Below are 115,343 nucleotides of genomic sequence, written 5' to 3'. Positions count from 1 at the left end.
GCGCACAAGGCACGCTACACCGCCGTCATGTCCCACCGCTCGGGCGAGACCGAGGATGCGACGATCGCCGACCTCGCGGTTGCCACAAACTGCGGCCAGATCAAGACCGGCTCGCTGGCCCGTTCCGACCGGCTCGCAAAGTACAACCAGCTGATCCGTATCGAAGAGCAGCTCGGTCTGCAGGCCAAGTACGCCGGCCGTTCGATCCTGCGCGGCTGATAGCCTCGATCGATTGCTGAAAATTAAACCCGCTCACGGCCGCCGTGAGCGGGTTTTGCTTTATCCGGCCATTCATGGTCAACGGTCGGTTAATCAATGCCCGCTAGTCTCATCTCTGTATTGCGTATCAGGGTACGGACGGGATGTGGACACGGCATCATAAGAAACGGAAACTAGGTCGGTTGGTGGTGCCGCTGATCGCGGTCGCCTTTCTCTCCTATTTCGGCTATCATTCCATTCACGGCGGCTACGGCTTGAAGGCGACGGAACAATTCGATCGCCAGATCGTTGAGCGGCAGGCACGGCTGGACGAGCTCACCAGGCAGCGTACGACCCTCGAAAGAGAGGTCCAGCTGATGAGCGACGGTTCGCTGGAGCGTGACATGCTGGATGAGAAAGCACGCCTCGCGCTCAACATGTCGCGCAGCGACGAAATCGTTATTTTCCACCGCATGACGAATTAACCGAAATTCGGTTAATTGACATTTAGCTTTTAAATTCAATAGCTTGTGCGGAATGCGAGCCATGCAAATATGGCATTGCTGTGGCGCTTTTCTTTCCCTATGGTAACCGTCAAAGGCTAACCATTGGGAGGAATGAATGGCTCCGCGAAAAAACGCGTCCGTCTCCAGCCGTAAGACCGCAGCAAAGCCGGCCAAGAAGGACTTGAGCGGCGGCACCATCGCCGAATTCACCAAGGAAGACGAACTGAAAGCCTACCGCGAAATGCTGCTCATCCGGCGTTTCGAGGAAAAGGCCGGCCAGCTCTACGGCATGGGCTTCATCGGCGGCTTCTGTCACCTCTACATCGGCCAGGAAGCTGTCGTCGTCGGCATGCAGATGGCCCTGAAAGAGGGCGATCAGGTCATCACTGCCTACCGTGACCATGGCCACATGCTGGCCTGCGGCATGAGCGCCCGTGGCGTCATGGCCGAACTCACCGGTCGTCGCAGCGGTCTTTCCAAGGGGAAGGGCGGCTCGATGCATATGTTCTCCAAGGAAAAGCACTTCTACGGCGGTCACGGCATCGTCGGCGCACAGGTGTCGCTCGGCACCGGCCTTGCCTTCGCCAACCGCTATCGCGGCAATGACAATGTCAGCGTCGCCTATTTCGGTGACGGCGCGGCCAACCAGGGTCAGGTCTACGAAAGCTTCAACATGGCGCAGCTGTGGAAGCTTCCGGTGATCTACGTGATCGAGAACAACCGCTATGCCATGGGCACCTCGGTCACCCGCGCCTCGGCGCAGACCGATTTTTCCAAGCGCGGTGTTTCCTTCGGTATCCCCGGCTTCCAGGTTGATGCCATGGACGTTCGCGCCGTCAAGGCGGCTGGCGACGAGGCTGTCGAGTATTGCCGTTCGGGCAAGGGCCCGATCATTCTCGAAATGCAGACCTACCGCTATCGCGGCCATTCCATGTCCGACCCGGCGAAATACCGCTCGAAGGACGAAGTGCAGAAGATGCGGTCGGAACACGACCCGATCGAGCAGGTGAAGGCGCGTCTGGCCGAAAAGGGTTGGGCGAGCGAGGACGAGCTGAAGCAGATCGACAAGGACGTCCGCGACATCGTCGCCGACAGCGCCGACTTTGCCCAGGCTGATCCGGAGCCGGATGCATCCGAGCTCTACACCGATATCCTGCTTTGATCCGGGGAGGTTCAAACATGCCAGTAGAAATTCTCATGCCCGCCCTTTCCCCGACGATGGAGGAAGGCACGCTCTCGAAATGGCTAAAGAACGAAGGCGACAAGGTCTCCTCCGGCGACGTCATCGCCGAGATTGAGACTGACAAGGCCACCATGGAAGTGGAAGCCGTCGACGAGGGCACGATCGGCAAGCTGCTGATCGCCGCCGGCACCGAAGGCGTCAAGGTCAACACGCCGATCGCGGTCCTGCTGCAGGACGGCGAAGGCGCTGGCGATATCGCCGCACCGAAGACTGAAGCACCGAAGGCTGCCGCCGCAAGCGAAGCACCGGCCGCCGCGGCGTACGCACCGGCACCGGTTGCCGCCCAGCCGAAGGTCGAAGTTGCCGCCGATCCGGCGATCCCGGCCGGTACCGAAATGGTGACGATGACCGTGCGCGAAGCTCTGCGCGACGCCATGGCTGAAGAAATGCGCGCCAGCGACGACGTTTTCGTCATGGGCGAGGAAGTCGCCGAATACCAGGGCGCCTACAAGATCACGCAGGGGCTGCTGCAGGAATTCGGCGCCCGTCGCGTCATCGACACGCCGATCACCGAACATGGCTTTGCCGGCGTCGGCGTTGGCGCTGCCATGACCGGCCTGCGCCCGATCGTCGAGTTCATGACCTTCAACTTCGCCATGCAGGCGATTGACCAGATCATCAACTCCGCCGCCAAGACGCTCTACATGTCCGGCGGCCAGATGGGCGCGCCGATCGTGTTCCGTGGCCCGAGCGGTGCTGCGGCCCGCGTCGCGGCCCAGCACTCGCAGTGCTATGCCGCCTGGTACAGCCACATTCCGGGTCTCAAGGTCGTCATGCCGTACACGGCTGCCGACGCCAAGGGCCTGCTGAAGGCCGCGATCCGTGACCCGAACCCGGTCATCTTCCTCGAAAACGAAATCCTCTACGGTCACTCCTTCGAAGTGCCGAAGCTTGATGATTTCGTGCTGCCGATCGGCAAGGCGCGTATCCACAAGGTCGGCAAGGACGCGACCATCGTTTCCTTCGGCATCGGCATGACCTACGCGGTCAAGGCGGTGGCGGAACTGGAAGCGCAGGGCATCGACGTCGAGCTGATCGACCTTCGCACCATCCGTCCGATGGACCTGCCGACGGTGATCGAATCCGTCAAGAAGACCGGCCGTCTGGTCACCGTCGAAGAAGGCTATCCGCAGTCTTCCGTCGGCACCGAGATCGCGACCCGCGTCATGCAGCAGGCCTTCGACTATCTCGACGCCCCGATCCTGACGATCGCCGGCAAGGATGTGCCGATGCCTTACGCCGCGAACCTCGAGAAGCTCGCGCTTCCGAACGTCGCAGAGGTCGTCGATGCGGTGAAAGCCGTTTGCTACAAATAAGGGGAGGGCCCTTCGATGCCTATCAACATCACAATGCCTGCCCTCTCTCCGACGATGGAAGAAGGCAATCTGGCCAAGTGGCTGGTCAAGGAAGGCGATAAGGTCAAGTCCGGCGATGTGATCGCCGAGATCGAAACCGACAAGGCGACGATGGAGGTCGAGGCCGTCGATGAAGGCACCGTCGCCAAGATCGTCGTTCCTGCCGGCACCGAAGGCGTCAAGGTCAATGCGCTGATCGCAGTTCTCGCAGCCGACGGCGAAGATGTTGCCGCGGCCGCCAAGGGCGGCAATGGCGCAGCGGCGCCGGCTCCGGCCGAAAAGAAGGAAGAGCCGGCCCCTGCGCCGGCTGCAGCAAGCGCTCCGGCTCCTGTCGCAGCTCAGCCGGTGGCGGCAGCTTCGCAGGCGACCAAGACGGAATCCGGCAGCCGCGTCTTCTCGTCGCCGCTCGCACGTCGTCTGGCCAAGGATGCCGGCATCGATCTTTCGGCAATCGCCGGCTCCGGCCCGCATGGCCGCGTGATCAAGAAGGATGTCGAGTCCGCTGTTGCCGGTGGCGGCGTCAAGCCGTCTGCCGCGCCAGCAGCAGGTGTTGCCGCTCCGGTTGCCGCACCGCTTGCCAAGGGCATGTCGGAAGACGCCGTTCTCAAGCTGTTCGAGCCTGGTTCCTACGAGCTGGTGCCGCATGACGGCATGCGCAAGACGATCGCCAAGCGGCTCGTCGAATCCAAGCAGACGATCCCGCACTTCTACGTCTCGGTCGACTGCGAACTCGACGCGCTCCTGGCGCTCCGGGCACAGCTCAACGCTGCATCCCCTGAAAGAGATGGCAAGCCGGTCTACAAGCTCTCGGTCAACGACATGGTGATCAAGGCGCTGGCGCTGGCGCTGCGCGACGTTCCGGATGCAAACGTGTCCTGGACCGACAGCAACATGGTCAAGCACAAGCATGCCGATGTCGGTGTGGCCGTGTCCATTCCGGGCGGCCTGATCACCCCGATCGTTCGTCAGGCGGAGCTGAAGAGCCTGTCAGCCATCTCCAACGAGATGAAGGACCTCGGCAAGCGCGCCAAGGACCGCAAGCTGAAGCCTGAGGAATATCAGGGCGGCACCACGGCGGTCTCCAACATGGGCATGATGGGCGTCAAGGACTTCGCCGCCGTCGTCAACCCGCCGCATGCCACGATCCTTGCGGTCGGTGCGGGCGAGGAACGCGTTGTCGTCAAGAACAAGCAGATGGTCATCGCCACTGTGATGACGGTCACGCTCTCGACCGACCACCGTTGCGTCGATGGCGCGCTCGGCGCCGAGCTGCTCGGAGCCTTCAAGCGCTACATCGAAAACCCGATGGGCATGCTGGTCTGATGTGGACCAGGACCGGCTTTCGGGCCGGTCCGCTCCTTGATCGCAATGCCGAAGGCGGGCCCGGACGATGAAAACAGTTCTCTGCTACGGTGACAGTCTGACATGGGGCTATGACGCGTCCGGCCCGGGCCGTCATGCGCTCGAAGACCGCTGGCCGAGCGTACTGCAAAAGGCGCTCGGGCCCGATGTTCACATTGTCGCCGAAGGGTTGAACGGACGCACGACCGCCTATGACGATCATCTCGCCGATTGCGACCGCAATGGTGGACGGATGCTGCCGAGCGTCCTGCACAGTCATGCGCCTCTCGATCTGATGGTCATTCTGCTCGGCTCCAACGACATGAAGCCGATCATTCACGGCACGGCTTTCGGTGCGGTCAAGGGCATCGAGCGCCTGGTCAATCTGGTGCGCCGTCACGATTGGCCGGTTGAAACGGCGGAAGGTCCCGAAATCCTCATCGTTTCGCCACCGCAGCTTTGCGAGACCGCAAACAGCGCATTCGCGGCGATGTTCGCTGACGGCATCGAGCAATCCGCGATGCTGGCGCCGCTCTATCGCGATCTGGCGGACGAACTGGATTGCGGGTTCTTCGATGCCGGATCGGTTGCGAGGACAACGCCGCTCGATGGCGTGCATCTGGACGCGGAAAACACCCGCGCGATCGGCCGGGGCCTCGAGCCGGTCGTCCGGATGATGCTCGGTATCTGAGATGGCCGACGACGTCACCATCAGACCGGCGGAACGAAATGAGGCGGCGGAACTCGCTGTTCTCGTCGACATCGCCTCGCACGGCTTTGCCGCCTGGCTCTGGTATGGCGCGGTTCTCGGTGGTGCGACCGATACGGCTTTCGAGCGCGGGCGCAACAAGCTGCGCGAGGATGTCGGGCCAGGAAACTGGCGTGATGCGGTCGTGGCCGACCTCGAGGATGAAATCGCAGGCCTGTCGATCGGTTACGGCATCGACGCTTCGGTGACGGAGATCGAAGCGAAACATGCCGTGCTCGAACCCTTGCTGGCACTGCAGCGGCAGGCGGCCGGTCACTGGTTCATCGATAGCCTCGGCGTCTATCGTCACCGGCGCGGCCGCGGCATCGGACGCAGACTGCTTGCACATGAAATTGCACGCGCCGGCACGGCGGCGGTGAGCCTGATCACCGAAAGCCACAATGACAGGGCGCAGGCACTCTACAGGGCAAACGGCTTCGAGGAGGCGACTCGGGCCGAGGCCGTGCCGCTCTTCGAAGGCAGCAGAAAACACGACTGGGTGCTCTTCACCCGCAAGGTCGCTTGAGACAAAGGCAGGAAACACATGGCTGAGAATTACGACGTCATCGTCATCGGTTCGGGTCCGGGGGGCTACATCGCCGCCATTCGTGCGGCACAGTTGGGCCTCAAGACCGCGGTCGTCGAGCGTGAGCATCTGGCTGGCATCTGCTCCAACTGGGGCTGCATTCCGACCAAGGCGCTGCTGCGCTCGGCCGAGGTGCTGCACTACGCCCAGCATCCGGGCAGCTACGGCATCAAGATCGAAGGCGCGGTGACACCGGACCTGAAGGCGATCGTTGCCCGCTCGCGCGGCATTGCCGAGCGCATGAACGGCGGCGTCGGCTTTCTCATGAAGAAGAACAAGGTCGACGTCATCTGGGGCGAAGCCAAGCTGACCAAGCCCGGCGAAATCATCGTCGGCAAGATGACGAAGGCGATCGTGCAGCCCCAGGCGCCGCTGCCGAAGAACACCAAGGGCGAGGGCACCTACACTGCCAAGCACATCATCATTGCCACCGGAGCCCGTCCACGGGCACTGCCTGGCATCGAGCCGGACGGCAAGCTGATCTGGACCTATTTCGAGGCGATGAAGCCTGAGGAAATGCCGAAGTCGCTGCTGGTCATGGGCTCGGGCGCCATCGGCATCGAGTTTGCCTCGTTCTACCGCACCATGGGTGTTGACGTGACCGTGGTCGAGGTCATGCCGACCGTGATGCCGGTCGAAGACGCCGAGATCTCCGGCATTGCCAAGAAGCAGTTCGAAAAACAGGGCATGAAGATCCACCTCGATGCCAAGGTGACGAAGGTCGACAAGGCTGCCAACTCGATCACCGCCCATGTCGAGATGAAGGACGGCAAGGTCGAAAAGATCACCGCCGACCGGATGATCTCCGCCGTCGGCGTTCAGGGCAACATCGAGAACCTTGGTCTCGAAACGCTGGGTATCAAGACCGACCGCGGCTGCATCGTCATCGACGGCTACGGCAAGACCAACGTTCCCGGGATCTACGCGATCGGTGACGTTGCCGGTCCGCCGATGCTCGCCCACAAGGCCGAGCACGAGGCCGTGATCTGCGTCGAGAAGATCGCCGGCCTGCCGAATGTCCACCCGATGGACAACTTGAAGATCCCGGGCTGCACCTACTGCCACCCGCAGGTCGCCTCGGTCGGCCTCACCGAAGCCAAGGCCAAGGAATTGGGCCGGGATATCCGCGTCGGCCGCTTCCCCTTCGTCGCCAACGGCAAGGCGATCGCGCTTGGCGAAGACCAGGGCTTGGTCAAGACGATCTTCGACAAGAAGACTGGCGAACTGCTGGGCGCACACATGGTCGGCGCTGAGGTGACCGAGCTCATCCAGGGCTTCGTCGTCGCGATGAACCTGGAGACGACAGAAGAAGACCTGATGCACACGATCTTCCCGCATCCGACGATCTCGGAGACGATGAAGGAGAGTGTTCTCGATGCTTATGGGCGTGCGCTGAACGCCTGATGGGACTGGCTTCCGCCGGAACTTTTGGCTCGATCCGGCATTGAGGACGCGACCTTGTCCTCAATGCACGGAGATCACCATGAGTTTGAACGGCGTCGGCATCCTGGCTGCGATCATCATCGGCGGACTGGCCGGATGGCTCGCGGAGAGGTTCATGAACAGCGACATGGGTCTGTTCATGAACATAGCGCTCGGCATCATCGGAGCGGTGGTGTTGAACTTCATTCTGGCAACCTTCGGCATGGCTTTTGCCGGCTGGCTCGCCTATCTGGTCATCGGCTTCATCGGCGCCTGCCTGCTGATAGCCATTGGCCGCGCTGTCAAACGATAGCCTGCGACACTTCGAACGCTACTGCATAATTCCTTAAATCGGAATCGATTTAAGGAATTATGCAGCGACTCAAAGTGTTACAGCGACCTTTGCGCGTCTAAATAGACGCGCGGCGCTGTAGCGGTCGGGCTGTCCGACAAAAGGTGGCCTGACATTTCCTGTCGAGCCATCTATATAGATCGAAAATGGGTCTGTCGGCACGATGCCGCAGCCGCCGCGACGAGGAAGACAGTATGGTAACGGTGTTCGATGCCGCTTCTGACCGGGCGCAACGCGTCCGCCATCCGGAAAAGGCCCACAAGCCCGACACCGAAATGCTGCGCAAGCCGGAATGGATCCGCGTCAAGGCGCCGATGTCGAAGGGTTATCAGGAGACGCGCGAACTGGTGCGTTCGCACAAGCTCGTGACGGTCTGTGAAGAAGCCGGTTGCCCGAACATCGGCGAATGCTGGGACAAGAAACACGCCACCTTCATGATCATGGGCGAAATCTGTACCCGCGCCTGCGCCTTCTGCAATGTCGCAACCGGCAAGCCGAATGCGCTCGACATGGCGGAACCCGAGAACGTCGCCAAGGCCGTCAAGCAGATGGGCCTCTCCCACGTCGTCATTACCTCCGTCGACCGTGACGACTTGGCCGACGGTGGCGCCGAACATTTCGAGAAGGTGATCTGGGCGATCCGCGCCGCGTCGCCGCTGACCACCATCGAAATCCTGACGCCTGACTTCCTGAAGAAGCCCGGCGCCCTGGAGCGCGTCGTCGCCGCCAAGCCTGATGTGTTCAACCACAACATGGAAACCGTGCCGGGCAACTATCTCACCGTCCGTCCAGGCGCCCGATACTTCCACTCCATCCGCTTGCTTCAGCGCGTCAAGGAACTCGATCCGACGATGTTCACCAAATCCGGCATCATGGTCGGTCTCGGCGAAGAGCGTAACGAAGTGCTGCAGCTGATGGACGACCTGCGCACCGCCGACGTCGATTTCATGACCATCGGCCAATACCTGCAACCGACGCGCAAGCACCATAAGGTCGAGAAGTTCGTCACACCCGAGGAATTCAAGTCCTACGAAACGGTCGCCTATACCAAGGGCTTCCTCATGGTCGCCTCGAGCCCGCTCACCCGCTCGTCGCATCACGCCGGCGACGATTTCGCCCGCCTGCGTGCGGCGCGCGAAAAGAAGCTGCTGGCTGCTGCTCAGTAGTGTCAAGGCATTTCGAAACAACAAGAACTCCGGCCCCAGCGCCGGAGTTTTCGTTTGAATGTCACTCATCGCGCGCGAAGCGCATTACCTCTCGCGTACGCGCAAAACTTGCAAATTTTTGGTCGATCGCGTAACGGCTGTTTGATTGGTGGTGAGAGCCAGCTTTTTTGACGCCTTTCGACGAGGCGAACCAAGCGCATGGATCGTTTGTGGAGAGTTTCTCGATGGACCGGCCAATAGCGTCAGGAACGGTGAACTACATCGACGATGCCATCGCTGCTGATCATATCCGCAGTGCCAGGCGCATGCTCGTGGTCGGATGCTCTGGTGGCGGAAAGTCGACGCTTTCACAAAAGCTCTGCGGGCATCTCGATCTCGCTTACATTTCGATCGATCGCGATATTTTGTGGTTGCCCGGTTGGGTACAGCGCGACCGGGCGGAGCAGCGGCAGCGCATCGTCGAGAGGATCGCCGGCGATCGCTGGATCATGGATGGCACCAACCCTTCAACCTTTGATGTCCGTGTGCCGCGAAGTGATATCGTCATCTGGGTGCGCATGCCGCGGCTTCTCTGCATCTGGGGTGTCGTCACCCGCTGGCTGAAGTATCTCGGGCGCACCCGCCCTGAGATGGCGCCGGGCTGCATCGAGAAGGTCGACTGGCAGTTCCTCGAATTCATTTGGACCTTCGAGGACAGGTTCTCGCCGCGTATCGTCGCCGGCCTTGCCCAACACGGGCCGAATGTGCCGGTTCTGCAGTTGAAATCGCGGCGCCAGATGCAGAGGCTCCTTGATCTTCTCGGCGTGCCCGCTTAACTCCCCTCTATGCCGCACTTTGAAACGAACCATGTCGTCAAGCACACGGCCGACCAGATGTTCGATCTTGTCGCCGACGTCGAACACTATCCGGAGTTCCTGCCGCTCTGCGAGGCGCTGACCGTGCGCTCACGCAAGGAGAGGGATGGCAAGATCTTGCTGTTGGCCGACATGACCGTCGGCTACAAGGCGATCCGCGAAACCTTCACGACGCAGGTCCTGCTGAACAAGGCCGAACGCATGATCGAGGTGAAGTACATCGACGGTCCGTTCAAATATCTCGACAATCGCTGGCGCTTCGAACCCTCCGGCGAGGGGCAGTCGATCGTGCATTTCTACATCGACTATGAGTTCAAGAGCCGCATTCTCGGGGCACTGATGGGCTCGATGTTCGACCGCGCTTTCCGCATGTTCTCCGACGCGTTCGAGAAGCGCGCAGACAAGATTTACGCGGTCTGAGCGACCTCTTTCAGCATCTCCAGCGCCGTTCGGATGGTTGCCAGCCGCACGGCATCGCGACCGATATCGCCATAGCGCATCTCGCGGTGGAGGGCAGTGCCGTTACGCCCCGTTGCCGACAGATGCACCAGGCCGACAGGTTTTTCCGGCGACCCGCCGCCCGGGCCGGCAATGCCGGTCACCGCGACGGCGAAGTCAGCCTCGGAGCGTGCAACCGCCCCACGCGCCATTTCGACGGCCGTCTGCCTTGAAACAGCGCCGTGGGCGGCGAGCGTTGCCGGATCGACGCCGAGCATCTGGATCTTGGCGTCGTTGGAGTAGGTGACGAAACCGCGATCGACGACGGCGGATGATCCGGAAATTTCCGTCAGTGCACCGGCAATCAGTCCGCCCGTGCAGGATTCGGCAGTTGCCACCTTGAGGCCGCGCGCGGTGAAATCGGCAATGATCTTGCTGGCCGTCGCTTGAATGTCATTCGGCCACATCGTGTGCGCCCCCTGATGTGTAGACAACGGTCGCTGTCGCGATCGCGGCGATACCCTCGTCGCGGCCGACGAAACCGAGCCGCTCGTTCGTCGTCGCCTTGACCGAACAGCGGTCGAGATCGATGCCGAGCATGTCGGCAAGGTTCTCCCGCATCGCCTGGCGATGCGGCCCGACCTTTGGGGCTTCGGCAATCAGCGAGATATCGGCATTGGTGATCGTGCCGCCGCGCTGGCGCACGATGCTTGCGGCGTGTTCGAGGAAGATGCGCGAGGGTGCACCCTTCCACTGCGGGTCGGACGGTGGGAAGTGGTCGCCGATATCGCCGGCGCCGCAGGTGGCAAGCAGCGCATCGGTGAGCGCGTGCAGGGCGACGTCGGCATCGGAATGGCCGGAGAGCTTCTTGGTATGCGGGATCAACACACCGCAAAGCGTCACGCCATCCCCTTCGACCAGCTGGTGCACGTCATAGCCATTACCGGTGCGAACGTCCGGAATCAGATGTCGCTTGAGTTTCTCGTCGGCCATGGCGATGTCCCTTTTCAGTGTGAGCTTGACGTTGTCGACCGTGCCTTCGACGAGCATCACCGGGATACCTGCCCATTCGGCGATCGAGGCGTCGTCGGTAAAATCCGTTCGTCCGCTTGTCGCGGCGGCTCTGTGGGCGTCGAGGATGGCCTTGAGATCGAAGGTCTGTGGTGTCTGCGCCGCATGGAGATGATTGCGCGAGACGGTTTCGGTCACCATGCCGGCGGCGTCGGCGCGCTTGAGCGTATCGGATACGGCAATCGCCGGCAGCACGGCGCGTGCCCCCTTTGCCAGAGCGTCAGCGCAGCGCGACAACAGGGCATGATCGGCAAAGGGGCGCACGGCGTCATGGATCATGACGTAGCGTGAGCCCGCTGCCGCTACGGCTTCCAGGCCTGCGAGAACCGATTGCTGCCGCGTCGCGCCGCCGTGAACCACGATCAACTCGCGTGCCGGCGATCGCCTGCGTGCGGCCGCCAGCAGATCCTCGTCATCGGGGTGGATGACGACCACGATCGGGCCGGCCCCCGGCCATGTCGCGAAAGTGTCAAGCGTATGGGCGATAACGGGCCTGTCGCCGATGGTGCGGTACTGCTTCGGACCTTCGGCCGAATGTCCGGCGCGTTCGCCGCGCCCCGCTGCAACGATTACGACGCCGCAGGAAAGCTGTTCTTCAGACTGCATCTTCTGTATGTGGTCCCGGATTTCGCCAATCTTCGCCGTGATGTACCGCGAAGGTCCGTGCTTTGCCAGCTGAACAGGGAAATTTGCCCGACGCTTCGAAATCGCTTGGCAAGCCAAAGAACAATGTCTAAAAATAGTGCAAGAACAACATGTGCCTGAAAGATATGCATTTGCCAGCTCCGGCCCTGTCATCGCCGCTTCGGATCGGGAATGTCGAAATCCGCAACCGGGTGGCGCTCGCCCCGATGTCTGGCGTCACGGACCTGCCGTTCCGCACCTTGGCCTGGCGCTTCGGTGCAGGGTTCGTCGTGACGGAGATGGTGGCGAGCCGCGAGCTTGTCGGCAACGCCTCGGAATCGTGGGCGAGGCTGAAGAACTCCGGCATCAAGCCGCACATCGTGCAGCTTGCCGGCCGCGAAGCGCATTGGATGGGCGAGGCGGCAAAAATCGCTGCTGCAAATGGTGCCGACATCATCGATATCAATATGGGCTGCCCGGCAAAGAAGGTGACGGGCGGCTATTCCGGCTCGGCGCTGATGCGCGATCCCGATCATGCCTTGTCGCTGGTCGAGGCGACGGTGAAGGCCGTGGATGTGCCGGTCACTCTGAAGACGCGGCTTGGCTGGGACGAAAACTCGATCAACGCCCCGCTGATCGCAAGGCGGGCACAGGAGGCCGGCGTCCAGGCGATCACCGTGCACGGCCGCACCCGTATGCAGTTCTACACCGGTAGAGCCGATTGGGACGCGATCCGCGCCGTGCGTGAGGTTGTTTCCGTGCCGCTGGTTGCCAATGGCGACGTCGCTACGGTAGCGGATGCGGAAGAGATACTAAGGCGCTCCGGGGCCGACGCCGTCATGGCCGGCCGGTCGTCTCAAGGCCGCCCCTGGCATGTCGGTGTTCTCGCCGGCGCGGCGGCACATCCCGACCAGGCGGAGATCGCCGACATTTTCGTGGAGCACTATCAGATGATGCTCGAATTCTACGGTGCCGACACGGGCCTGAGGCATGCGCGCAAGCATGTCGGCTGGTATCTCGACCGTTTCGCCCCCGATCTTGCTGGCGCAGAGAAGGGGGCGATCCTGACGTCGACTGATTCCAAATCCGTCGCCGCGCGCGCGTCCGACGCCATTCGCAGTTCGCATGTGACCTTCTCGAGCGAAGGGATCGCCGCATGACCGAGAAGCCCAATAGTCCGGAAGCCTTGGCTGCTGCCAACGGCCTGTCGATGGCGGTGCTCAACGCGATCCAGAATCCGGTGATCCTTGTCGATCAAAATGGTCTCGTCGCCTTTGCCAACTGGGAAGCCGAGTCCTTTTTCGGCGCCAGCGCCAACCACCTGGCCCGCCACGACATCAGCGCCTTCATTCCGTTCGGCAGTCCGCTTTTGACACTGATCGAGCAGGTGCGTGAGCGCAAAGCCCCGGTCAACGAGTATCGCGTCGATCTCAGCTCGCCGCGGCTGGGGGCCGACAAGCTGGTCGATCTCTATGTGGCGCCGGTGCTTTCGGAGCCCGGCTCCGTCGTGGTCGTCTTTCAGGAGCGGTCGATGGCCGACAAGATCGACCGCCAGCTGACGCATCGGGCGGCTGCGCGTTCGGTCACTGGTCTCGCTTCGATGCTGGCGCATGAGATCAAGAACCCGCTTTCCGGCATTCGAGGTGCCGCGCAATTGCTGGAGACCTCCGTCAATGACGAAGATCGGGCGCTGACCCGGCTGATCTGCGACGAGACCGACCGGATCGTCTCGCTGGTCGATCGGATGGAAGTATTCTCCGACGAGAGACCCGTCGACCGTGTGCCGCTCAATATTCACTCGGTGCTCGACCATGTGAAGGCGATCGCCAAGGCGGGCTTTGCGCGCCGGATCAAGGTGACGGAGAACTACGACCCGTCGCTTCCCTCGGTCTTTGCCAACCGCGACCAGCTCGTGCAGGTGTTTCTCAATCTCATCAAGAACGCCGCCGAGGCGATCGGTGACCGGTCGGAAGGCGAGATCATGCTGACGACCGCCTACAGGCCCGGCATCCGCCTTTCGGTCGCAGGCACCCGCGAGAAGATCTCGCTGCCGCTCGAATTCTGCGTGCACGACAACGGCCCGGGCGTTCCCTCTGACCTGCTGCCGCACCTGTTCGATCCGTTCATCACGACCAAGACCAACGGTTCGGGTCTCGGGCTGGCACTCGTCGCCAAGATCATCGGCGGGCATGGTGGCATCGTCGAATGCGACAGCCAGCAGAATCGCACGACTTTCCGCGTCCTGATGCCGGCCTCCAAGGGGCAGGCGGCGGACGAAGACGACATGCCTATGACAAAAGGAAACATTGCATGACGGGTGCCACGATCCTCGTCGCGGATGACGACGCAGCCATTCGCACCGTGCTCAATCAGGCGCTGAGCCGCGCCGGCTACGACGTTCGCATCACGTCGAACGCCGCGACGCTCTGGCGCTGGATCTCCGCCGGCGATGGTGACCTGGTTGTCACCGACGTGGTCATGCCCGACGAGAATGCCTTCGACCTGCTGCCGCGCATCAAGAAGGCGCGCCCCGATCTGCCGGTGCTTGTCATGAGCGCGCAGAACACTTTCATGACGGCAATCAAGGCGTCCGAAAAAGGCGCCTACGACTATCTGCCAAAGCCCTTCGATCTGACGGAGCTGATCGGCATTATCGGCCGGGCGCTGGCCGAACCGAAGCGCCGCCCGTCCAAGATCGACGACGATTCGCAGGATGGCATGCCGCTCGTCGGCCGCTCGGCCGCGATGCAGGAAATCTATCGGGTTCTCGCCCGCCTGATGCAGACCGATCTCACGCTGATGATCACCGGCGAATCCGGTACGGGCAAGGAGCTGGTCGCGCGCGCGCTGCACGACTACGGCAAGCGCCGCAACGGCCCCTTCGTTGCGATCAACATGGCGGCCATTCCGCGTGATCTGATCGAATCGGAACTGTTCGGCCACGAAAAGGGGGCCTTCACCGGCGCCCAGACCCGCTCGACCGGCCGTTTCGAGCAGGCCGAAGGCGGCACGCTCTTCCTCGACGAAATCGGCGACATGCCGATGGATGCACAGACGCGGCTGCTGCGTGTGCTGCAGCAGGGCGAGTATACGACGGTCGGCGGCCGCACGCCGATCCGCTCCGACGTGCGCATCGTCGCGGCAACCAACAAGGATCTGAAACAGTCGATCAACCAGGGTTTGTTCCGCGAGGATCTGTATTACCGGCTGAATGTGGTGCCGCTGCGCCTGCCGCCGCTGCGCGATCGTGCGGAAGACATTCCCGATCTCGTGCGCCACTTCGTTCAGCAGGCGGAAAAAGAGGGGCTGGACGTCAAGCGTTTCGATCAGGAGGCGCTCGAGCTGATGAAGGCGCATCCGTGGCCGGGCAACGTGCGCGAGCTTGAAAACCTCGTGCGTCGACTGACCGCGCTTTACCCGCAGGACGTCATCACGCGGGAAATCATCGAGAACGAGCTGCGCTCGGAGATCCCCGACAGCCCCATTGAAAAGACGCAAGCGCGCAGCGGTTCGCTGTCGATCTCGCAGGCGGTCGAGGAGAATATGCGGCAATATTTTGCCAGCTTCGGCGATGCGCTTCCTCCGACCGGTCTTTACGAGCGTGTGCTCGCCGAGATGGAATATCCGCTCATCCTTGCCGCGTTGACGGCGACGCGCGGAAACCAGATCAAGGCCGCCGATCTGCTCGGCCTCAACCGCAACACACTGCGCAAGAAGATCCGCGAACTGGGCGTGTCGGTCTATCGCAGCTCGCGCACGGCTTGACTTGGCCATACCCACCGTTGCATTTTCGCCACAATGCGTTGCTTGAACGTGTTATGACCGCCGAATCGAGCGGTGTTGCGCTGCCTTGCCCGGCCCTAAGGCCTGTGGCCCATGCGCAACAGCTCCGACGGACGGTCCGGTCAACACCTTGACCCGGAATGTGAGTGAGAATTGCCGGTGTCGACAGGCGCCGGTTGGGGGAATGTTTTTACATGGTGGATGCGATGGCCTTGCCGCTGGGCACAGATGACGGAGTCGCGGCGCAGGACCGCCGCGCGTCCTTTGCCCTGCCGGGGCTCATGCTGGCGATCGGCGCGCTGGTCTGCGCAACCCTGTCTCTGCTCGTTCTGCTTGGACTGACGCCGATCCGTCTGGAGCGCAACGTCTTCATCGCCTGCGCCGCGATCAACGGCCTGTTCGTGGTCGGGTTGATCTATCTCATCGTTCGCGAGATTCTCAGATTGCTGCGCGCACGCCGCAAGGGCCGCGCCGCCGCGCGGCTTCATGTGCGCATCGTGGCTCTGTTTTCGATCGTCGCCATCACGCCCGCCATTCTGGTCGCGATCTTCGCCAGCATAACGTTGGATGTCGGCCTTGACCGCTGGTTCTCACTGCGTACCCAGGCGATCGTTCGATCGTCTATCAGTGTCGCCCAGGCCTATGTGCTGGAAAATGCCAGCTATCTGCAGGGCCAGACCGTGTCGATGGCCAATGACCTCGAGCGCAATCGGCAGCTCTACAGCCTCGACCGGACCGGCTTTACCGAACTGATGACTCGACAGGCGAGAGGGCGCGGCATGCTTGGCGCTTTCCTCGTCCGGGCGGATGGCAGTGCCATTCTCCAGGCCAACATCTCGACGGAAAAGCCCTTGCCGGCCATCCCGCCGGACGCGCTGAAAAGCTCGGTTTCCGGTCAACCGACATTGATCCCGCCGGGTATTACCAACCTTGTGGGGGCCGTGATCCCACTTGACGATATTCCCGGCACCTATCTGTACACCGTCCGCAACGTCGATCCTGAAGTGATGCGTTCGCTGCGGCTGATGGAAGAAAACACCGCCGAGTACAAGACGCTGGAGGCTGGGCGTGCCTTCACGCAGATTGCCTTCGGGGTTCTCTATATCGGCTTTGCGCTGATCGTGCTGCTGGCGGCGATCTGGACGGCGATCGCGGTCGCCGACCGTATCGTTCGGCCGATCCGGCAGCTGATCGGTGCGGCCGACAGCGTTGCCTCCGGCAATCTCGACGTGGTTGTGCCGGTGCGTGCCGTCGATGGCGACGTCGGCAATCTGTCACGCACGTTCAACAAGATGGTCTCCGAGATCCGTACCCAGCAGGAGCAGATTCTGGAGGCCAAGGACGAGGTCGACCACCGGCGGCGGTTCATCGAGGCGGTGCTTTCGGGTGTCACGGCAGCCGTCATCGGCGTCGGCCACGACCGGCAGATCACCATTGCCAACTCTTCCTCGGAGGAGTTTCTGAAAAAGACCGCGCCGGACCTGCTCGGCGCCGATCTGCGCGCGGTCGCACCTGAGATCGAGGAGGTGCTGGTCGAGGCGGAAAGCCGCTACCGCAACAACTTCCGCAAGCAGATCAATATCATGCGCGGCGGAACCGAGCGCACGCTTAACGTCCAGGTGACACGCGAGGAGGGCGGCGAGGCAAACGAGTCCTACGTCATCACCATCGACGACATCACCGACCTCGTGATTGCGCAGCGGTCGACCGCCTGGGCCGATGTCGCGCGCCGTATCGCACACGAAATCAAGAACCCACTGACGCCGATCCAGCTCTCTGCCGAACGTCTGAAGCGTCGCTACGGCAAGCAGATCGATCAGGAGGACAGGATCGTCTTCGATCAATGCACCGACACGATCGTAAGGCAGGTCGAGGATATCGGTCGGATGGTCGACGAGTTCTCCGCCTTTGCCCGCATGCCGAAGCCGACGAAGGAGAAGGCGGATCTGCGCGCCATTCTGAAGGACGCCGTGTTCCTGCGCGAAATGGGCAACAACCACATCAGCTTCATTCGCGATTTCGGCGACGAGGCGCTCGAAGGCATGTTCGATGGCCGCATGCTCGGCCAGGCGTTCGGCAACATAGTGAAGAATGCGGTCGAGTCGATCGAAGCGGTGCCGACGGAGGCTGTCCGGGGCGAGCCGAAAGTGCTCGTGCGCGCCCAGCGGGATGGAGCTGCCGGCCGGTTTGTCGTCGATGTCATCGACAACGGCAAGGGCCTTCCGACCGAGAACCGGCACAGAATTTTAGAACCGTATATGACGATGCGCGAAAAGGGCACGGGCCTTGGCCTCGCGATCGTCAAGAAGATCATTGAGGACCATGGCGGACAACTGGAATTGCACGACGCACCGGCCGATTTCGATGGCGGCGTCGGAGCAATGATCCGCGTGATCCTGCCGCCTGCCGGAGAAGCCGGGGGCGAAGACACTTTGAAGGGTAAGGGTACGAGCGATGGCCGCTGACATTCTGGTTGTGGACGATGAGGAAGACATCCGCGAGATCGTTTCCGGCATCCTGTCCGACGAAGGGCACGAGACCCGCACCGCATTCGACAGCGACAGTGCGCTTGCGGCGATCAGCGACCGCGTGCCGCGACTCGTTTTTCTCGATATCTGGATGCAGGGCAGCCGCCTCGACGGCCTCGCCCTGCTTGACGAGATCAAGGGACGCCATCCCGACCTGCCTGTCGTGATGATTTCCGGACACGGCAACATCGAAACGGCCGTCAACGCCATCAAGCGCGGCGCCTATGATTTCATCGAGAAGCCGTTCAAGGCCGACCGCCTGATCCTGATCGCCGAGCGTGCACTCGAGAACTCCAAGCTGAAGCGCGAAGTCTCGGAGTTGAAGAAGAAATCGGGTGATCCGGTCGAACTGATCGGGACCTCGGTTGCCGTTTCGCAGCTCCGGCAAACCGTCGAAAAGGTGGCGCCGACCAACAGCCGCATCATGATCCAGGGACCGTCCGGTTCCGGCAAGGAGCTGGTGGCCCGGATGATCCACCGCAAGTCGACCCGCTCGACCGGCCCGTTCGTGGCGCTGAATGCCGCAGCGATCACACCCGATCGCATGGAGATTGCGCTCTTCGGCACCGAGGGCACGCCGGGGCAACCGCGTCGTACGGGTGCACTCGAAGAGGCGCATGGCGGCATCCTCTATCTCGATGAAGTCGGTGAAATGCCGCGCGAAACGCAGAACAAGATCCTACGTGTTCTTGTCGATCAGCAGTTCGAGCGGGTCGGTGGTACCAAGCGCGTCAAGGTCGATGTTCGCATCATCTCCTCGACGGCCTACAACCTCGAAAACATGATCTCAGAAGGGCTCTTTCGCGAAGATCTCTTCCACCGGCTCGCGGTCATCCCCGTGCGGGTGCCGGCGCTGGCCGAGCGCCGCGAGGATATCCCGTTTCTTGTCGACATGTTCATGCGTCAGGTCAGCGAACAGGCGGGCATCCGGCCGCGCAAGATCGGCGACGATGCGCTCGCCGTGCTACAGGCCCATGACTGGCCGGGCAACATTCGCCAGCTCCGCAACAATATCGAGCGCCTGATGATCCTTGCCCGCAGTGACGGTCCGGATACCCCGATCTCCGCCGACATGCTGCCGACCGAAGTTGGCGACACCTTGCCGAAGATCTCCGCGCAGGGTGACCAGCACATCATGACGCTGCCGCTGCGCGAGGCTCGCGAAATGTTCGAGCGCGACTATCTGATCGCTCAGATCAACCGATTCGGCGGCAACATTTCCCGCACGGCCGAATTTGTTGGCATGGAGCGTTCGGCGCTTCACCGCAAGCTGAAGTCGCTGGGCGTTTGAGCGTTAAACCTCTTCCGGCTAGCGGCCGCCTGTTCCTGGGTGATAGAACGACATGAAGGTGATCATTTGCGGTGCGGGGCAGGTCGGCTACGGCATCGCCGAACGGCTGGCTCAGGAAGACAATGACGTCTCGGTCATCGATACGTCGGCAGCGCTGATTGCCAACATCACCGAAAGCCTAGACGTGCGCGGTTATGTCGGCCATGGCGCACATCCCGATGTGCTGGCGAAGGCCGGTGCAGATCAGGCCGACATGCTGATCGCGGTCACGCTGTTCGACGAAGTCAACATCGTCGCCTGCGAGGTGGCGCATGCGATCTTCAGCGTGCCGACCAAGGTCGCCCGTATCCGCGCGCAGAACTATCTGGCGCCGGAATACGCCAACCTGTTCTCCCGCGAGAACGTCCCGATCGACGTGACCATTTCGCCCGAGATCGAAGTCGGACGATTGGTACTGCGGCGCATTTCGTTCCCCGGCGCGACGGATGTCGTGCGCTTTGCCGACGACCGTATCGCCATGGTGGCGATCGAGTGTATGGAAGATTGCCCGGTGGTCGACACGCCGCTGCAGCAGTTGAGCGAACTGTTTCCCGATCTGCAGGCAACCGTGACCGGCATCTTCCGCAACGGCAAGCTGATCGTGCCGCATTCGTCGGATCAATTGCAGACCGGCGACCTCGCCTATGTCGTCTGCGATCGCGACCATGCGCGCCGCACCCTGGCTCTGTTCGGCCACGAAGAACAGGAGGCGCGCCGCATCGTCATTCTCGGCGGCGGCAATATCGGTTACTTCGTCGCCAAGGCAATCGAGGAAAATCAGCCTAGAACCCGGGTCAAGTTGATCGAGAGCGACCGCGATCGTGCCGTGATGATGGCCGATAAGCTCAGCAACACGGTCGTCCTCAACGGTTCGGCAATGGATCAGCGTATCCTGATGCAGGCCGACGTGCAGGATGCCGACCTGGTTGTGGCGCTGACCAACAGCGACCAGATCAATATCCTCGGCAGCATGATGGCAAAACGCCTCGGCGCTAAATCGACGCTCGTCCTGATCAACGAGCCGTCCTACCAGGATTTTGCGGGGACCGCCGGCGTGGATGCCTATATCAACCCGCGCGCAGTAACGATCTCACGCGTGCTCCAACACGTGCGCAAGGGGCGCATCCGCTCGGTCTATGCCGTCCAGAAGGGGATGGCTGAAGTGATCGAAGCAGAGGCGTTGGAAACGTCGCCGCTGGTCGGCAAGGCGCTGCGCGAGCTGGATCTGCCCGACGGCATCCGCATCGGCGCACTCTACCGTGACCAGACATTCATTCGCCCGCATGGCGACACCAAGATCAAGGCCAGGGACCGCGTGGTGCTGTTTGCTGCCGCCGATGCGGTGCGCCATGTCGAGCAGCTTTTCCGCGTCAGCATTCAGTTCTTCTGAGGACAAATAAACACATGCCGAGAATTGCCTATGTCAACGGCGCCTATGTGCCGCATGCCGATGCCGCCATCCATATCGAAGATCGCGGCTACCAGTTCGCCGACGGGGTCTATGAGGTCTGCGAGATCCGTCATGGCTTCATCGTCGATCTGACCCGGCATCTCGACCGCCTGGGCCGATCCTTAAGCGAACTTCGCATCGATTGGCCGATGAGCCGTGCCGCGTTGGTCCACGTCATTCGCGAGGTGCTGCGCCGCAACCGGGTGCGAAACGGCCTGTTCTATATGCAGGTGACGCGCGGTGCCGCGCGGCGCGATCACGTGTTTCCGGCAAAAGGTACCGTGCCGACGATCGTCGTGACGGCGAAGCGCACCGACGCGGTCGTGATCGCCAGGAAGAATGCCGAAGGCATCTCGGCGATCACCGTTCCGGAGAACCGCTGGGACCGCGTTGACATCAAATCCGTCGGCCTGCTGCCGAACGTGCTTGCGCGCCAGAAGGCCAAGGAAGAGGGTGCCCATGAGGCGATCTTCGTCGACCCGGATGGCACGGTGAAGGAGGGAGCGGCGACCAATGTCTGGATCGTCGATCGGGAGGGCGTGCTGCGCACCCGGCCGGCCGATCACGGTATTCTCAGAGGCATCACCCGCACGACCCTGATGGACGTTGCAGCTCCTCTTGGAATCAGGATCGAAGAACGAGCATTCTCCGTCGACGACATGCTCGCGGCGCGCGAGGTCTTCATCACCGCCGCGACGAGCATCTGTTTTCCGGTGGTTTCCATCGACGGCAAACCGATCGGCAACGGTCATCCGGGAAGCATAGCGCAGAATATTCGCGAAGCCTTTTTCGGCGTTGCGGAAAAGACATTGATTTGATACCAAACTGACAGAGGTGTCGGGGGAAGGGTACTTGTGACGCCTCTGATTGAAAAAATAGACAAAATGCACCGGCGCGCGACGCCGGCAAATAAGAAAGAATCGGCGCGATGGCGGAACGTTCTCAGAACTTGCAGGATCTTTTTCTCAATACGGTCCGCAAACAGAAGATTTCTCTGACAATTTTTCTTATCAATGGCGTCAAATTGACGGGCGTCGTCACGTCTTTTGACAATTTCTGTGTCTTGTTGCGCCGCGATGGTCATTCGCAGCTCGTCTACAAGCACGCGATCTCGACCATCATGCCGGGCCAGCCGCTGCAGATGTTCGAGAACGAAGAAGCCGCATCCTGACGGGACGTTAGGCACATTACCAAACGGGATTCAAAGTCGTCGTCGATCATTCCGGAGCTTGAAACGCTCCGCGACGACATGCGCGCGGTCGTGATTGTGCCGGTTCTGAAAAAGACCGGCAGGCAGGCGGCTGAAACGCTCTCTGCAACGAGCACCCGCACCGACGAAAGTCGGCTGGAAGAAGCGACGGGCCTGGCACGAGCGATCGACCTGAACGTCGTTCATGGCGCCATCGTTTCGGTGGCGCAGCCAAAGCCGGGAACGCTTCTGGGCACAGGTAAGATCGAAGAGATCGGTCACATCCTCGTCGAACAGGATGCCGGCCTGGTCATCGTCGATCATCCGCTGACGCCTGTGCAGCAGCGCAACCTGGAAAAGGAATGGAACGCCAAGGTCATCGACCGGACGGGCCTGATCCTTGAAATCTTCGGGCGCCGCGCTTCCACCAAGGAAGGCACGCTGCAGGTCGATCTCGCGCATCTCAACTATCAGAAGGGCCGGCTTGTCCGCAGCTGGACCCACCTCGAGCGTCAGCGCGGCGGTGGCGGCTTCATGGGCGGCCCCGGCGAAACCCAGATCGAAGCGGACCGGCGCTTGCTGCAGGATCGCATCGTCAAGCTCGAGCGCGAGCTGGAGCAGGTCCGCCGCACGCGGCAATTGCACCGCTCCAAGCGCAAGAAGGTTCCGCATCCGATCGTGGCACTTGTCGGCTACACCAATGCCGGCAAATCGACGCTGTTCAACAGAATGACCGGAGCCGGTGTGCTGGCGGAGGACATGTTGTTTGCGACGCTCGATCCGACGTTGCGGCGACTGAAACTGCCGCATGGCCGCATGGTGATCCTGTCCGACACGGTCGGCTTCATCTCAGACCTGCCGACGCATCTTGTTGCCGCCTTCCGTGCGACGCTGGAAGAGGTACTCGAAGCCGACCTGATCCTGCACGTGCGCGATCTCTCCGATCCGGACAACCAGGCGCAGGCAAGCGACGTTCTGCGCATCCTGGCCGATCTCGGCATCGACGAGAAGGAAGCGGCGGCGCGGCTAGTCGAAGTCTGGAACAAGATCGACCGGCTCGAGCCGGAAGCGCGCGAAGCCCTGACGAACAAGGCTGCGGGCACGGCCAACACTGTGGCGGTCTCGGCGATATCAGGCGAGGGCGTCGATGTGCTGTTGGCTGAGATCGGTCGTCGCCTGTCGGGCGTATTGACCGAATGCACCGTCGTTCTTGGCGTCGACCAGTTGCAGCTTCTGCCCTGGGTCTACGAGCACGCGATCGTCGATGGTCGCGAAGATCTCGAGGACGGCACGGTCAGTCTCGATCTTCGCCTGACTGAAAACGAGGCCGTGCAACTGGAGCGGCGTCTAGGCAACGGGCCGAAGCCCATTGCGGAAGACTGGTAAGCGTTTTTAGTTTTTACCTGAGGCGCGGTTGGCGCCTCAGGCCAATTGCCGCTCGATCGCCTTGGCTGCCTGCCAGAGCTCTTCCATGCGTTCCAACGTTGCCGCATCCAGTGTCTCGCCGCTGGCTTCGAGCTCGCGTTCTATGTGGCCAAAGCGGCGGCGGAACTTCGTATTGGTGCCGCGCAGCGCCATTTCCGGATCCGTGCCGACGTGCCGGCCGATATTCACCACTGCAAAGATCAGGTCGCCGAGTTCATCGGCCACCTTCACACGGTCCTTTTCGCGCAATGCCTGGCGCAGTTCGCCGATTTCTTCCTCGATCTTGTCGAGAATAGGTTCCGGTTCAGACCAATCGAAGCCGACCTTGGCCGCTCGCTCCTGCAGCTTCAGTGCTTCGATGAGCGCCGGGAAGCTGCGCTGTATCGAGCCCAGATGACTGGCTGCGCCGTCAGACGGCAAGCCCCGCTTGGCACGTCGTGCCTGGCGCTCGGCCTTTTCGGCCTGCTTGATCTGGTCCCACTGACTTTTGACCGCTTCCGGGGTGTCGGCGTCCGAACGGGCGAAGACATGCGGGTGGCGGCGGATCATCTTGCGCGTGACGGCCTCGACGACATCGCCAAAGGCGAACTCGCCGGCCTCCTCGGCCATGCGGGCGTGAAACACGACCTGCAGCAGCAGGTCGCCCAGCTCGTCGCAAAGGTCATGCATGTCGCCGCGCTCGATTGCGTCGGCCACTTCGTAGGCTTCTTCGATCGTATAGGGCTTGATCGTTTCGAACGTCTGGACGACGTCCCACGGGCAGCCGGTTTCCGGGTGCCGCAGTGCCTCCATGATGTCGAGCAGGCCCTTGATATCGCGTGATGGTTCCATGGGATCAGTTCAACGGAATGGCGTTGTCGCTCTTGCCCGACTGGTAGCTGTCGGACAGGTGCTGATAGCGGTCGCGGATGCGCGCATCCTGGGCTGCAAGCTTCGCCTGCGTTGGCTGGTCGGCATCCTTGGCGAGCGCCGCGATCGAGGACGACTTCCAGAACGCGTTGTTCTGCGCGTAACCGCCGGGTTCAAGCAAAAACACTTCCTTCAGGATCTTCAGGTCGTGCGGAATGGAAAAGCTGTCGCGCGAATCTTCGTGGCTGAAGAAATAGTAGAAATTGTCGAAGCCCGCCCAGGTGATCGCCGACAGGCACATCGAGCAGGGCTCGTGCGTCGAAAGGAAGATCAGATCGCGCGTGTCTGGCTTTTCCGCCATCTCGTAGAAGCGCTTGAGCGTGTGCACTTCGCCATGCCAGAGCGGGTTTTCAGTCTCGTTGTTCGTCTCGGCGAGAACGAGCGAAAGGTCCGATTTGCGCAGGATCGCGGCGCCGAACACCTTGTTGCCCGCGGCGACACCCTTTTCGGTCAAGGGCAGGATATCCTGCTCGATCACGTTCAGCAGCCGTTCGGCCAGTTCGGATTGTGTCATGTCTTCAGTCTCCGGCAGATGTCTTGCGACATTTAACGGAGGTTGCCCCTGGGGCGCAATGGCTGCGGACAGTGCCATCAGCAAGCCGTTCCGGAGATATTTGCTCAAAATGCTGCACGGTCGAGCAAAACAATACGTGGCCTGAAAGCCATTGAAATTTCTGTTTCTTCAATTGCTCTGGGCGATGCGGGATATTCAGCGCAGCCTGTAGAAGGAACAGATTGCAAGAATATGTCGCAGCAGCTCTCCGTCTTTCCCGCATTCTTTCGCGTCGCGCAAAAGCGCGTGCCGATATTCGGCAATGGCGACGAGGCCTTTGCAAAGCTGCGGCTGTTGCTGAACACCGAAGCCTCGATCGTTGTCTATGCGGATGCTCCTCAGGCTGACTTCGAGACGTTCCTGCGCGAGCGGGCGATCGAAACCGTGCGTGAGGCCTTCGACCCGCAACAGCTCGAGGGCGCCGTTCTGGTGTTTGCCGCGACCGGCGATGCCGCCGAGGACCGGCAGATCGTCATTGCCGCGCGCGAGCAGAAAATCCCGGCAAACGCCGTCGATCAGCCCGATTACTGCGATTTCTTCACACCGGCGCTGGTCAATCGCGCACCGGTCGCCGTTGCGATCGGGACCGAAGGCGCTGGTCCGGTGCTTGCCCAGATGATCCGGGCGCAGATCGATCAACTGCTGTCGCCGTCGCTCGGTGTCGTTGCGTCGCTCGCCGCCGGTTATCGCGATGCCGTCGATCGTCTTGTGCCGCGCGGTGTCGCGCGCCGCCTGTTCTGGCGCCGGTTCTTCCAGGGGCCGGTGGCCGACAAGGTTGCGCTTGGCGATGTCGCCGCCGCGCGCCGCGAGGCCTCCCGTCTGCTCGATGCCGCGCACGCAGCCTCGGGCCACGTCTGGCTCGTTGGTGCCGGTCCTGGCGCCGAGGATCTGCTGACGCTGCGCGCCCAGCGCGTGATGATGGAAGCCGATGCAATCGTCTATGATGCCCTTGTACCGCAGGCGATCGTCGACATGGGCCGCCGCGATGCCGAGCGGCTTTCCGTCGGTAAGCGCAAGGGTTGCCACACGAAGTCGCAAGACGAGATCAACCAGCTTCTGGTAAGGCTCGCGGGTGAGGGCAAGCGCGTCGTTCGCCTGAAGTCCGGCGATCCGCTTGTCTACGGCCGTGCCGGCGAAGAGATGTCGGCGCTGCGCGAAGCTGATATCACCTATGAGATCGTGCCTGGCATCACCTCCGCCTTTGCCGCCGCCGCCGATTTCGAGTTGCCGCTGACCTTGCGCGGTGTCGCATCGTCGCTGGTCTTCACCACCGGCCACGATCTGACCGGCGAAGTGCTGCCGGATTGGGCGCGGCTTGCCGTTTCCGGTGCCACGATCGCCGTCTATATGGGCCGCACCGTCGCTGCTTCGGTTGCCGGTCGCCTGATGCAGGCGGGGCTGCCAGCGGAAACCACAGTGGCTGTGATCGAAAACGCCAGCCGCGCCGACCGTCGCCTGTTGCATGGCACGCTCAAGGACCTGCCGGACCTGGAGGGCCGCACCGAGCTTTCCGGACCGGTCATGGTCATCATCGGCGATGCCGTTGCCGGCGCGAATTTCGAGCGTTCCGAACCGCTGGTGGCAGGCAAGCGCGCCGTCAAGCAAACGAAGATCGAAGCTGCTCAACAGCGCAACGAACAGATTCTGAACTAAGGGAAACGTGATGGTGAACAAGGTTTTGACGGCAAATCGGCTCTCGGATGGCATATCCGTCTGGCTGGATGCCTCGGGCAACTGGGTCGAATCGCTCCAGCAGGCCTTCATTGCCCGCCATGCCGAGGCGGTCACCGCGCTGGAAGCGACAGGCAAGCTTGCCTTCGACGACAACAAGGTGGTGGACGTCAATGTCGTCGACGTCGAGGAAGTCAACGGCACGTTGCGGCCGCTGCGCATGCGTGAGCGTATCCGAGCCGAAGGCCCTTCGATCCCCTATGCCGCCGGATACAATGGGCTCGCCGGCCCGAACTTTGCTGCCTGAGGAACCGATACAACATGTACCGTTACGATGAATTCGATCATGCCTTCGTTTCCTCGCGTGTCGAGCAGTTCCGCGACCAGGTCGAGCGCCGTCTGAGCGGCGAGCTGGCCGAGGACGCATTCAAGCCGCTGCGCCTGATGAACGGCGTCTATCTGCAGCTTCATGCCTACATGCTTCGCGTTGCGATCCCCTATGGCACGCTGTCGAGCCGCCAGATGCGCATGCTTGCGCACATTGCGCGCAAGTACGATCGCGGCTACGGCCATTTCACCACGCGTCAGAATATCCAGTACAACTGGCCGCGTCTTTCCGACACGCCGGATATCCTGGAGGAACTGGCAAGCGTGGAAATGCATGCGCTGCAGACCTCGGGCAATTGCATTCGCAACGTGACGGCCGATCACTTTGCTGGTGCTGCAGCCGATGAAGTCGCAGATCCAAGACCTTATGCGGAAATCCTGAGACAGTGGTCGAGCGTTCATCCGGAATTCTCGTTCCTGCCGCGCAAGTTCAAGATTGCCGTGACCGGTGCCGAGCGCGACCGCGCCGCGATCCAGGTGCACGATATCGGTCTGCACCTGAAGAAGGATGAGAACGGCCGGATCGGCTTTGCCGTCTATGTCGGCGGCGGACAGGGCCGCACGCCGATGATCGCCAAGAAGATCCGCGACTTCCTGCCGGAAGAAGATCTTCTGTCCTACACGACGGCGATCATGCGCGTGTACAACCTGCATGGCCGCCGCGATAACAAGTACAAGGCGCGCATCAAGATCCTCGTTCACGAAACTGGTGCCGAGGAGCTTTCCCGTCAGGTCGAGGTCGAGTTCGCGGCGCTGAAGGATACGGAGCTGAAGCTTCCGGAAGCGGATATCCAGGCCATCTCCACCTATTTCGCGCCGCCGGCGCTGGAGCCGCGCGCCGAAGGCTGGGAAAGCCTGGCGCGCTGGAAGAAGACCGATCCGGAATTTTCGCGTTGGGTTCACCAGAACGTCCAGCCACACAAGCATCCGGACTACGGCATGGTCACCATCTCGCTGAAGCCGATCGGCGGCATTCCAGGTGACGCGACGGATGTGCAGATGGAAGCCGTTGCCGATATCGCCGAGGAATATGCCTTCGACGAGATCCGCGTCAGCCATGAGCAGAACCTGATCCTGCCGCATGTGGCTCTGGCCGATCTGGAGCCGATTTACCGGGCGCTCGTGGTTGCCGGCCTGGCGACCGCCAATGCCGGCCTGATCACCGACATCATTGCCTGTCCCGGGCTCGACTACTGCGCGCTTGCAAACGCGCGCTCCATTCCGGTGGCACAGGAGATCTCGACCCGTTTCGGAGCACCCGAGCGCCAGGCCGAGATTGGCGAGTTGAAGATCAAGATCTCCGGCTGCATCAATGCCTGCGGCCACCACCATGTTGGCCACATCGGTCTGCTCGGCGTCGAGAAGAAGGGTGCGGAGCTCTATCAGATCACGCTCGGCGGCTCCGGCGACGAGAACACGTCGATCGGCGAGATCATCGGTCGCGGTTTCGAACCCGAGAAGGTGACCGACGCGATCGAAACGATCGTCGATACCTATCTTGGGCTGCGCAACGACAAGTCGGAAACGTTCCTTGAGGCGTACCGTCGTGTCGGCCCGCAACCCTTCAAGGACGCGCTCTATGGCGGCAGCGCACAGGAAGCCGCTTGAGGCGCGAGGAACGAACATGACAAAAATCTGGAAAGAAACCGGCTTTGTGAGCGATGATCCATGGATCATCGAAAACGAGGAAACCAAGGCGGGTTCGAATGAGAAGGCGATACTCGGCTTCGATACGTTTCTCGCCAAGGTGACCGAGACGGACGAGGTCGGCCTGGGCGTGGTCGTCGCTCCGGCGGATGACGTTACCAAGCTGCAGCCCCATCTCGATCGCATTGCGCTGGTCGCGGTCGCATTCCCGGCCTTTAATGACGGGCGGGCTTTCAGCCATGCGTCGCTGTTGCGTGCCAGGCTTGGTTTTGCCGGCGAGGTGAGAGCGGTCGGTGATGTGCTGATCGATCAGATCCCGTTGATGCTGCGTTGCGGCATCGACAGTTTCGCGGTAACCAATGGCACGGCCTTGAAGCGTCTGAGTGAGGGCCGGCTGCCTGGCATCGCCAATCACTACCAGCCAACTGCAAAGCCCTCGCCCGACGCCAGATCCTATAGCTGGCGGCGTGTTTCCTAAGCGGTGCTGACCGCGACAGTGTGAAGCACGGCGAAATGCGCGAAAGCGACTATATTTAGAAGGGAATTCCTTCCCGTTGAGCGCGGCTTGGAATATCCGCGTATTGTTGATAGACAGGGTCATCATTTACAGGACTGTAGCCACGATGAATGCTCCGGCAAAAACGGAAGATTTCGCGATCCAGGCACCGGCAGGTGTCTTCGTTGAGACGGTGACGAGCGTCACCCACTATACGGACCGGCTCTTCCGCTTCCGCATGACCCGTCCTGCGGAGTTCCGCTTCCGCTCCGGCGAATTTGCGATGATTGGTTTGATGGTCGGCGACAAGCCGGTCTACCGTGCCTACTCAATTGCAAGCCCGGCCTGGGACGAGGAACTCGAGTTCTTCTCGATCAAGGTTCCCGATGGTCCGCTGACATCCCACCTGCAGGCGATCAAGCCTGGCGACAAGGTGCTGATGCGCAAGAAGCCGACCGGTACGCTGGTGCTTGATGCGCTGGTTCCCGGGCGCCGGCTGTACATGTTCTCGACCGGTACCGGCATTGCGCCTTTTGCCAGCCTGATCCGCGACCCCGAGACCTATGAGAAATTCGAGGAGGTCATCCTCACGCACACCTGCCGCGATGTGGCCGAGCTGAAATACGGCTTCGACCTCGTCGAGGAGATCCGCGATCACGAGTTCCTGAACGAGATCGTCGGCGACAAGCTTCGCCACTATGCGACGGTGACCCGCGAAGACTATCCGTTCAAGGGCCGTGTGACCGATCTGATGGTCAACGGCAAGTTCTTCGCAGACCTCGGCCTTCCCCCGCTCGACCCGGCCATCGACCGCGGCATGATCTGCGGTTCGACGGCGATGCTTAAGGACACCAAGGAAATTCTCGAGGCTGCGGGCCTGACTGAGGGCTCCAACAACAAGCCGGCCGAGTTTGTCATCGAGCGCGCTTTTGTCGGCTAACTGACGACAAGATACGAAACATCGTCGCAGTATTTGGAAAGGCGCATCATCGGATGCGCCTTTTTCGCATCTGTGCGACAGTCGCGGCCCATGGACGAGCCATGCTGACGTCGATATTCTGGTCACCGAGCATGGACTGGCCGACCTGCGCGGCCTTGCGCCGCGCGAGCGCGCGCCGATCATTATCGGCAACTGTTGTCACCCGGAATACCGTGAACCGCTTGCGGATTAGTTCAAGCGCGCCGTGGCAACGCGGGCGGGGCAGACGCCGCATATTCTAGAGGAAGCTTTCGACTGGCACGTGCGGCGTCTGAAGACCGGCAGCATGTTGCCCATCGCATGAGGTGTCAGTCCTGTACCAGGTAGTCCATCAGGCCCGACATTGCCACTGACGCTTGCTCGGCGTCGGCGCGGACGATGGCGTCGATCACCTCGACGTGACGGTCGACCGATCCGCGCATCCGCTCTATGGATGCAGCGGCAAACCAGATGCGCCGCGCGTGGGTCTGGAGCGGGGCCAGGGCCGCTGTCAGGAACCTGTTCGGGCAGGCCTCCTCCATCAGTTCGTCGAAGGCCTTTTCGGCGACCAGAAAGCCTTCCACGTCGCCGGCATCCGCGCATTTGCTCATCTCGGCCGCGCAATCCTTCATTGCGCGGCGCGCCTGTCGGCTGGCGTGCTCTGCGACCAAGGCGGCCGCGAGAGGCTCAAGGTTCTTGCGGGTTTGCATCACATGGGCTCGGTCCTCGGGCCTGAGGGTCGCGATCTGCAGCCCGACGCGCGGACGCACCTCCACCAGTTCCTGCCACGCGAGTTTCTGTATCGCCTCGCGCACAGGCGTTCGTCCGTGGCCGGCGAGCTCGATCAGCTGCTTTTCGGTCAGCAGCATGCCGGGCTCAAGCTTGAGCGTCACGATGAGGCGCTCGAGTGCGAGATAGGCGAGGTGGGCCTGGGAGTGAACTGGCATGCGCATCCTGTCGCTTCTGATATATCAGAAATTGCCATGGTTTGGTGCGGGCGGCAAGCAACCTGATATATCAATGACGCAAACGTGAGAGTGTATTGCGGGCGCTGTCAATCAGCTGCGATGCCGCCGTCCGTTTTGTGGCGCCTTCGGGTCTCCATCCACGTGGTTGAAGTGAGCTGCGGTTACTGCTTTGCATTGGCCGGGTGGTAGGCACCAATGCTTAGGCAAAAATAACGAACGTCAACGGCTAGAATAAAAACAGACGCACGTCCGTTTCACTTTCAAATGATATTGACGAAGAGCCAACTGCTTGCCAGTCTTTTCTAAAATAAGCCGTTGGCAATCGGCGTTGAGGGGCGCGGACGTAAGGTGGGAGCGTTTCTGGTCTGGTCGCTGGTCGTGTTCGCGGGGTTGCTTGCCGTACCGGCCGTCAGCCACACGAATGCGACGACGACGTTCTCACTGATGGCCTCGTCCATGGCTTTTGTCTGCATGGCGATCGCACAGTTCATGGCGGCGCGACCGCCCTTTATCGAGCCCCTGTTTGGCGGGCTCGATCGGGTCTATCACTTTCATCGTAAGATCGGCATCTCGGTGCTGGGTCTGATCCTCGTGCATTACTTTCTGACGCCTGATTTCAAGGGGCTGTCGTTGACGAGTGGGCTGAACCAGCTTGCCGCTTCCGCCGGAAAGTATGCCTTCTATGGGCTGAGCGCGCTGCTTGTTCTCAGCATCGTCAAGATCATACCGAAGACGAAGATCGAGATTCCCTATCACCTGTGGCGCTATACCCATCGCTTCATCGGATTGCTGTTCGTACTCGTCGCGTTCCACCAGATGTTCATCAAGCGCCCTTATGACGGGACGGCACTGCTTGCAGTCTACCTCAACGCCTTCGCCGCACTCGGCATTCTAAGCTACGCCTATACCCAGCTTCTGCCGTGGCTGAGGACGCGCAGCTATGAGGTTTTCGAAGTCACCCGGCACGATGGCGCGACCATTATCTCGGCCCGACCGATCGGACGAGCGCTGAAGGCAAAGCCCGGTCAATTCGGCTTCCTGCGTGTCCTGAAAAACGGATTGCGCGAGCCGCACCCCTTCACCATCGCCGGCATCGAGGCCGATGGCGTTGTGCGCTTCGCCATCAAGCCGCTCGGCGACTACACGCGGGCCCTGCGGGAGAAAATCGCCATAGGAGACCGATTGAAGCTCGAGGGCGGATATGGCCGGTTCAATCATCGCCGTGGCGCCAAGAAACAGATTTGGCTTGCCGGTGGTATCGGGGTCACGCCTTTCCTGGCGATGGCCCGTCATTTGCGGGGCGACGAGGGGCAGGACATCCATATGGTCTACTGCGTGCGTGACCGAAACGAGGCGATTGGCCTGGAAACCTTCGAGGCGCAGGCAGCGAAACTCGGCAATTTCAGTTTTGTGTTGCACGATTCGGCTACGGACGGGCGGTTGGACGCGGCGAAGCTTGCGGCCGGCAGCGCGATTGATCCAGGCGACGCGGATCTTTGGTTTTGCGGTCCGCCGCCCTTGCGCGAGGCGATCGTCAAAGGCTTGAAAGAACTGGGAAAGAAGCCGCGCCGGGTAGAATTCGAACAGTTTCAGTTTCGGTAAACAGACGTTTTAATGACGATCTTTTTGATTGAGGGGGTAGGGCTCATGCGCAGCCAGCGTGATATGCGAGAGAATGTCTCGCGGTGTGCCGGTATCCAGAGGAAATCTATCATAGCCGTGGCCGCGGCTCTTGCCGCCGCGATGCTCTGTCCCGGGACGGCCTCGGCGCGCGATGCTTTCGCCGACGATGCTTTCTCGACCTACAAGGCGAATGCCGAGCACGGCAAGTACATGTTCAACGCCGCCGGCTGTGGCGCCTGCCATGGATCCGGTGACAATACCGAGTTGCTGTCCGGCGGCATGGAGATGAACACCGCCATCGGAACTTTTTACGCGCCGAACATCTCGCCCCACGCCAACGGCATCGGTGGCTGGAGCAACGCCCAATTTCTCAACGCGGTGATGGTCGGTCTCGATCGCGATGGCAACAACCTCTATCCGGTCATGCCCTATACCTCCTATGGCGGCATGAAGCCGGAGGACGTGCTTGATATCAAAGCCTATGTCGAGACCTTGCCGCAGTCCGACGCCGCCTCGAAGGAACATGAGATCGCTTTTCCCTTTAGTCGTCAGACGACGATAACGCTATGGAAACGCACTCATTTCACCGTGCCGGCCTATCAGTCGCGCGAAGAGACCCAGATGGAGCGCGGCCGCTATCTGGTCGAAAATGTCGGCGGCTGCGGCGACTGTCACACGCCGCGTACGACGACCTACGGGCTTGACCTGGAAAGAGCCTATCAGGGCGAGAAGGGGCTGACTGGTGCGGTCGCACCCGATATCGGCAAGGCGAAGATGGCCGGGCTCGCGGCACCGGACGTGTTTACGACGGGTCTTATCGGCGAAGGCAAGAAGCTGTCCGGCGCACCGATCAGCGACCCCGTCATGCGGCGGATCGCCAAGGGACTTTCGGCGCTCAGCGATGATGATCGCCGCGCGATCTATGCTTTCCTGTCCGATCGCGAGGTCAAGGCGCCGGCGCCGGTTGCGCAGTCTGTGACGGCCGTGTGCAAAGAGAACACCGCCTCTGCCGTATTGTCCGGCGACAATGCGGCGCTCGCCCAACAGGCGGATGCCTTCATTGGCAAGTATTGCCGCAATTGCCACGGCGCGGGCGAAAGCAATCAAGGCAGCTATCCCGCCGGTGAACTTGCTTCGATCGCGGCCGATGCCAATTTTGTCACGCCGGGCAATGCTGCCAAATCGCGCCTTTTCACCTCGGTTACCAGCGGCCGCATGCCGCTCGGCAAGCGCCCGACGGACGAAGAGGTCAAGGTGCTCGAAGGCTGGATCAATTCGCTGAGCGAAAAGAACCTGCCGCAGACGGCGGCCGCCAAACCCGATCGATCCCGCCCGATGTTGTCCTATGATCAGTTCGTCGCGTTCGCGCTCAAGGACATCTCCAAGGTGAGCGCGCTCGATCGCCCGCACATGCGTTATTTTTCCTATCGCGACCAGTACAACGGAATGATGGGTTGCGAAGATGAGGCCACGTTCATGAAACGCATGGACGTTCTGGCGGGCGGCTTCAAGAAGCTGCTGAACTCGCTCTCCTCTGGACCGAAGCTGGTCTTGCCGGCGGAGGTGGATGGCACCAACGGTCTGCTCGTGCGGGTCGATCTGCGTGAGTTGCAATGGGAGAGCGCCGATTACGACTTCCTGATCAAGCGCTATTTCTACGGCGTCGATCCGAAGAGCGACGCGTCGCTTCAGGCGCTTTCCGACGAAACGCAGACGCAGTTGCCGATCATGCGGATTGACTGGTTCATGAGCAATGGCGCCCGTCCGGAGATCTACAACAGGTTGATGAGGTTGCCGGCGCATATCCGCGAGCTGGAAGCGCGCTTCAAGATCGATGTGGACGACAACATCAGGCGGCGCAAGGTTCTGCGCGCCGGCTTTGCGGATGGCTCGTCGGGTGTCTCGGATCACAATCGCATGCTCGAGCGGCACGACATGCCGTTTGGCGGTTACTACTGGAAGTCCTACGACTTCGGCGGCGACGTCGGCAAACAGGTGCTGAAGCGTTTCCCGCACGGACCCAAGGAATTGGGCGCGCTCGATGCTGGCCTGGTGCCGTTCGAGCACGATGGCGGCGAGATGATCTTCTCGCTGCCCAACGGCCTGCAGGGTTACTACCTGTCGACGGCGGCAGGCAAGCAGCTCGATATCGGGCCGACGACCATCGTTTCGTTCCGCGAACGGCCGATCGGCAAGGGGGTGGAAATCGTCAACGCCCGCTCCTGTTTCGACTGTCACGCAGACGGTATTCTTTCGAAACGCGACCAGTTGCGCGACCATATCGCCACCTCGACACTGTTCAGCAAGAACCAGCAGGATGTTCTGTTGGCCATGTATGTGAAACAGGAGGAACTGGATGAGGCCTACCTTAGGGATCGCCAACGCTTCGTCGAGGCCCTGCAACAACTCGGCGTGACAGAGCCGACACCGGACGGCGGACTCCAGAGCAAGCACGCACCCGGCGACGCCGAGATCGTCACCTATTTCGCCGATAAATACGAAGACGAGCTCGACTTCGATGCTCTTGCGGCGGAGTTCGACATGACGCCGCAAGAGTTTTCCGATGCGATCAAGCGGGTGACGGATACGAATGTCCTTCGTCTCGGGCTCGATTGGGTGACGACGCTGGAGGCCGGCAACACCGTGCCGCGCAACGAGGTTGAGCAGCAATATGCCTTGCTGCTGGAGCCGCTCGTCCAGCGTCGCCCGCTCGATACCGGCACGATCGTTGTTGCCGGAAGCGAGCAGCAGCCGGAAGCAAAGCCTCAATCCGTGGCCGCCGCGGTGCCCGACTACCGCAAGCAGGAAGTCGCTGGCGGCAACAAGCTTGCACTCGCATTGAAGGTGCCGACGACAACGGCCAAGGTCGGTGATGAGCTTTCGTTCGAGTTGAGCGTCAATCAGGCTTGCGAACTGCAGATCCTCTATGTCGAGGAGAACGGTAATGTCGAAGTTATCCCGGACGAGATGATCGGCAATACGACCTTGCAACCCGGAGAAAGCAGGGTGATCCCGCAGCCTGGGACCGGCACGCTGACCTTCGATACGGCAGCGCCCGCCGAAACGATGTTGGCCTTCTGCCGCGTCGGCGGGCTTGCCGATCAGAGGCTGACAGTCGAAAAGGCGCGGGAATATGTGGCTGCGTCGAAGCTGCCGCCGACGCGCGGGCTGGCAGTCAATCTCGCCAAGAAGGCGCAGGCCGACAACGGCGCCAGCAGCGTGCAGATGGTAACTTTCGAGATCAAGGACTAGCCGCCACAGATGAGGAATCGGGTGAAACGACTGATCTTTGCTTCCACGATGCTATTGCCGTTGGCGTATCCCGCTAGCGCCTGCGATGCGCTGGCGAAAGCCTCGCAGGCTCTCAACAGCGGCGATGAGGCCGGTGCGCGGGCCGCCGCCTCTGCGGAGCGAACCAAGGCGTGCTCGAGTACAGAGGCAGCGCTTACGCGGCGTGTCGCGGCGCTTGCGACCTTCAACCGTATCGCCAACGCGGTCGGTGGCGGCGCCAGGCTCGATACCTTTGACAGCGAGCTGAAAGCGGTGCGGGATGAGGTCGGCGGGCCATGGCAAATCCTCGACGCGCTCGGTGACATCGACCGGCAGCGAAAGGACTACGAAAGTGCGGCGACATTTTACCAGCAGGCGCTGGAAGATGCCGCCAACGAGGAACTGACGCCTCAGTGGATGGCGCCGGACAAGGCCTACATTCTGCGCCTCGACCGGCTGGCCTCCGAGATGCGGCTTGCCGCAGCGAAGCCTGTAAAGCTGGCGATGCGCGGCGCCTGCAAATTCTCCTATCGCGGCGTCTCGATCAGGAAGAAGGCGACACCCGTCCGCTATGTCTTCGGAACGGCCGAGTTCACGCCCGAAGGACTGCAGTCTGCCAAGGATCTTTTCGAGTGCCTGAAATCGGCAAAGCCGGAAGCGATCACCTTGATCGGACACACCGATCCGGTGGGCAGCACTGAGGCGAACAAGAAACTCTCGTTGGCACGCGCCGAAGCACTCGCGAACTATCTCGTCGATGCCGGCTACAGCGGCACATGGTCGACTGTTGGCAAAGGCGAGGAGGAGCCGTTCAAGCCGGATGATCCGAGCGCCTATGACGAAGCGATGCTGCATCAATTGGATCGCCGTGTCGAAGTTGATGTGGAGAAATAGGTGCTGCTGGGCAAGATCCTGATTTCGTGCGTTTTCTTTGGATTGCCGGTTCTGCCCGCGATGGCGGCGACATCCGCGCTCGTGGTCGGCGTCGATATCTACCCGCATGAAGTGAGCCTTGATGGGGCGGTCAAGGATGCACGCGATGTTGCTCAGGCGTTGAAGAAGGCGGGTGTCGGTACCATCCGCAAATTCATCAACGAGCAGGCGGCGAAGGGCGCGATCAGAGCCGCCTGGCTGGACCTTGTCGGCGCCGCAACGAGGGGCGACACGATTATCTTCACCTATGCCGGTCACGGCGCGCAGATGCCGGAACTCGTCGCCGGCAGCGAACCGGATGGGCTTGACGAGTTTCTTGAGCTACCGGGATTCGACCGTAGTCGCGCGGAAGAAACGGCAAAGGAGATCATCGTCGATAACGAGCTGAATGCCTGGTTCGCGGAAGCTGAGGCCAAGGGCGTCCAGGTGCTGTTGGTTTCCGACAGCTGCTATTCCGGTGGCATGAACCGATCGATCTCGGGCAAGACGCGGCTCGCGCCGACCGTGCGGGCGCAATTGCCGCCGCTGTCGCAAGAGGCGGTTTCTGGTGCGGCGCTCAAGGATGCGGATCTGTCACAAGTGACCATCCTTGCTGCATCGCTTGAGAGCCAACCGACGCCGGAGGTTGTGATTGAGGGTGTGCCGCGGGGGGCACTCAGCTGGAGTTTTTCCCGCGCGCTCGAGGGGGCTGCCGATCGTGATGGCGACGGCCTGATTTCGCGCGTCGAGCTTGAAGACTATGTCTTTTCCAACGTCAAGCTCCAGTCCGAGGCGCTGCAGGTGCCGAACTTTACGCCGCAGGTGCCGCGGTCGGACAAGGAAATTGTCCTGTCATTGCCCAGAAGCGCGACGCTTTCGGCAGACAATGGCACAGCAGCGTTCGGTCGACCGTCAAAGCTGAAACCGGCCCGAGAAATGGGCTGGGCGGGCAAGCTGGCGCTGAGCGTCGAAGGCGCCGCGCCAAAGCTCGACAATGTTGGCGGCACTGGCGTTCCCTATCGATGGGATGCCACGAGCGGCACATTCTACACGCCGAATGGCGACGTCGCGGGTGAACATGTCGCCGCCGACATGGTGCAGGGTGTGGTCGACAAATTCGTCCTTCTCGATTTCCTGAAAGTGCTTGCGACACAGAACCCTGGCAAAGTCTCGCTGACGCCGGTCAAGGACATCTATTCATCAGGCGACCGCCTGAACTTCGACGCGCCCCAGTCCGGATACGCGAACATGCTGGTGTTCAATCTCGCCAATACCGGAGAAATCCAGCTTCTCGATGCCCAGATCGAGGGCTCGGGCAGCCATGTGTTCAGACTCAGGGACCTGGAGGTGGTCAAACCTTTCGGCGCCGATCATCTTGTCGTCGTCTCGACGAACGCCCCGATCGATGCGGTGGCTGCGGCCCTGTCCAGCCCGGGTGTCGACGCATCCAAGTTTCTGCGCCTCCTCGAAGAGCGGCTGGATGGCACCGACAGTGCCGTCGCCATCCAGCCGCTCTATACGCGGGAGCGCGGGCAATGAGTGGGGACGTCCTGGCCTGGCGTTTCCTGCTGCCGCTTATGGGGCTGGGTCTCTGCTCTCCTGTCTTGGCCGCGGATCGAGCCTTGCTCATCGGGGTAGGGAATTATCAGAACCTTCCGCCAAAGCTGTTTCTGCACGGACCGAAAAACGACCTTGTTGCCATGGAAGGTCTGCTGACCGGGAGGCTCGGTTTCGATCGCTCCGCGATACGGGTGCTGAAGGACGAGCAGGCGACGCGCACGGCCATCCTGTCGTCGATCGAGGAATGGCTGGTGGCGGGCACACAACCTGGCGACCGCGCCTATCTCTACTATTCGGGCCACGGCCTTTAGGTGACGGATCAGGATGGCGACGAGGACGACGGCATGGATGAGGCGCTGGCGCCGTTCGACCTTGTCGCCAAGGCCAAGGATTGGGTGGGTGCCGTCACCGATGACGAACTCGATGCCATCCTCGAGCGCTTGAAGGGCAGGGCGGTAACCCTGGTGATCGACGCCTGTCACTCCGGTACGATCTCACGGTCGCTGTTGGACGAGGTGTCCGCCGGCATTGACGGCGCGCGCTTCCTGCCGCGCCCGGAAGCCAAACCGGTGGAGCAGGCGCTGACGCGCGGCCTGCGGATCGATCTCGGTGTCATCGATAAGCCCAGCCGCGCCAACGAGAGCGGCATCGTTGCCTGGCGCGCCAGTGCGCCCAATCAGGTTGCCTGGGACGACGTGCGACTGCCGGTCGAGAGCCGTCACGGCGTCTTTACCGCGGCCTATGTCGCCGGGCAGACGGGGGCGGCGGCGGACGCCAACGCCAACGGCCTGACCAGCAACGCCGAGCTTTTCGAATATGTCACGGCGCAATCGGCGACCTATTGCGCCTCGCAGGAGAAATGCGACACGCTTGACCCGCAACTGGAGACGAAGGCGCAGAACCTCGGCGCCAGTGCGGTCATTCCAGCACAGGCAGGTGCCGAGGCGAAGGCGCGGTACGAGCCCGCCATAGGCGATAACACCGGCCAGGCAAGCTATCAGGATGCGAACGCAGTCGATGCGATCGGCGATATCGTCGGCAAAATGGACGCTGGTGACGTGACCATTAGCATCGACCGGCCAACGTCGATGAAGACCGGTGACGTGTTCAAGCTGACGGTCGCGAGCAAGGTTGCCGGTAGCCTCATCCTGCTGGACGTCAACACGGCGGGCGCAGCGACCCAGATCTTCCCCAACGAGTTCGCACAGAAGATTACGCCGCTCAGCGCCAATGTGCCGTTGACATTGCCGGATGAGTATTACGGCTTCGACTTTGAAGCCTCAGGCAAAGGCGAGAGTGCGTTCGTTGCCTTGGTGGTCAGCGACGCCGTCGATCTGGCTGACGTCGCGCCGAAGACGCGGGGCCTCAAGGTTGAACTCAACGCGCGTGAGACTTTGAGCGAAATAGTCTCGCGGCTGCAGAAGATCTGGACTGATGACCTGGACAAACGCGGCATCCGGTGGTCGGTCGGCACCCTGCGCTACCACGTCGAATGATCGTTTTCGTGGTGGATCGGACATCAAAAAGCCCGCCTGGAAAAGCGGGCTTTCTTTTTTAGGTCCGGGCGATGCCTAGTGCAGGATCTGGCTGAGGAAGAGCTTGGTGCGCTCATGCTGCGGATTGTCGAAGAACTCGGCCGGCGAATTCTGTTCGACGATCTGGCCCTGGTCCATGAAGATCACGCGGTTGGCGACCTGGCGGGCAAAGCCCATTTCGTGGGTCACGCACAGCATGGTCATGCCTTCTTCGGCAAGGCCGACCATCGTGTCGAGCACTTCCTTGACCATTTCCGGATCGAGCGCCGAGGTCGGCTCATCGAACAGCAGGATCTTCGGCTTCATGCACAGTGAGCGGGCAATCGCCACGCGCTGCTGCTGGCCGCCCGAAAGCTGACCCGGATACTTGTTGGCCTGCTCGGGGATCTTGACGCGCTTCAGGAAGTGCATCGCGATTTCTTCGGCCTGCTTCTTCGGCATCTTGCGGACCCAGATCGGTGCAAGCGTGCAGTTTTCCAGGATCGTCAGGTGCGGGAACAGGTTGAAGTGCTGGAACACCATGCCGACTTCGCGGCGCACTTCATCGATCTTCTTCAGGTCGTTGGTGAGCTCGATGCCGTCGACGACGATCTTGCCCTTCTGATGCTCTTCCAGCCGGTTGATGCAGCGGATCATTGTCGATTTGCCGGAGCCCGACGGCCCGGCAATGACGATGCGCTCGCCTTTCATGACCTTTAGGTTGATGTCACGGAGAACGTGGAAGTCTCCGTACCATTTGTTCATTCCGCTGATTTCGACCGCGACGTCAGTTGCCGATACGGTCATCTTGGAAGCAGTGGCAGCATTGGCCATGCGATCTCCCCCTCTTATCATTTATGGCTCGTGTCCAGCACGCGTTCCATGAAGCCTGAATAGCGCGACATACCAAAGCAGAAAAGCCAGAATATGAAGCCTGCGAAAATTAGCCCGGAAATCGGTGTGACCGCCGAGGCCCAGTTGGCATCCGAGAAGTTCAGTCGGACGATGCCGAGCAGGTCGAACATGCCGATGATCGAGACCAGCGACGTATCCTTGAACAGTCCGATGAAGGTGTTGACGATGCCGGGGATCACCAGCTTCAGCGCCTGCGGCAGCACGATGAGGTTCATCTTCTGCCAATAGCTGAGGCCGAGCGAATCGGCGCCTTCATACTGCCCCTTGCCGATCGCCTGCAGACCGCCGCGCACCACCTCTGCCATATAGGCGGAGGCGAAGAACGACACGCCGATCAGTGCCCGCAGGAACTTGTCGAAGGTCACCCCCTGCGGCAGGAACAACGGCAGCATCACGCTTGCCATGAACAGAACCGTGATGAGCGGGATGCCACGCACGACTTCGATGAAAAACGTGCAGAGCATCTTGATCACCGGCATGGTCGATCGCCGGCCAAGCGCAAGCAGGATGCCGAAGGGCAGCGATACCGCGATGCCGACGAAGGACAGCACCAGCGTCACCATGAGGCCGCCCCACAGTGGCGTTTCGACGAACGGCAGTCCGAACCAGCCGCCAGGCAGCAGAACGAGCGCCAGGATCGGCAACACGCCGAGAAGCAGGATCGCGTTGATGTTCTTGTAGGGAACCTTCGGGATCAGCATCGGCGTCAGGAACAGGATGAACAGGATGCCGATAAGCGCCGGCCGCCAGCGCTCCTCGATCGGGTAGCGCCCGAAGAGGAACTGGTCGAACTTGGCATTGACGAAGGCCCAGCAGGCGCCGCTCCAGCCCTCCGGCTGCGTGCCGCCCTGTGCGACGGTCGCACAGACCCCACGCCCGCCGCCCGTCCAGGCGGCGTCGATGAAGAGCCATTGTATCGCCGGCGGCACGAGCCAGGCGAGTACAAGCAAGCTAACGATCGTAAGGACGGTATCTTTCGGCGTCGCAAAGAGGTTCTTGCGAAGCCAGTAAGCAAGACCACCCGTCTGGACGGGCGCCGGTGAGGCCTCGATCATCGAGGCACGGACGAAAGTCGCCTGGTGTGTGTTCATGATCTTACCTCTCCACCAGGGCCATGCGGGCATTGAACCAGTTCATCAGCAAGGACGTCGTCAGGCTCAGCGTCAGGTAGACGATGATCCAGATCGAAACGACCTCGATCGCTTGACCGGTCTGGTTGAGAATCGTTCCGCCGACGGCAACCAGGTCGGCGTAGCCGATGGCGATCGCCAGCGACGAGTTCTTGGTCAGGTTGAGATACTGGCTGGTGAGCGGCGGAATGATGATCCGCATTGCCTGCGGCACGACGACGAGGCGGGTTGTCAGACCGGGCCGGACGCCGAGCGCATGGGCTGCTTCGGTCTGCCCCTTGGAGACGCCGCGGATACCGGCACGAACGATCTCGGCGATGAAGGCTGCGGTATAAAAGGAAAGCGCCAGGAACAACGAGAGGAACTCCGGCCCGATGACCGAGCCGCCGGTGAGGTTGAACTTGCCGGCGACCGGCACGTCGAAGGTGATCGGCGAACCGGTCGCCAGGAAGGCGAGGAGCGGCAAGCCAATGACGAGACCGAGCACCGACCACAGCAGCGGGAAGCGTTGTCCTGTTGTTTCCTGTTTGATGCGCGCATAGCGGGCCACGAAGAAGCTGGCGATGACAGCGATCACGAACGCATAGAAGACGTACTGCGAGCCGTCGCCGAAGACCGGTTTCGGGAAGGCGATGCCGCGGTTGTTGAGGAAGATGTTGAGCGGCAGCGCGGCCGATTCCCGGGGCTGCGGAAGCACCGCCAATACGCCGCTGTACCAGAAGAAAATGACCAAAAGCGGCGGAATGTTGCGGAACACTTCGACATAGGCGAGCGACAGTTTCGCGATCAGCCAATTGTGCGAGAGCCGTCCGATGCCGACGATGAAGCCGATGATCGTTGCGGTGATGATGCCGGTCACCGCCACAAGCAGCGTATTGACGAAACCGACGACGAGGGCCCGTCCGTAGGTAGAATCGCTGGTATAGGCGATCAAGGACTGTCCGACGTCGAAACCCGCACGCCCGTTGAGGAAGCCGTAGCCGGACGCGATGTTTGCGCGCTTGAGGTTTTCGATCGTGTTGTCCGCTATCCAATAGATGACGGTCACGAGAATAACGACGGTTACGACCTGGTAAAATATCCCGCGCACTTGCGGGTCGTTGATGATCGAGCCGGAAGGTTTGCTCTTCTCAGGCGTAGTTGTGACGCCAATCGCCATGCAATGCCTCTTTCCCCTTGTCACCCTTCTGGGTGTTTTTATCGTTGGGATGGGGAAGCGGCGGACCGCTTCCCCTGTCGTGTCGGAGCGTATTAGCGGACCGGAGGAGCGTACTGAATGCCGCCCTTGCTCCACAGCGCGTTGAGGCCGCGTTCGATCTTCAGCGGGCTGCCGGCGCCAATGTTACGGTCGAAGACTTCGCCGTAGTTGCCGACTGCCTTGATGACGTTGACGGCCCATTCGTTGGTGAGGCCGAGGTCGGTGCCGATCTTGCTGTCAGCTTCTACGCCGAGGAAGCGCTGAACGTCCGGGTTGGTGGACTTCTTCATCTCTTCGACGTTTGCCTGCGTGACGCCGAACTCTTCGGCCTGGATCAGCGCGTAGTGAACCCAGCTGATGATATCGTACCACTGGTCGTCACCCTGACGGACGGCCGGACCAAGCGGCTCCTTCGAGATGATTTCCGGCAGGATCATGTGATCGTCCGGCTTGGAGAGCGTAAGACGCAGCGAATAAAGGCCGGACTGGTCGGTCGTGTAGACGTCGCAACGACCGGCGTCATAGGCCGCGTTCACTTCTTCGAGCTTTTCGAAGACGACCGGGTTGTACTGCAGGTTGTTGGACTTGAAGTAGTCGGCGAGGTTGAGTTCGGTGGTGGTGCCGGTCTGTACGCAGACGGCAGCGCCGGAGAGTTCGAGGGCCGACTTCACGTTCAGGCCCTTGCGGACCATGAAGCCCTGGCCGTCGTAATAGTTGACCGGGCGGAAGTTGAAGCCGAGAGCGGTGTCGCGGTTGATCGTCCAGGTGGTGTTACGGGCGAGGACGTCGACTTCACCGGACTGCAGGGCCGGGAAACGTTCCTTGGCCGAAGTGGGTGTGTATTTTACCTTGGTGCCATCCGCGAAGATCGCGGCGGCGATCGCCTTGCAATAATCGACGTCGAAGCCGCTCCAGTTGCCCGAAGCATCCGGTGCGGCGAAGCCGGCAAGGCCGGTGTTCACGCCGCATTGGACAAAGCCCTTGGCCTTCACGTCATCGAGTGTCGCAGCCGAAGCCGCATGTGCGCCAATCCCCATGACAGCAGCGCCAACAAGAGCTGTCAGAATTCTTCTTGCCATTTTTAGAACCTTTTTTCTGTTGTCGTTAGTTCCCGTCTGCACTGGCGCGTCTCCCAGCGCGTGCAGCCTCCGCCACCCTCCTGGAGCGAGTGCAACCTATCTCATGCTCAAAATCCATGAGGGTCAAGTGATGTTGCCGATTTTCTGATCTTGCGTGTGAAAAACCTGAAACAAGCCAGAAGTTTAGGCAGGCTTTGCAGAAAACGAGCAATTGCTGAGCGAAAATTCGTCAATGGCGGCTGCTTTCGGTCGCAAAGCGCCTTTGTCGGATTTTGCCACTTGACCCCGGTTGTAGGGCGTTCGAAGAGTTCCGGATCGGTTTTTCAACATCGGAATATTCAATGGCAGACAGCGGCAATGTGAACGGCAAGATGGGCATCAACACCCGACTGGCCCATACCGGAAACAAACCCTCCGACTATTTCGGTTTCGTCAATCCACCGGTCGTGCACGCGTCCACGGTGCTGTTCCCGAACGCCAGGACGATGGAGACCCGCGCGCAGAAATACACCTACGGCACCCGTGGTACGCCGACGACGGATGCGCTCTGCGACGCGATCAACGAGCTTGAAGGCTCCGCTGGCACGATCCTCGTTCCCACGGGGCTTGCCGCCGTCACCGTGCCGTTCCTTACCTATCTGTCCTCTGGCGATCACGCGCTCATCGTCGATTCGGTCTATTTCCCGACCCGGCATTTCTGCGACACGATGCTGAAGCGCCTCGGCGTTACCGTGGAATATTACGACCCGATGATCGGCGCTGCGATCGAAAGCCTGATTCGCCCGAACACGCGACTGGTGCACACGGAAGCTCCCGGCTCCAATACGTTCGAGATGCAGGACATCCGAGCGATCGCCGATGTTGCGCATCGCCACGGCTGCATCGTGACCATGGACAACACCTGGGCGACGCCGGTCTATTTCAAGCCGCTCGACCACGGCGTCGACGTGTCGATCCATGCTGCCACGAAATATCCCTCGGGTCATTCCGACGTGCTGCTCGGCACGGTGTCGGCCAACGCCGCCCACTGGCCGGCGCTGACGGAAGCGATGGTTACGCTCGGTGTCTGCGTCTCTCCCGATGACAGCTACCAGATCCTGCGCGGGCTGCGCACCATGGGCATCCGCCTTGAGCGGCACCAGGAAAGCGCATTGTCGCTCGCGACATGGCTGGAAGGCCGCGACGAGGTTGCGCGCGTCCTGCATCCGGCGCTGCCGAGCTTCCCCGGACACGACCTCTGGAAGCGCGATTTTACCGGTGCGAGCGGCATTTTCTCCTTCGTGCTCAAGGCGGAAGGCCCCGACCGCTTCAAAGCCAAGGCACACGCTTTCCTTGACGCGCTGTCGCTGTTCGGCCTTGGCTATTCCTGGGGCGGCTTCGAAAGCCTGGCGATTCACGTCGGCCTGTCGGATCGCAAGGTGGCATTGGCGCCGACCGAGGGCCCGGTCCTTCGCCTGCAGATCGGTCTTGAGGATGTTGCCGATATTCGCCGGGATATCGAGAAGGGGCTTGCCGCGGCAAGGGCCGTCTGACCGTTTCAGCGTTCGGGAGCGCCGTAGCCGTAGAGCCAATCGAAATCGGCTGCGAGCGCTTCCGGACCCTTCATCGACAGGACGATATTTCGCCCGAGCCGGAATGGGCCACGGGCATGATAGGCGAAGCGGTTGAAGGCGGCGCGGCGGCGCACTTGGGCGATGCGCGGCCGGCGTATGGTCTCGAAGGCTTTCAGGGCTTCGCCGATATCGTTTGTGCCGCCGAGGCAGGCAGCAAGCTCGTATGCATCCTCGATCGCCATGGCAGCACCTTGCGCCGCAAACGGCGTCATCGCATGGGCGGCGTCGCCGATCAGAACAGTCTTTCGCCCATCCTGCCAGGCGCCGTCGGTCACCGTGCAAAGCGGCCAATAGGTCGGGGCATCGGCTTTTTTCAGCAGCGCCTGCACGTCGCCGTTCCAGCCGGAAAAGGCTTCGAGATAGTCGCGACGCCGGCCTTCGGAATCCTTGCCGACCCAGACGCCGTCGGTTTCCTTGCCCTCGATGATAGCAACCAGGTTGAAGCCGTCGATCTCCCGTAAGGGGTAGGCGACCAGATGCGCCCGCGCGCCAAGAAAGGCGGTCACGCAATCCGGTTGAAGAAGGCTGGCGGCGGCATCGCGCGTGACCGTCATGCGCCAGGCGACGTTGCCAGAAAACTGGACGGTGCCGGCACCCGCAATGGCGGTGCGCAGGCGCGACCAGATGCCATCGGCGCCGATGATCAGCGCCGGCTCTCGCTTGGTGATGGAGGCGATCGCCTGTTGGGCCTCTCCATCGATGCGGTGTCCGAGATGAACGCGGCAGCGCGGCTCGGCCATGACGGCGGCAGAAAGGATTCTTTGAAGGCTTGCCCGATGCAGCACGCCATAGGGCGCGCGCCAGCGGTCCCGGGCAAAACGTCCTGAGGGAACGCGTGCAAGTGAACGAAGGGATTTTCCATCGACAAGCGTGATGGCATCAGGCTCGGTCCACACGGCTTCAAGCGCGTCGAGAAGACCGAGTTCGCCGAGGATGCGCGATGCATTCGGAGACAGCTGAAGCCCGGCCCCGACCTCGGTCAGAACGGCCGCCTGTTCGATAATGTCGACGTTGAAGCCGCGATGCGCGAGGCACAGCGCCGCCGTGAGCCCGCCGACGCCGGCACCGACGATCGCGACCGCTTTCGACATCCGCGTGGGGATCAGGCTGCCTGAAAGGTGAAGAGACAGCCCGGCGGGTTGGTTTCGGTCGCCTTCAGCTTCGGATTGTAGCGATAGAGCGTCGAGCAGTAGGAGCAGACTTTTTCGTTGTCGTCGCCCATGTCGATGAAGATGTGCGGATGGTCGTAGGGAACGGACGCGCCGGTGCACATGAATTCCTTGACGCCGATCTCGATTGCCTGGTGTCCGCCGTCATTCTGGAAATGGGGGATGCTGTGGCCGGCCATGTCATGCTCCGATGTATGCAAGTCTTTGAGGGTCGAATTTGCCGGCACCATAGTGAGCTTTGTTGCAAAAGTGTAGCGGCAAACACGTCGCACCTGTGGTTTTTGCCGGCTCGGGGTTTCCCTGATCGGGGTGACAAATTAGGTTGCGGCAAACCGATACCGCCTCAAGGACTAGAATGATGGATCTCAATCCGCCGCCGTTTTCGCACTTCACGCATGAAGGGCTGGATATCGCCTTCTTCGATGAGGGCGATCCTTCCGGTGCGCCGATCCTGCTTATTCACGGCTTTGCTTCGAGCGCCAATGTCAATTGGGTTTTTCCCGGTTGGCTGAAGACGCTTGGCGATGCCGGATACCGGGTGATCGCATTCGACAACCGCGGCCATGGGAAAAGCAGCAAGCCTTATGATCCGGCCCTCTACCATCCCCAGCAGATGGCCGGCGACGCGGTTGCGTTGCTCGGGCATCTCCGCATCGCCGAGGCGCATGTGATGGGCTACTCGATGGGCGCACGCATCTCCGCATTCCTGGCGTTGGCCCATCCCGACCGCGTGCGCTCGGTGGTGTTCGGTGGCCTCGGTATCGGCATGGTAACCGGGGTCGGGGATTGGGACCCGATCGCCGACGCGCTCGCGGCGCCGTCGCTCGACGTGGTGACGCATGCGCGCGGCCGCATGTTCCGCGCCTTTGCCGACCAGACCAAGAGCGATCGCCAGGCACTGGCCGCCTGCATATCGACGTCCCGCGACCTTCTGACCGCCGAGGACATGGGTCGCATCGACATTCCGGCATTGATCGGCGTCGGCACCAAGGACGATATCGCCGGCTCGCCGCAAGAGCTTGCGGACCTGATGCCGGACGCCCGCGCGCTTGATATTCCGGGCAGGGACCATATGCTTGCGGTCGGTGACCGGGTGTTCAAGAAGGCCGTACTCGAGTTCCTCGAAGAGGTGGGGTGAGCGTAGGTGTGTCTGCGACCTTTGGTCGAACTGGGGTCAGGCCATTTATGTCTCGCCGGATTTCCCCTATATTGACGGCATAGACCGATTGAGAAGGAGTGCGACGATGGTCGCGACCACCGAACTTCGTCAGACGGAATCCCTCAAGCTGATGGATCCGATCTGGAGCAGCCTGCGCGAGGAGGCCCGCCTTGCCGCCGAGCAGGATCCGATGCTTGCCGCCTTCCTCTACTCTACGGTCGTCAACCAGCACTCGCTGGAAGAAAGTGTCATCTACCGCATCTGCGAGCGCCTCGATCATCCCGATCTGCAGGCGAACCTGCTGCGGCAGACATTTGCCGAAATGCTGGAGGATTGGCCGGAATGGGGCACGATCCTGCGTGTCGATATCCAGGCGGTCTACGATCGTGACCCGGCCTGCACCCGATTCCTCGAGCCCGTGCTTTACTTCAAGGGCTTCCACGCGATCCAGACGCATCGTCTCGCCCATTGGCTTTTGAAGCGCGGCCGCCGGGATTTCGCGTTTTATCTGCAGAGCAGGGCATCCAGCGTCTACCAGACCGATATCAATCCGGCGGCTCGGATCGGCCGCGGCATCTTCCTCGATCACGCCACCGGCCTGGTCGTCGGCGAGACCGCTGTCATCGGAGACAACGTTTCGATCCTGCATGGCGTGACGCTTGGCGGCACCGGCAAGGAAGGCAGCGACCGTCATCCGAAGATCGCTGACGGCGTGCTGATCGGCGCGGGCGCCAAGATTCTCGGCAATATTCACATCGGCCACTGCTCGCGCATTGCCGCCGGCTCGGTCGTCCTGAAGCCGGTGCCGCCGAAAACGACGGTTGCCGGCGTTCCGGCCAAGGTCGTCGGCGAAGCCGGGTGTTCCGAACCGTCGCGCCAGATGGACCAGATCCTGACCAGCTTCGAAATCTGAACCATCGGGAACCGGTGCGTAGCCGCTTTCGAGGGGTTTACACCCGCCAATGCAGCGTGCGAGAAGCGCCGCACATCAAAAACGGCTACGGAGAAGACATTTGAAGCCCGAAGAAATCCGCAAGCTTGAAGCCTACCTCAAGCGCACGTTCAACCAGTCGATGGTCGTCAAGGCTCGCCCGAAGAAGGACGAGTCGGCTGAAGTCTATCTCGGTGACGAATTCCTCGGCGTCGTCTTCCGCGACGAAGAAGATGGCGAACTGTCCTACAACTTCTCCATGGCGATCCTCGACATCGACCTCTAAGTCGCTGATCGACCGATTTCGGATGACCCGGTGGCGAGCAATCGCGCCGGGTTTTTCTATGCTTTCACGTTTTTCAGAGCGCAAAGCCGAAGAAATTTGAGCGTCGGCGGCGTTTTTTCATCAAGCTGTTGCAAGTACAGTGTTTTATTGCGCTGCACGCTCGACTTGACTTTTTGTGCAGTGCACATAAACTGAAGCCTCCAGATCAGGCCGTCACTAAGGAGACACCCGATGTTCAACTTCGATGATGCAAACAAGAAAAGCAAGGAAGCCATTGACGTGGCTGTGAAAAGCTATTCCGCTTGGACCAAGGGCCTTCAGGCCATTGCGACCGAGGCTGCCGATTTTTCCAAGAAGTCCTTCGAAGACAGCGTTGCGCACGTGGAGAAGCTCTCCAGCGCCAAGAGCATCGAGACGGCTTTCGAACTGCAGACCAACTTCCTGAAGTCGAGCTGCGAGGGCTTCTTCGCCGAGGCGACGAAGATCGGCGAGATGTATGCCGACCTCGCCAAGGATGCCTACAAGCCGTACGAGGCGCCGGTTGCCAAGGCAACCGCAGCGGTCAAGGCCGCCGCTGCCGCCTAAATCCACGGATCACTGCCGTCATTGAAAGGCCGGTCGCCGATACTGCGACCGGCCTTTTTGCTGTTTTGGACACTTCGCGGTGGATCGAAGAAAGTTGATCAATCTTATGCTTCTCCGTGCGATTATGATTGCAGTGCGTTGGTTCGGTCTTAAAATCTAGAAACGAACCATTAGATAAAGGGCAAGCACGCTGCGGCCACATCAGATGGATCCGCGGCTTGTACTAAGGAAAAGACACGAATGATCGCCACGCCGGTCCGGATGCAGCAAGGAAGCGACGACGAAGGAGGCGGCAGCAATCGCAGCACCTCCGTCATCACGCGCACCAAGCCGAAGACCAAGAAGCCGAGTTTGTATCGCGTTCTGCTTTTGAATGACGATTACACACCAATGGAGTTTGTCATCCACATTCTGGAACGTTTTTTTCAGAAGAATCCGGAAGAGGCGACTCGCATCATGCTCCACGTTCACAATCACGGTGTGGGGGAGTGCGGCGTCTTTACGTACGAAGTCGCCGAAACGAAGGTGACGCAGGTGATGGATTTCGCCCGCCAGCATCAGCATCCGTTGCAATGCGTCATGGAAAAGAAATGAGGAACTAACGTGCCAACATTTTCGCCCAGCCTCGAAAAGGCGCTGCACCAGGCACTGACTTTTGCCAACGAGCGCCACCACGAATATGCGACGCTTGAGCATCTGCTTTTGGCATTGATCGACGATGCCGATGCAGCGGCCGTGATGGGCGCGTGCAACGTCAATCTCGAGACGCTGCGCAAGACCGTGACAGACTATGTCGACAACGAACTGTCGAACCTGATCACCGGCTATGACGAGGATTCCAAGCCGACCGCCGGTTTCCAGCGTGTCATCCAGCGGGCCGTCATTCATGTTCAATCGTCTGGACGAGAGGAAGTGACGGGGGCAAACGTGCTCGTTGCGATCTTCGCTGAGCGCGAGAGCCATGCAGCCTATTTCCTGCAAGAGCAGGAGATGACGCGCTACGACGCGGTCAACTTCATCTCGCATGGTATCGGCAAACGTCCGGGAAGCTCCGAGGCACGTCCGGTGCGCGGGGCCGAGGAACACGAATCCGAGCAGAAGCCTGCACGCGAAAACGAGGAGGCGAGCGCCAAGAAGCAGCAGGATGCCCTGACGGCCTATTGCATCAACCTCAACGAAAAGGCGAAATCCGGCAAGATCGACCCGCTGATCGGCCGCCACGCCGAGGTCAATCGCACGATCCAGATTCTCTGCCGTCGCTCGAAGAACAATCCGCTCTATGTCGGCGACCCTGGCGTTGGCAAGACGGCGATCGCCGAGGGCCTTGCCAAGCGTATCATCGAAAAGAAGGTGCCGGAGGCGCTCCAGGACGCGACGATCTTCTCGCTCGACATGGGCACGCTGCTGGCCGGAACGCGTTATCGCGGCGATTTCGAAGAGCGCCTGAAGCAGGTCGTCAAGGAGCTTGAGGATTACCCGGGTGCGGTGCTGTTCATCGATGAAATCCATACGGTCATCGGTGCTGGTGCCACCTCTGGCGGCGCGATGGACGCGTCGAACCTGTTGAAGCCGGCGCTTTCGTCCGGCGCGATCCGCTGCATCGGGTCGACCACCTACAAGGAATACCGGCAGTTCTTCGAGAAGGACCGCGCGCTGGTGCGTCGCTTCCAGAAGATCGACGTCAACGAGCCGACGATCGCCGATACGATCGAGATCATGAAGGGTCTGAAGCCGTACTTCGAGGACTATCATCATCTGAAATACTCGAACGAGGCCATCAAGGCAGCGGTCGAGCTTTCGGCCCGCTACATCAACGACCGCAAGCTGCCGGACAAGGCGATCGACGTGATCGACGAATCCGGTGCGGCCCAGATGCTGCTGCCGGTCGGCAAGCGCCGCAAACTGATTACCGAGCGGGAGATCGAAGCGACCATCGCGACAATGGCCCGCATTCCGCCGAAGACCGTCTCCAAGGACGACGAAGCGGTGCTGGCCAACCTCGAGAAGGAACTGCGTTCCGTCGTCTACGGCCAGGATCTGGCGATTGAGGCGCTCGCCTCGTCGATCAAGCTTGCCCGCGCGGGGTTGCGCGAACCGAACAAGCCGATCGGTTGCTACGTCTTCTCGGGCCCGACGGGCGTCGGCAAGACCGAAGTTGCCAAGCAGCTTGCAACGTCTCTCGGCGTTGAGCTTCTGCGTTTCGACATGTCGGAATACATGGAGCGGCACACGGTATCGCGGCTGCTCGGTGCACCTCCCGGCTATGTCGGCTTCGACCAGGGCGGTCTTCTGACCGATGGCGTCGACCAGCATCCGCATTGCGTGCTGTTGCTCGACGAAATCGAGAAGGCGCATCCGGACCTGTTCAACATTCTGCTGCAGGTCATGGACCATGGGTCGCTCACGGACCACAACGGCAAGAAGATCGACTTCCGCAACGTCATCCTGATCATGACGACCAATGCGGGCGCTTCGGAAATGGCAAGGGCTGCGATCGGCTTCGGCTCGTCCAAGCGCACCGGCGAGGACGAGGAAGCGCTGAACCGCCTGTTCACGCCGGAGTTCCGCAACCGTCTCGATGCGGTCATCCCGTTCGCATCGCTGCCGACACCGGTCATCCATCAGGTCGTGCAGAAGTTCGTCATGCAGCTCGAGACTCAGCTCGCCGAACGCAACGTCACGTTCGACCTGGCGCCTGACGCCATCGCCTGGCTTGCCGAGAAAGGCTACGACGAGAAGATGGGTGCGCGGCCGCTCGCCCGCGTCATCCAGGAGCACATCAAGAAGCCGCTTGCCGACGAAATTCTGTTCGGCAAGTTGAAGAAGGGTGGCGTACTGCGCGTGACGATCGGCACGAAGGCCGACGGAACCAAGGGGCTGCTGCTTGATGCCGTGCCGGAAACGGCGCCGATCAAGCCGAAGGCAGAAGTGACCCGCCCGGCGATGAAGAATGCCAAGCCGAAGAAGGCCGAGGAAAAGGAAGCCGTCGGGGCTGAACCCGCACCGAAGGCCAAGCCGAAGAAGACAGCAGCCAAGTCGTCCTCGGACGCCGAAGGCAAGGTTGCCAGCGAGGCGAGCCCGCGAAAAGGCAAGACGGTGCCGAAGGTGCCACGCAAGAAATAGTCCGACCGGACACGATGTTTGGCGCTGCCGGATGGACCCATCCGGCAGCGTTTCTCTGAATGAAAGCAATTCCGGAACGGCTGATGAAGAGTGATGAAAACGACCAGTCGTCGGTTGTCTGGTTTCTAACCGGCATGCGTGGCCTGTTCAGCCTCCCGGCCTTTATCCTGATGCTGTCCTTCGTTGGCTTCTGCTCCCTGACCGCTCAGGCTGGAATTCCACCGCTGCAGGTCGTCTTCATGACCGGCATGGTTTGGGCGCTGCCGGCGAAGGTCATTCTCGTCAGCTCGATGATGAGCGGTGCAAGCCTGGCGGCGGCCTTCCTGGCCGTGTCGCTCTCGTCCGTCCGCCTGATGCCGATGGTTGCGGCGCTCATTCCCGAATTGCGCACGTCGAGGACGCCGACATGGCTCCTGTTGTTTCTGTCGCATTTCGTCGCGATCACGGCCTGGGTTTTCGCGATGGAGAAGGTGCAGGCGGTGCCGCGCGACAAGCGTGTTGCCTTCTTCGCCGGCTTCGGCATCACGCTTGTGGTGGCCAATATGGTGCTGGTCGCCATCGTCTATCATTTCGTCGCTAATTTTCCGCCGATCGTCGCTAGCTGTCTGTTCTTCCTGACGCCGATCTATTTCCTGGCCTCGATCTGGCACTCGGCGCGCCATCCGGTCGTCTATATCGCGCTGCTGTTCGGTCTCTTGGCCGGCCCATTGTTCTATTGGCTCGCCCCTGAATTCGACATTCTGCTGGCGGGTGTCGGTGGTGGCACGCTGGCCTGGGCGGTCGAACGGCTGTGGCGCCGCCGCCGGGAGATCGGCGCATGACTTGGCATGACGGCTGGTGGGCCTATGCGTTCATTGCGATCGCCGGCTGGCTTGCGACCGACATCTGGCGCTGGTTGGGCGTGATCGCCGGGAACCGGTTGCGCGATGATTCCGAGGCGCTGAACTGGGTCAGGGCAGTGGCGACTGCGCTTGTCGCAGCCGTCATCGCCAAGCTCATTCTCTACCCAACAGGCGTTCTCGAGCAGTCGCCGCTGTGGCTGCGCCTGGGAGCCGTCGCGATTGGGGCGGCGGCATTCTTCCTGCTCGGTCGCAAACCGGCAATCGGGATAGCGACAACGATCGCAACGTTGGCCGCCGGGCTATGGTGGTTGGGTTTTTAGAGACGCAATGCGCAGCCGGTGACAGCTGTTAACGCGGCCGTCAGATTTGCATCTAAAGCGCCTGGCGCACTTTTTCGGCGTTGGCGGCCAGCACCGCACCATCTTCCATCGTGCCGGAATGCGGTTTCAGCGGAACGCCGTGGCGCCGCGGGATGACGTGGAAGTGCAGGTGGAAGACGGACTGGCCGGCAGGTGCCTCGTTGAACTGCATGATCGTTACCCCGTCGGCGTCGAAGGCGTCTTTGGCGGCAACGGCAATTTTCTGAACGGCGGTGATCAGTGCCGGCAGGCTTGCTGTGTCGGCGTCCAGCAAGTTGCGGGAGGGGGTCTTGGGGACCACGAGGATGTGGCCTTCGGCTTGCGGCATCACGTCCATGAAGGCGATGGTTGCATCGTCCTCGTAGACCCGGTGCGACGGGATCTCGCCCCGCAGGATTTTCGCGAAGATATTGTTGGTGTCGTAAACGCTCATTGTTTTTCCTCGTAGATTGGATCCGGCCAGCGCTGGAGAGCGGTTCAGTCGTCCTGGCGCTCACCTTTGCGGAAAGGACCGTGCTCTGCAAGAAACTCGGCGGTTTCCTCCACGTCCCTGCGCTCGCGAGCGAGATAGTCCGAGACCGCACGGGCGAGACCGGGATGGCTGATGTAGTGGGCCGAATGGGTCGTTACCGGCATGTAGCCGCGGGCGAGCTTGTGCTCGCCCTGCGCACCGGCTTCCACGCGCTTGAGGCCCTTCGCGATGGCGAAATCGATGGCCTGGTGATAGCAGACTTCGAAGTGCAGGAAAGGGTGGTCCTCGATGCAGCCCCAGTGGCGGCCATAAAGCGCGTCGCCGCCGATGAAGTTGATCGCGCCGGCGATATAGCGGCCGTTGCGCCGTGCCATCACCAGAACGATGTCGTCCGCCATGCGCTCGCCGATCAGCGAATAAAAGGCGCGAGTGAGATAGGGGCGCCCCCACTTGCGGCTGCCGGTGTCCATGTAGAACCCGAAGAATTGATCCCAGATCGCTTCCGTCAGATCGCTGCCGGTCAACCAGTCGATCGTGATGTCGTTTTCGAGTGCGGTGCGGCGCTCTTTCTTCAGAGCCTTGCGCTTTCGGGATGCCAGCGTCTCAAGGAAATCGCTATGGGATCCGTAACCTTCATTCAGGAAATGGAACTGCTGGTCGGTGCGATGCAGAAAGCCGGCCCGTTCGAAAACCGGCATTTCCGATTCCCGCACGAAGGTTACATGCGCAGATGAGGCATCGTGCCGTCGTGTTAGCTCCTTCAGGCCCGCCGCAAGCCCATCCTGCACGGGCGAGCCGTCTTGGCCCGTAACCGTCAGGAGCCGCGGCCCGGTTACGGGCGTGAAGGGAATGGAGCCTTGAAGTTTGGGATAATAGCGGCCGCCGGCACGCTCGAACGCATCCGCCCAGCCATGATCGAAGACATATTCGCCCTGGCTGTGGCTCTTGAGATAGCAGACGAGCGCGCCCTGAAGCTGGCCATCGGCGCTTTCCATCAGCAGGTGTTGGCCGAGCCAGCCGGTCTTGGCGGTGGCTGAGCCCGATTCCTCCAGCGCCGAGAGATAGGCATGCGAGACGAACGGGTTATAGGCGGAGCCCCGTTTCCCCTTCGCCGCGCCGGAAAGCATGTTCCAGCGCGCCGCCGGTATCTCGGAGAAGGATTGCGCTATGCGGATGGTGACGGCGTCGGACATGAGCTCAGGAAATCAATGCCTCCCGCGGGTCGAAACCCTCGAAGGTCATCTGGTCGGCATGGGTGTAGGTGTATTCTTCGGCCTGCCTGTCGCGAACGGTCCAGGTGATGATCGTACGGCCGAGCGTCCGTTCCTTGGTAATGAACGAGTTCGGCAGATGGCCGTAGTGGTAGGAGATGAAGTCGAGGCCGAGTTGCATGGCCTCCTCGTGCACGAAGAAAGTTTCCGGCCTTGCACCCTCGGCGGTCAGCCCGAGCGGGTAGGGCGCATCGAGCGCTTTCAGGTCCTTGAGCAGCCAATGGTCGAAGCTCATCAGGGCGACATGGCCCTTGTAGTCTTCGAGCGTTTCCAGGACCGCTGCGGCAAATCCCTCGTCGTCGTCCTTGCGTCCCTTGAGTTCGATGACGAGCGGCACCCGCCCTTTGACGAGCCGTAGCATCTGCGACAGCGTCGGAACCTTGTCCTTCGTCCCGCCGATGGACATCAGGCCGAGTTCGCCGGCGGTTCTCGATCGCACGTCACCCTTGATGCCGCACAACCGTTCTGTATCGTCGTCGTGAAAGACCACCGGCACGCTGTCGGCGGTGTATTGCAGATCGCATTCGATCGCAAAGCCGGCATCGAGCGCGCGGGAAAACGCCGAAAGTGTATTTTCCCACACCTGCTTGTTCATGTCGTGATAGCCGCGATGGGCGATCGGCTGAGCCTTCAGCCAGGAAATATCCGTCATGCCCGGCACCCGATCAAGCGATCTCGATGACCGCGTCGATCTCGACGGCGGCATTGAAGGGCAGGGCGGCCATGCCGACGGCAGCGCGCGCGTGCTTGCCGGCGTCACCAAGGACGTTGGCCAGAAGGTTGGAGGCACCATTGAGCACGAGGTGCTGTTCAATGAATTCGGGCGTGGAGGCGACGAAGCCGTTGATCTTGACCAGCCGGCGAATACGGCCGAGGTCGCCGCCAAGCGCGGATTTGGCCTGTGCGAGAATATTGATGGCGCAGAGTTCGGCGGCGCGCTGGGCGCCCGCGACGTCAACGTCCTTGCCCACATGCCCGGTGACGGCGATCTTTCCGCCTTCCATCGGCAGCTGTCCGGAGATGTAGAGCATCGAGCCGCTGATGACGTAGGGCACGTAGTTCGCCGCCGGGGCTGCTGCCTGGGGAAGGGTGACGCCGAGGTCCTTGAGGCGCGTTTCGATCTCTGCGGACATGGAAAGCTCCGTTGTTGTCTTTTGTGTTAAAATCCGGCATTCAGACCGGATCGCTGCGGGGCGCTGGCATTTAAATGTGGTGACGCCTCGCTTCTGCCGAAAGCTTGTTTATAGCATTGCCGGCGAGTCCAACAGGAGGAAACGGATGTTTCGTAAAGGCTTCGGTCTCGCAAGTTTGGGCAGCGCCTGCTTCGCTGTTATGACGGTTGCGGGCATCGATGCGGCAAGCGCAAGTGTCCTCGTGCCGCATCGAGCCGTCTACGATCTCGAGCTCAAGGATGCTTCCGACCGCTCGGGCATTTCCGGCATGTACGGCCGCATGGTCTACGAGTTCAACGGATCGGCTTGCGAGGGATATACGGTCAGCTTCCGCTTCGTGACGCAGGTTAATACCGGCGAAGAGACGCGCATGACCGACCAGCAGACAACCACCTACGAGGATCTGAAGACGGGCAACTTCCGTTTTCTGACCCGCTCCTTCACCGACGAAAAACTCGACAAGGAAGTGCGCGGCACGGCCCATGACGACAAGACCGGCGTCAAGGTCGAGCTGACTGCGCCGGACAAGCGTGAGGTCGAGCTGGCGGCAAGCCGGTTTCCGACCGAGCACATGGTCGAAGTCATCGATCGCGCCAAGAAAGGTGAGAGCTTCTTCGAGGCACGGATCTTCGATGGCTCCGATTCGGGTGACAAGACGCTGATCACCTCGACCTTCGTCGGCAAGTCGCGCAAGCCGACGCCCGATGAGCCGGATGCGGGCAAGGCCGGCAAGCTCGGCGCCGAGAATTATTGGCCGGTCACCATCTCCTACTTCAACGACGACAAGGGTGGCGACGCGCTGCCGATCTATCGCATGTCGTTCAAACTCTACGAAAACGGCATCACCCGCGACCTGACGATGGACTACGGCGACTTCGTGCTGAGCGGCAAGCTCGCGGATCTCGAAGTCTTCAAATCGGAAGAATGCAAGTAGTCGATATGACAAAAACAGACTTCAAGTCTTGATTTGTCGGGCAGTTGCCGGTAAGGGGCTGCCCATTCCACACGTGAGGCATGGGATGTTCCGGGAGAAATCCGGTTCGTTCCGCCGGTGGGCTTTTCGAAAGATGAGCTCGACGTCTCGCGGAGGTTCAACCGGAAAAGGAGAAAAGGCATGGCATTGCCTGATTTTAGCATGCGCCAGCTGCTTGAAGCTGGTGTTCACTTCGGCCACCAGACGCACCGCTGGAACCCGAAGATGAAGCCCTACATCTTCGGCGATCGTAACAACGTTCACATCATCGACCTCGCACAGACCGTTCCGATGCTGTCGCGCGCCCTGCAGATCGTTAGCGACACCGTCGCCAACGGCGGCCGCGTCCTGTTCGTCGGCACCAAGCGCCAGGCTTCGGAAATCATTGCTGACGCTGCCAAGCGTTCGGCCCAGTACTACGTCAACGCTCGCTGGCTCGGCGGCATGATGACCAACTGGAAGACGATTTCGAACTCGATCCAGCGCCTGCGCAAGCTCGACGAAATCCTCGCTTCGGAAGCTTCCGGCTTCACGAAGAAGGAGCGTCTGAACCTCGAGCGCGAACGCGAAAAGCTGAACCGCGCTCTCGGTGGTATCCGCGATATGGGCGGCACACCGGACCTGATGTTCATCATCGACACCAACAAGGAATCGATCGCAATCGACGAAGCCAAGCGCCTTGGCATCCCGGTTGTTGCGGTTATCGACTCCAACTGCGATCCGGACCAGATCGACTACCCGATCCCGGGCAACGACGACGCTTCGCGTGCGATCGCTCTTTACTGCGATCTCATCGCTCGTGCCGCCATCGACGGCATTGCCCGTCAGCAGGGCGCATCGGGCCGCGATCTCGGCGCATCGGCTGAAGCTATGGTCGAGCCGGCGCTCGACGAAGCCTCCGAAGCCTGATCGGACGGCGCGGCGGGCATCGGACCGCCGCACCAATCTAATGTCGGGGCGAGGCCGTTTGTGATGAAAAGTCTGAACGGCCTTGTTCTTTTCAGCGAGGGATGAAGCGGCTTGGGCCGGCGATCCGCGCCCCGGACACGACAGCGGTGGGCGCGTTCATCACGGTGTCACATACGCAAGCCATTCCCCTGCCACACCTCCTGGTGCCGCGCCACTTGCGGGCAGCGCGCCAGCCAAACAGACAAAGAGGCAAAAAGATGAGTGTAACTGCAGCAATGGTGAAGGAACTGCGCGAAAAGACCGGCGCAGGCATGATGGATTGCAAGAAGGCTCTCGCCGAAACCAACGGCGACATGGAAGCTGCGATCGACTGGCTGCGTGCCAAGGGCATCGCCAAGGCCGACAAGAAGTCGGGCCGCACGGCTGCTGAAGGCCTCATCGGTATTGTCAGCGGCGGCGTCAAGGCCGTTGTCGTCGAAATCAACTCCGAGACCGACTTCGTTGCCCGCAACGAAGCCTTCCAGGAGCTCGTTCGTGGCGTTGCCAACGTCGCGCTCGGTACCGACGGTTCTGTCGAAGCCATTGCAAACGCCAACTACCCGGCAACCGGCAAGTCGGTCGACGACACGATCAAGGACGCGATCGCCACGATCGGCGAGAACATGACGCTTCGCCGCGCAGCCCTGCTCAAGGTCGAAGACGGCGTCGTTGCCACCTACATCCACAACGCGGCCGGCGACGGCATCGGCAAGCTCGGCGTTCTCGTCGCGCTGAAGTCGGTTGGTGACAAGGAAGTTCTGTTCTCGGTCGGTCGCCAGATCGCCATGCACATTGCCGCCACCAACCCGCTGGCAATCCGCGCCGACGAAGTCGACGCCGCTGTCGCCGAGCGCGAGCGCAACGTGTTCATCGAACAGTCGCGCGCTTCGGGCAAGCCGGACAACATCATCGAAAAGATGGTCGAAGGCCGTATGCGCAAGTTCTTCGAAGAGGTCGCCCTGCTGTCGCAGGCCTTCGTCATGAACCCGGAAATCACCGTCGGCCAGGCCGTCAAGGATGCTGAAAAGCTCGCTGGCGCCCCGATCGAAGTGACCGGCATGGCGCGTCTTCTGCTCGGCGAAGGCGTCGAGAAGGAAGAATCGGACTTTGCAGCCGAAGTTGCGGCTGTCGCCAAGGGCTGATTTCTTCACCCTTGTTTGGAAAACCGTGGGGCATCGCGTGACAACGCGGTGCCCTTCGTGTATCCGGCTTCGTCAATGCGCCGGACCCGCCGGAAAATGCTCCGCAGCGGTTGAAACCGGGTAGCGCAATATGTCCTTATACGCAGCGCGCCTTTTCGCGTGCACGCGTACCGATCTGTTCAGGAGCGATGATGCCGGCCGAGCCAATCTACAAGCGTGTTCTACTCAAAGCTTCCGGTGAAGCCCTGATGGGAAGCCAGGGCTTCGGCATCGATGTGGCGGTTGCCGACCGCATTGCCGCCGATATTGCCGAAGCACGCGCCATGGGCGTCGAAGTGGGCGTCGTCGTCGGCGGTGGCAACATCTTCCGCGGCGTCGCCGTTGCCTCCAAGGGCGGCGACCGGGTGACCGGCGACCACATGGGCATGCTGGCAACCGTCATCAACGCGCTGGCGTTGGCGACGTCTCTGCGCAAGCTCGACATCGACACCGTGGTGCTCTCGGCAATCGCGATGCCGGAAATCTGCGAGAGCTTCTCGCAGCGTGCAACGCTCCACCATCTGTCGCTCGGACGCGTGGTGATCTTTGCAGGCGGGACGGGCAATCCGTTCTTCACGACCGATTCTGCAGCCGCCCTGCGCGCAGCCGAAATGGGCGCTCAGGCGATCTTCAAGGGTACACAGGTCGACGGCATCTATTCAGCCGATCCGAAGAAGGATCCGACGGCCACGCGCTTCGACCGCCTGACCCATAGTGCGGTCCTGGAAAAGGGCCTCGCGGTGATGGACGTGGCGGCAGTGGCGCTCGCGCGCGAGAACGCCATTCCGATCGTGGTCTTCTCGATCCACGAAAAGGGCGGCTTCACCGAAATATTGACCGGTGGCGGCCGCGCCACCATCGTCACAGACAATTAAGAGCTGCAAGACGGCTATCTGCGGATGAAAGACAGAACGGGAGTTTCCAACCATGAGTGAAGGTGTAGACCTGAAGGAACTGAAGCGTCGCATGGACGGCGCTATCTCCGCATTCAAGAGCGATATTGCATCGCTGCGCACCGGCCGCGCGTCGGCAAATGTTCTCGACCCGGTGACCGTTGAAGCTTACGGCTCGCGCGTTCCGCTCAATCAGGTGGCAAACATCACCGTTCCGGAACCGCGCATGTTGTCCGTTTCGGTCTGGGACAAGCAGATGGTCGGCGCCGTCGATCGCGGCATCCGCGAATCGAACCTCGGCCTGAACCCGATCATCGACGGCCAGAATTTGCGCATTCCGCTGCCGGAACTCAACGAAGAGCGCCGCAAGTCGCTGGTCAAGGTTGCGCACGACTATGCCGAGAAGGCCAAGGTCGCCGTCCGCCACGTTCGCCGTGATGGCATGGACGACCTGAAAAAAGCCGAAAAGGATGGCGACATCGGGCAGGATATCAGCCGTGCTCAGTCCGAGCGGGTGCAAAAGATGACCGATGAAACGATTTCCGATATCGACCGCTTGCTCGCCGATAAGGAAAAGGAAATCATGCAGGTCTGATCTGCTCTTGATCCTGAGTCTCCTTTCGCGGACGCCTTATGCAAAAACTCATCCCGATCACCGTTCCGGAACACGTTGCCATCATCATGGATGGCAACGGGCGCTGGGCGAACGCGCGCGGACTGCCGCGCACGATGGGACACCGCAAAGGTGTTGAAGCGGTGCGTGATGCGGTGAAGACGGCAGCCGAAGCGGGTGTCCGCTACCTCACGCTTTTTGCGTTCTCGTCCGAAAACTGGAACAGGCCGCAGGCCGAGGTGACGGATCTGATGGGCTTGCTCAAAGCCTTCATTCGCCGTGATCTTGCCGATTTGCACCGCGAGAATGTTCGCATCCGGATCATCGGGGAGCGATCGAATCTGCGCGGCGATATCCTGCCGCTACTGATCGAGGCCGAGGAGACGACGAGTGCGAACACCGGCATCACGCTGGTGATCGCCTTCAACTACGGTGCGCGTGACGAGCTGACGCGCGCCATGCGGCGCCTGGCAACCGATGTCGCCGAGGGCCGTCTGCGGCCAGAGGACATCACGCCGGAACGCATCGCCGCATCGCTCGATACGGCGGGTATTCCCGATCCGGATCTCATTCTTCGCACCAGCGGCGAGGAGCGGCTTTCAAACTTTCTTCTTTGGCAGGGCGCCTATTCGGAACTGCTGTTCGTTCCGGAGCTTTGGCCAGACTTCACGCGTGAGACGTTTCTGTCGGCGCTCGAGAAATTCGCCTGCCGCGAGCGTCGCTTCGGCGGTCTGGCGCAGCCGACGTTAGCGGTTGGTTCGTAATGCAAACAGAACTCAAGCTTCGCATCGCTTCGGGAGTGGTGCTCGCGGCGGTAGCCCTCGGTGCGACCTGGTTCGGTGGCTTGGCCTTCCAGCTGCTTTCGGTTCTGATCGCGCTGCTCGTCTATTACGAATGGTCGACGATTACCGGTCTTCCGGAACGCGATTTTCAGGGAAACGCTTTCGGTTGGCTGTCGCTGGCGACAATCGCGGCGCTCATTCTTCTCGGTTACATTGGCTACAGTCTGCCGGCCCTGCTCATTGCCGTCGTTGTCGCAGTGCTTTGGGTATCGCTCAAGAAGGGCAGCTGGTGGTTGCCTGGCGGCATCGTCTACGCAGGATTGACCGGCATCTCGCTGGCGGCCCTGCGCGGGATTGATCAGGCCGGCCTGATTGCGACCTTGTTCGTCTTCGCGGTCGTTTGGGGAACCGATATTCTTGCCTACTTCGTTGGCCGAGCGATCGGGGGACCCAAGCTCGCGCCGCGTATTTCGCCCGGCAAGACCTGGTCGGGCGCCATTGGCGGGACGATTTCAGGTATTTTGGCAGGCACTGCCGTTTTTATGGCATATTTTCCGCTGCAAGATCTGCGTGTCCCAGCGGTGGCGTTGGTTCTCTCCGTCGCGAGCCAGATCGGAGACCTCTTCGAATCCTTCATAAAGCGCCGATTTGGCGTCAAGGATTCGAGCCATCTCATTCCTGGGCATGGTGGGGTCATGGATCGGGTCGATGGTCTGATATTCGCCTGCATCGCCACGCTGGTCTTGGTCCTGGTACAGTATATCCTCAGCGAGGGGCGTCAGATCGCCTTTGGGTCGGTCCTCCTCGGCCTGTAATGCTGCCGGCAGGCACTTAAGGAAAACTCATGTCGTATCTGCTTGATGCCCTGCAATTCGTGACCGGTTACATCGTTCCCTTCCTGTTGGTGCTGACCCTTTTGGTCTTCGTGCACGAAATGGGACACTACCTCGTTGGCCGCTGGTCGGGCATTCGGATCCTTGCATTCTCGGTCGGTTTCGGGCCGGAACTGCTCGGATGGACCGATAAGCGTGGCACCCGGTGGAAATTCTGCGCCGTACCGCTTGGCGGCTACGTCAAGTTCTATGGCGATGAAGACGCGGCCAGCACGCCGGATTACAAGCGGTTGGAGGCGATCTCGCCGGAAGAACGGTCGCGGACCTTCCTGGGGGCCAAGCTGTGGAAGCGTGCGGCGACAGTTGCCGCGGGCCCGATCGCCAACTTCATCCTTGCCATCGCCATTTTTGCCGTTCTGTTCGCCGTTTACGGACGTTCGGTGGCGGACCCGGTCGTCGCTCAGGTGAAGGAGAACAGTGCTGCCGACAAGGCTGGCATTCTTCCGCGTGATCGGCTGATCGCCATTGACGGAACGCCGGTCGCGACCTTCGACGATGTGCGCCGCTATGTGAGCGTTCGGCCCGAGCTGGAGATCAAGATCCGGATCGAGCGTGACGGTGCATTTCTGGATCTTCCCATGGTACCCGAACGGACCGAAATATCGGACCAGTTCGGCAACAAGATGGAGGTCGGAATCATCGGTATCGTCACCGACCAGGATGCCGGCAATTTCCGTCTTGTTACCTACGGGCCGATCGAAGCCATCGGGCAGGGTGCGCTGCAAAGCTGGCACATCGTCACCGGCACATTCGACTATCTGGCGAATCTGGTAACGGGGCGTATGAAGGCGGATCAGCTGGGCGGTCCTATTCGTGTCGCCCAGGCTTCGGGCCAAATGGCGACGCTGGGTGTGGCTGCCGTGCTGCAGCTTGCAGCTGTCCTGTCAGTTTCCATAGGATTGCTTAACCTCATGCCCGTTCCGGTGCTTGATGGCGGCCACCTGATGTTCTATGCGGTTGAGGCCTTGCGCGGAAAGCCGGTTGGAGCTGCCGCGCAGGATGTCGCTTATCGGATCGGCTTTGCCATGGTGCTCATGCTCATGGTTTTTGCGACCTGGAACGACATTTCGATGTTCTTCGGCTAGCGTTCGGCCGCGGAGCGTTCAGAGGGAACGACGACCGATACTGTGAACGATTGGGTTTCAATGGCTTGTGCAGCAAGGATTTGTTTACGATAAGTCGAATCTGTAGTGGCCGTTAAGCCACGGTTCGAATTGAAGTAAACAGAAATTAACGAGCTGGCTTGCTTGTATGGGAAAAGCGGGTAAAACGGCAACCGTGACCGGAGTCGGCACGAAATTGCCGCGCGACGTTGGGAAAAGGTAAGATTTGAACATGAAAGCTGGTTCAAGGTTTTTGAACGCGGTGTCGGCGTTTGCGCTGTCCACGAGTATGGTGGTTTCTGGCGCTGGTGTTGGGTTGCTCGCAGGCGCTTCCGTCGCAGAGGCCGCGACCATCAGTCGTGTTGAAGTCCGCGGTGCCACGCGCGTCAGCGCTGAAACGGTGCGTGCGAACATCACGATTGTTCCAGGTAAGAGCTTCAGCAACGCAGATATCGATGCTTCCGTGAAGCGTCTTTACGCGACTGGCTATTTCTCCGACGTCAGCATTAATGTTGCGGGCGGTACGCTTGTCGTAACCGTCAGCGAGAATCAGTTGATCAACCAGGTTGTTTTCAACGGCAACCGCAAGATCAAGGATGACAAGCTTCAGGGCATCGTCCGCACACAGCCGCTCGGCCCCTATAGTGAGGCGACCGTTGAAACGGATATCCAGTCGATCAAGGACGCTTACGCAGCGATCGGTCGCAGCGATATCACTGTGACGACTCAGGTTGTTCCGATAGCTGAGGGTCGCGTCAATCTTGCTTTCGTCATCAATGAAGGCGAGCGCACCAAGATTTCGCAGATCAATTTCGTCGGCAACGAAGCCTACAGCGATGGCCGTCTGCAATCCATCATTGCAACCAAAGAATCGGGCATCTTCTCGTTCCTGACCCGCAAGGACGTCTACAATCCGGACAAGCTGCGCGCGGACGAAGAGCTGCTGCGCCAGTTCTACTACAACCGCGGTTACGCCGACTTCCAGGTCATCTCGTCCGAAGCCTCTCTCAACGAGGCGACCAACGAATACACGGTGACGATCACTGTCGAGGAAGGTCCACGCTACGATTTCGGTGCGGTGACTGTCGAATCGACGGTTGAAGGTGTGGATGCCGAATCGCTGAAGGGCGTCGTTCTTAGCCGCGAAGGCTCGGTCTATAAGGCCAAGGACATTCAGGAAACGATGAGCGAGATCTCGAAGCGCGTCGCTTCGGCTGGCTACCCGTTTGCCCGCGTAACGCCGCGCGGTAACCGTGACCTGGGCAACCATACGATTGCCGTCGACTACCTCGTCGACCAGGGTGAGCGGGCATACGTCGAGCGCATCGAAATTCGCGGTAACACCCGCACCCGCGACTACGTCATCCGCCGCGAGTTCGACATGGGCGAAGGCGATGCCTTCAACCAGGAAATGATTGCGCGCGCCAAACGTCGCCTTGAGGCTCTGGGCTACTTCTCGACTGTCAATGTCTCGACGGCTCCGGGCAGCGCTGCCGACCGCGTCGTGGTTATCGTTGACGTACAGGATCAGTCGACCGGTTCGTTTGGTATCGGTGCTGGCTACTCTGCTGGCAGCGGCGGCGGCTTCCTTGTCGAAGCTTCGATCGAGGAAAAGAACTTCCTGGGTCGCGGCCAGTACATCCGCTTGGCTGCAGGGCGCGGTGATGAGAGCCGTACCTACAACGTTTCGTTCACCGAGCCGTATTTCCTCGGCTACCGTCTGGCCGCCGGCTTCGACGTCTTCAAGAACGAAAATGATTTTGATGACGAAAACTACAGCTATGAGGATCAAGGCTTCAGCCTGCGCATAGCGGCGCCGATTACCGAAAACCTGTCGACCACGCTGCGCTATAACTTCACGCAGTTCGACTATAGCGGTAATGTTGCCGAGCTGTCATCGCCTTACGTCCGGGCGGTTGAAGGTGGCAACTGGGTCCGTTCGTCGGTATCGCAGTCGATCACCTATAACACGCTCGATGATGCGCAACTGCCGCATGATGGTATCTTGGCGACGTTTACGCATGAGTTCGCGGGCCTTGGTGGAGACTCTGATTTCTATAAGATGACGGGTAAGGCCAAGTGGTATTACACCGTGAACGACGAGGCAGACATCATTACTTCGCTCGCTGGTAGCGCTGGTCATATCTTCGAGACCGGCAGTGACCTGCAGGTCTTTGACCAGTTCCAGCTCGGCAGTAACGATATTCGCGGCTTCGAGCGCAATGGTATCGGTCCGCGCGACCAAGCAACGGGCGATGCACTTGGTGGCACCACCTATTTCACGGCTTCAGCCGAAGCGACGTTCCCGCTGCCGGGCATTCCGCGTGACAGTGGCTTCCGCGGTGCGGTCTTCGCCGATGCGGGCACGCTCTATAGCAACAAGGTCGCGATGCTTCCCTCTGAAACGGTACAGGGTAACGACTCCTCGCTGCGCGCATCGGTGGGTATCGGCTTGATCTGGGCTTCGCCGTTCGGTCCGCTGCGTGTCGACTACGCTTGGCCGATCGCGAAGGAAGATTTCGACAAGGTTCAGAACCTGAAGTTCGGTATTTCCTCGTCGTTCTGATAAAGAAGCAGTCCAGAACTGCCGAAAGTAGATTGTTCTGGAGTGTCCATGGAACAGAACTGGTTTTTTCCGCCCCATCAAGGGATTCGTCTGGGTGACCTTGCGAATCAAATTGGGGCGGAGCTCAACGATGGCGCGGCGGCCGATCGCGCTATCCATTCGGTAGCACCCGTCAACCGGGCAAAGCCCGGCGATGTCTGCTACATGCTTTCGCGCAAATACCGCGCCGAGTTGGAAAGCTGCCAGGCGTCCGCTATCATCTGCGATAAGACGATCGCTCCGCTCGTCCCGCCTCATATCCCCATTCTCTTGACTGCAAGGCCGCATACGGCCTTTGCGCTCGCAGGTACGCTGTTGCACGAGGTGGCAATGCGCCCGTCGCGCAACACCAGCCTCGGCGGTGTCTCGCCGGCTGCCTTCGTCGATCCGACGGCCCGCCTTGAAGAGGGGGTTGAAGTCGAGCCGATGGCAGTGATTGGGGCCGGCGCCGAAATAGGCAGCGGAACGAGAATTGCCGCGGGTGTCGTTATCGGGCCAGGCGTTCGCATTGGCCGAGACTGCACGATCGCGGCGGGCGCAAGCGTTCTCTGTGCCCTTGTCGGCAATAGCGTCATCATTCACCCGGGTGCCCGGATCGGCCAGGATGGGTTCGGCTACGCGCCAGGCCCCAAGGGTGGAATGATCAAGATCGTTCAGGTCGGACGCGTGATCATCCAGGACCATGTCGAGATCGGTGCAAACACGACGATCGACCGTGGCACGATGGATGATACGGTCATCGGCGAAGGCACGAAGATCGACAACCTTGTACAGATCGGCCACAACGTCCGAATCGGCCGTTATTGCGGCATCGTCAGCCAGGTCGGTATCGCCGGCAGCACCAGGATTGGTGATGGCGTGATGATCGGCGGTGGCAGCGGCGTCAACGGTCACATCACCGTGGGCGACGGTGTCCAGATTGCCGCGATGAGCGGCGTTGCAAGCGACGTCCCAGCGGGCGAACGCTATGGCGGTATTCCAGCGCGCCCCATGCGCGATTTCCTGCGCGATGTCGCCGAAATGGCCCTGCGCGCAAGTGACAGACAGAAAAAGAAGGGTGGCACGAATGAGTGAGGCGGCAACGGTTCTCGGTACGGCGGATATTCAGGAGATCCTGAAGCTTCTCCCGCATCGCTACCCCTTCCTGCTCGTCGACCGGATCATCGAGATCGACGGTGACAATTCGGCGATCGGCATCAAGAACGTCTCGGCGAATGAGCCGCACTTTACCGGCCATTTCCCGGAAAAGCCGATCATGCCGGGTGTCCTCTTGATTGAAGGCATGGCACAGACGGCGGGCGCGATCTGCGCGCGCAAGACCGCTTCGGGCACCAACCTCGTCTACTTCATGACCATCGACAATGCGCGTTTCCGCAAGCCGGTTGTGCCGGGCGACCGTGTCGAGTTCCATGTCGTGAAGCAGAAACAGCGCGGCAATATCTGGAAGTTTCACTGTGACGCAAAAGTTGACGGGCAACTTGTCGCGGAAGCTGATATCGGCGCGATGATAGTCAGCACGGAAGACGCTTGAACATGATTGCAGCAACAGCGAAGATCCACCCGTCCTCGATCATCGAAGATGGGGCGGTCATCGGCGAAAACGTCAAAATCGGCCCGTTTTGCTACATCGGGCCGAAAGTCGTTCTCGGCGACGATATGGAACTCATGAGCCACGTCGTCGTCGCCGGCCGCACGACGGTCGGCAAGGGCTCCAAGATTTTCCCGAATGCCGTCATTGGCGGAGATTCGCAAAGCGTGCATCACAGCACGGTCGACACCACGCTGCAGATCGGTGAAAACTGCACCATCCGCGAAGGTGTGACGATGAATGCGGGAACCGTCGAATATGGCGGCGCCACGATCGTCGGCAACAACAATCTGTTCCTCGCCTATTCGCATGTGGCGCATGATTGCCGCCTCGGCAACAACATCATCATGTCGAACAACGTGCTGCTGGCCGGCCATGTGACGATCGAGGACCGTGCGATCCTCGGCGGCGGCTGTGCCGTGCACCAGTTCACACGCATCGGGCGGCAGGCGTTCATCGGCGGTCTCTCTGCCGTAAGCTACGACGTCATTCCCTATGGCATGCTCAACGGCAATCCCGGCGTTCTGAGCGGGCTTAACGTGGTCGGCATGACCCGGGCGGGCATCGAGCGTGCGACGATCCACGTGGTTCGCCGCGCCTACAAGCAGATCTTCGAAGGGCCGGAATCGGTTCGCGCCAATGCGGCCGCCATTCGCGCGGACTATGCCGACTGCGCGCCGGTTATCGAGATCCTCGACTTTATCGCTGCAGAAAGCGACAGAGCACTGTCGTCGCCAAGTCGCGGCAAGGCCTGATCGTGATGTCGGCTACGGCGAGCCGCGCGGCAAATGGCGGCCGGCTCGCGATCATCGCCGGTGGCGGAGCGCTGCCCCATCATGTAGCCGAGGCCGTTCGGGCCCGTGGAGAAGACCCTTTTGTCATTGCGCTTTCGCGCGAAGCGGAAGAGAGCGATTGGATCGGATTCGATCACTCCGTACTTGCCATTGGCGATTTCTCCGGCATTAGCCGCACATTCAAGGAAGAAGGCATCGATCGCGTCGTGCTTTCGGGCTGGGTGCGTCGCCGGCCGGAATGGCGCGATATCCGCCCGACACTGAAAACGCTTGCCAGGGTGCCGAGCGTTTTGAAGACGCTGGTGTCCGGTGGCGACGACGCTGTTCTGCGCATGGCCATGCAACTCATCGAAGCAAGTGGCGCCCACGTGATCGGCGTGCATGAGGTCGTTCCGAACCTTCTGGCAGATCCAGGGCCGATTGGCGCTCTCGCACCATCGGTCGACGACAGGCGGGACGTAGAGGCCGGTATTGCTGCTGCCAACGCGCTTGGCGAACTCGACGTGGGGCAGGGCGCGGTCGCCGTCGGCGGTCGCGTGGTGGCGCTGGAGGGCGCCGAGGGCACCGATGCCATGCTGCAGCGCGTGGCAACGCTCAAGATGGAAGGACGCGTCTCTGCGCGTCGTCGTGGCGTCCTGGTCAAGCTCTGCAAGCCGGGGCAGGATTTGCGCGCGGATCTGCCATCGATCGGTCCGTCCACGGTTGCGGGCGCGGCGGCAGCCGGGCTGGCTGGGATTGCCGTCGAAGCCGGACGTGCCCTGGTGCTCGAGCGTTCGGAGGTGATCGAGGCTGCCGACCGGGCAGGGCTGTTCGTCATGGGTGTCGAGCGCAGCGACTACCGGGGCAGGGCATGAGCGGACGGGGCTACAAGCTGGCAGTGATTGCCGGCGAGGTATCGGGTGATTTGCTTGGAGCAGATCTGGTGCGGGCACTGCGTGTCCAGTGCGGCCGTGATGTCGAGCTTGTCGGCGTCGGCGGCGATGGTCTGGAGGCCGAAGGTCTGAGGTCGCTGTTCGATTATTCCGAACTGTCGATCATGGGCTTTTCACAGGTGCTGGCACGCCTGCCTAAGTTGATTCTGCGTATCCGCCAGACGGCGAATGCCATTATCGCTGCGCGCCCCGATGCCCTGCTGATCATTGACAGTCCGGATTTCACCCATCGTGTCGCGCGTCGCGTTCGCGCCGCCCTGCCGGATCTGCCTGTCATCAACTACGTCTGCCCGAGTGTGTGGGCCTGGAAACCGGAACGGGCGCCGCGCATGCGCAGCTACGTCGACCATGTTCTGGCGGTGTTGCCGTTCGAGCCCGAGACCATGCGCAAGCTTGAGGGGCCGCCGACGACCTACATTGGTCATCGGCTTGCCTCGGATGCCAATGTGCTTGCCGTCCGCGCCAGTCGGCGCGAAAGACTGAGCGACGTCAGCGGTAACGTGGTTTCCACCTGCATGCTGCTGCCGGGATCGCGTTCCAGCGAAGTCGGGCGGCTTCTGCCGATCTTTGGACAGATGGTCGAGGAGCTTGCCAACCGGCATCCCGGCGTGCGCTTCCTGTTGCCGACGGTTCCACGCCAGGAAAAACTGGTACGCGAAATCACGGCCGGCTGGACCGTTCAGCCGGAAATATCGGTGGGAGCCGCCGAAAAATGGGCCGCCTTCGACAAGGCGGATGCCGCGATTGCGGCGTCGGGAACAGTTATTCTGGAGCTAGCGCTGGCCGGCGTTCCCGTCGTTTCCACCTATGATGCCGACTGGCTTGTGCGGTTGCTGCACAACCGCATCCGTATCTGGAGCGGGGCGCTCCCCAATCTGATCGCCGACTTCCCGATCGTGCCGGAGTATTTCAACCAGAGCATCCGCCCGGGTGCCTTGACCCGCTGGGTCGAGCGGCTGTCGAGCGAGACGGCCCAGCGCGCGTCGATGCTCGACGGCTACGCGCTCGTGCAGCAGCGCATGGCAACCAGTCGACCGCCCGGCGAACTAGGCGCCGAGATCGTCCTCTCTTACCTGCAAAACAAAAGGCCCGGTCATCTCTGACCGGGCCTTTCTCATTCCATGGTTGCCGTTTAGCGCTTGGAGACCGGCACGTAGTCGCGCTGCGGAGCGCCGACATAGAGCTGGCGCGGGCGGCCGATGCGCTGTTCCGGATCTTCGATCATTTCGTTCCACTGGGCAATCCAGCCGACGGTGCGCGCGAGCGCGAACAGCACGGTGAACATGGTGGTGGGGAAGCCCAGCGCCTTCAGCGTGATACCGGAGTAGAAGTCGATGTTCGGGTAGAGCTTCTTCTCGACGAAGTATTCGTCGGTCAGCGCGATACGCTCGAGTTCCATGGCGACTTCAAGAAGCGGGTCGTCCTTATGGCCGAGCTCTGCGAGCACTTCATGCGTGGTCTTCTGCATGATCTTGGCGCGCGGATCGTAGTTCTTGTAGACGCGGTGGCCGAAGCCCATGAGACGGAACGGATCGTTCTTGTCCTTGGCCTTGGCGATATATTCCGGAATGCGGTCAGCCGTGCCGATTTCGGCCAGCATGTTGAGCGCAGCTTCGTTGGCGCCGCCGTGAGCCGGCCCCCAGAGGCAGGCGATGCCAGCGGCGATGCAGGCAAACGGATTGGCGCCCGACGAACCGGCGAGGCGCACGGTCGAGGTCGAGGCGTTCTGCTCGTGGTCGGCGTGCAGGATGAAGATGCGATCCATGGCGCGCGACAGAACCGGGTTCACCACATACTCCTCGCAAGGCACGGCAAAGCACATGCGCAGGAAGTTCGAGGCGTAGTCGAGATCGTTCTTCGGATAAACGAAGGGCTGGCCGATATGGTACTTGTAGGCCATGGCTGCGATCGTCGGCATCTTGGCGATCATGCGCAGCGAGGCGACCATGCGCTGGTGCGGATCGGTGATGTCGGTGGAGTCGTGATAGAAGGCCGACAGAGCGCCGACGCAGCCGCACATGACGGCCATCGGGTGAGCGTCACGGCGGAAGCCGGTGAAGAAGCGCGACATCTGCTCGTGCACCATCGTGTGGTGCGTGACGCGGTAGTCGAAGTCAGCCTTCTGCGCCTTCGTCGGCAGTTCGCCGTAAAGCAGGAGGTAGCAGACTTCCAGGAAGTCGCCATGTTCTGCAAGCTGCTCGATCGGGTAGCCGCGGTGCAGGAGCACGCCTTCGTCGCCGTCGATATAGGTGATCTTGGATTCGCACGACGCCGTGGACGTAAAGCCCGGGTCGTAGGTGAACATTTTCGTCTGCTTGTAGAGTGAGCCGATGTCCACAACATCAGGGCCGATGGACCCCGATCGCACCGGAAGATCCGCCGACTTTCCATCGAGTGTTACAACCGCGGTTTTATCAGTCATCGGACCCTCCGTCTTATGGCACCGTGGCACAGAGACATGCCACGAAAATGAACGTTGCGAATTTGCTATATGATTTATTTTCGACTGCCAAGCTGTACGAAAGGCAAATTGTGCGATGCGAAAATGTGCATATGGCGACGCAATAATCGCATGTTAGGGCAATATGTCCAACGGGATCAATGACCGCCGGCAGAATGATGCGGTACCATTCCATATAGGTTTGCCGCTTTTTTCGGCAGATAGCGCTCAGGTTGCTGTTTGTCGCTATTGGTTGCATGATCGTCCGCGACCGCCTTGGGGGAGAAGTGCCATACAATGAGCGAGATCGAAGTCCGGTCTTTGATGCAGGACGCAGATCGTGTCGCTCCAGCACCACCCGCCTCGGTTTTGGCTGGCGGTATGTCTGCAACGCCCGCGAATGCGCGGCGCAATCTCGTTCTTCGCCTTGTGAGATCGTTTGCCACGGTAGCGTCGACGCGCCTCCGACCAGAGGCTATTGCTGCATCCTGGCGCGACGCCGTGGAGGAAGAAACGGCATTCGGCCACGGATTGGTGTTTGTTCCGGTTCTTTTGGCCGCGGGTGTGTTGACGTGGCTCTCGCTGCCCTATGACGTCGGACTCGTCAAACTTGCACTGCTGCTTTGCGTTTTCGGAATGGCCGCCTTGCTGTTCAGCATCCGCATGCGAGCCCTGCGTGCGCCGATGATCGCAGCCGGGCTGTTCACTGCGGGAATGATGCTTGCGGCAATCGAGACATCGCGCATCGACACGATCGTGCTCGACGGACCGGTGACGACGAACCTGCGGGGCAAGGTGTTTTCGCGCGAGAAGAATGATCGCGACCATTGGCGCTACGGCATTCTCATCGAGCAAACGACAAAGCCGATGCTCCGTCGGGCGCCCCTCAAGGCCATGGTGCTGTCGCGCAGCCCGCACGCTCCGTTGGCGATCGGGGCAACGATCGAGGGCAGGGCGCGTCTTTCGCCGCCTTCCGGCCCTGCGTTGCCGGGTCTGAACGACTTCGCGTTCGATTCGTACTTTCGGCAGATCGGCGCCGTCGGCTATTTCTACGGTGCGCCGCGTAGCCCGCCGGCCGATAGTGCCGCAGCGGCGTCGGACCGTTCGCTTTGGATGCGAATGGCGGAATATCTGGCCGCAAAGCGTGAGACGGTGGGCGAACGAATCCGCACGGTGATCGGTGGCGACACCGGTGCGCTTGCTGCAGCCTTGGTGACGGCGGAAGAAAGAGCGATCGGTCGCGACACCGTCGAGATGCTGCGACAGGCCGGCCTGGCGCATGTGTTGGCAATTTCCGGTCTCAACATGGTGCTTGCAGCGGGAACATTTCTGATTGGAGCGCGAACCGTCCTGAGCGCTGTTCCTGGATTGGCGCAGCGCGTGGCGATCAAGAAGATTGCCGCTGCGGGTGCGCTGACCATGGTCTTTCTCTACATCCTGATCTCGGGTGGTGCCGTATCCGCGGTGCGTGCCTGGATCATGATCTCGATCATGCTGGTCGCGGTCTTTTTCGATCGCATGTCGATCAGCCTGCGCAACATCGCGCTGGCCGCAATTGTCATCATCGTGATGACGCCATCGGCGGTCGCGGGGCCGGGGTTCCAGATGTCTTTCGCCGCCACATTGGCGCTGGTGGCAGGTTATGCACGCTGGCGCGAACGGGCAGGAGGGGGTGAGCAGCCGACGCCAGACCGATGGTGGGGCAGGCGGCTCGTTGCGGGCTTTGTCATCGGCGTGGTTGTAACCTCGCTGATCGGTGGCCTGGCGACCGCGGTCTATTCCGCCGCCTATTTCCAGCGCCTGCCAGCCTATGGCCTGCTCGCCAATATCCTTGCAGCGCCACTGATCAGCATCGTCATCATGCCGTTTGGCCTGTTCGCCATGTTGCTGATGCCCTTCGGCCTCGAGCAATATCCGCTCACTGTCATGGCATGGGGCCTTGATGGCATGCTGGTGATCGCCCGCTTCGTCACCTCGCTCGACGGCGAGTTTCTGACCGGCCGCATCGGGCCGCTGGCGTTCCTCCTCATTGCCTTTGGCGGGATCATGCTCTGTGTGTTGCGGACCTGGCTGGCAGGGATCGGAGCCCTGCTATTGTTTTCCGGGCTGGCTTGCCTTGTCTTCGAAGACAGGCAATTGCCGGCGGTTCTGGTGTCGGAAGATGGGCGGCTCGTTGGGTTGGTCACCGACGCGGCCATTGCGACGAACCGGGATCGCCCCTCCGACTTCCTCTTCTCTCAATGGCAGCGCGCATTGGCGGTCGAGAACCACGTTGCTCCAATGCCCGTGCAAGCGGTAGCAGCTGACGGTCTTTATCCCGAAATGAAGCCCCCGGCTGGCAAGGCGGCAGCGAGGACCGTCGATGCAGTGACAGCCTCCGCCGTCCGCGAAGATCTCACTTCCACGCTCAACCGTGCTTCGCTCGATGTCTTTTCGTGCCGAGACAAAGCATGGTGTGGCGCTCGGACCCGTTCTGGCTGGACGGTTGTGATCGTCGACGATCTAAGCCTGTTTGAGGTGCTGTGCGATCAAGCCGATCTGCTGATCGCGCCGGGAAGTTTCAACGAGCGGACCTGTCCATCCGGCCAGGCGCGAATCCTGAGTGGGCGCCTGCTGCGGTTGGCAGGGGCGGTCGAGATTTTCGCCGAGCCGGTCTCCGGCGACCAGCGCTCGAAGATGCGGTTCAAGACGTCGTTCACATCCTTGCAGCGTCCCTGGGAGCGCCACCGCGCGTATGACTGGCGAAGCGACGGCTTCGTCGACGGTTCGCCGTCCCTCTAGCTAGATCCTGCCGTTGGCCGCAATTGGGACGCAGGCGCGAAATTATTCTTGATCTTTATACTCCACAAATCCTTGTGCTTCAGTCATGGTTTGTCGTAAAGAGCGACCAACGCACGTTGAGGTGGCTGAAATTCCGGCTGTCTTTGAATTTTTGTGATGGCGAAACGGACCAGTACGCGAGGAACAAGATGCCCAACCGAACCCGATCGAAGCTGAATTTGTTGGCGGCAGCGACATTGGTGCTGGCTTGTGGTGTTTCCTCGACGGTCGTCTTTGCCCAGACGACAACCGCAACCGAGACGATGGTCCCGGTGGTCACTCAGGTTCAAAACGTTGAACCGGCGGCAACGGCAGCGGCCAACGCCAATGGTGCCCCTCAGGGCGGCCAGCCCGCGACCGCTCAACCGGCCGCCGAAGGGCAACCGACTGCCGACGGTCTCGCGGCGACCGCGTCTGACGTCGGTGGACAAGCATCGCCGGCATCAACGGAGGCCCCGGTGGCAGAAGCCGCTGAAGCGACCTTGGAGGTTGCCGCCAACCCGGTCCTGCCGCACGACCTTTCACCGGTGGGCATGTTCCTTGCCGCCGACATGGTGGTGAAGGCGGTGATGATCGGGCTGGCGCTTGCCTCGGTCATCACCTGGGCGATTTTTGTGGTCAAGACGCTCGAACTTTTTGCCGCAAAGGCGCGCCTTAGCCGCGCCGTCCGTCAGCTCTCCGCCGCAAATGGACTGGCTGAGCTTAAGCCCACATTCGAGGATAGGTCGGGTCCTGCCGCGGAAATGGTTGCTGCTGCGATCGATGAGATGGTGCGTTCGGAGGCCGTGCTCGATCACGCGCCGGCCGCAGGTCTCAAGGAACGCGTCGCATCGCTGCTGACGCGCATCGAGGTTCGCGCTGGCAAGCGCATGACCAGCGGAACGGGCATCCTTGCCTCGATCGGTTCGGTTGGCCCGTTCGTCGGCCTGTTCGGAACCGTCTGGGGGATCATGAACTCCTTCATCGGTATCAGTAAGGCGCAGACGACCAATCTTGCCATCGTCGCTCCTGGTATTGCCGAAGCGCTGCTGGCGACCGCAATCGGTCTCGTTGCCGCTATTCCGGCAGTTATCATCTATAACTATTTTGCCCGCTCGGTGGGCGGCTACAAGGTGATCCTCGCCGACGCGGCAGCTGCGGTCGAACGGCTTGTCAGCCGCGACCTCGATCACCGCCTGGTCCGCAAGGCGCAACCTCGTCGCCAGGATGGCTTTGCCCATCCGGCGGAAGCGTCCATCGCAAGGATCGGGTGAGGCATGGCCGGCAAGGTTGGCGACAGCGGCGGCGATCTCGACGAAAACAGCGAGATCAACGTCACCCCTTTCATCGATGTCATGCTCGTATTGCTGATCATCTTCATGGTCGCTGCTCCGCTTGCGACGGTGGACATGAAGGTCGACCTGCCGCAATCGGTGTCCAAGCCGACGCCACGGGACGACAAGCCGGTCTTCGTGACGCTCAACGCCGATCTCGGTCTTGCGATTGGTAACGAGGAAACGGCCCGCGAAGAATTCGCGGCCGAGCTGCAGCGCCTGACAGAGGGCAACACCGAGACGCGCGTTCTGCTGCGTGCGGACAAGGCCGTCGACTACGGCGAGCTTATGACGGTCATGAACCTAATCCAGAGCGCCGGTTACACCAAGATCGCCCTCGTCGGGTTGGAAGGGGCGCCTGGCCGCTGACGCCAGCCGTTCTTTGTTCTTGCGGCAGGCGCCAGCGTTTGCCGCCCCTGTCGGGGCGCACAATTGCCGGTTCCGACGTTTCTCGTTTCCTTTTTCCGCTGCAAGATGTTGCTGTCGCTTGAAACCGGCGGAGCGGCGATTTATGAGCTTATGCAAAGGCTCCGCATTGGCAGCCATAAGACGACTGCGCGGATCGCCGGGATATCGGTACCGCGCCCATCCGGACACGAGGGCAGTATGATGAATTTCGAAGCGGCGCGCACCAAGATGGTGGACAACCAGATCCGGACGACGGATGTCACGTCCCACGCCATCCTGTCCGCTTTCCTCTCCGTGCCGCGCGAAGAGTTCGTGCCTTCGCGCATGAAGGAACTTGCCTATATCGATACGGATATCGAGCTCGACGGTGCCAAGGACGCGGGCCCGCGGTACCTGATGGAGCCGTCGCCGCTCGCCAAGCTGCTGCAGCTCGCCGAAATCTCGAAGTCGGACGTCGTGCTGGAGATCGGCTGCGGCACCGGCTACGCCTCGGCGCTGCTTTCGCTGATTGCCGGTTCGGTCGTCGCGCTCGAATGCGATGCGGCGCTTGCCGCAACGGCGACGGAAACCTTGGCGCGGCTGGGGTATGACAACGCCGCTGTGGTCACGGGCGATCTTGGCAAGGGATATGCCGCCGAAGCGCCCTATGACGTCATCTTCGTTCATGGTTCCGTGGAGGTGCTTCCTGCCGCCTTGTTCGAGCAGTTGCGCGATGGCGGCAGGCTGATTGCCGTCGAAGGTTTCGGTAATGCTTCGCGTGCTAAGCTATATGTCCATGAGCATGGGAAGACGTCCGAAAGGGCGGACTTCAACACTGCGGTCAAGCCGCTTCCCGGCTTCCGCCGCGAGCGGACTTTTGTTTTTTGAGGTGCCACTTATTGAGGTATCTCAACATTTAATTGTGCTGCTAAAATAACAATGTTGCCAATTGGCAACGAACCACCTGTTTCTTTTTGAAATGACCGTGCGCAGTATCGGTGTACAGTTGTGATCATGCCGAATCCGGGTTTCAAAGGGTGCTGAGGTAGTGATTTGCTCACCGGTGGGCGGTGTGAGCGCTTCATCGCCGTGTTTAGGGCGGCCCGGTTTCGACTTCGGAATGGTGCCGCAGGAAATAGTGGGCTGGCTTTGCCGCCCTGATCGGAGAGGGAAGTATGGTGTCGATTGTCCGCAAAGCAGCCTTTTGGGCTGCCGTCTCGACGAGTGTACTGCTTGCACCGCAGGCTGTGCTGGCGGAGACGATCTTCGGCGCAATGGCCAAAGCCTATGAGAATAACCCGGATCTGAACGCGGCGCGGGCTGGCCTTCGGGCAACCGACGAAGGGGTGCCGATCGCAAAGTCCGGGTTTCGCCCACAGGTTTCGGCGTTTGCAAATGGAACGCTTTCTAACGTCGACAACGAGGTTACCGGCAGTCGGGATTTTCATCAGGGGCAGATCGGAATCACCGTAACCCAGATGATTTTTGACGGCTTTCAGACGTTGAACAACGTTCGTGCCGCCGAATCGAATGTCTTTGCCAACCGCGAAGGGCTACGGGCAAACGAGATCCAGATTCTGCTGGCGGCAGCGACATCCTACGCCAACATCGCACGCGACCAGCAGATCGTTGCCATCCGCCGACAGAACATCGCCTTCTTGCAGGAGCAGCTGAACGCGTCGCAGGCCCGTCTTGACGTGGGTGAAGGCACCCGCACGGACGTAAGCCTTGCCGAGGCATCGCTTGCCAACGCGCAGTCGCTGCTGATCAGCGCCATCGCGCAGCTGAAGCAGAGCGAAGCGGTATATGTTCAGATCGTCGGCGTGGCGCCGAAGGGCATCAAGCAGCCGGGGCCGGCCACCAAGGGGCTTCCGCGTTCGCTCGATCAGGCCGTTGCCTTGGGATTGCGTCAGCACCCGACCATTCTTGCCGCCCAGTACAACGTCGATACCGCCGGCTACCAGGTGAAGTCCGCTGAAGGCACGATGCTGCCCGGCGTGACTATTCAGGGGCAGGTCGGGCGCACGACCGGCAACTCCGGTGACGGTATCGATAGCAACGCGTCGAGCCTCACGGCCCGCCTGACGGTGCCGATCTACCAGGGTGGTGCCGAATACGGCCAGATTCGTCGGGCCAAGGAGACCCTGGGACAGCAGCGCATCCTCGTCGATTCGCAGCGCGCCGCCGTTCAGCAGAACGTCGTGACCGCACACGCCCAACTTGAGGCGGCAGTTGCCCGAATCGGCGCCAACAAGACGCAGATCTCGGCCGCCAACATGGCTCTCGCCGGCGTCATCGAAGAGCGAAAGGTCGGCCAGCGCACCACGCTCGACGTGCTCGATTCGCAGCAGACCGTCCTGAATGCGCAGGAACAGTTGGCGATTGCCCAGCGTGATGCCGTCGTCGCAAGCTACGGCCTGCTCGCTGCCACCGCGACGCTGAGCGTCAAGAGCCAGGGCCTGCAGGTCGCCGAATACCGGGCCGAAGAGCACTACGAGGCGGTCAAAGACAAGTGGTTCGGTCTTCGAACCGTAGACGGCCGCTGATCAAGCAAAACGCCTCGGGAAACCGGGGCGTTTCTGCTTCTGCCGATCAAAACAAATCTGTGCAACAATCCAAGTGTCTGATTCGCGGCGTATGTTTCGTCCGTGAACTCACTTAAGGTTTGTTTGCAATCGGCACATGCGTCGTTTCGGGACACATGTTCGGCCGCGTCAAACGGGGATAGAAATGGCACAGCTCAATGTCGCGCGTGAACCTTCGATGGATGAGATTCTCGCATCCATTCGCAAGATCATCGAGAGCAATGAGCCGGGGCAGACCGATTTCTCCTCACAGGATCACTACGAGGACGACGGATCGGATGAGATCGAACTGACGATCGACAGCGAAATCGAAGCAGCCGCCTTCGGCAGGCGGGAAGAGCAGGCCGAGGCGCGCAAGCCCGCCACGCCTTCGCCGGAGATCGCGGTGGCCGTCATCCCTTCGGAGCCGCATTCAAGTATCGCGCAGCCTCCGCTTTCGCTGGCGGACGTTGCTGCCCGAGTAAGGGCAGCCTCCGAGCGTCACACCATGAGCTATGCTGCCAAAGAGCCGGTCAACGATGTGCCTTTGCGCAGCGTTCAGGATAGCCCGGTGATCACGTCGCGCATGGCGGCCGTTTCCGCACCACAGGCGCCGGCTGACCGTCTATCGATGGGTGCAGTACAGGAGCGCGCCAATCAGAGTGTGGCAGTCAAAGCCGCCGCAGCACCAGCGCCTGAGGTAGCAGAGCCGGCGCCCGCGATCGTTTCTGCCGGACCCGTGGCTGTCATTGCCGACGAGCCTGCAGCCGAAAGACCCGCACCTGCGATCGTTTCGCCGGAGGTCAGCCGGCAAGTTGCGCAGTCCTTTGACAATCTTGCCCAGGCTGTCGACCTGAGCACGCGGCGGTCGTTCGACGAAATTGCCGAAGAGATGCTGCGTCCGATGCTTCAGGAATGGCTGGACGACAACCTGCCGACCTTGGTTGAGCGGCTCGTTCGCGAAGAGATAGAGCGCGTCGCGCGCGGTCCCCGGCGCTAGATCTGAACCTTTCCGATACAGGGGCCGCGGAACAGTCGCGGCCTTTTTGCGTTCGTGTTGACTTGCATCGGCCGTTCCGGTTTACAAGACACAGATATCAATCTCCAAAATTGGCTTCAAAATGCTTGATAAGACCTACGATTCCGCATCCGTCGACCCACGTATCGCCAAGAAGTGGGACGAAGAAAACGCGTTTCGTGCAGGTGCGGGAGCAAAGCCCGGCGCCGACAGCTTCTGCATCGTGATCCCGCCGCCGAACGTGACGGGCTCGCTGCACATGGGCCATGCGCTGAACAACACGCTGCAGGACGTGCTGGTGCGGTTCGAGCGCATGCGCGGCAAGGACGTGCTGTGGCAGCCGGGCATGGACCATGCCGGCATCGCCACGCAGATGGTCGTCGAGCGCAAGCTGATGGAGCAACAGCAGCACCGCCGTCAGATGGGCCGTGAGGCCTTCATCGAGAAGGTCTGGGAGTGGAAGGCTGAATCCGGCGGGTTGATCTTCAATCAGCTGAAGCGGCTCGGCGCATCCTGCGACTGGTCGCGCGAGCGCTTCACCATGGACGACGGTCTGTCGGAGGCCGTCCTTGAAGTGTTCGTCTCGCTCTACAAGGAGGGGCTGATCTACAAGGACAAGCGTCTGGTCAACTGGGACCCGAAGCTGCTGACGGCGATTTCCGATCTGGAGGTCGAGCAGCACGAAATCAACGGAAACCTGTGGTACCTGCGCTATCCACTTGAGCCAGGTGTCACCTATCAGCATCCGGTCGCCTTCGACGAAGACGGCAAGGCAACGGAATGGGTGACGCGCAACTATCTGGTCGTTGCCACCACGCGACCGGAGACGATGCTTGGCGACAGCGGCATTGCCGTCAATCCGGAAGACGAGCGCTACAAGCCACTCATCGGCAAACACGTCATTCTGCCGATCGTCGGCCGACGCATCCCCGTCGTCGGTGACGACTATGCCGATCCGACGGCAGGAACGGGTGCCGTGAAGATCACGCCGGCGCACGACTTCAACGATTTCGACGTCGGCAAACGTGCCGGTCTCGCAGCGATCAACATCTTGACCGTAGAAGGTCGGATCAACATCAAGGACAATGAGGAGTTCCTCGAGGGCCTCAGCGAACCAGCGGCTTTGCATGGCGCGTGGGACGAGCTTGAGGGCAAGGACCGCTTCGAGGCGCGCAGGATCATCGTTCGGATCTTCGAGGAAGCCGGCCTGCTCGACAAGATCGAGCCGCACAAGCACATGGTCCCGCACGGCGACCGAGGCGGCGTGCCGATCGAGCCGCGCCTGACCGAGCAATGGTATGTCGATGCCAAGACACTGGCGAAGCCGGCGATCGCATCGGTTAAGGAAGGCCGCACCAACTTCGTCCCGAAGAATTGGGAAAAGACCTATTACGAATGGATGGAGAACATCCAGCCCTGGTGCGTCTCGCGTCAGCTCTGGTGGGGACACCAGATTCCGGCCTGGTATGGCCCGGACGGACAGGTCTTTGTCGAGAAGACCGAGGAAGAGGCGCTGCACGCCGCGATCCAGCACTATCTGGCGCATGAGGGCCCGATGAAGGCCTATGTCGAGGACCTGCTCGAAAATTTCAAGCCGGGTGAAATCCTGACCCGCGACGAGGACGTGCTCGACACCTGGTTCTCGTCGGCACTCTGGCCGTTCTCGACGCTCGGCTGGCCGAACGAGACACCGGAACTCGAAAAGTACTATCAGACCGATGTCCTGGTCACCGGTTTCGACATCATCTTCTTCTGGGTTGCCAGGATGATGATGATGGGCCTGCATTTCATGAAGGATGCCGACGGCACCCCGGTCGAACCGTTCCACACCGTTTATGTCCATGCGCTCGTTCGCGACAAGAACGGGCAGAAGATGTCGAAGTCGAAGGGCAACGTCATCGACCCGTTGGAACTGATGGACGAATACGGTGCCGACGCGCTGCGCTTCACGCTGGCGATCATGGCCGCGCAGGGGCGCGACGTGAAGCTCGACACGGCTCGCATCGCCGGCTACCGCAATTTTGGGACGAAGCTCTGGAACGCCACGCGCTTCGCACAGATGAACGGCGTTACCAACAGCGACGGCTTCATTCCTGAGGCGTCGTCGCTGACGATCAATCGCTGGATCCTGACCGAGCTTTCCCGGACCATCCGCGACGTTACCGAAGCGCTCGAAGGTTTTCGCTTCAACGAAGCTGCCGGCAGCCTCTACCGGTTCGTCTGGAACCAGTTCTGCGACTGGTACCTGGAACTGCTGAAGCCGGTGTTCAGCGGCGAGGACGAGGCGGCCAAGCGCGAGTCCCAGGCCTGCGTTGCCTATGTTCTCGACGAAATCTACAAGCTGCTGCATCCGTTCATGCCCTTCATGACCGAAGAACTCTGGGCTCAGACGGCGGGTGAGGGACGTGAGCGCTCTGGCCTGCTCTGCCACGCGGAATGGCCGTCCGCTTCCTATGCCGATGATGCTGCCGCCGACGAGATCAACTGGCTGATCGATCTGGTTTCGGGCATCCGTTCGGTCCGTTCGGAGATGAATGTCCCGCCAGCAGCCACCGCACCGCTCATCGTCGTTGCCGCCAACGCGCTCACGCGCGAACGCCTCGAGCGGCATGCCTCGGCCATCGGCCGCCTGGCACGCGTCGAGCATATCGATCATGCGGTGGTGGCGCCGCGCGGCAGCGCCCAGATCGTTATTGGCGAAGCCACGGCTTGCCTGCCGCTTGGCAACCTGATTGATCTCTCGGCCGAAAAGTCGCGTTTGGAAAAGGCGATCTCCAAGGTCGAAGTCGAGCGGGAGCGTATCCTCGGCAAGCTGGCCAACGAGAAGTTTGTCGCCAATGCGAAGCCGGAACTGGTCGACGCCGAACGCGAACGTCTCGTCGAACTGGATCTGCAAAAGGATTCACTCGGCGTCGCGTTGGCCCGGGTTGCAGAGGCCGGCTGAGTGCACCAAAGGCGTGATCTTATGTCATCCGCGGCGGCAGCGCCGCGGATTTCGCATTTTCTGATGAGGCGGCTGCGTTTGTCGCCAAGCCGATTCGGCATGCCAAGGCGGTGGCTTTCTGTCGAACCGACTTGGAAGTTCGAGCCTCGCTTTCAAACCCGAACCTGCCCTTTTTTGTGCAAAAACCGATGTTGTTGTTGTTGAGTAACACTTTCGGATTATATTGGAAAACTATCCTAATATTAGCGTCAAAATAGACGCTTCGCGCGAAATTCGTTCGATTTGGGTGGATTGTGTCCAAATGATGAGAATCTTACGTAAATTTGATGGCGCAGAGGAGCGCCGCACCCATAGAAAGCGGCATTTGCGATTTCACGCGATCGTGAGATTAGTTTTCGCACAGGCGACGTGAGGTGGATTGTCGCAGATTGAAATGCAGGGGGAGGAGCTTGATGGCTCACAAGAATTTGAAGCGGAGCGTCCTGACGGTGGCGGCCGGAGTTCTGGTTGCATCGGCGGCGCACGCTGGCGGTCTCGAACGCGGCGGTTATAACATCGATCTGCTGTTCGACCCGTCCGACTATGCAGTGGAAGCGACGGCGACTTATGTCAACCCGCAGCGCGAACTGGACAATGTGCGGGATCCAATCGCAGCCGACGGTAACTTAAACAGCCGCCCCAATTCCGGTATTCGGGATACGGAGGGATATTGGGTGCCTCGCATTGGATTCAAGGCCGGGCTCGGCGATAGCGTTGACTGCATGGCTGACTATTCACAGCCGTGGGGCGCGCACACCAATCCAGGCGCCAACTGGGCAGGCGCCAATGATAACATCGAGACGAAGATTGATAGCGACAACTATGCAGCGACCTGCTCCTACAAATGGGATGTGGGTCAAGGGCAATTTCGCGTCATCGGGGGTGTTTTCTACCAAGAGGTGAGCGGCTTCAAGGAGCGCCTGGTTCAACAGCTGCCGGGGGCGTTGGGCCTTTCGGGGGTCGGTCGACTTGATCTTGCCGGAAACGGATATGGCTGGCGCGCCGGCGTTGGCTATGAAATCCCCGAATATGCTGTTCGTGCGAGCTTGGTATACAATAGCGCCGTGGACCTGGGCGACGTGACCGGCACTCTCGATCTGCGGCAGCTTCCGCCAATTGGCAGTCCGTTGGCTGGCCGGGTCACCGACGTTTACGGCACAGCGGATATGCCCGACTCCTTGGAGCTTAAGATTCAGTCTGGTGTTGCTCCGGGATGGGTCGTGTTTGGTTCGGTCAAGTGGGTGGATTGGAGCCAGCTCCAAATTCTGCCGTTCTGCCCGACTTCAACGCGGGGTCTTGCAGCATGCACACCAACCAGTCCCGTTGTCGCAACAACGCTCGACCTTCTGTACCGCGATGGCTGGACTGTCTCAGGCGGCGTCGGCCACAAGTTCAACGACCAATGGAGCGGCGCCGTCAGTCTGACTTGGGATCGCGGAACAAGCACGGGCTTGGGCACGCTGACCGATACATGGACGCTCGGAGCTGGCGTGTCATATGCCGCGAATGAGAACATCGAACTTAGGCTTAGTGGGGCGCTCGGCATCTTGACGAGCGGCTCGTCCGGGGTCGTTCGAAAAGACGGAATCGACTATGGTACGCGCGCTCAGTACGATTTCGGTAACGACTTGGTCAGCGCCATCTCGACATCTATCAAAGTAAAGTTCTGATCTTCGATCGATTGGAATACTCAGGCCCGGTTCATCGCCGGGCCTTTCTTTTTGCCTTATGCGACATCTGTTGGTGACTGTTCCGCGCCGCGCCAATGTGACGATTCAGCAACACATTTAATGCTAGAGTTTGCTAGGGTCGGACTCAAGGTGAGTATGTCCATTTCCCGCCACAAACAGGGAGCAGCGATGTTGGGGACAAACGTGCAACTTGAAGATCGAGCCTGCAATGTTTGTAACGAAATGAAGTCATGTGTCGTCTTGCATGAGCTGCCGCACTTCTGCGGAAATCGTTCGGTAAAGCTGCACACAATGGAGTTTCCTCCTGGACTGGGTGCGTCGATGTTCTCGGCGGTTTCGGTGAACAAGTGAATGGCAAAGGGCTATTCAGGCGTTTGTGTTTGCAGCGGTGATGAGTTCGGCGTGGCCGGCTGGAACGGAAGAATTAGACTGTGATGCTTGCGGGTGAACTGAAGTCTTTGAAGGTTGCGATGCTCGGCGTGTCGCTGATGGTCGGCGGTGCGACGGCTGGTCCGGCACGTGCCTTTGATCCAGGCGCCGGCGTCAGCAAGGAATCCGGTCCGTTTGCCTTGTTCAAGTTCGGCTTTTCCGCCTACAAGAGCGGCCGCAAGGACGAAGCGGTCGAAGCCTACCGCTATGCCGCCGAGAAGGGGCATACCGGCTCCCGTTGGGCACTCGCCAACATGTATGCCTATGGCGACGGTGTCGCCGAAAATGACCTCGAAGCCTTCAAGATCTACAGCGAGATTGCCCAGCAGGGTGTCGAACCCGGTTCCGAGGATACGGGCTACTTCGTCAACGCGCTGATCTCGCTTGCCGGCTACTATCGCCGCGGCATTCCCGACAGCCCGATCAAGTCCGACATGTCTCAGGCGCGCCAGCTCTACTTCCAGGCAGCATCGACCTTCGGCGTATCCGAAGCGCAGTTCCAGTTGGCGCGCATGTTGCTTTCCGGCGAGGGCGGCAACGTCAACGTTCAGCAGGCCAAGAAATGGCTGAACCGTGCACGCAAGAATGGTCATGCCGGCGCCATGGGTGTCTTCGGCAACGTCATTTTCCAGGAGGGCCAGACCATCCGTGGCCTTGCCTATATGACCGCCGCGCTCGATCAATGTTTGCCGAAGGATCGGCCATGGCTGCAGTCGATGCAGGAACAGGCATTTTCTCTGGCGACCGAAGACGATCGCCGCAAGGCGATCACGTTGTCGCAGAATATGCACACTCAGGGCGACGAAGACTAAGCGTCGCCCCCGGCGGTCAACCTTCGCTTCAAAGCGGACGGTCGAACGCGAAGTAACCCGCGACCGGCACGTGGTCGGAAGGTTTCTCCCAAGCCCGCACATGTTTTTCGATCGACGTTGAAACCAGTCTGTCTGCCGCTTCCGGCGACAGCATCAGGTGATCGATCCGTATCCCGAAATTCTTCGGCCAACATCCAGCCTGATAATCCCAGAATGAGTAGAGCGGAACGTCATCCGTGGTCGAGCGAACGGCATCGGTGAGGCCGAGGTTGCGCAGATGGCGGAAAGCCTGACGCGTCTCGGGCAGGAACAGTGCATCGTTTTGCCAGACCTTGATGTCCCAGCAGTCGTGTTCCTCGGGGATGACGTTGTAGTCGCCAGCAAGAATAAACGGCTCTTCAAGCTGCAGGCGCTGCTCGGCATAGGCGGACAGGCGTGCCATCCAGCGCAGCTTGTAGGGATATTTTTCGCTATCGACCGGGTTGCCATTGGGCAGGTAGAGCGAGCAGACGCGGATGACGCCGCCGGAAACGGAAAATACGCCTTCGATAAAGCGGGCTTGCTCATCGGCATCGTCGCCCGGCAGCCCACGATTGACTTCGTCCGGTTTCAGCTTGGAAAGCAACGCAACGCCGTTGAAGCCCTTCTGGCCGTGCGTCTCGACGTGATAGCCGAGCGCTTCTATCTCAAGGCGCGGGAAGTTTTCGTCGACCGACTTGATCTCTTGCAGGCAGACGATGTCCGGATTCGACTCCTTCAGCCATGAAAGCAGGCTGTCGATTCGCGCCTTGACGCCATTGATGTTCCAGGTGGCAATCTTCATGGCTCGAAATGCCCTTCCATGTCAGTGAACCCTCTCGGACTGCTCCTTGTAACGGCTCCGGATTCTTTTGACAAATCCGATACCTGCGGTCTTTCCACCGGGAAAGGCGCCATACATCAATAGCGCGCGGCGCTTTTCATTCACTTGCCGTATGCGGGCATGTCCATGAATTGATTCCCACCCACTGAAAGCTATAGTCCCGCACATGATCGACCTCATCCAGAACTATTGGCCGCATTTTCTCGTCGTCCTGTCTTTCGTTTTGGGCGTGCCGGCGGCGATCCATGCCGCCATGACCAAGGACGATGTTCGGGCCGCGGCCGGCTGGGTCGGCGTCGTGCTGCTGTCACCGATTGTTGGCGCGCTCGTCTACGGTGTCGCCGGCATCAACCGCATCCGACGTTCGTCCATCGGCATGCAGCGTTCGCTGTTGAGCGGACGCGGGCCGGACCAATTCGGGCGCTTCGATGTGTCCGATGCAGAGATCGGCGCACGCTTCGGCCAGCGGTTCGCGGCGATGAAGATCCTCGGTGACCGGGTGTCGCAACATGCGATGTCGACAGGCAACCGCATAACCATACTTGAGGGCGGGGACGCGGCCTATGCCGCCATGCTGCACGAGATCGCCAATGCGCGCCGCAGCATCCTGCTTGAAAGTTATATCTTCGACCGAGACGCACTCGGCTTGCGCTTCGCCGATGCATTGATTGCGGCGCGAGGGCGAGGGGTCGAGGTGCGGGTGCTGATCGATGCGGTGGGCGCACGTTATTCCGTGCCGAGCATCGTCGGCTATCTCAAGGCCGCCAGCGTGCCCACGGCCGTCTTTAATGGCAACATCATCATCGGGCTCAGATTGCCCTATGCCAATTTGCGCACGCACAGAAAGATCCTGGTCGTCGATGGCAAGGTCGCCTTTGCCGGCGGCATGAACATCCGCGCCGGTTTCACCACCGAAATTGCTGGTCCCGAAGCCGCCTATGACACCCATTTCCGCATCACCGGACCCGTCGTTGCCGATATCTTCCAGGTTTCGGCCGAGGATTGGCAGTTTTCAACCGGCGAACTTCTGGCAAGTGACACCTGGACGATCGAGCCGACTTCGCCGCCGGCAAAGGCGCCGGGCATTTTGATGCGTGCGGTGCCATCGGGGCCTGATAAAACGAACGAAACCAATCACAAGATGCTGATGGGTGCGTTCTCCGTGGCACGGAAGAACATCCGGCTGATGTCGCCCTACTTCCTTCCCGACCGGGAGTTGATCAGCGCGCTCGTGACGGCCGCCCGCCGCGGCGTCGAGGTGGATATCGTCGTGCCTGCGGTCAACAATCTGCTGCTGGTCGACCGTGCCATGGCGGCGCAGTTTGATCAGGTGCTGAAGGGGCATTGTCGCGTCTGGCGTGCAAAGGGTGCCTTCAATCACTCCAAGCTGCTCGCCGTTGACGAGCGCTGGGCCTATGTCGGCTCGACGAACCTCGATCCGCGGTCGCTGCGTCTCAACTTCGAATTCGATCTCGAAGTGCTCGATGACGTCTTTGCGCGCAGCGTCAACGGCGGCATCGCTGCGATCATCGAGACGGCGGAAGAGGTGACCCTGAAGGATTTGAATGCCCAGCCTTTGGCTGCGCGCCTGGCGAACCGTCTGCTCTGGCTGGGATCACCATATCTCTAGCAATGAGCGGCGCATGGAAATGCGCGCGCGCAGTCAGATGGAAAAACTCGTTCCGCATCCGCAGCTTGCGACAGCATTCGGATTCCTTATCTGAAATGACTGGCCGAGCAGGTTGTCGATGAAGTCAATCTCCGAGCCACCCATATAGACGAGCGACAGGCTGTCGATCAGGACTTTGGCGTTGTCCTTTTCGAGCACGAAGTCATCGTCGTTCGTGTCGTCGACCAGATCGAACTTATAGGAGAAGCCCGAACAACCGCCGCCTTCTACGGAAACCCGCATGGCATTCTTATGCCCGTCCGAGCGCAGAATGGTGGCGATCCGCTTGGCCGCCGCGTCGGAAAGTGTCACTGTTTCCTGTGTCATATTTGCCTCCTGCCGGGGTCAAGAACCGGAGAGATTCGTCTTCATTGCGCGATTTACAATCGGCCGGTGCTGGCATGTCTTTCAATGCCGAGCGCCAAGCCATTGCTTTGGCTTAAGGAATCGGTCGATGTTTGGTCGCCGCTTTCCCGTAGCTTTCACTATAGGTATGAAGGCTTGAATGTCCCGTCAATGGGACGACACAGGCAGGTGTGAAATGACATTCGACAAAAAAGCGCTCGGCTTCGGTTACGGCGAACATGCGCCATTCGCGTCGAATCCCTGGGCGACGCGCGGCAGGCTATATCCGGAAGCGACAAGCCCGACGCGGTCCGACTTTCAGCGTGACCGCGACCGCATCGTCCACACGACCGCCTTCCGTCGGCTGAAGCACAAGACGCAGGTCTTCATCGCCGCCGACGGTGACCACTATCGCACCCGCCTGACCCACACGATCGAAGTGGCCCAGATTGCGCGCGCACTGGCGCGGGCGCTGAAGCTTGACGAGGATCTCGCCGAAGGCGTCGCGCTCGTCCATGATTTCGGGCACACGCCATTTGGTCATACGGGCGAGGACGCGCTACATGACATGCTCAAGCCCTATGGCGGCTTCGATCACAACGCGCAGTCGTTGCGTATCGTCACCAAGCTCGAGCGACGCTACGCAGAGTTCGACGGACTGAACCTCACCTGGGAAAGCCTGGAGGGACTGGTCAAGCACAACGGGCCGCTCTTGACAGTTGACGGGCAGGGCGCGCACGGTCCGGTGCCGCAGCCGATCCTGGATTATTGCGCCATTCATGACCTCGAGCTTGCGAGCTTCGCGAGCCTGGAGGCGCAGGTGGCGGCGATCGCCGATGACATCGCCTATAACACCCATGACATCGATGACGGCCTGAGATCCGGCTACCTGACGTTCGAGATGCTTGAAGACGTACCGTTCCTCGCCCGTCTGATGCGAGAGGTCGGCGATCGTTACCCCGGTCTGGAGGCCAGCCGGTTCACCCATGAAATCATGCGGCGCCAGATCACGGCGATGGTCGAGGACGTGATTTCGGTCGCACAAACGCGCCTCAAGAAGGCTCGGCCCGAAAGTGCCATGGATGTCAGGCAGGCGGGGAAGGTCATGGCGACATTCTCGCAAGAGATGGGTGAGACCGACAAGCAGATCAAAAGACTGCTGATGACACGGATCTATCGTCATCCCGAGGTGATGCGCGTGCGTGAGGGCGCTGCATCGATCGTCTGCGATCTCTATCGCGCCTTCATGGCCGACCCCTTGCTGATGCGCGAACACTACTGGATCGACCAGATCCCTGGTATGGCCGAGCCAGCGCGGGCGCGCCATGTCGGGGACTACCTGGCCGGGATGACGGATACCTTCGCCATCAGTGTCCACCGGCGTTTGTTTGACCATACGCCCGATTTGCGGTAGGGACGCCGCGCCCGGAGGCTTTTGGTTCACCCGAACCGAGCCTCCTTTTGAGTTTTGCACCGACCATATTCTGTCGGGAAAAGCGGACGGATCAGATGAATCTCTTCACGGACTTCGAATCAAGAATTAAGGATATTCTCGAAACGCTTGATGTCGTTCGAGAAAAGCGATCCGAGCTTGACTTCGGCCGTATCAATGTCGAGCCGCCGCGCGACGCCAGCCATGGCGATGTCGCAACCAATGCCGCGATGGTGCTTGCCAAACCGTTGGGGATGAATCCGCGCGCGCTTGCCGATCTGATCGTCGAAAAGCTCAGGCAGGACCCTGAGGTCACCGATGTTTCCGTTGCCGGTCCCGGCTTCATCAATGTGCGCCTTTCGGTTTCCTACTGGCAGAAGCTGTTGACCGCGGTGGTTCGCTCCGGAGCCGACTATGGCCGCAGCACGACCGGTGCCGGCCGCAAGGTCAACGTCGAATATGTGTCGGCCAACCCGACCGGGCCGATGCATGTCGGCCATTGCCGCGGTGCTGTCGTCGGTGACGCGCTTGCGAACCTGCTGGCCTTTGCCGGCTATGAGGTGACCAAGGAGTATTACATCAACGACGCCGGTTCGCAGATCGATGTGTTGGCGCGTTCGGCCTTTCTTCGTTATCGGCAGGCGCTCGGCGAAGAGATCGGCGAGATCCCGCCGGGCCTCTATCCCGGCGACTATCTCGTGCCCGTCGGCGAGGCGCTGGCCGACGAATTCGGCACGAGCCTGCGGTTGATGCCCGAGGACAAGTGGATGCCGCTCGTCAAGGAGCGCACCATCGACGCGATGATGGCCATGATCCGCGAGGATCTTGCCGCCCTGAACGTCACCCACGATGTTTTCTTCTCGGAGCGGACGCTGCATGCCAATGGCGCTGCCAAGATCCGCACCGCGATCAACGATCTGACCTTCAAGGGCCATGTCTACAAGGGCACGTTGCCGCCGCCGAAGGGGCAACTGCCGGAGGATTGGGAAGATCGGGAGCAGACGCTGTTCCGCTCGACCGAGGTCGGCGACGACATCGATCGGCCGCTGATCAAGTCGGATGGAAGTTATACCTACTTCGCTGCCGACGTTGCTTACTTCAAGGACAAGTTCGACCGCGGCTTCGACGAGATGATCTATGTGCTTGGCGCCGATCATGGCGGTTATGTCAAGCGGCTCGAGGCGCTGGCGCGCGCGGTGTCCGGCGGCGCGTCGAAGCTGACGGTGCTGCTTTGCCAGCTGGTCAAGCTCTACCGTGAGGGTGAGCCGGTCAAGATGTCCAAGCGTTCCGGTGATTTCGTGACTCTGCGCGACGTCGTCGACGAAGTCGGACGCGACCCGGTGCGGTTCATGATGATCTACCGGAAGAACTCCGAGCCGTTGGATTTCGATTTTGCCAAGGTGACAGAACAGTCCAAGGATAACCCTGTCTTCTACGTCCAGTACGCGCATGCGCGTTGCCGGTCTGTCTTCCGTCAGGCGGCGGACGCTTTCCCCGGCCTCGACCTGGCTTCCGTCGATCTTGCCGGTGCAATCAACGGCGCGATCGTCGATCCGGCGGAGCTGCAGCTGGTCGCCAAGCTCGCAGAATATCCGCGCGTCGTCGAGGCTGCGGCACTGGCGCAGGAGCCCCATCGCATCGCGTTTTACCTGTACGATCTTGCCGCTGCCTTCCATGGACACTGGAACAAAGGTAAAGAGAATCCGGAATTACGTTTTGTTAACGATAAAAATAGAGAATTAAGTACTGCCAGACTCGGGCTGGTGCATGCTGTCGCTTCCGTACTGAAGTCGGGCCTGTCCATTACAGGCACCTCCGCACCGGAAGAAATGCGATAAGTATTGTCACCATTTTCCCACAATGCACTGGCAAGTGAATGCAGGCAATTGTGAGTGGAGAGCATGGCAGACAAACAATTCGCACGAAGCGGGCCGGCTGAATTCGATGTATTGGCAGACGATGATCCGTTGGCCGAACTCGCCCGGATCGTCGGCTACGATGCCCGGCCGGCTGTCCAGCAGTTGCAGGAATTGCAACGCCACCAGGAGGCTGTCCGGCAAGATCCGGCATTCGATCTCGAGGAAGAGCTTCTTCGAGAGTTCGATACCTATGACGCGCCGCGCGCAGCAAATGTTCAGCCGGACAACAGCCCGGTTGAGCATGCTGCCGTGCCCGCGGAAGAGGTTCAGCAGGTCGCGCCCGTGCTCGAATTTGCGCCAGCCGAGTTCGCTGTCGCCGAATCGGCGCCGGTCGAGGACGCACCGGTAGTCGAGCCGGCATACGAGCCTGCCGCGTTCGCGGAGCCGTGGGCAGACGCCGCTATTGCCGCAGAACAGGTCGAACGCGGCCCGGTCGAAGTTGTCGCGTTTCCTGAAACGGCTCCGGTTGCCGACCCCGCAGGATATGAGGTGGCTCCCGACGCAGGCGAGCCGGCCTTCGATCTTGAGCGCGAGCTCGAGCTGTCGCTTGGCGAGGCCGAGCTTTCTCCGGTAGCCGAATTTGCTGTGGCCGAGCCGCAGGGCGCGGCACCTGAAGAGTGGCACGCACCGGTCGAGGAAATTTCATTCGACGTTTCCGATTTCGCCGATGAGCTGATGGCTGTGCCGGCTGCGCTGTCTGTCGAGCCGGCCTTCGAAGTGGCTCCGGCTGCCGAGGGCAGCAACGCCTACGCGTCGGACAACGCTTACTCGTATGAACCGGCCGTGATCGAACAGGCTGCTCCAGTTGCGGCAGACCCTGCAACCGATAATGCCGTCGATCAGCTTCTTGCCGATATCGAGCGGTTCCCGGTGCCGGCTGCGACGGGATTGGTTGCCGCCGCAGTTCACGCTCATCCCGCCGTCCATGCGCGAGCTGAGCCGATCGCGACTGGAGCCGCTCCGGTCAAGAAGAGCCCGTATCCCTTCACTCCGACGTTCAGCCGCGCCACACCGGTTGCTTCGCCTTCGGGTGTCGGCCAGCAGCGCGCCTTTGCCGGTCCGATCGTCTCGTCGATCCCTGCGGCTGCGGCACCTGCAGTTGCTGCACCAGTGGCCGCAGTGGTTGCTCCGCAGGCTGCCCGCCCGACCGTTGAACCTGAGAACGAGCCGAGCTTCGACATCGAGAACTTCGAAATGGAGCTCTCGGATGTGGCAATGGAGCTGGAGCTTCCGGAGTTCGACGCTTCTGAGGATGTCGTGGCTGCCGTGCAGCAGCCGACGTTGCCAGTTGTTGAACAGGCGCCGATCCAGCGCGAAGAATCCTTCGTAACGCCGTTGGTTGCAGCAGCGCCCATGGAAATCGAAGGGCCGCCGGTTGAAAGCGCTCTGCCCTTCGATCCGTCGATGATCGCCGAAGCCGATTCCGGCGTTGCACCGATCGCCGATATGGATGTGCCGCAACTGCCGGTCATCGAGACAGAAAAGCCGGTCGCTTATCCTGCCGACTACGATCTCGATATCGACGCGGAAATGGCCCAGCTCTTCGGCACGCCTGCACTCTCCGTGAGGGAGACACAGGCTCGGCCCGTCGAGACTCGCGAACCTGCGCGCTCCGCGCCGGCCGCCAAGCCGGCCGCATCGTTTGGCGCAGCCCCGATGGATGATTTCGACGAGTTCGAGAAGGCGATGGAAGAAGACTTCCGCCGCTCGATGGTTGAACGCCAGAACGCGCCGCGCGAATCGGAGCGCGTGCAGCCCATGTCCGGCCAGGCCGACGCGGGTGTTTATAACGAATACGGCTCCGGTCGCCGCTCGCAGCGCATGATGCTGCTGGCCGCAAGCGTCGCGGGCGTCATCATTCTTGGCGGTGCAGGCGTCTATGCATGGATGGGTGGCAGCGATGCCGTCTCGTCTGGAGAGGGTCCGAAGATCATTCTCGCCGACAAGTCCCCGGTCAAGGTCGTGCCAGAGGAAAAGGGCGGCAAGACCGTGCCGAACCAGGACAAGGCCGTCTATGACCGCGTCGCCGGCGCGCAGGGCACCGGCCCTCGCCAGGAGGCTCTGGTCTCCTCGACAGAGGAGCCGATGGACGTCGTGCAGCGGACGCTGACGCCGGAAAACCTGCCTGATGACGGCAGCGATGAAGCCGAAGCGCTGATGACGCCTTCCGCTGAAGCTGACGATCAGTCTGCGCGCCTGATGCCGAATGATGGCACGGCTGCGCCGGCTGATCAGGAAGAGGACAAGACTCCCGCGGTCGCACCGCGGAAGGTACGCACGATGATCGTCAAGCCGGATGGCACGCTCGTCGCTCGCGAAGAGCCGGTTGAGGTCCCGGCGACGGAAGTCGCTGGTAATGCTCAGCCGGTTCCGGCAACGGCTTCGGGTCAGGCGACCGCGTCGGGCATCGAGGGCCAGGCGACAGCCACGGGCGCCGGGTCCGAGCTTCGCGCGGCCGGCCAGGCATCAACCGGTGCCGATCAGGTCGCTCTTGCAGCCGCAAGCAGCGCTACCGTCGATGCCGCTGGCGATCAGGCGCCACTGCCGCAGACACGTCCGGCCGCAAAGCCCGTCAACGTGGCTGCGACCGACACGGCCGAGACCCAGCCTGCGGCTAACGCTGCAGCGGATACCCAGCAGGTTTCGACGGCTTCCGTGCCGGCTGGGACCTACTTCATCCAGGTGGCATCGCTGCCCTCAGAGGCCGAAGCGCAGAAGTCCTACAACAGCCTTTCCAACAAGTTCGGGAGTCTCATCGGCGGTCGCGGCGTGGATATCCGCAAGGCGGAGATCGCGGGTAAGGGCACGTACTATCGTGTCCGCATCCCGGCCGGATCGCGCGAAGAGGCCAATGCACTTTGCTCGCGCTACAAGGGTGCCGGCGGCAGCTGCCTCGTGACCAAGTAGTCACCACGACGAATATTATCCTCGGAAGGGCGCGGCAGAGATGCCGCGCCCTTCCATGTTTCAGTGTCAGTAGTCTGTGCATGACGCGCACGGACAACTATTCTCGCTTCGCTGCGGGCAAGCCGCGCACTATGCTTTTAGGATGAGCGAATCAAAAGCATTTATCTCCGGTTGCAAGGGTCTTTCTCTTTCGAGCGAAGAGCGCAGGTTCTTTGATGGCGAGCAACCCTGGGGCTTCATCCTCTTTGGCCGCAACATTGGCGAGGAACAGCAGATTTGCGATCTGGTCGCGGCTCTGCGTGACAGCATCGGCAATCCGGCTGCACCTGTGCTGATCGACCAGGAGGGCGGGCGCGTTCAGCGCATCCGACCGCCGCTTGTTCAGCAATATCCGAATGGCGCGGCGATCGGCGAGATCTACCGCCGCGATGCCGAGGGCGGTCTGCGTGCGGCCTGGCTGATGGGGCGGCTGCACGCCTTCGATCTGATGCGCTTCGGCATCACGGTCGATTGCCTGCCGGTGCTCGACGTTCCGGTACCCGGCAGTCACGATGTCATCGGCAATCGCGCCTACGGGCACGACCCGCACAGCGTCACGGCGATCGGCCGCGCGATGGCGGAAGGCCTGAAGTCCGGTGGCATGCTGCCAGTGATGAAACATATGCCCGGTCATGGGCGCACCTTCGTCGATTCTCACCATAGCCTGCCTGTGGTCAGCGAAACGTTCGACGAGCTTGCCAAGAGCGACTTCCTGCCCTTCATCGCGATGAAGGACGAGGCCATGGCCATGTCGGCGCATATGGTCTTTACGGCAATCGATCCGGACAATCCGGCGACGACTTCCGCCAAGGTGGTGCGCGAGATCATCCGCGGCCATATCGGCTTCAACGGATTGCTGATGTCCGACGACGTCTCGATGAATGCGCTGGCCGGCGACATGACGACCCGCGCTCGCAACATCATCGACGCCGGACTTGATCTCGTCTTGCATTGTCATGGCATAATGGACGAGATGAAGGCTGTAGCGAATGTCGTGCCGGTTTTGGCCGGAGAGACATTGCGCAGGGCAAAGGCCGCCGAGGCCGCCTTCCGCAAGCCCGACAATGCGAACGAGCAGGAACTGCGGGCCGAGTTCAACGGCCTGTTCGCGACGGTTTGAGGACGGGTACGGCCGGCGGGAAAGGATCGGGCTGTCGTGAGCAATGCGGGTGAAAAGCAGGGCAGGTCCGGTTCTAAAGCGCCGATGGATACCTTGTGGCAGGACGAGACCGCGGAGCGGGGGCTGCACGAAGAGGCGTTTGTCATCGACATCGCCGGCTTCGAAGGCCCGCTCGATCTGCTCCTCCATCTTGCTCGCAGCCAGCGGGTCGATCTTGCCCGCATCTCTGTGCTGGCACTGGCGGAGCAATACATCGCCTTCGTCGAGCGCGCGCGCAGCATCCGCATCGAACTGGCTGCCGACTACCTCGTCATGGCGGCTTGGCTTGCCTATCTAAAATCGCGGCTGCTGATCCCGCAACAGGCGAAGGATGACGGCCCCTCGGGCGAGGAGATGGCATCGGCGTTGGCGTTCCGGCTGAAGCGCCTCGAAGCCATGCGCGAGGCAGCGACCCGGCTGATCAATCGAAACCGCCTCGGCCGCGATGTTTTTGTGCGGGGCGCGCCGGAGCACATCGTCACAGAGCACAAGTCGGACTACGATGCTTCGCTTTATGATCTGCTGACCGCCTATGCGAGCTTGCGCCAACGGACGGCGATTACACAGGTAACGATCGAAAAGCGTCATGTCTGGTCGCTTGCCGATGCGCGATTGATCCTGGCCCGTATGACAGGTCACCTCGACGATTGGACCGCGCTCGACCACTTCCTTCTGCGTTACATGACGACGCCGAAGGAGCGGGCGACGGCGATCGCCAGTTCCTTTGCCGCCTCGCTGGAGATGGTGCGCGAGGGACGCCTGGAAATCCGCCAGGAAGAAGCGTTCGCGCCGATCTATCTGCGGCGCGGGCCAAACCCGATCGATGCGGCGACGCTCGCCGATATGGAGGCAGCCCGTGGCTGAGCCGCAGAAGTACTTGCCTGATGTGGCAGATGAAGACAGCGAGAATGACGGCCCGTTGCTCGATCCGCGCGTGGAACAGGAGGCCGAGCGGATTGCCGAAGCTTTGGTGTTTGCCTCTGCTCAGCCGGTCTCCGAGGCCTATATAGCCAGCCGCCTGCAACGTGATGCCGATGTCCCGCGCATCATGGCGCGGTTGAAGGCGCTTTATGCCAGCCGTGGCGTCAACCTGGTTCAGGTGGCGGATCACTGGGCGTTCCGCACGGCGGCCGATCTATCTTTCGTCGTGCAGACGGATGAACAGGAGGTGCGCAAGCTGTCGCGCGCCGCGCTCGAAGTCCTGGCGATCATCGCCTACCATCAGCCGGTAACCCGCGCCGAAATCGAAGACATTCGCGGCGTGCAGACATCGAAGGGCACGCTCGACGTTCTGATGGAAGCCGGCTGGGTCAGATTCCGCGGTCGCCGGCGCACGCCCGGGCGTCCGGTCACCTTCGGAACGACGCGTGATTTTCTCGACCACTTCGGCCTGGAGGAACTGCGTGATCTGCCGGGGATCGAGGAGTTGAAGGGAGCGGGGCTTCTCTCCGGCCGCGTTCCGTCCAATCTGCATATTCCCGTGCCCGTCGGCGAGGACGACCTGGCGGAAAATGAGGATCCGATCACCCAGCTCGATCTCGAAGAACTGGGGCTCTTGACTCCAAAGGGCGAAGAGGCCGATTAAAAACCTGATTGGAGATATCGGCTTTCTCCATCGAGCCTGCACCCGGTATGGTCGCCGTGGTGCCACCGGTGTCAAGGAATACGCAGCATGGCTTCAGATACGCAGGACAGGCCCGTCATGGCAACGCGACGGACGGCGGGCGTATCTTTCGCGGCGAGCCTGACATTCGAGGATATTCACCACAACTACCATTCCAAGGAGACGATCAAAGGCGTCAGCCTGGCGGCCAAGGCGGGTGAAGTTCTTTGCCTGCTCGGTCCCTCCGGTTCAGGCAAGACGACACTGCTGCGGATCGCCGCTGGCATCGAGATGCAAAGCGCCGGCCGCCTGTTGCTCAACGGCCAAGAGATTTCCGGCCCGTCGACCTTCCTGCCGCCGGAAAAGCGCGGTGTCGGGCTGATGTTCCAGGACTTTGCGCTGTTTCCGCACATGACCATCCGCGACAACGTTCGTTTCGGTTTGACCGCGCTTCCCAAGAAGGAGGCGTTGATCCAGGCTGATGCGGCGCTGGAGCGGGTCGGTCTGTCGCACTATGCCGACCGTTATCCCCATGTGCTTTCAGGTGGGGAGCAGCAGCGCGTGGCGCTCGCCCGTGCGCTCGCCCCAAGGCCGGCGGTGCTGTTGATGGACGAACCTTTCTCCGGGCTCGACTCGCGGCTTAAGGATTCAATCCGCGCCGATACGCTCGCCATCCTGCGGGAGACACGTGCCACCGCGATCGTCGTGACCCATGATGCCGAAGAAGCGATGCGCATGGCTGACCGGATCGCTCTGCTCAAGGACGGACGCCTGGTCCAGGTCGGCACCGCGGACGAGCTTTATCGCAAGCCACGGGACCTATTTGCCGCCGGTTTCTTCTCGGAAATCAATGTGTTCGATGCCCAGGTGCGCAACGGCCGTGTCGACACGCCGCTCGGCGGCGTGGAGGCAGGCAAGTATCGCGATGGGCAGCGCCTGTCCGTGGCCGTCCGGCTTTCGGGCCTGCATGTCGGCAAGGACGAAGGCGATATACAGGCGCGGATCGTCTCGCGGCGTTTCATCGGCGTCGTCGAACTGCTCGAACTGGCTGTGCAAGGCTGCGACGGGACCGTGCGCGCGCGTATCCGGGCGGACCAATTGCCGCAAGGATTGCGCGATGTAATGCTTTCAGTTAACGAGCGGGATATATTGCTGTTTGAAAAAGACGCCGTGAGCCCTTAGGGTCTTTCGCGAAAGGGGCGTGCGGTCCGTACGCCCGAAAATTGACACGTGATAGGGCCTAAATCGGGGAAGGCTCAGAGGAGTAAGCACATGGGTTCCTTAAGTATCTGGCACTGGCTGATCGTTCTGGTCGTGGTGCTGTTGTTGTTCGGTCGCGGCAAAATTCCGGAACTGATGGGCGACGTTGCCAAGGGCATCAAGAGCTTCAAGAAGGGCATGAACGACGACGACGTCGCTTCCGCCGACAAGTCGCTCGACGGCAAGACTGTCGATCACAAGTCTGACGAAGTTCGCTAACGAACGAGCATCGATAGGGCCGGGCTGGGATTATTTCCCGGCCGGCCGCATCACGGGTTTGCAGGACATATCGAATGCTTGATATCGGCTGGACCGAGCTAGTCGTCATTGCCATCGTACTGATCGTTGTTGTCGGACCGAAGGATTTGCCGCCGATGTTGCGGGCCTTTGGCCGGATGACGTCGAAGCTGCGCGGCATGGCATCGGATTTCCGCCAGCAGTTCGATGAAGCGCTGCGCGAGGCCGATCTCGAAGATGTCCGCAAGACGATCAGCGACGCACAAAGCCTCAACCCGGCAAATGCGCTGCGCGATGCGATGAACCCGCTGCGCCAGATCGGCAATGAGATCAAATCCGATCTCCAGAAGGCGGCATCGCCGGACAAGGTCCCCGCAGCTGCGGCAGAACCACCGGCATCCTCCGTAGAGCCGGTTACCGCCGTGCCTGCGGTCGAGGCAAAGCCGGCCGACAGCGTTGCGGCCGCGGCGATCGGTTCCGCGAGCCGGCAGATGCAGCGTGCCGAAGCGGCTGAGCCTGCCGTAAAACCGAAGCGGGCGACGAAGGCCAAGACCGACGCCACGCCCACGGCCAAGAAAGCCACAGCGCCCAGGGCAGCAGCCGGGACCGCCGTGGCTAAGCCTGCAGTGGCCAAGCCCGCCATGAAGAAGGCGGCGGCCGAGCAGCCGAAAGAAAAGACCCAAAAGACACGCGCGGCGACGCGCAAGAAAGGTGACGCATGAGCGGCGATATCGAGGACCGGCCGCAGCCGCTGATCGAGCATCTGATCGAGCTCCGGAAACGGCTGATATGGGCCGTTGGCGCGTTCTTCATCGCCTTTCTCGTTTGCTTCTACTTTGCCAAGGGTCTCTTCAACCTGCTGGTGCTGCCGTTCAAATGGGCGGTTAGCTGGGCCGGGATGGAGCACCGCAATGTCGAACTGATCTATACCGCGCCGCAAGAATTCTTCTTCACCCAGATCAAGGTGGCGATGTTCGGCGCCTTGGTGATCGCCTTTCCGGTGATCGCATCGCAAATCTACAAGTTCGTCGCTCCCGGTCTCTACAAGAATGAGCGTGCGGCGTTCCTGCCGTTCCTGATTGCCTCGCCGCTTCTGTTCCTGCTTGGCGGCGCGCTGGTCTATTTCTTCTTCACGCCAATGGTCATGTGGTTCTTCCTGGCGATGGAGCAGGGCGGTGATGAGGGCCATGTGGCGATCCAGCTTCTGCCCAAGGTCTCGGAATATCTGAGCCTGATCATGTCGCTGGTCTTTGCCTTCGGCCTCGTCTTCCAGCTACCGGTGATCACCACGCTTCTGGCCCGCGTCGGCTTCGTGAGCGCACAGGGCCTTGCCGAGAAGCGCAAATACGCGATCGTGATCGCCTTTGTCGTCGCGGCCGTGCTGACGCCACCGGACCCGGTCTCCCAGATCGGCCTTGCACTGCCAGCCATCCTTCTCTACGAAATTTCGATCTATACGGCGCGACTCGTCGAAAGACAGCGGGCAGCGGATGCGCTCAAGCGTGAGGCCGCCCAGTCGCAGGAAGAATCCTCCGAAGAGGTTGGCCCCGCAAAGGGCTGAGCATTCGACGGTTCCGCGCCGTGACCTGAAAAACGCGTGGAACGACAATGCTTGATATCAAATGGATCCGTGAGAATGCCGATGTGCTGGACGCCGCCCTGGCGAAGCGGGGCGCGGAACCATCGTCCGCGTCGCTGATCGCCATCGACGAACGTCGCCGTGCAATCCTTCAATCGCTGCAGGACATGCAGTCGCGCCGCAATGCGGCGTCGAAGGATATCGGCGCGGCCATGGCCCAGAAGAACAACGAGCTTGCCGAAAAGCTGAAGGCCGAAGTTGCCGAGCTGAAGAACTCGATGCCGGCGCTCGAGGAAGAGAGCCGCCAGGTCGAGGTCGAACTGAACGACGCCCTGTCGCGCCTCCCGAACATCCCGCTCGAAGACGTCCCGGTCGGTTCGGACGAGGCCGGCAACGTCGTCACGCGGGTGATCGGTGCCAAGCCAACCTGGAACCACCAGCCGCGCGAGCATTTCGAAATCGGCGAGGCGCTGGGCCTGATGGACTTCGAAGGAGCGGCGCGCATTGCCGGATCCCGCTTTACGATCCTGAAGGGCCAGCTTGCCCGGCTCGAACGCGCGCTCGGCCAGTTCATGCTCGACCTCCACACCCAGGAGCACGGCTATACCGAAGTCCAGCCGCCGCTGCTGGTGCGTGACGATGCGATGTATGGCACCGGGCAGCTGCCGAAATTTGCCGAAGACCTGTTCCGTACCACCGATGATCGCTGGCTGATTCCGACGGCTGAAGTTCCCCTGACCAATATCGTGCGCGAGCAGATCCTCGATGGCGAAAAACTGCCGCTGCGCTTTACCGCGCTGACGCCGTCCTTCCGTTCGGAGGCCGGTTCGTCGGGGCGCGACACGCGTGGCATGCTGCGCCAGCACCAGTTCAACAAGGTCGAACTCGTTTCGATCACCGACGCTGAGACGTCAGTTGCCGAGCACGAGCGCATGACTGCCTGCGCCGAAGAGGTGCTGAAGCGTCTGGGCCTGCACTACCGCGTGATGACGCTCTGCACCGGCGACATGGGCTTTGGCGCCCGCAAGACCTACGATCTCGAGGTCTGGCTGCCCGGACAGGATACGTACCGCGAAATTTCGTCCTGCTCGGTCTGCGGCGATTTCCAGGCGCGGCGCATGAACGCGCGCTACCGCAACAAGGAAGACAAGGGGACAAGGTTCGTTCATTCGCTGAACGGTTCCGGCGTTGCCGTCGGCCGCGCCCTGATTGCCGTTATCGAAAACTATCTGAACGCCGACGGCTCGGTTTCGGTGCCGGACGTCCTGGTTCCCTATATGGGCGGCCAGAAGCGTATCGAAAAAGCTGCCTGACGGGAAAGAAGTGGCAATGCGGATCCTGCTGACAAACGACGATGGTATCCACGCAGAGGGCCTTGCGGTCCTCGAGCGGATCGCCAGGACGATTTCCGATGATGTCTGGGTGGTGGCGCCCGAGGCGGATCAGAGTGGTCTCGCCCATTCGCTGACGTTGTCAGAACCGCTGCGCCTGCGCCAGATCTCGGAGAAGCGTTTTGCGCTTAGGGGCACACCGACGGATTGCGTCATCATGGCCGTGCGCAAAGTGCTGGACCGCAAGCCGGATCTCGTCCTGTCCGGCGTCAACATCGGCGCGAACATGGCCGACGACGTCACATATTCCGGTACCGTCGCCGGTGCGATGGAGGGAACGCTGCAGGGCATTCGCTCCATGGCCCTGAGCCAGGCCTATAGCCATATCGTCGGTGAGGCCGTTGCCTGGGACGTGGTAGAACGGCATGCGCCTGCGTTGATCCGCAGCCTGCTGGCGGTTGACCTGCCTGATGGTACGTTGCTCAACCTCAACTTTCCGAAATGTTCGGCCGACGCCGTCGCCGGCACCGAGGTGACCTCGCAAGGCAAGCTCGATTTCGGTCTGACGATCGACGAGCGTTCCGACGGTCGGGGGTTTCCCTACTTCTGGCTGCGCTTTGGCGAGCGGTTCGGTGATTTCCGCGCCGGTACCGATATCCACGCGCTGCGCGAAAACCGGATCTCGGTGACCCCGCTCAAGCTCGACCTGACCGACTATACGGTGCAGGAGCGAGTGGCACGGGCCTTGAGCGAAGGGACCGTCGTTTGAGCGGACGTGTTTCGGAACAGGAAGGCTTCGCGGCGATGGTCCTTCGGCTTCGCGCCGAGGGCATCAGCAACCAGAGCCTGCTGAACGCTGTCGAGCAGACGCAACGCGGCCATTTCGCGCCGCCGCAGTTCCAGGCGGAAGCCTACTCGCAAAGGACGATCCCGCTCGAGTGCGGTTCGTTCATGGAAGGCTATGACTTTGCCGTGCGGCTGCTGCACTGCCTCAATCTCAAGTCCGGCCAGCGTATCCTCGAAGTCGGCACCGGCAGCGGCTTTACCGCCGCCGTCATGGGCCGCATCGCCGAGCGCGTGCTGACGATAGACCGCTACCAGACGCTCGTCGCTACCGCGCAGAAGAATCTGGAAAAATCAGGCGTGCGCAACGTCATTGTTCGGCATGCCGATGGCAGCGCCGGCGTGCCGGGTGAGGGCACGTTCGACCGCATCCTGATTACGGCTGCCTTCAACAGCCTGCCGCGCATGTTCTCCGACCATCTTGTTTCCGGCGGAACGCTGGTCGTTCCGATCATGATGAGCGAAACGCATTGTCGGGTGGTGCGTGTCAGCCGCACCGGTAGCCGCTTCGACCGCGAGGATCTGTTCGAAGCGCCTTACCTTCCGATCGTTCCGCAACTGGCGTCTTACCTCTAAGCTCGCCATTCCAGTCTCCCTGGGACGTCACGCTGCGAAAGCTGGCCTCATCCAGCCGCGCCACGCATCCAACCTTTCACCCCGAACGCGGGCGCGGTCGAGACGCGAGCTGCTATGCCCGCGTCTCGACCGCGCAAACCAGCCTGAGCGGTTTGCGGCCCCGGGTTCATCTTCGTGGCCGCGTGAAGCCGGTGGGCGATTGCGCGCCAGGGGCGGTCATTGGTTAACAAAACCCTAACCGCGCCAGTTTCGCGCAAGCTTTGCGCCATACGCCTTCGGCTGCACGAAAGGTCTGGCCTTGCGAGTCGCTGAATTTCTATGCGGCTCGGAAAGGTGACTTGGTCGTGCGGTTGACGGAGACGGCACATGCAGATCGCGAACAGGCTGACGACCGCGACATCAGGCGACGGGCTGGGCAACCTTGCCGGTCGTACGGCGGGGCAATCCGGGCCAAGCGGCAAGGATGAAAGTGCAGTGCAGGCGCTGCAGGCAACTTTCTTCGATCCGACGCCACGGATTTCGCTTTCCGCCGATGCGTTGCTTTACCTCAGCCAGAACAAAAGATCTTCTGACGGGCAGCCCGCTCTGACGCGCGACGAATGGAACAACCGCTTGTCGCCGCAATTGGCGTTGCGGGAACACCAGGCTTTTGGAAAGTTCCTCGAGACCGGCGATCACCGCGCGTACTACAAGGGTTTCATCGAGTACTACGATGGCCTGCGATCGGAAGACCAGGACAGCCTGCGCTATTTCGGAACGCGTGAGGCGGCTGTCGCCGGACTGCGCTCGCTCGAATACGATCAGGCAGGCGGCCTGGAGGGCGAGGCGACCTTCCAGACGCTGGTGAGCGTGCTCCTTGAGGAAGACAAGACCGCACAGTCGGAAGCACCAGCCTCACCGGCGGGACGCCAGATCTTTGCCTGGGACCTGACGAGCATCAGCTATGAGGACGAGCCGACCGAGCGGCGCGCCGTCTCGGAAATCGAACGCCTCTATTCCGAACTGATCTAGGCTCTGTGTGCGCTCATTGCCCGGGCCAGGCATCGCTCTATGGTTAGCATTCTGTCAAACTAGGGCTTTGGTGGTGCCGACCTTAACCGTGCGGTAACTCTAATACGCTTTAATCATCCCACATCGAGTTGCGTTCGGAGTGGGTAAGCGTCATGCGTCAGTTTGTATCTCCCAAGGTTGGAAAGTCCACGATCCGCCTGTGTGCAGCAGTTTTGCTGGCAGGTGTCGCCACAGGCTGCAGCTCCGACGCCAGCCGTTTCGACGGCTTGTTCTCGCGGTCGGACACGCTGACGACCAGCTCAATTCAAAGAAATACGACACCGGTGCCGCGCGGCGACGTCGCCAACGGCCAGATGGCTGTGGTTTCGCCGGCCGACACGCGCAACTCGGCGCTCGGTCAGCCCTATCCCGCGGCAAACGGTGCGTACGACCCGGTCAATACGGCGTCTACACCGATGTCCAGCGCACGTGCCGCCTCGACGCCGATGAACGTGCAGCGTTCAACGCTTGCAGATCCGACTGCCGTCTCCAGCCGCCGTGTCGATCCGCAGCCGTTCCCGGCGGCACGCCAGGTCGAGCAGGCGTCCACTGCCACGCGACAGGCATTGCCTGCGGCCGTCAATGAGGCGGCGAGCAAGAGTGGCTGGACGACGCAGAACGCGCCTTCGATCATGGTTCGCCAGGGCGACAGCGTTGCCGTTCTCTCCAAGCGCTTCGGTGTTCCGGAAAAGGAAATCCTGAAGGCTAACGGCTTGAAGACGGCCGGACAGGTCGAGCCCGGCCAGCGCCTCGTCATCCCGACCTTCGGTGTTGCGAGCAGCGCTGCGAAGGCTGCTGCCTCCAACACGATCACCGACCTGGATGGCAGCAAGCGTCAGCCATCACCCTTACCGACCGATCAGCGTGATGTCGCGATCCTGCCGGGCCAGTCGCAGTCTCGCGAAAAGAGCGAAAGCAAGACGGATGTGGCGGCAGGCAAACTCGCCACGACAGGCGAGGGCAGCGGTGACGGCTCATACACCGTCAAGCCGGGCGATTCCCTCAATCGCATCGCCAAGGCAACGGGTGTCTCGGTCGGCGCGCTCAAGCAGGCCAACGGCCTGACGGCAGAATCGATCCGTGTCGGCCAGAAGCTGACGCTGCCGGGTGCCGCAGGCGCCGCGACCGATCAGGTCAAGACGGCATCCGTTCCGAACAAGAAGGCTGAAGGTCAGGTGGCCGCGCTCGACAAGAACAAGCCCGCCGAGTACCAGCCTCCGGTCGCAAAGCAGAGTGTTACCGAGGTCGCCAGCAAGACGGCCGACGTTGACGAGGAATCGCCGAAGTCGACGGGCATCAGCAAGTATCGCTGGCCAGTTCGCGGTGCAGTCGTCGCCGGCTACGGCGCCAATGTCGATGGCAACCGCAACGACGGCATCAACATCTCCGTGCCCGAGGGGACGGCGATCAAGGCCGCCGAAAACGGTGTAGTCATCTATTCCGGCAGCAGCCTGAAGGAACTGGGCAACGCCGTCCTCATTCGTCATGACGACGGCACGGTCACGGTTTACGGCAATGCGTCCGAACTGAAGGTCCAGCGCGGTCAGAAGGTGCAGCGCGGCCAGACGCTCGCCGCATCCGGCATGACCGGCCGCGCAAGCCAGCCGCAGGTCCACTTCGAAGTGCGCAAGAACGCCAGCGCCGTGAACCCGGCAACCTTCCTGGAATAGGTTGGTATTAGCCGTCCAGCCGGTGGCGCAGGCGGCCGGCCAGATCCTGAATGAACTGCCAGGCGACGCGGCCGGACCTTGCTCCCCGCGTCGTCGACCATTCCAGCCCATCGGCGTGCAAGGCCTCCTTGTCAACAGCCAAGCCGTAATGGGCCGCGTAGCCGTCGATCATCGCGAGATAGTCTTCCTGGCTGCATTTGTGGAAGCCGAGCCACAATCCGAAGCGATCCGACAACGACACTTTCTCCTCGACTGCCTCCGACGGATTGATGGCTGTCGACTGTTCGTTTTCCATCATGTGCCGCGGCAGGAGATGGCGTCGGTTCGATGTTGCATAGAGCAGCACGTTCGTCGGCCGCCCCTCGACACCGCCGTCGAGCACGGCCTTGAGCGACTTGTAGGACGTGTCGTCATGGTCGAAGGAAAGGTCGTCACAGAAGACGATCACCGGCACCGGCGCCGATTTGAGTATTTCCATCAGTGCGGGCAGCGTCGCGATATCCTCCCGGTGAACCTCCACGAGCTTCATCGCGACACCCGCATCCCGTGCGATCTGCGCATGAACGGATTTGACCAGCGAGGATTTTCCCATGCCGCGCGCGCCCCACAGAAGCACGTTGTTTGCCGGATAACCTTCGGCAAAGCGCAGCGTGTTGTCGACCAGGATGTCGCGCACGTGGTCGACGCCGGTGATCAGCGACAGTTCGATGCGGTTCGGCCTTTTGACCGGCTGCAGATGATGGCTTGCCGGCGCCCAGACGAAGCACTCTGCAGCGTCCCAATCGTTGGCGGCGGGAGCGGGACCGGCGATGCGTTCGATCGCCGCGGAAAGCTTCTGCATTTCCTTGATGAGAACGTCGATCCTTGTGTCACCCATTTGTCCATCTCCGCTTGCTGAATCAGTCACTTGGCTTCGGTTTAACCGGGTAGCACGCAGGTTTGCGCTGGAAAAGGCCGCACCGGGCGGGACAGGGGGTTCTCCTCTTGCACAATTTATGTCAGAGGCACTGGAACGGATACGGGTGCCGTCGCTTTGCATTGCGGCTGCGCGCCCTTATATTCCGGCCGATTTGGCGCGGAGGAACCGCCGCATATTTTGAACTCAAGGAGTGATCGATGTTCATTACCGAAGCTTTTGCGCAGACAGCCGGCGCCCCGTCGACCGGCGGCGCGGACATCCTTATGTCCATTCTGCCCTTCCTGCTGATCTTTGTTGTCATGTATTTCCTGATCATTCGCCCGCAGCGTGCGCAGATGAAGCGCCGCGAAGAGCTGCTGAAGAACATCCGTCGTGGTGACCAGGTCGTGACCGGCGGCGGCATCGTCGGCAAGGTGACCAAGGTCGTCGACGACAGCGAGCTGGAAGTCGAGATTGCGGAAGGCGTCAAGATCCGCGTCGTTCGCAGCGGCGTGTCGGAAGTTCGCGTCAAGGGCGAACCCGTAAAGGAATAATAGAAGTCCAGCCACAACCGGGAGTATCCGGGTCACGGAGCGTTTGAGGCATGTCCAATCTGAAGCCGTTGAAAAGCGCTCTTGTTTGGCTGGCAGTGCTTTTGGGTGTCGCGTTTGCGATGCCGAACTTCCTGACGAAGGAATGGGCGGATGCGCTGCCTTCGTGGCTGCCGCACCGTCAGGTGGCGTTGGGGCTCGACCTCCAGGGTGGCTCGCACTTCATGTTGCAGGCCTCGCGCGAGGATATCCTCGCCGAGCGGCTTGAGGCAGTGACAAATGATGTCGGCAAAGCGCTGCGCGATGCCGACATTGCCTATATCGGCCTGTCGGGCGAGGCGCAGCTGATCTCGCTGCGGGTTCGTGACCGGGCCAAGTTGCCGGCCGCGCGCGCAGCGCTCGCGCCGCTCATGACGCCGGTTGAAACCGGTGGACTGGTCAACGACGAAGTGACCGAACTGGCCTTCGACGGCGCTGAGGAGGACGAACTTGTTCGTCTGCGCCTGAGCGACGACGGTATCGACTACCGGATGTCACAGGCTCTGGGACTGGCGATGGACGTCGTTCGGCGCCGGATCGCCGAAGTCGGGGTAGCAGAGCCCCTCATCCAGCGCCGTGGCGGTAATCGACTTATCGTTCAGGTGCCGGGTCTGGCGGATCCACAGCGCCTGAAGGACCTGCTCAGCCAGCGTGCCCGCGTTTCCTTGCAGATGCTGAACACTGCCGTACCCGTGGAGCAGGCCATCGATGCGCAGCCGCCCGCCGGCAGTGAAGTGCTTTACTCCTTCGACGATCCGCCGGTCCCCTATCTCGTCGAGAAGACGCCGTTGCTGTCGGGGGAGGATTTCGCTGGCGCGCAGCCGGAGATCGACGCGGCAAGCGCCGAGGCATCGGTCGCCATCAAGCTGACACCGGCGGCAACCGGCCGCGTCGTCGCGCTTCAGGCCACGGGCGCCGACCAGAAGGTTGCGATCATTCTCGACGACCAGGTCGTCGCAACGCCGAAGCTTGGCGATGCTGTGAAGGGCGATACGGCAATCATCGCCGCCGATCTGCCGGAGGAGGGTGCCGGCGACCTCGCAGCTCTCGTCAGGACCGGACCGTTGCCGGCGACGTTGACAGTCGTCGAGGAGCGGACTGTTGGCCCAGGCGTTGGCGATGATGCGATCGGTGACGGTCTCAAGGCCGGCTTCATCGCTGCCATTGCTGTCGCCGCATCGATGGTCTTCTTCTACGGTGTCTTCGGTATCTTCGCCGTTGCCGCCCTGGCCGTGAATCTCATCTTGATCATTGCCGTGCTTTCGCTCACCGGCGCGACGCTGACATTGCCGGGCATTGCCGCAATCATTCTGACCATTGGCGTCGCCGTCGACTCCAACGTGTTGATCTACGAGCGCATCCGCGAGGAAGCACGGGGCGGTCAACCGTTGGTCCAGTCGGTCAACAAAGGCTTCGCGCGCGCCTTCAGCAGCCTTTTCGATGCCAATCTGACGATGCTGATTGCCGGTGCGATCCTCTTCTACCTTGGCTCGGGCCCCGTGCGCGGCTTCGCCGTCACGCTTGCGATTGGCAGTGTCACGACATTGTTCACCGCCTATACGGTCACCCGCAGGATCGCCAAGGCCTGGCTGCGCGGTTGGAAGGCCCAGCACCTGCCGAAGGGCATCCGCACGGGCCGCTTCAGCGATCTCGACATCCGCTTCATGGCGATCCGAAATCCGGTCTTCATCGTCATGGCGGCGCTGTCGGTCGCTTCCGTCGTGCTCCTGGCCAGCCTCGGTCTCAATTTGGGCGTCGACTTCAAGGGCGGGTCGATCATCGAACTCGAAGGTAAGGCCGGCAACGTCGATATCGCCGATCTGCGCGTGCGGCTTGATGAGTTGAACCTCGGCGAGGTTCAGGTGCAGCATCTGGGTTCCGGTAACGATGTTCTCGTGCGCGTCCCGTCGCAGGAGGCAGGTGACAATGCCGAGCAGACCGCGATCGGCGTCATCCGCGCGGAACTCAGTGATGAATATGCGTTCAAGCGCGTCGAGGTCGTCGGTCCGGTGGTATCGGGCGAATTGACCCGTGCCGGCACAATTGGTCTTGCCGTCTCCTTTGCCGCGATCCTGCTTTACGTGTGGCTGCGTTTCGAATGGCGCTTCGCACTCGGCGCGATTGTGGCGACCCTGCACGACGTGCTGCTGACGATCGGTTTCCTCGTTGTAACCGGCATCGAGTTCAATCTCGGCAGCATCGCTGCCGTCCTGACCATCGTCGGTTATTCCTTGAACGATACGGTCGTGATCTATGATCGCATCCGCGAGAACCTCAGCCGTTATAAGAGGATGCCCCTGTCGGTGTTGATCGACGCTTCGATCAACCAGACGCTTTCGCGCACAATCCTGACTGCGCTGACGACCGGACTGGCCCTGGCGGCGCTCTACCTCTTCGGTGGCGGTCTTATCCGTTCTTTCAGCGTTACCCTCTTGTTTGGCGTCATCGTCGGCACGATCTCTTCGATCTATATCGCTGGTCCGATCCTCATTCTTTTCCGCAAGCGGACGGACCATTTCCAGGGCGGGGAGAATGCCTCCGGCCCGGGCGCCGGAGCGGCGCAAACGACAAAGGGTTCAGTCTGAAATGCCTAGGGGTATCGAGATCCGCGAAGCGCATTTTCCAGGGCGCGCCCCGATCGACGCCTACGGCAATGGCGGCTTTCGGTTTGCCGACATGTCGCATCGAGGCTCCGTGCTGATGCTGCCCTCGGGCGTCTACGCATGGGACGTGGTCGAGGGTGATCCGTTGGCGGTCGAAAAGTTCCAGCGGGTGCTGGACGAGGCGCGTGACATTGAGGTGTTGCTGGTCGGCACCGGCCGGGATATCCGGCCCTTGCCGGCCGAGTTGAAAGCCGCCCTGCGCGCATCGAATATCTCGTCTGACCCGATGAGCACCGGAGCTGCGGTCAGAACCTACAACGTGATGCTGGCCGAATCGCGGGCGGTCGCCGTCGCGCTGATTGCCGTCTGATCGCGACCAGGGAAAGACTTGCGTGCAAGACCTCGACATCCAGATCCTGACCGACATCAGGGACACTGACCGTGACCGTTATCTCGCCTGCCTGCTGGCGCCTGTAGCCAGCCAGTCGTCGCTCGCTCCGCTCTATGCGTTCAACGCCGAACTCGCCCGCATTCGCGATCTCGTGCACGAACCGATCCCCGGCGAAATCCGCATGCAATGGTGGCGCGAATTGCTGGAAAATGAAGATGCGACCGGCGAGGGGCATCCGCTCGCGCGTGCGCTGCTCGATTGCATTCGTAAGCATCGACTACCCATCTCGGTGTTTCAGAACATGATCGATGCGCGGATCTTCGATCTCTACGATGATCCGATGGAAGACAGGGCGGCGTTCGAAGGTTACGCCGGAGAGACGGCATCAGCGCTGATCCAGCTGTCATCGCTCGTCCTCGATCCGCAGAACGCTGCAGAATCTGCCGAGGCTGCCGGTCACGCCGGCGTCGCCCAGACGGTCGCAGGTCTGCTCCTGCTCCTGCCGCAGCATTGCCGCCGCGGCCAGGTCTATCTTCCGGCCGATCTCCTGAGGGCAACCGGCCTCGACCGGGAAACGCTGCTCGCTGGAGAGGACCTGGAAGCGATCGGGCGGGCGATCCGGGCCTTTACCGGCTTCGGCCGCGACCATCTGGCCAAGGCACGCGCCCGGCTCGACACGATCTCGTCCGACAATTTCGCAGCCTTCGTTCCGCTGGCACTCGCCGAGCCGATCTTTAACCGGGCAGACGCCGTTGGAGCAGAGCTGCTGCGCAATCCGATCAGGCCGACGCAATGGCGGCGACAGTGGTGGATGTGGTGGGCGAGCAAGCGCAAGCGGTTCTAGTGCTTGGCGGTCGAATCTGCTTAGCATTTCGGACAATTGTCCCTATGAAAAGCTGAGGCGCTTCACTTGAACCCCTGCGCGGCGTCTTTTGGGGCCGCGGGTTTGGCGGCCGGCTGGTCAAATTGGCGCAAGGCTCGCATCGTATAGACACAGTCTAGCGACTCAATGCCCACTGAGGGGGTGCCCGTCTGATGCTCTGGCTGCTTTTCATCATCGTCGTCATTCTCGCCGGCGCCTTCTATATGTGGATGAACGCGCGGGCAGAGCGGGATTGGGACGATCCGGATGCCGGTTCGGCGATGGTCGAGTTCGGGCGTGCCTTTCCGGACGAAGCGATCCGTGCACTTCACTCGACGGCAGACCGGAAGGCGATTTTCCTGCGGCTGCATGACGGCAAGGCCGGTTTCATTCAATCGCACGGCACGCACTATGTCTGCCACGTCATTCAGCCGGGCAAGGTCCGGGTCAACAGTTCCGACAGCGGCCGTGGCCTGATCGTCCATTTCCCTGATTTCGCCTATCTCGACAACGCGTTCGAGTTTCAGAACGCCAGCGAAGCGGCCGAGGTGTCGCTGTGGCTGCTGGGCAGTTTCAGCCCGAGGTCAGAATTCACTGCAGAGGAGGCGGGCGCGCCGTCTTCGGCGCAGGCGAACGAATAGGTCGCCGTCAGTCGAGCCGATCACGGCCGACCGTCATCTGATCAACATAGGCTGCAAAGGCAGGGCCGCCGGCAATCCGGTGTGATTCCGGCTTGCCTTGCGGATGTTTGACTCTCAATCCGTGCCGTTCAGCCAGGCGGCGCAGTCGCCGAGCGCGCGGGCGGCAGTCGCCTGCTTCTTCGCTGCGGCCTTTTCCTTGCCGCGGAAGCGCTTTGCCCCTTCGGGCTTGGTGATGGCGCCCGGTTCCAGCGGCGGGAACAATCCGAAGTTGACGTTCATCGGCTGGAACGAACGTTTGCCCGGCTCGTCGTCGGAAACGATGTGACCGCCGGTGATGTGGTTGAGCAGCGCGCCGAAGGCTGTCGTTGCCGGCGGCGCGACCAAAGGTTCACCCTTGCGCTCCGCTGCGGCGAACCTCCCGGCCAGCAAACCGATGCTTGCGCTCTCGACATAGCCCTCGCAACCGGTGATCTGGCCGGCAAAACGCAGGCCCGGCCGCGACTTGAGCGTCAGCGTTCCGTCGAGCAGGGTGGGTGAATTGATATAGGTGTTGCGGTGCAGGCCCCCGAGGCGCGCGAACTCCGCATTCTCGAGGCCCGGGATCATCCGGAAGACCTCCGCCTGCGCGCCGTACTTCAACTTCGTCTGGAAACCGACCATGTTGTAGAGCGTGCCAAGCGCGTTGTCCTGGCGAAGCTGGACGACGGCATAGGCCTTGACCGTCGGATTGTGGGCGTTGGTAAGCCCCATCGGTTTCATCGGCCCGTAGCGAAGCGTCTCGCGTCCGCGCTCTGCCATCACCTCGATCGGCAGGCAGCCATCGAAATAGGGCGTGCCTTCCCACTCCTTGAAGCCGGTCTTGTCGCCGGCCACAAGCGCGTCGATGAAGGCGTTGTACTGCTCCTCGTTCATCGGGCAGTTGATATAGTCCTTGCCCGTGCCGCCGGGGCCGACCTTGTCGTAGCGCGACTGGTACCAGCAGATGTCCATGTCGATCGTCTCGGTATAGACGATCGGCGCGATGGCGTCGAAGAAGGCAAGTGCATCGGCGCCCGTTTCCTGGCGGATCGATTCGGCGAGGTCCGGCGCGGTCAGCGGGCCGGTTGCAATCACTGCAAGATCCCACTCTTTCGGCGGCAGGCCGCGGATTTCTTCGCGAACCACGGTGATCAGGGGATGGCCGGCGATCGCCGCGGTGACGGCGTCGGAGAAGCCATCGCGGTCGACGGCGAGCGCGCCGCCGGCCGGAACCTGATTGGCATCCGCCGCCTTCATGATCAGCGAGCCCGCAAGACGCATTTCGGCGTGCAGCACGCCGACGGCGTTGCTGGTCGCGTCATCGGAGCGGAAGGAATTGGAACAGACGAGTTCGGCAAGGCCGTCCGTCTTGTGTGCATCGGTGCCGCGGACGCCGCGCATCTCATGCAGCACGACCGGAACGCCGGCCTCGGCGATCTGCCAGGCCGCTTCGGAGCCGGCAAGGCCGCCGCCGATGACATGAATGGGAGAGTGGGAAGAGGTGTCTTTGCTCATGGTCGGCTTCCTACCATGCCCGCCCCGTTGTTCCAACCATCGTTGCTATGGGAACAAACGAAAACGGCGCCCGAAGGCGCCGTCAGACCGCTGACAAACCCCTGGCACCGTCCAGGGGTTTATGATTCATTGGGACATGTTGAAGAAACCCGTTCCCGAACAGACGGCGCTCGAGATGGTGACGCTCGACAGTCTGGTGCC

At 61.1% G+C, this 115,343-nt stretch carries 105 protein-coding genes and 1 pseudogene (1 of these 106 running past the window's edge); 86 read left to right on the top strand and 20 right to left on the bottom strand.

Annotation, left to right across the window (positions count from 1 at the left end):
• From eno to BC363_RS06990, 12 genes are all read left to right on the top strand, one after another.
• Positions 1-219, top strand: the 3' portion of a protein-coding gene (eno, locus tag BC363_RS07045; RefSeq protein WP_065781252.1) for a phosphopyruvate hydratase. The gene continues 1,056 nt to the left of window position 1, outside the view; the window shows 219 of its 1,275 coding nt (coding positions 1,057-1,275); its start codon lies beyond the left edge, outside the window; the stop codon is at positions 217-219.
• 143 nt (positions 220-362) lie between these two features.
• Positions 363-683, top strand: a complete 321-nt coding sequence (locus tag BC363_RS07040) for a septum formation initiator family protein (RefSeq protein WP_065781251.1) — start codon at positions 363-365, stop codon at positions 681-683.
• A gap of 136 nt (positions 684-819) precedes the next feature.
• Complete coding sequence (gene pdhA, locus BC363_RS07035) at positions 820-1,866, top strand: pyruvate dehydrogenase (acetyl-transferring) E1 component subunit alpha (RefSeq protein WP_065781250.1); 1,047 nt, start codon at positions 820-822, stop codon at positions 1,864-1,866.
• 17 nt (positions 1,867-1,883) lie between these two features.
• Entirely contained in the window at positions 1,884-3,263 is a 1,380-nt protein-coding gene (locus BC363_RS07030; RefSeq protein WP_065781249.1) for a pyruvate dehydrogenase complex E1 component subunit beta, read from the top strand.
• Between the two features lie 15 nt (positions 3,264-3,278).
• Positions 3,279-4,625 carry a pyruvate dehydrogenase complex dihydrolipoamide acetyltransferase gene (locus BC363_RS07025; protein ID WP_065781248.1) on the top strand — a complete coding sequence of 449 codons (1,347 nt, stop codon included), beginning with the start codon at positions 3,279-3,281 and terminating at the stop codon, positions 4,623-4,625.
• 67 nt (positions 4,626-4,692) lie between these two features.
• Complete coding sequence (locus BC363_RS07020; RefSeq protein ID WP_065781247.1) at positions 4,693-5,334, top strand: SGNH/GDSL hydrolase family protein; 642 nt, start codon at positions 4,693-4,695, stop codon at positions 5,332-5,334.
• A 1-nt stretch (position 5,335) separates the two neighbouring features.
• Positions 5,336-5,917 (top strand): GNAT family N-acetyltransferase, encoded by a 582-nt coding sequence (locus BC363_RS07015; RefSeq protein ID WP_065781246.1) that lies wholly within the window; start codon positions 5,336-5,338, stop codon positions 5,915-5,917.
• 18 nt (positions 5,918-5,935) lie between these two features.
• On the top strand, positions 5,936-7,381 hold the full coding sequence (gene lpdA / locus BC363_RS07010; RefSeq protein WP_065781245.1) for a dihydrolipoyl dehydrogenase: 1,446 nt from the start codon (positions 5,936-5,938) through the stop codon (positions 7,379-7,381).
• A 79-nt stretch (positions 7,382-7,460) separates the two neighbouring features.
• Positions 7,461-7,712: a GlsB/YeaQ/YmgE family stress response membrane protein gene (locus BC363_RS07005; RefSeq protein ID WP_065781244.1), complete on the top strand. Its 252-nt coding sequence runs from the start codon at positions 7,461-7,463 to the stop codon at positions 7,710-7,712.
• 233 nt (positions 7,713-7,945) lie between these two features.
• Positions 7,946-8,917, top strand: a complete 972-nt coding sequence (gene lipA / locus BC363_RS07000; protein ID WP_065781243.1) for a lipoyl synthase — start codon at positions 7,946-7,948, stop codon at positions 8,915-8,917.
• 224 nt (positions 8,918-9,141) lie between these two features.
• Positions 9,142-9,732 carry an AAA family ATPase gene (locus BC363_RS06995; RefSeq protein ID WP_065781242.1) on the top strand — a complete coding sequence of 197 codons (591 nt, stop codon included), beginning with the start codon at positions 9,142-9,144 and terminating at the stop codon, positions 9,730-9,732.
• Between the two features lie 9 nt (positions 9,733-9,741).
• The gene (locus BC363_RS06990; RefSeq protein WP_065781241.1) at positions 9,742-10,191 is read left to right on the top strand and encodes a type II toxin-antitoxin system RatA family toxin; all 450 of its coding nucleotides are present in this window, start codon (positions 9,742-9,744) and stop codon (positions 10,189-10,191) included.
• Here BC363_RS06990 and BC363_RS06985 read toward each other — a convergent pair.
• Positions 10,179-10,676, bottom strand: coding sequence for a CinA family protein (locus tag BC363_RS06985; RefSeq protein WP_065781240.1), 498 nt, complete (start codon positions 10,674-10,676; stop codon positions 10,179-10,181). The two genes, BC363_RS06990 and BC363_RS06985, sit on opposite strands and share 13 nt — an antisense overlap.
• Positions 10,663-11,886, bottom strand: coding sequence for a bifunctional 2-C-methyl-D-erythritol 4-phosphate cytidylyltransferase/2-C-methyl-D-erythritol 2,4-cyclodiphosphate synthase (locus BC363_RS06980; RefSeq protein WP_141690246.1), 1,224 nt, complete (start codon positions 11,884-11,886; stop codon positions 10,663-10,665). The genes BC363_RS06985 and BC363_RS06980 overlap by 14 nt, the downstream gene beginning before the upstream one ends.
• 149 nt (positions 11,887-12,035) lie before the next feature.
• Here BC363_RS06980 and dusB point away from each other — a divergent pair, with 149 nt between their 5' ends.
• From dusB to hflX, 9 genes are all read left to right on the top strand, one after another.
• Entirely contained in the window at positions 12,036-13,064 is a 1,029-nt protein-coding gene (gene dusB, locus BC363_RS06975) for a tRNA dihydrouridine synthase DusB (protein WP_065781239.1), read from the top strand.
• Positions 13,061-14,218, top strand: coding sequence for a nitrogen regulation protein NR(II) (locus BC363_RS06970; protein WP_065781238.1), 1,158 nt, complete (start codon positions 13,061-13,063; stop codon positions 14,216-14,218). Before dusB ends, BC363_RS06970 begins: the two co-directional genes overlap by 4 nt.
• On the top strand, positions 14,215-15,669 hold the full coding sequence (gene ntrC / locus BC363_RS06965) for a nitrogen regulation protein NR(I) (RefSeq protein ID WP_053247260.1): 1,455 nt from the start codon (positions 14,215-14,217) through the stop codon (positions 15,667-15,669). The genes BC363_RS06970 and ntrC overlap by 4 nt, the downstream gene beginning before the upstream one ends.
• Before the next feature lie 164 nt (positions 15,670-15,833).
• The gene (locus BC363_RS06960) at positions 15,834-18,152 is read left to right on the top strand and encodes a PAS domain-containing sensor histidine kinase (RefSeq protein WP_244512900.1); all 2,319 of its coding nucleotides are present in this window, start codon (positions 15,834-15,836) and stop codon (positions 18,150-18,152) included.
• A complete protein-coding gene (gene ntrX, locus BC363_RS06955; RefSeq protein WP_025426781.1) occupies positions 18,142-19,506 on the top strand; it encodes a two-component system response regulator NtrX in 1,365 nt (454 codons plus the stop codon). Before BC363_RS06960 ends, ntrX begins: the two co-directional genes overlap by 11 nt.
• A gap of 52 nt (positions 19,507-19,558) precedes the next feature.
• Complete coding sequence (trkA, locus tag BC363_RS06950) at positions 19,559-20,935, top strand: Trk system potassium transporter TrkA (RefSeq protein ID WP_065781236.1); 1,377 nt, start codon at positions 19,559-19,561, stop codon at positions 20,933-20,935.
• 14 nt (positions 20,936-20,949) lie between these two features.
• Positions 20,950-21,813: a D-amino-acid transaminase gene (locus BC363_RS06945; protein WP_065781235.1), complete on the top strand. Its 864-nt coding sequence runs from the start codon at positions 20,950-20,952 to the stop codon at positions 21,811-21,813.
• 110 nt (positions 21,814-21,923) lie between these two features.
• Positions 21,924-22,166 (top strand): RNA chaperone Hfq, encoded by a 243-nt coding sequence (gene hfq / locus BC363_RS06940; RefSeq protein WP_003535434.1) that lies wholly within the window; start codon positions 21,924-21,926, stop codon positions 22,164-22,166.
• Positions 22,167-22,244: 78 nt separating this feature from the next.
• Positions 22,245-23,570, top strand: a complete 1,326-nt coding sequence (hflX, locus tag BC363_RS06935) for a GTPase HflX (protein WP_065781234.1) — start codon at positions 22,245-22,247, stop codon at positions 23,568-23,570.
• Between the two features lie 36 nt (positions 23,571-23,606).
• On the opposite strand, the gene mazG is transcribed toward hflX, so the two are convergent.
• Positions 23,607-24,440, bottom strand: a complete 834-nt coding sequence (gene mazG / locus BC363_RS06930) for a nucleoside triphosphate pyrophosphohydrolase (RefSeq protein WP_065781233.1) — start codon at positions 24,438-24,440, stop codon at positions 23,607-23,609.
• A 4-nt stretch (positions 24,441-24,444) separates the two neighbouring features.
• Positions 24,445-25,032 (bottom strand): nucleoside deaminase, encoded by a 588-nt coding sequence (locus BC363_RS06925; protein WP_065781232.1) that lies wholly within the window; start codon positions 25,030-25,032, stop codon positions 24,445-24,447.
• 231 nt (positions 25,033-25,263) lie between these two features.
• On the opposite strand from BC363_RS06925, the gene cysG reads away from it, so the two are divergent.
• The 6 genes and pseudogenes from cysG to BC363_RS33315 form a co-directional block, all read left to right on the top strand.
• Complete coding sequence (gene cysG / locus BC363_RS06920; protein WP_065781231.1) at positions 25,264-26,724, top strand: siroheme synthase CysG; 1,461 nt, start codon at positions 25,264-25,266, stop codon at positions 26,722-26,724.
• A 10-nt stretch (positions 26,725-26,734) separates the two neighbouring features.
• Positions 26,735-27,049 (top strand): DUF2849 domain-containing protein, encoded by a 315-nt coding sequence (locus BC363_RS06915; protein ID WP_065781230.1) that lies wholly within the window; start codon positions 26,735-26,737, stop codon positions 27,047-27,049.
• Between the two features lie 14 nt (positions 27,050-27,063).
• Positions 27,064-28,737 carry a nitrite/sulfite reductase gene (locus tag BC363_RS06910; protein WP_065781229.1) on the top strand — a complete coding sequence of 558 codons (1,674 nt, stop codon included), beginning with the start codon at positions 27,064-27,066 and terminating at the stop codon, positions 28,735-28,737.
• Positions 28,738-28,753: 16 nt separating this feature from the next.
• Positions 28,754-29,254 carry a DUF934 domain-containing protein gene (locus BC363_RS06905; protein ID WP_065781228.1) on the top strand — a complete coding sequence of 167 codons (501 nt, stop codon included), beginning with the start codon at positions 28,754-28,756 and terminating at the stop codon, positions 29,252-29,254.
• 145 nt (positions 29,255-29,399) lie between these two features.
• Positions 29,400-30,212, top strand: a complete 813-nt coding sequence (locus tag BC363_RS06900) for a ferredoxin--NADP reductase (protein WP_065781227.1) — start codon at positions 29,400-29,402, stop codon at positions 30,210-30,212.
• 106 nt (positions 30,213-30,318) lie between these two features.
• Positions 30,319-30,555, top strand: a pseudogene (locus BC363_RS33315) (acetyl-CoA hydrolase/transferase C-terminal domain-containing protein); the annotation flags it as partial.
• 4 nt (positions 30,556-30,559) lie between these two features.
• On the opposite strand, the gene BC363_RS06890 reads toward BC363_RS33315, so the two are convergent.
• Positions 30,560-31,177 carry a GntR family transcriptional regulator gene (locus BC363_RS06890; protein WP_065781308.1) on the bottom strand — a complete coding sequence of 206 codons (618 nt, stop codon included), beginning with the start codon at positions 31,175-31,177 and terminating at the stop codon, positions 30,560-30,562.
• Positions 31,178-31,546: 369 nt separating this feature from the next.
• On the opposite strand from BC363_RS06890, the gene BC363_RS06885 reads away from it, so the two are divergent.
• The 6 genes from BC363_RS06885 to BC363_RS36300 all read left to right on the top strand — a co-directional run bounded on the left by BC363_RS06885 (position 31,547) and on the right by BC363_RS36300 (position 40,059).
• On the top strand, positions 31,547-32,800 hold the full coding sequence (locus BC363_RS06885) for a ferredoxin reductase family protein (protein ID WP_065781225.1): 1,254 nt from the start codon (positions 31,547-31,549) through the stop codon (positions 32,798-32,800).
• A 117-nt stretch (positions 32,801-32,917) separates the two neighbouring features.
• Positions 32,918-36,073, top strand: a complete 3,156-nt coding sequence (locus BC363_RS06880; protein ID WP_065781224.1) for a c-type cytochrome — start codon at positions 32,918-32,920, stop codon at positions 36,071-36,073.
• A 21-nt stretch (positions 36,074-36,094) separates the two neighbouring features.
• The gene (locus tag BC363_RS06875; protein WP_065781223.1) at positions 36,095-36,985 is read left to right on the top strand and encodes an OmpA family protein; all 891 of its coding nucleotides are present in this window, start codon (positions 36,095-36,097) and stop codon (positions 36,983-36,985) included.
• On the top strand, positions 36,986-38,542 hold the full coding sequence (locus BC363_RS06870; RefSeq protein ID WP_065781222.1) for a caspase family protein: 1,557 nt from the start codon (positions 36,986-36,988) through the stop codon (positions 38,540-38,542).
• A complete protein-coding gene (locus BC363_RS36305) occupies positions 38,539-38,874 on the top strand; it encodes a caspase family protein (protein ID WP_065781221.1) in 336 nt (111 codons plus the stop codon). The genes BC363_RS06870 and BC363_RS36305 overlap by 4 nt, the downstream gene beginning before the upstream one ends.
• Positions 38,875-40,059, top strand: coding sequence for a DUF4384 domain-containing protein (locus tag BC363_RS36300; protein ID WP_065781220.1), 1,185 nt, complete (start codon positions 38,875-38,877; stop codon positions 40,057-40,059).
• 75 nt (positions 40,060-40,134) lie between these two features.
• Here the strand turns inward: BC363_RS36300 and BC363_RS06855 are convergent, their stop codons facing one another.
• The 4 genes from BC363_RS06855 to BC363_RS06840 form a co-directional block, all read right to left on the bottom strand.
• On the bottom strand, positions 40,135-40,911 hold the full coding sequence (locus tag BC363_RS06855; protein WP_065781219.1) for an amino acid ABC transporter ATP-binding protein: 777 nt from the start codon (positions 40,909-40,911) through the stop codon (positions 40,135-40,137).
• Between the two features lie 17 nt (positions 40,912-40,928).
• Positions 40,929-42,083 carry an amino acid ABC transporter permease gene (locus tag BC363_RS06850; RefSeq protein ID WP_065781218.1) on the bottom strand — a complete coding sequence of 385 codons (1,155 nt, stop codon included), beginning with the start codon at positions 42,081-42,083 and terminating at the stop codon, positions 40,929-40,931.
• Between the two features lie 4 nt (positions 42,084-42,087).
• Positions 42,088-43,281, bottom strand: coding sequence for an amino acid ABC transporter permease (locus BC363_RS06845; RefSeq protein WP_065781217.1), 1,194 nt, complete (start codon positions 43,279-43,281; stop codon positions 42,088-42,090).
• 92 nt (positions 43,282-43,373) lie between these two features.
• Positions 43,374-44,399 (bottom strand): amino acid ABC transporter substrate-binding protein, encoded by a 1,026-nt coding sequence (locus tag BC363_RS06840; RefSeq protein WP_065781216.1) that lies wholly within the window; start codon positions 44,397-44,399, stop codon positions 43,374-43,376.
• A gap of 341 nt (positions 44,400-44,740) precedes the next feature.
• Between BC363_RS06840 and BC363_RS06835 the strand changes: the two genes are divergently transcribed.
• Complete coding sequence (locus tag BC363_RS06835; protein WP_065781215.1) at positions 44,741-45,931, top strand: cystathionine beta-lyase; 1,191 nt, start codon at positions 44,741-44,743, stop codon at positions 45,929-45,931.
• Between the two features lie 5 nt (positions 45,932-45,936).
• On the opposite strand, the gene BC363_RS06830 is transcribed toward BC363_RS06835, so the two are convergent.
• Positions 45,937-47,103, bottom strand: a complete 1,167-nt coding sequence (locus tag BC363_RS06830; RefSeq protein ID WP_065781214.1) for an FAD-dependent monooxygenase — start codon at positions 47,101-47,103, stop codon at positions 45,937-45,939.
• An 11-nt stretch (positions 47,104-47,114) separates the two neighbouring features.
• Positions 47,115-47,360 carry a zinc-finger domain-containing protein gene (locus tag BC363_RS06825; RefSeq protein ID WP_053247284.1) on the bottom strand — a complete coding sequence of 82 codons (246 nt, stop codon included), beginning with the start codon at positions 47,358-47,360 and terminating at the stop codon, positions 47,115-47,117.
• A 179-nt stretch (positions 47,361-47,539) separates the two neighbouring features.
• Between BC363_RS06825 and BC363_RS06820 the strand changes: the two genes are divergently transcribed.
• From BC363_RS06820 to BC363_RS06785, 8 genes are all read left to right on the top strand, one after another.
• Positions 47,540-48,319 (top strand): alpha/beta hydrolase, encoded by a 780-nt coding sequence (locus BC363_RS06820; RefSeq protein ID WP_065781307.1) that lies wholly within the window; start codon positions 47,540-47,542, stop codon positions 48,317-48,319.
• A gap of 106 nt (positions 48,320-48,425) precedes the next feature.
• A complete protein-coding gene (cysE, locus tag BC363_RS06815) occupies positions 48,426-49,253 on the top strand; it encodes a serine O-acetyltransferase (protein ID WP_065781213.1) in 828 nt (275 codons plus the stop codon).
• A 100-nt stretch (positions 49,254-49,353) separates the two neighbouring features.
• A complete protein-coding gene (locus BC363_RS06810; RefSeq protein WP_003535016.1) occupies positions 49,354-49,557 on the top strand; it encodes a DUF3126 family protein in 204 nt (67 codons plus the stop codon).
• A 231-nt stretch (positions 49,558-49,788) separates the two neighbouring features.
• Positions 49,789-50,142, top strand: coding sequence for a phasin family protein (locus tag BC363_RS06805; RefSeq protein WP_065781212.1), 354 nt, complete (start codon positions 49,789-49,791; stop codon positions 50,140-50,142).
• Positions 50,143-50,382: 240 nt separating this feature from the next.
• A complete protein-coding gene (gene clpS / locus BC363_RS06800; protein ID WP_053247287.1) occupies positions 50,383-50,736 on the top strand; it encodes an ATP-dependent Clp protease adapter ClpS in 354 nt (117 codons plus the stop codon).
• Between the two features lie 9 nt (positions 50,737-50,745).
• Positions 50,746-53,265, top strand: coding sequence for an ATP-dependent Clp protease ATP-binding subunit ClpA (gene clpA, locus BC363_RS06795; protein ID WP_065781211.1), 2,520 nt, complete (start codon positions 50,746-50,748; stop codon positions 53,263-53,265).
• An 83-nt stretch (positions 53,266-53,348) separates the two neighbouring features.
• Complete coding sequence (locus BC363_RS06790; protein WP_065781210.1) at positions 53,349-54,086, top strand: AzlC family ABC transporter permease; 738 nt, start codon at positions 53,349-53,351, stop codon at positions 54,084-54,086.
• Positions 54,083-54,427 (top strand): AzlD domain-containing protein, encoded by a 345-nt coding sequence (locus tag BC363_RS06785; protein ID WP_065781209.1) that lies wholly within the window; start codon positions 54,083-54,085, stop codon positions 54,425-54,427. The genes BC363_RS06790 and BC363_RS06785 overlap by 4 nt, the downstream gene beginning before the upstream one ends.
• A 52-nt stretch (positions 54,428-54,479) precedes the next feature.
• On the opposite strand, the gene BC363_RS06780 is transcribed toward BC363_RS06785, so the two are convergent.
• From BC363_RS06780 to BC363_RS06765, 4 genes are read right to left on the bottom strand one after another with little or no spacing between them, the layout of a single operon-like run.
• On the bottom strand, positions 54,480-54,899 hold the full coding sequence (locus BC363_RS06780) for an HIT family protein (RefSeq protein WP_065781208.1): 420 nt from the start codon (positions 54,897-54,899) through the stop codon (positions 54,480-54,482).
• 44 nt (positions 54,900-54,943) lie between these two features.
• Entirely contained in the window at positions 54,944-56,131 is a 1,188-nt protein-coding gene (locus BC363_RS06775; RefSeq protein ID WP_065781207.1) for a GNAT family N-acetyltransferase, read from the bottom strand.
• A gap of 4 nt (positions 56,132-56,135) precedes the next feature.
• Complete coding sequence (locus BC363_RS06770; RefSeq protein WP_065781206.1) at positions 56,136-56,861, bottom strand: glycerophosphodiester phosphodiesterase; 726 nt, start codon at positions 56,859-56,861, stop codon at positions 56,136-56,138.
• Positions 56,862-56,874: 13 nt separating this feature from the next.
• Positions 56,875-57,342 carry a RidA family protein gene (locus tag BC363_RS06765; RefSeq protein ID WP_025426816.1) on the bottom strand — a complete coding sequence of 156 codons (468 nt, stop codon included), beginning with the start codon at positions 57,340-57,342 and terminating at the stop codon, positions 56,875-56,877.
• A gap of 145 nt (positions 57,343-57,487) precedes the next feature.
• Between BC363_RS06765 and BC363_RS06760 the strand changes: the two genes are divergently transcribed.
• From BC363_RS06760 to lpxB, 14 genes are all read left to right on the top strand, one after another.
• A complete protein-coding gene (locus BC363_RS06760; RefSeq protein ID WP_065781205.1) occupies positions 57,488-58,315 on the top strand; it encodes a cell envelope integrity EipB family protein in 828 nt (275 codons plus the stop codon).
• A gap of 180 nt (positions 58,316-58,495) precedes the next feature.
• Positions 58,496-59,263, top strand: coding sequence for a 30S ribosomal protein S2 (gene rpsB / locus BC363_RS06755; protein WP_053247295.1), 768 nt, complete (start codon positions 58,496-58,498; stop codon positions 59,261-59,263).
• 257 nt (positions 59,264-59,520) lie between these two features.
• Positions 59,521-60,444 (top strand): translation elongation factor Ts, encoded by a 924-nt coding sequence (gene tsf / locus BC363_RS06750; RefSeq protein WP_065781204.1) that lies wholly within the window; start codon positions 59,521-59,523, stop codon positions 60,442-60,444.
• Positions 60,445-60,635: 191 nt separating this feature from the next.
• A complete protein-coding gene (gene pyrH, locus BC363_RS06745) occupies positions 60,636-61,358 on the top strand; it encodes a UMP kinase (RefSeq protein ID WP_065781306.1) in 723 nt (240 codons plus the stop codon).
• A gap of 52 nt (positions 61,359-61,410) precedes the next feature.
• Positions 61,411-61,971, top strand: a complete 561-nt coding sequence (gene frr / locus BC363_RS06740) for a ribosome recycling factor (protein ID WP_065781203.1) — start codon at positions 61,411-61,413, stop codon at positions 61,969-61,971.
• A gap of 38 nt (positions 61,972-62,009) precedes the next feature.
• Positions 62,010-62,753, top strand: coding sequence for an isoprenyl transferase (locus BC363_RS06735; RefSeq protein ID WP_065781202.1), 744 nt, complete (start codon positions 62,010-62,012; stop codon positions 62,751-62,753).
• A complete protein-coding gene (locus BC363_RS06730; protein ID WP_065781201.1) occupies positions 62,753-63,586 on the top strand; it encodes a phosphatidate cytidylyltransferase in 834 nt (277 codons plus the stop codon). The genes BC363_RS06735 and BC363_RS06730 overlap by 1 nt, the downstream gene beginning before the upstream one ends.
• Before the next feature lie 29 nt (positions 63,587-63,615).
• The gene (gene rseP, locus BC363_RS06725) at positions 63,616-64,749 is read left to right on the top strand and encodes an RIP metalloprotease RseP (protein ID WP_065781200.1); all 1,134 of its coding nucleotides are present in this window, start codon (positions 63,616-63,618) and stop codon (positions 64,747-64,749) included.
• A gap of 250 nt (positions 64,750-64,999) precedes the next feature.
• Positions 65,000-67,333 (top strand): outer membrane protein assembly factor BamA, encoded by a 2,334-nt coding sequence (bamA, locus tag BC363_RS06720; RefSeq protein WP_065781199.1) that lies wholly within the window; start codon positions 65,000-65,002, stop codon positions 67,331-67,333.
• Between the two features lie 48 nt (positions 67,334-67,381).
• Positions 67,382-68,446, top strand: coding sequence for a UDP-3-O-(3-hydroxymyristoyl)glucosamine N-acyltransferase (lpxD, locus tag BC363_RS06715; RefSeq protein ID WP_065781198.1), 1,065 nt, complete (start codon positions 67,382-67,384; stop codon positions 68,444-68,446).
• The gene (gene fabZ / locus BC363_RS06710; RefSeq protein WP_025426827.1) at positions 68,439-68,903 is read left to right on the top strand and encodes a 3-hydroxyacyl-ACP dehydratase FabZ; all 465 of its coding nucleotides are present in this window, start codon (positions 68,439-68,441) and stop codon (positions 68,901-68,903) included. Before lpxD ends, fabZ begins: the two co-directional genes overlap by 8 nt.
• Positions 68,900-69,715, top strand: coding sequence for an acyl-ACP--UDP-N-acetylglucosamine O-acyltransferase (gene lpxA, locus BC363_RS06705; protein WP_065781197.1), 816 nt, complete (start codon positions 68,900-68,902; stop codon positions 69,713-69,715). Before fabZ ends, lpxA begins: the two co-directional genes overlap by 4 nt.
• Positions 69,716-69,720: 5 nt before the next feature.
• Positions 69,721-70,608, top strand: coding sequence for an LpxI family protein (locus tag BC363_RS06700; RefSeq protein WP_065781196.1), 888 nt, complete (start codon positions 69,721-69,723; stop codon positions 70,606-70,608).
• Positions 70,605-71,789: a lipid-A-disaccharide synthase gene (gene lpxB, locus BC363_RS06695; RefSeq protein ID WP_065781195.1), complete on the top strand. Its 1,185-nt coding sequence runs from the start codon at positions 70,605-70,607 to the stop codon at positions 71,787-71,789. The genes BC363_RS06700 and lpxB overlap by 4 nt, the downstream gene beginning before the upstream one ends.
• 29 nt (positions 71,790-71,818) lie before the next feature.
• On the opposite strand, the gene gltA is transcribed toward lpxB, so the two are convergent.
• Entirely contained in the window at positions 71,819-73,108 is a 1,290-nt protein-coding gene (gene gltA, locus BC363_RS06690) for a citrate synthase (RefSeq protein WP_065781194.1), read from the bottom strand.
• Positions 73,109-73,423: 315 nt separating this feature from the next.
• Between gltA and BC363_RS06685 the strand changes: the two genes are divergently transcribed.
• From BC363_RS06685 to exoR, 9 genes are all read left to right on the top strand, one after another.
• Positions 73,424-75,907 carry a ComEC/Rec2 family competence protein gene (locus BC363_RS06685; protein ID WP_065781193.1) on the top strand — a complete coding sequence of 828 codons (2,484 nt, stop codon included), beginning with the start codon at positions 73,424-73,426 and terminating at the stop codon, positions 75,905-75,907.
• 188 nt (positions 75,908-76,095) lie between these two features.
• The gene (gene exbB / locus BC363_RS06680) at positions 76,096-77,199 is read left to right on the top strand and encodes a tonB-system energizer ExbB (RefSeq protein WP_244512898.1); all 1,104 of its coding nucleotides are present in this window, start codon (positions 76,096-76,098) and stop codon (positions 77,197-77,199) included.
• 3 nt (positions 77,200-77,202) lie between these two features.
• Positions 77,203-77,628, top strand: coding sequence for a TonB system transport protein ExbD (gene exbD, locus BC363_RS06675; protein WP_065781192.1), 426 nt, complete (start codon positions 77,203-77,205; stop codon positions 77,626-77,628).
• A 240-nt stretch (positions 77,629-77,868) separates the two neighbouring features.
• Positions 77,869-78,534: a protein-L-isoaspartate O-methyltransferase gene (locus BC363_RS06670; RefSeq protein WP_065781305.1), complete on the top strand. Its 666-nt coding sequence runs from the start codon at positions 77,869-77,871 to the stop codon at positions 78,532-78,534.
• A 287-nt stretch (positions 78,535-78,821) separates the two neighbouring features.
• Complete coding sequence (gene tolC / locus BC363_RS06665) at positions 78,822-80,192, top strand: outer membrane channel protein TolC (RefSeq protein ID WP_065781191.1); 1,371 nt, start codon at positions 78,822-78,824, stop codon at positions 80,190-80,192.
• A gap of 184 nt (positions 80,193-80,376) precedes the next feature.
• Positions 80,377-81,210 carry a PopZ family protein gene (locus tag BC363_RS06660; protein ID WP_065781190.1) on the top strand — a complete coding sequence of 278 codons (834 nt, stop codon included), beginning with the start codon at positions 80,377-80,379 and terminating at the stop codon, positions 81,208-81,210.
• A gap of 121 nt (positions 81,211-81,331) precedes the next feature.
• Positions 81,332-84,172, top strand: coding sequence for a valine--tRNA ligase (locus BC363_RS06655; protein ID WP_065781189.1), 2,841 nt, complete (start codon positions 81,332-81,334; stop codon positions 84,170-84,172).
• 452 nt (positions 84,173-84,624) lie between these two features.
• Positions 84,625-85,881 carry an OmpP1/FadL family transporter gene (locus BC363_RS06650; RefSeq protein WP_065781188.1) on the top strand — a complete coding sequence of 419 codons (1,257 nt, stop codon included), beginning with the start codon at positions 84,625-84,627 and terminating at the stop codon, positions 85,879-85,881.
• 455 nt (positions 85,882-86,336) lie between these two features.
• Positions 86,337-87,143 carry an exopolysaccharide production regulator ExoR gene (gene exoR / locus BC363_RS06645; RefSeq protein ID WP_053247312.1) on the top strand — a complete coding sequence of 269 codons (807 nt, stop codon included), beginning with the start codon at positions 86,337-86,339 and terminating at the stop codon, positions 87,141-87,143.
• Between the two features lie 28 nt (positions 87,144-87,171).
• Here exoR and xth read toward each other — a convergent pair whose 3' ends face one another.
• On the bottom strand, positions 87,172-87,966 hold the full coding sequence (xth, locus tag BC363_RS06640; protein WP_065781187.1) for an exodeoxyribonuclease III: 795 nt from the start codon (positions 87,964-87,966) through the stop codon (positions 87,172-87,174).
• A 205-nt stretch (positions 87,967-88,171) separates the two neighbouring features.
• Here xth and BC363_RS06635 point away from each other — a divergent pair, with 205 nt between their 5' ends.
• Complete coding sequence (locus BC363_RS06635; protein ID WP_065781186.1) at positions 88,172-89,635, top strand: phosphatidylserine/phosphatidylglycerophosphate/cardiolipin synthase family protein; 1,464 nt, start codon at positions 88,172-88,174, stop codon at positions 89,633-89,635.
• A 33-nt stretch (positions 89,636-89,668) separates the two neighbouring features.
• On the opposite strand, the gene erpA is transcribed toward BC363_RS06635, so the two are convergent.
• Positions 89,669-90,001, bottom strand: coding sequence for an iron-sulfur cluster insertion protein ErpA (gene erpA / locus BC363_RS06630; protein ID WP_065781185.1), 333 nt, complete (start codon positions 89,999-90,001; stop codon positions 89,669-89,671).
• Between the two features lie 214 nt (positions 90,002-90,215).
• On the opposite strand from erpA, the gene BC363_RS06625 reads away from it, so the two are divergent.
• From BC363_RS06625 to BC363_RS06555, 15 genes are all read left to right on the top strand, one after another.
• Positions 90,216-91,433, top strand: a complete 1,218-nt coding sequence (locus BC363_RS06625; RefSeq protein WP_065781184.1) for a deoxyguanosinetriphosphate triphosphohydrolase — start codon at positions 90,216-90,218, stop codon at positions 91,431-91,433.
• Positions 91,434-91,528: 95 nt separating this feature from the next.
• The gene (argS, locus tag BC363_RS06620; RefSeq protein ID WP_065781183.1) at positions 91,529-93,289 is read left to right on the top strand and encodes an arginine--tRNA ligase; all 1,761 of its coding nucleotides are present in this window, start codon (positions 91,529-91,531) and stop codon (positions 93,287-93,289) included.
• Positions 93,290-93,352: 63 nt separating this feature from the next.
• Positions 93,353-96,277, top strand: a complete 2,925-nt coding sequence (locus BC363_RS06615; protein WP_065781182.1) for an SPOR domain-containing protein — start codon at positions 93,353-93,355, stop codon at positions 96,275-96,277.
• Positions 96,278-96,419: 142 nt separating this feature from the next.
• Positions 96,420-97,436 (top strand): beta-N-acetylhexosaminidase, encoded by a 1,017-nt coding sequence (gene nagZ, locus BC363_RS06610; RefSeq protein ID WP_065781181.1) that lies wholly within the window; start codon positions 96,420-96,422, stop codon positions 97,434-97,436.
• 84 nt (positions 97,437-97,520) lie between these two features.
• On the top strand, positions 97,521-98,339 hold the full coding sequence (locus tag BC363_RS06605) for a ScpA family protein (protein ID WP_065781180.1): 819 nt from the start codon (positions 97,521-97,523) through the stop codon (positions 98,337-98,339).
• Positions 98,332-99,060: an SMC-Scp complex subunit ScpB gene (gene scpB / locus BC363_RS06600; RefSeq protein WP_065781179.1), complete on the top strand. Its 729-nt coding sequence runs from the start codon at positions 98,332-98,334 to the stop codon at positions 99,058-99,060. Before BC363_RS06605 ends, scpB begins: the two co-directional genes overlap by 8 nt.
• Positions 99,061-99,147: 87 nt before the next feature.
• Positions 99,148-100,260: an ABC transporter ATP-binding protein gene (locus BC363_RS06595; protein WP_065781178.1), complete on the top strand. Its 1,113-nt coding sequence runs from the start codon at positions 99,148-99,150 to the stop codon at positions 100,258-100,260.
• Between the two features lie 90 nt (positions 100,261-100,350).
• Complete coding sequence (locus BC363_RS06590; RefSeq protein ID WP_065781177.1) at positions 100,351-100,557, top strand: twin-arginine translocase TatA/TatE family subunit; 207 nt, start codon at positions 100,351-100,353, stop codon at positions 100,555-100,557.
• Between the two features lie 74 nt (positions 100,558-100,631).
• Positions 100,632-101,297, top strand: a complete 666-nt coding sequence (gene tatB / locus BC363_RS06585; RefSeq protein WP_065781176.1) for a Sec-independent protein translocase protein TatB — start codon at positions 100,632-100,634, stop codon at positions 101,295-101,297.
• The gene (gene tatC, locus BC363_RS06580) at positions 101,294-102,136 is read left to right on the top strand and encodes a twin-arginine translocase subunit TatC (RefSeq protein ID WP_065781175.1); all 843 of its coding nucleotides are present in this window, start codon (positions 101,294-101,296) and stop codon (positions 102,134-102,136) included. The genes tatB and tatC overlap by 4 nt, the downstream gene beginning before the upstream one ends.
• A gap of 47 nt (positions 102,137-102,183) precedes the next feature.
• On the top strand, positions 102,184-103,467 hold the full coding sequence (serS, locus tag BC363_RS06575) for a serine--tRNA ligase (protein WP_065781174.1): 1,284 nt from the start codon (positions 102,184-102,186) through the stop codon (positions 103,465-103,467).
• Positions 103,468-103,483: 16 nt separating this feature from the next.
• Positions 103,484-104,254, top strand: a complete 771-nt coding sequence (surE, locus tag BC363_RS06570) for a 5'/3'-nucleotidase SurE (RefSeq protein ID WP_065781173.1) — start codon at positions 103,484-103,486, stop codon at positions 104,252-104,254.
• Positions 104,251-104,904, top strand: coding sequence for a protein-L-isoaspartate(D-aspartate) O-methyltransferase (locus BC363_RS06565; protein WP_065781172.1), 654 nt, complete (start codon positions 104,251-104,253; stop codon positions 104,902-104,904). Before surE ends, BC363_RS06565 begins: the two co-directional genes overlap by 4 nt.
• 366 nt (positions 104,905-105,270) lie before the next feature.
• The gene (locus BC363_RS06560) at positions 105,271-105,915 is read left to right on the top strand and encodes a biotin biosynthesis protein BioC (protein ID WP_065781171.1); all 645 of its coding nucleotides are present in this window, start codon (positions 105,271-105,273) and stop codon (positions 105,913-105,915) included.
• Between the two features lie 152 nt (positions 105,916-106,067).
• The gene (locus tag BC363_RS06555; protein ID WP_065781170.1) at positions 106,068-107,624 is read left to right on the top strand and encodes a LysM peptidoglycan-binding domain-containing M23 family metallopeptidase; all 1,557 of its coding nucleotides are present in this window, start codon (positions 106,068-106,070) and stop codon (positions 107,622-107,624) included.
• 7 nt (positions 107,625-107,631) lie between these two features.
• Here the strand turns inward: BC363_RS06555 and BC363_RS06550 are convergent, their stop codons facing one another.
• Positions 107,632-108,501: an ATP-binding protein gene (locus BC363_RS06550; protein WP_065781169.1), complete on the bottom strand. Its 870-nt coding sequence runs from the start codon at positions 108,499-108,501 to the stop codon at positions 107,632-107,634.
• Positions 108,502-108,740: 239 nt separating this feature from the next.
• Between BC363_RS06550 and yajC the strand changes: the two genes are divergently transcribed.
• The 5 genes from yajC (at position 108,741) to BC363_RS06525 (ending at position 113,609) form a co-directional block, all read left to right on the top strand.
• Positions 108,741-109,076: a preprotein translocase subunit YajC gene (gene yajC / locus BC363_RS06545; protein ID WP_065781168.1), complete on the top strand. Its 336-nt coding sequence runs from the start codon at positions 108,741-108,743 to the stop codon at positions 109,074-109,076.
• A 50-nt stretch (positions 109,077-109,126) separates the two neighbouring features.
• Positions 109,127-111,697, top strand: coding sequence for a protein translocase subunit SecDF (secDF, locus tag BC363_RS06540; RefSeq protein ID WP_065781167.1), 2,571 nt, complete (start codon positions 109,127-109,129; stop codon positions 111,695-111,697).
• Position 111,698: 1 nt separating this feature from the next.
• The gene (locus tag BC363_RS06535) at positions 111,699-112,085 is read left to right on the top strand and encodes an Mth938-like domain-containing protein (protein ID WP_065781166.1); all 387 of its coding nucleotides are present in this window, start codon (positions 111,699-111,701) and stop codon (positions 112,083-112,085) included.
• 22 nt (positions 112,086-112,107) lie between these two features.
• Complete coding sequence (locus tag BC363_RS06530) at positions 112,108-112,950, top strand: phytoene/squalene synthase family protein (RefSeq protein ID WP_065781165.1); 843 nt, start codon at positions 112,108-112,110, stop codon at positions 112,948-112,950.
• 191 nt (positions 112,951-113,141) lie between these two features.
• Positions 113,142-113,609 carry a hypothetical protein gene (locus BC363_RS06525; protein ID WP_065781164.1) on the top strand — a complete coding sequence of 156 codons (468 nt, stop codon included), beginning with the start codon at positions 113,142-113,144 and terminating at the stop codon, positions 113,607-113,609.
• Between the two features lie 114 nt (positions 113,610-113,723).
• Here BC363_RS06525 and trmFO read toward each other — a convergent pair whose 3' ends face one another.
• On the bottom strand, positions 113,724-115,142 hold the full coding sequence (trmFO, locus tag BC363_RS06520) for a methylenetetrahydrofolate--tRNA-(uracil(54)-C(5))-methyltransferase (FADH(2)-oxidizing) TrmFO (protein ID WP_065781163.1): 1,419 nt from the start codon (positions 115,140-115,142) through the stop codon (positions 113,724-113,726).
• Between the last annotated feature and the right edge of the window lie 201 nt (positions 115,143-115,343).

It is taken from the genome of Ensifer sp. LC384 (assembly GCF_001695865.1).
Taxonomy (GTDB): Bacteria; Pseudomonadota; Alphaproteobacteria; order Rhizobiales; family Rhizobiaceae; genus Ensifer.
Note: the sequence above shows the minus strand (reverse complement) of the source record. Positions and strands in the feature narration are given on the sequence as shown.

Coding starts and splice junctions, on each gene's coding strand:
- exoR (WP_053247312.1), top strand. CDS start 86,337: ATGCTTGCGGGTGAACTGAAGTCTTTGAAGGTTGCGATGCTCGGCGTG.
- tsf (WP_065781204.1), top strand. CDS start 59,521: ATGAGTGTAACTGCAGCAATGGTGAAGGAACTGCGCGAAAAGACCGGC.
- tatB (WP_065781176.1), top strand. CDS start 100,632: ATGCTTGATATCGGCTGGACCGAGCTAGTCGTCATTGCCATCGTACTG.
- BC363_RS06780 (WP_065781208.1), bottom strand. CDS start 54,899: ATGAGCGTTTACGACACCAACAATATCTTCGCGAAAATCCTGCGGGGC.
- fabZ (WP_025426827.1), top strand. CDS start 68,439: ATGAGTGAGGCGGCAACGGTTCTCGGTACGGCGGATATTCAGGAGATC.
- BC363_RS06855 (WP_065781219.1), bottom strand. CDS start 40,911: ATGGCCAATGCTGCCACTGCTTCCAAGATGACCGTATCGGCAACTGAC.
- rseP (WP_065781200.1), top strand. CDS start 63,616: ATGTCGTATCTGCTTGATGCCCTGCAATTCGTGACCGGTTACATCGTT.
- yajC (WP_065781168.1), top strand. CDS start 108,741: ATGTTCATTACCGAAGCTTTTGCGCAGACAGCCGGCGCCCCGTCGACC.
- pdhA (WP_065781250.1), top strand. CDS start 820: ATGGCTCCGCGAAAAAACGCGTCCGTCTCCAGCCGTAAGACCGCAGCA.
- BC363_RS06840 (WP_065781216.1), bottom strand. CDS start 44,399: ATGGCAAGAAGAATTCTGACAGCTCTTGTTGGCGCTGCTGTCATGGGG.
- serS (WP_065781174.1), top strand. CDS start 102,184: ATGCTTGATATCAAATGGATCCGTGAGAATGCCGATGTGCTGGACGCC.
- ntrX (WP_025426781.1), top strand. CDS start 18,142: ATGGCCGCTGACATTCTGGTTGTGGACGATGAGGAAGACATCCGCGAG.
- rpsB (WP_053247295.1), top strand. CDS start 58,496: ATGGCATTGCCTGATTTTAGCATGCGCCAGCTGCTTGAAGCTGGTGTT.
- BC363_RS06605 (WP_065781180.1), top strand. CDS start 97,521: ATGGATACCTTGTGGCAGGACGAGACCGCGGAGCGGGGGCTGCACGAA.
- BC363_RS06615 (WP_065781182.1), top strand. CDS start 93,353: ATGGCAGACAAACAATTCGCACGAAGCGGGCCGGCTGAATTCGATGTA.
- BC363_RS06525 (WP_065781164.1), top strand. CDS start 113,142: ATGCTCTGGCTGCTTTTCATCATCGTCGTCATTCTCGCCGGCGCCTTC.
- BC363_RS06905 (WP_065781228.1), top strand. CDS start 28,754: ATGACAAAAATCTGGAAAGAAACCGGCTTTGTGAGCGATGATCCATGG.
- nagZ (WP_065781181.1), top strand. CDS start 96,420: ATGAGCGAATCAAAAGCATTTATCTCCGGTTGCAAGGGTCTTTCTCTT.
- BC363_RS06535 (WP_065781166.1), top strand. CDS start 111,699: ATGCCTAGGGGTATCGAGATCCGCGAAGCGCATTTTCCAGGGCGCGCC.
- BC363_RS06635 (WP_065781186.1), top strand. CDS start 88,172: ATGATCGACCTCATCCAGAACTATTGGCCGCATTTTCTCGTCGTCCTG.
- lipA (WP_065781243.1), top strand. CDS start 7,946: ATGGTAACGGTGTTCGATGCCGCTTCTGACCGGGCGCAACGCGTCCGC.
- BC363_RS06590 (WP_065781177.1), top strand. CDS start 100,351: ATGGGTTCCTTAAGTATCTGGCACTGGCTGATCGTTCTGGTCGTGGTG.
- BC363_RS06900 (WP_065781227.1), top strand. CDS start 29,400: ATGAATGCTCCGGCAAAAACGGAAGATTTCGCGATCCAGGCACCGGCA.
- BC363_RS06790 (WP_065781210.1), top strand. CDS start 53,349: ATGAAGAGTGATGAAAACGACCAGTCGTCGGTTGTCTGGTTTCTAACC.
- tatC (WP_065781175.1), top strand. CDS start 101,294: ATGAGCGGCGATATCGAGGACCGGCCGCAGCCGCTGATCGAGCATCTG.
- BC363_RS06980 (WP_141690246.1), bottom strand. CDS start 11,886: ATGCAGTCTGAAGAACAGCTTTCCTGCGGCGTCGTAATCGTTGCAGCG.
- lpxB (WP_065781195.1), top strand. CDS start 70,605: ATGAGCGGACGGGGCTACAAGCTGGCAGTGATTGCCGGCGAGGTATCG.
- BC363_RS06730 (WP_065781201.1), top strand. CDS start 62,753: ATGCAAACAGAACTCAAGCTTCGCATCGCTTCGGGAGTGGTGCTCGCG.
- cysG (WP_065781231.1), top strand. CDS start 25,264: ATGTCGCAGCAGCTCTCCGTCTTTCCCGCATTCTTTCGCGTCGCGCAA.
- erpA (WP_065781185.1), bottom strand. CDS start 90,001: ATGACACAGGAAACAGTGACACTTTCCGACGCGGCGGCCAAGCGGATC.
- BC363_RS06985 (WP_065781240.1), bottom strand. CDS start 10,676: ATGTGGCCGAATGACATTCAAGCGACGGCCAGCAAGATCATTGCCGAT.
- BC363_RS06550 (WP_065781169.1), bottom strand. CDS start 108,501: ATGGGTGACACAAGGATCGACGTTCTCATCAAGGAAATGCAGAAGCTT.
- BC363_RS06845 (WP_065781217.1), bottom strand. CDS start 43,281: ATGGCGATTGGCGTCACAACTACGCCTGAGAAGAGCAAACCTTCCGGC.
- BC363_RS06915 (WP_065781230.1), top strand. CDS start 26,735: ATGGTGAACAAGGTTTTGACGGCAAATCGGCTCTCGGATGGCATATCC.
- BC363_RS06650 (WP_065781188.1), top strand. CDS start 84,625: ATGGCTCACAAGAATTTGAAGCGGAGCGTCCTGACGGTGGCGGCCGGA.
- BC363_RS06700 (WP_065781196.1), top strand. CDS start 69,721: ATGTCGGCTACGGCGAGCCGCGCGGCAAATGGCGGCCGGCTCGCGATC.
- BC363_RS06925 (WP_065781232.1), bottom strand. CDS start 25,032: ATGACACAATCCGAACTGGCCGAACGGCTGCTGAACGTGATCGAGCAG.
- BC363_RS07025 (WP_065781248.1), top strand. CDS start 3,279: ATGCCTATCAACATCACAATGCCTGCCCTCTCTCCGACGATGGAAGAA.
- BC363_RS07005 (WP_065781244.1), top strand. CDS start 7,461: ATGAGTTTGAACGGCGTCGGCATCCTGGCTGCGATCATCATCGGCGGA.
- BC363_RS06625 (WP_065781184.1), top strand. CDS start 90,216: ATGACATTCGACAAAAAAGCGCTCGGCTTCGGTTACGGCGAACATGCG.
- BC363_RS06825 (WP_053247284.1), bottom strand. CDS start 47,360: ATGGCCGGCCACAGCATCCCCCATTTCCAGAATGACGGCGGACACCAG.
- exbB (WP_244512898.1), top strand. CDS start 76,096: ATGCCCAACCGAACCCGATCGAAGCTGAATTTGTTGGCGGCAGCGACA.
- exbD (WP_065781192.1), top strand. CDS start 77,203: ATGGCCGGCAAGGTTGGCGACAGCGGCGGCGATCTCGACGAAAACAGC.
- BC363_RS36305 (WP_065781221.1), top strand. CDS start 38,539: ATGAGTGGGGACGTCCTGGCCTGGCGTTTCCTGCTGCCGCTTATGGGG.
- tolC (WP_065781191.1), top strand. CDS start 78,822: ATGGTGTCGATTGTCCGCAAAGCAGCCTTTTGGGCTGCCGTCTCGACG.
- pyrH (WP_065781306.1), top strand. CDS start 60,636: ATGCCGGCCGAGCCAATCTACAAGCGTGTTCTACTCAAAGCTTCCGGT.
- ntrC (WP_053247260.1), top strand. CDS start 14,215: ATGACGGGTGCCACGATCCTCGTCGCGGATGACGACGCAGCCATTCGC.
- BC363_RS06830 (WP_065781214.1), bottom strand. CDS start 47,103: ATGTCGAAAGCGGTCGCGATCGTCGGTGCCGGCGTCGGCGGGCTCACG.
- BC363_RS06555 (WP_065781170.1), top strand. CDS start 106,068: ATGCGTCAGTTTGTATCTCCCAAGGTTGGAAAGTCCACGATCCGCCTG.
- dusB (WP_065781239.1), top strand. CDS start 12,036: ATGTGCCTGAAAGATATGCATTTGCCAGCTCCGGCCCTGTCATCGCCG.
- BC363_RS06760 (WP_065781205.1), top strand. CDS start 57,488: ATGTTTCGTAAAGGCTTCGGTCTCGCAAGTTTGGGCAGCGCCTGCTTC.
- BC363_RS06995 (WP_065781242.1), top strand. CDS start 9,142: ATGGACCGGCCAATAGCGTCAGGAACGGTGAACTACATCGACGATGCC.
- BC363_RS06835 (WP_065781215.1), top strand. CDS start 44,741: ATGGCAGACAGCGGCAATGTGAACGGCAAGATGGGCATCAACACCCGA.
- BC363_RS06655 (WP_065781189.1), top strand. CDS start 81,332: ATGCTTGATAAGACCTACGATTCCGCATCCGTCGACCCACGTATCGCC.
- surE (WP_065781173.1), top strand. CDS start 103,484: ATGCGGATCCTGCTGACAAACGACGATGGTATCCACGCAGAGGGCCTT.
- BC363_RS06850 (WP_065781218.1), bottom strand. CDS start 42,083: ATGAACACACACCAGGCGACTTTCGTCCGTGCCTCGATGATCGAGGCC.
- bamA (WP_065781199.1), top strand. CDS start 65,000: ATGAAAGCTGGTTCAAGGTTTTTGAACGCGGTGTCGGCGTTTGCGCTG.
- argS (WP_065781183.1), top strand. CDS start 91,529: ATGAATCTCTTCACGGACTTCGAATCAAGAATTAAGGATATTCTCGAA.
- BC363_RS06660 (WP_065781190.1), top strand. CDS start 80,377: ATGGCACAGCTCAATGTCGCGCGTGAACCTTCGATGGATGAGATTCTC.
- BC363_RS07020 (WP_065781247.1), top strand. CDS start 4,693: ATGAAAACAGTTCTCTGCTACGGTGACAGTCTGACATGGGGCTATGAC.
- lpdA (WP_065781245.1), top strand. CDS start 5,936: ATGGCTGAGAATTACGACGTCATCGTCATCGGTTCGGGTCCGGGGGGC.
- BC363_RS06670 (WP_065781305.1), top strand. CDS start 77,869: ATGAATTTCGAAGCGGCGCGCACCAAGATGGTGGACAACCAGATCCGG.
- BC363_RS06770 (WP_065781206.1), bottom strand. CDS start 56,861: ATGACGGATATTTCCTGGCTGAAGGCTCAGCCGATCGCCCATCGCGGC.
- hflX (WP_065781234.1), top strand. CDS start 22,245: ATGCGCGCGGTCGTGATTGTGCCGGTTCTGAAAAAGACCGGCAGGCAG.
- cysE (WP_065781213.1), top strand. CDS start 48,426: ATGGTCGCGACCACCGAACTTCGTCAGACGGAATCCCTCAAGCTGATG.
- BC363_RS06820 (WP_065781307.1), top strand. CDS start 47,540: ATGGATCTCAATCCGCCGCCGTTTTCGCACTTCACGCATGAAGGGCTG.
- gltA (WP_065781194.1), bottom strand. CDS start 73,108: ATGACTGATAAAACCGCGGTTGTAACACTCGATGGAAAGTCGGCGGAT.
- lpxD (WP_065781198.1), top strand. CDS start 67,382: ATGGAACAGAACTGGTTTTTTCCGCCCCATCAAGGGATTCGTCTGGGT.
- BC363_RS06685 (WP_065781193.1), top strand. CDS start 73,424: ATGAGCGAGATCGAAGTCCGGTCTTTGATGCAGGACGCAGATCGTGTC.
- xth (WP_065781187.1), bottom strand. CDS start 87,966: ATGAAGATTGCCACCTGGAACATCAATGGCGTCAAGGCGCGAATCGAC.
- BC363_RS06990 (WP_065781241.1), top strand. CDS start 9,742: ATGCCGCACTTTGAAACGAACCATGTCGTCAAGCACACGGCCGACCAG.
- BC363_RS06805 (WP_065781212.1), top strand. CDS start 49,789: ATGTTCAACTTCGATGATGCAAACAAGAAAAGCAAGGAAGCCATTGAC.
- BC363_RS06970 (WP_065781238.1), top strand. CDS start 13,061: ATGACCGAGAAGCCCAATAGTCCGGAAGCCTTGGCTGCTGCCAACGGC.
- BC363_RS06910 (WP_065781229.1), top strand. CDS start 27,064: ATGTACCGTTACGATGAATTCGATCATGCCTTCGTTTCCTCGCGTGTC.
- frr (WP_065781203.1), top strand. CDS start 61,411: ATGAGTGAAGGTGTAGACCTGAAGGAACTGAAGCGTCGCATGGACGGC.
- mazG (WP_065781233.1), bottom strand. CDS start 24,440: ATGGAACCATCACGCGATATCAAGGGCCTGCTCGACATCATGGAGGCA.
- BC363_RS06775 (WP_065781207.1), bottom strand. CDS start 56,131: ATGTCCGACGCCGTCACCATCCGCATAGCGCAATCCTTCTCCGAGATA.
- BC363_RS06945 (WP_065781235.1), top strand. CDS start 20,950: ATGCCGAGAATTGCCTATGTCAACGGCGCCTATGTGCCGCATGCCGAT.
- BC363_RS07030 (WP_065781249.1), top strand. CDS start 1,884: ATGCCAGTAGAAATTCTCATGCCCGCCCTTTCCCCGACGATGGAGGAA.
- secDF (WP_065781167.1), top strand. CDS start 109,127: ATGTCCAATCTGAAGCCGTTGAAAAGCGCTCTTGTTTGGCTGGCAGTG.
- BC363_RS06735 (WP_065781202.1), top strand. CDS start 62,010: ATGCAAAAACTCATCCCGATCACCGTTCCGGAACACGTTGCCATCATC.
- clpS (WP_053247287.1), top strand. CDS start 50,383: ATGATCGCCACGCCGGTCCGGATGCAGCAAGGAAGCGACGACGAAGGA.
- trmFO (WP_065781163.1), bottom strand. CDS start 115,142: ATGAGCAAAGACACCTCTTCCCACTCTCCCATTCATGTCATCGGCGGC.
- BC363_RS06595 (WP_065781178.1), top strand. CDS start 99,148: ATGGCTTCAGATACGCAGGACAGGCCCGTCATGGCAACGCGACGGACG.
- trkA (WP_065781236.1), top strand. CDS start 19,559: ATGAAGGTGATCATTTGCGGTGCGGGGCAGGTCGGCTACGGCATCGCC.
- BC363_RS07040 (WP_065781251.1), top strand. CDS start 363: ATGTGGACACGGCATCATAAGAAACGGAAACTAGGTCGGTTGGTGGTG.
- BC363_RS06765 (WP_025426816.1), bottom strand. CDS start 57,342: ATGTCCGCAGAGATCGAAACGCGCCTCAAGGACCTCGGCGTCACCCTT.
- BC363_RS06785 (WP_065781209.1), top strand. CDS start 54,083: ATGACTTGGCATGACGGCTGGTGGGCCTATGCGTTCATTGCGATCGCC.
- hfq (WP_003535434.1), top strand. CDS start 21,924: ATGGCGGAACGTTCTCAGAACTTGCAGGATCTTTTTCTCAATACGGTC.
- BC363_RS06890 (WP_065781308.1), bottom strand. CDS start 31,177: ATGCCAGTTCACTCCCAGGCCCACCTCGCCTATCTCGCACTCGAGCGC.
- BC363_RS06560 (WP_065781171.1), top strand. CDS start 105,271: ATGCAGATCGCGAACAGGCTGACGACCGCGACATCAGGCGACGGGCTG.
- BC363_RS07015 (WP_065781246.1), top strand. CDS start 5,336: ATGGCCGACGACGTCACCATCAGACCGGCGGAACGAAATGAGGCGGCG.